The organism is Thermococcus chitonophagus (genome assembly GCF_002214605.1).
GTDB lineage: Archaea > Methanobacteriota_B > Thermococci > Thermococcales > Thermococcaceae > Pyrococcus > Pyrococcus chitonophagus.
Window position 1 is genome coordinate 504762 of sequence record NZ_CP015193.1, and the last position, 110465, is coordinate 615226.

Sequence of the window (110465 nt, forward strand, 5' to 3'; positions counted from 1 at the left end):
GCAATAGTTGAGACTGCGGGGTTAAACCCGAAGACATCCGGCTACGGTCTTCTGATTCTGTATCCTGCAGGGAGGGAGGGGGGCTACCTGAGGTTCTATGGTGATGGTGTAAATGTTCTCGTCGGAAAGGACTTCATCATGACAGTCCATGGCCAGCCGGTTCTTCCCAGGGAAGTTTTCATAGAGGATAAGTCGGGGATTAAAAGCTTTAGAGTGGATCAAAAATCTGATCTGTATGTTTACGTGAACCTAAACTACAACTACGCCATAGTCACGAACGCAAAAACATTCAACACTCCAATGATAAGACTACTCTTCACCAACGGCACTCCTGGATACAAGCTCGTTTACTCGGACGGCGGAATAATCAAGGTGTACAAGTTTGAACATCCAAACGTTGCAGTTAAAAGAGAAGGGAGCAAAATCGTCATGGCATTTTCGGATCCCGTGGGAAGTAAATTAGTGGTAGAGGGCTTCCTAGATAATGGTACCATGGTCTACAGGAAAGTTTTCAACGTGAAGGGCATGGAAGAACTCTCCCTCCCCCAGGATTTAAACGGTAGCGTCGTGGTTAGGTATGCATACATAGGAAAGTACGTTCTTGACAGGGGTGTCTTCAGGATAGATGACCTCAAAGGATAATTTAACCTGCCTAGTTTTGTGACAACTTCTCTCAAATTTTTTTGTACAATTGATAAGACTCCTAAGGGCAAGGTATAATAGCTGAGCCTCTAACTTTCTGGGTGCTGATAATATTACAGCGATTGCCCCTTTTTAAAAACAAAATGACAGGGGTGTGCTTATGGCAGTTGAAAAAGTGATGAAACGTGATGGCAGGATAGTTCCCTTCGATGAGTCACGTATAAGGTGGGCTGTACAAAGGGCAATGTGGGAAGTGGGAGTTAGGGATGAGAAGAAGCTCGATGAGGTCGTGAAGAATATAGTCAAGAGGATCAACGAGCTCTACGACGGAAAAATACCCCACATCGAAAACATTCAGGATATAGTTGAGCTAGAGCTAATGCGTGCAGGACTCTTTGAAGTAGCTAAGGCTTACATCCTCTACAGGAAGAAGAAGGCTGAAATAAGAGAGGAGAAGAAGAGAATCCTCAACAAGAAAGAGCTGGATGAGATAGACAAGAGGTTCTCAATAAATGCCCTCAGGGTTCTAGCATCGAGGTACCTAAAGAGGGACGAGAACGGCAATATAGTGGAAAGCCCCAGGGAATTATTTGAGAGGGTTGCAATCCTCGCGGTAATTCCAGATCTCCTGTACGATGAGAAGGTCTTCGACAAGGATGGGAACTACGAGCAGGACTTAAAGAGGGTTGAATACTACCTTGAGAACTTCGAGAAGTTTGATGGGAAGTATTCTATTGGGAAGTACAGGCTAAACAAGTACCACTTCGAGAGGATGGTCAATCTTTACAGGGAGCTTGCAGAGAAGGGCAGGATGAAGGTTTCAATTGACGAGTTCTTATCAATGTTGGAGAGGGGAGAGTTTAACAAGTACGAGAGGGAGATAGAGGAGTACTTCAGGCTTATGACAAACCAAGTCTTCATGCCAAACACTCCCGCATTAATTAACTCGGGAAGACCCCTTGGGATGCTTTCAGCCTGCTTCGTGGTTCCAATTGAGGATGACATGGAGAGCATAATGAAAGCTGCTCACGACGTTGCAATGATTCAGAAGGCTGGTGGCGGTACTGGAATGAACTTCTCCAAGCTCAGGCCTGAGGGTGACATTGTTGGAACTACAACTGGGGCAGCATGCTTTACTGGAGATACTAGAATATTGACCGACAGGGGATTCATTCCTATTGAAGAACTCGTAAAAATGAATTCTTCGCCAAAGGTAGTCACTCACAAGGGAACTAAGAAGATAGTGGAGAAATATGACAACGGGGAGATGGAGGTATTCAGAGTTATTACTGAAGATGGATATGAAGTTAAAGTCACAAAGGAGCACAAGTTCTTAGTCTTTGATGAAGACGGTAATCCAGTCCTTAAACCTTTAATGGAACTTAAAGAAGGTGACTATATCTACATCTTAGCGCCTGATGAGTTTGATGCTCCATATGTGGAGCTCAACACGAACGTTGAGCTAAAAAGCAATGGTTATGACGTTAAGCTACCAAATATCCTCGATGAGAAGCTAGCGTATCTAATTGGAATAATCTATGCAGACGGTCATATAAGGCATTACTATGAGAACGGTAGAAGGAAGAACGCGAAGATTGAAATATACCTAAACACGAGCGAAGAGGAAATTAAAGAAAAAGTAAAAAGATATTTCGTGGAGATCTTTGGTATTAAACCAAAGGAGTTTGTTAGAGAGAATCAGCATAAGGTAACACTTGTAATACCTTCTACGAAGATTGTAAAGTTCCTTGAGGCAAATGGGCTTAGCAAAGACAAATCAGAGAACATAAGGGTTCCTGAATTAATCTTCCGGAGCAAGCCAAGCGTTATGGCAGCATTCTTGGCGGGGTTCTTTGATGGAGATGGAACCATAGACCACCATTATAGGATTGCTATTAAGTCTATTTCGGAGCGTTTCATTAAGGAGGTTCAGCTTCTCTTCATGGCACTTGGTATTGTCACGAGCATTCAGGAGTATAAGCCCAAGCAAAATGGTCACAGGAAAGTGTACACCCTAAGAATTCAGACCAAGGACATGAAGCTAAAGGCGTTTGAAAAACTTACTGAGTCAGTTAAGCTTTCGAAGATTAGAGGAGAGGCAGTTTCAGAGTTAAAAGAGAATGGAAAGAACAGGAAGTATTCCTTCCCCTTCAATGCAATCTACAAAATTAGGAAACCAGAAATTCGGGCTAGGATTCAAAATACTTATAAACTCCTTTCATATAGCTCTAAAGTTACACACAGAGCATTTATAAGGAGAGTACTTGAGCTAAAGGATGAGCTTGGCCTTGATGAGGAGGAAGTCGAGTACTTTACAATGCTATCAAAGCTCTATCCAGTAAGGATATCCAAAATAGAACCTCTTGGACTTCAAAAAGTCTATGATATCCAAGTCGAAGATGTCCACCTTCTAACAGGGAACGGCATTTATACGTCCAATAGTGGCCCTGTTTCGTTTATGCACCTCATAGACGCCGTTAGTGACGTCATAAAGCAGGGAGGATGTGTAAGCATAGATTCCTATGTCTATACGGACAAGGGATTAAAGCAACTCAGAGAACTCGTCGTTAACCCTAAGACGGAGTTCCCAATTATGGACGCAATTTACAGCGACGGAAAGTTCGTGGATGCGTACATGGGACAGATCGGAACACAGAAGATGTACAGAATATGGACCGATCTTGGGAACTACCTTGACGCAACGTACAACGAGCTAGTTCTTACCGCCGATGCCAATGGCTTCAAATGGAAGCGCGTTGAAGAGTTGCAGGAGGGGGACATTGTAGTCATCGTGGCTGGTGGCTGGAGAGGGGAAAGGAAGAGGCTTCCCTCAATAAAGGACTTGGGGATCAATGTCCACCACAATTGCAACACCGTTAAAACACCTTCAGAGCTCGATGAGAAACTTGCGGAGTTCTTGGGGTTCTACATAGGGGATGGCGCGTGGAACAATGGAAGGCTGATATTCTCCATTGGGGAGAATGAGAAAGAGCTAGTTGACTACTTCCTTAAACTTGGCGAGGAGCTCTTTGGATTGAAGGGATACGTTACAGAGATGGAAGGAAAGGGGAAGGGTAGATACTATCAGATAGTGTGGTACTCAAAACCCCTAGAGGTGTGGTTTGAAAAGCTCGACTTTAAGAAGAAGAGCCCCGCTAGGGCAGAGATTCCCAGGTTAATACTTCAGTCTGATGAGAAAGTAATAGCGGCGTTCCTCAGAGGGTTATTTGAGGCGGATGGTCTTGTGAGAGAGGATGGTAGGGTATCACTCTCGACGGCATCTCCAGAGCTTGCTAAGCAGGTTCAGCTTGCCCTTCTAGGCCTTGGGATTATAGCCAAGGTTAGGGAATCAAACTACCCTGGCAGGTATTCAAAGAACCCAATATATGTTGTCTCAATCGTCGATAGCTTGAGTACTGAGCTGTTCTATGACAAAATCGGCTTTATAAGGCCCAGAAAGAAACCAGAATTCAAGTACTCAATTAGCAATGTCAGGAAGATACCCTTCGGCGGGAAACTGCTGAAGGATCTGTACGAGGACATCAAGAGGAGGGATAGGACTAGGGCAAAAGAGTTCTACAAGAAGCACAGGATTTACTTTGCTAATGGTAAGTCGACAAAAGGCGTGAGCTTGTTCATGCTGCGGAGAAATAGCCAGGAATTCCCTGAGCTTGAGAGTCTGGTCAAGAATTACGAGAGGTACGCATTTGCTAGGGTCACCAGAAAAGAAATTATTAGTGGAGAAGTGTTCCACCTAGAGGTTCCAGAGACTGAGAGCTATGTCGTCAACGGAATATTGGTCCACAATGTCAGAAGAGGCGCAAATATGGGCATTCTGGAGATTTGGCACCCAGATATCGAAAAATTCATCCATGCTAAGGAAAAGAACATAGGAACGAACGTTTTGGCTAACTTCAACATAAGCGTTGGCATCTGGCAGGACTTCTGGGAGGCCCTTAAGGAGGGCAAGAAGTATCCTCTAATAAACCCCAGGACTGGTGAGGTCGTTAGGGAGGTAGATCCAAAGTCCCTGTTTGAGGAGCTAGCGTTCATGGCTTGGAGCAAGGCCGACCCAGGAGTCATATTCTTCGACGTGATAAACAGGAGAAACGTGCTTAAGGAGGCCAAAGGCGGGCCGATAAGGGCTACCAACCCGTGTGTTGTCGGAAGCACTAAGGTGCTCACGGAGAAAGGAGAGATTGCAATCGAGGAATTATTCACCTTGGCCAAGAATGAAAACATTGAAAGATTGGAGGTCATTGAGAAAGGAGTCTTAGGAAGGGACGGGGAGGAAGTAGCGTATCTGAGCCCCATTAAGGTTATAGCCTCAAACGGAAGGCCAGTTGAGGCTTATGTGTGGAAGGTTGGAGTTAAGCCGACAATAAAGATAGTGCTTGAGGACGGAAGGGAGCTCATAGGAGATGAAGAGCACGAGGTCAAAGTTAACGGTAATTATGTAAAGCTCAAGGAAGTAAAGGAAGGAGATTGTGTTGAAATTTACGGCGGTGAATGCAGAAAGGTCATTAGCGTTGAGAAAGCGGGAGAGCAGATGGTCTACACCCTTACCATGAAGGAAGTCCACGAATACGTAGCCAACGGAATAATAAGCAAGAACTGTGGAGAAGAGCCTCTCTACGAGTACGAATCCTGTAATCTCGCGAGCATAAACCTCGCGAAGTTCGTTAAGTACGATGAAAACGGAAAGCCGTACTTCGACTGGGATGAATACGCTTATGTCATCCAAAAAGTGGCAAAGTACCTCGACAACTCAATAGACGTCAACAAGTTCCCCCTCCCAGAGATCGATTACAACACCAAGCTCACGAGGAGAATCGGCGTTGGGATGATGGGATTGGCTGATGCATTGTTCAAGCTTGGCATCCCCTACAACAGCGAGGAAGGCTTCAAGTTCATGCGCAAGGTCACCGAGTACTTAACCTTCTACGCCTACAAGTACTCGATTGAGGCAGCAAAGAAGAGGGGGACCTTCCCGCTCTACGAGAAGTCAGGCTATCCAAAGGGCGAACTTCCAGTTGAGGGCTACTATCACCCAGAGATCTGGAACTTACCTTGGGATAAATTAGTTGAGGAAATAAAGAAGTACGGCGTTAGAAATGCTATGGTAACAACCTGTCCGCCGACAGGCTCTGTCTCAATGATAGCGGACACCTCAAGTGGAATTGAGCCGGTCTATGCTTTAGTCTACAAGAAATCCGTTACTGTGGGAGAGTTCTACTATGTCGATCCAGTGTTTGAGGCTGAGCTCAGGAGGAGGGGCCTCTACAGTGAAGAACTTTTGAAGAAGATCAGCGACAACTACGGCTCAGTGCAGGGAATAGAGGAGATCCCTGAGGACATGCAGAAAGTATTTGTGACGGCCTTGGACATCCACTGGCTCGACCACATCTTGGCCCAAGCAAGCATTCAGATGTGGCTTACAGATTCCGCAAGTAAAACGATCAACATGATAAATGAAGCTACAGTTGAAGATGTGAAGGCTGCGTACCTCTTCGCGTACTTCCTCGGCTGCAAGGGTGTAACGGTTTACAGGGACGGCTCCCTCTCCGTCCAAGTATATAGTGTTGAGGGTGAGAAGAAGAGGAGGTTCAAGCCAAAGCCTAGTGAATATGCAAAGAAGATCCTTCTTCAGATAGTAGAGAAGGAACCGTGGATAAAGAACTTCGTGAACATAGATAACATACTCAACGGCAGGAGCGAGCAGTTAACTTTTTCACTCCAGCTAAATAAGCCAGCCCCGGCTAAGGTGGAGCAGAGGCAGGCTAAGCCCCAGGAGATTCCAGAGGAGAAGATAAAGGAGCTTCTTGGGGTTGTTTACTGTCCGGTCTGCTACGAGAAGGAAGGAAAGCTGGTTGAGCTGAAGATGGAGAGCGGCTGTGCAACCTGTCCAGTTTGTGGATGGAGCAAGTGCGTTATCTCCTGACCCTTTTTCTTTCTCTATTTGAGAGTGGTTATATGGCTTACGTTCTGGAGTAAGCTTGGAAGAGGAGAAGGTTAGGGGGAGGCCTAGGCTACTAGGTTATCTTTAGAGGTTCCCTATAGGGGGTAAGCTAATTAGGAAGGATAGTTGCGGAGAAACTAAGGAACTTCAAGAATTCATCTTGTGAAAAGGTAATGAATGTATTTTTGCATTTGTTCATGATAAAGTGGAGTTCCCGGGTATTCTAAGGAAGAGCCAGAAATGCTGTAACTCGAAAGACTTAAATTTTGTAATACAGAATTTGCTTATGGTGAATTACATGACTTCGGTTGTTATAAGCATTCGAATCCCACCAGAGCTAAAAAGGGAAATGGACAAGCTTAGGGGAGAAATTAACTGGAGTGAAGAGATAAGAGAGTTCATAAAAAGGAGGATAGAAGAAGAGAGAAAGCGAAAGGCTCTTGAAAGGTTTATAGGCATAGTGAAGACGCTTCCCGAGGCGCCCAGAGGAGCGGCAAAAAATCTCGTGAGGGGGGATCGTGATAGTCATTGATACTTCGGCATTCTCAAAGGTTCTCATTAGGGAAGAGGGCTGGGAGGAAGTAGTTCCCTATCTACAGCCAGAACGAGAACCGTACACGGTAGAGATGCTGATCACTGAAGCGACGAATGTGCTGTGGAAGTACGTTACTAAGTACAAAGTTTTTGGTAGGGAAAAAGCGGAGGAACTTTATAATGCAATGGTTGAGCTAGTTAAGGAGGGGCTTCTAATTGTTGAGCCGAATTCAAAGTATCTAAAGGAAGCCCTAAGGATCGCCATTGAAAGAGAAATTGCCGTTTACGATGCCCTTTTTATAGCTCAAGCGTTAAGTCTCAATGCTCCTCTCGTTACTTGTGATGAAAAGCAGGGGGAAAAAGCCAGAGAGATTGGAGCTGAAGTTATACTTATTAAATGATGAGAAATGAGCAGGGATGAAAATGCTGGGGTTCATCCTCTTGGGCCTAGCAATAGAATTCTTAGTTGGGCTCAGCGGAGTTGGTGGGCGGGTTTAAATATTCCCTATCTAATATCTCGATATGGGGTTGGAATTGTAGAACAAATTTTTTTGACTCTTATTCCACAAATTAAAGACATGAACATTGTAGTGTAGTGAGGTTTATCCTCTCCAGATACGGCGGAAATGTTATTACAAAGGAAGAACTGGTTAAGGTATGTACTAAATTTAATGCTGATCCAGAGTATGTAGTGCACTATCTCCTGTCCTATGGCTATGCAGTTCGTATTCTCCGAGGGCTCTATTATGTGAAGACTGTTGAGGAATTTAAGCTGAAAAGAGCTTTAAAACCGTTGAAGATTATTGGACTTGGCCTGGACAGACTTGGGTTAAAGTGGTATTACGGTCTCTTCACGGCCTTTAGATTAAATCCCCTCACGCTTCTCACTAAGATATTTCGATAGGATCTATAACAACCGGCCGTTTTATTTCCGGATAAAGCTCGTGATAGGCATCGAGAACATCAATGAATCCCCTTGGCGTCATAGGATGGAAGATTATTGAGAATATACACCATTTGACTAGTGTTTTGTCAAGTATGAGGGAAATTAAGGGTTCCACTTTCTTGGGTTTTTGGTGCCCTAGCTTTCTCACCTAACCTAGGTTTTGGATTTGGGAAATTTGAAAGACTGTTGGTAACTCTTGGAGATAGCATTGTTTGGTGGATGTAACATGGATTTCAAGATCTGGGGATAAAAACTTTGGAAATCCTAAGGGGTGATGAGAAGTTTGAAAATCCGGAGGTTTTTATGGATACTCCAAAAATGACTCCAGATGAGGAAGCTGGGCTTGTAATAAAGAAAGCGAGAGAACTCGGATATCTGTCCTAATCTTATTCCTATTTTTCTTTTGAAAGTCTCGTCCTTTAGGGCGAGGATGCTTGTTCCGGGTTTTATTTTAGTGAACTGTTGGAACGGTGTCCCTTTTCAAGCCATGTATAAACCTTTAAAACACTAACTCGACGAACTGACATGAACATTCCAGAGATGCTTTCACTGATCCTCCTGGGCTACCTGCTCAGGCGAGCAATAAAGAGCGAGAGGTTCTTCTACATCCTGAGAAGGCTTGTAAATGAAATTCTCTTCGCCTTATTTGTCTTTGGAAACGTCGCTAGCAAAGACCTTTCTTACCTGCTAAAGATAAAGATAGTTTTCCTGTACGTGTTCTTGGTTATAGGAATAAGCCTCTTCGCTTCATTTTTGTACTCAAAGCTGTTTGTAAAAGATAGAAAATGGAGAGGCGCCTTGATGGTTCTCTCCTCCTACCCAAATACCGCAGCTTTAGGATTCCCAATAGCGAGCCTTTTCTTGGATGATATAACTCCCGTGATTCTGTACTCAACGACTAACTCCTTGATAATCCTTCCGATTGTAACCTTTATAGCCGCACACTACTCCACGGGAGGGGCCTCCGTAAAGGAGAGCTTCAAGAAAGCCTTGAGGTTTCCCCCAACGCTTGCCAACCTGCTAGCTTTAACCCTTGTTATAGCTGGGATCAGGTTGCCGGACTGGTTCCTCAATCCCATAAAGACCGTGGGATGGACTAACATCCCTCTGCTCCTCGTGTACTTCGGTTCCAGGATATCTCTGGGTAAGTTCTCCGTAAGGAAGTTAATAGAGGTTGCAACTTTTAGGAGCTTGATACCTTTTGCATTCGTCTATGCAACCCTGCACGGTTATCCCAGGGAGATATTCTATGCGATATTGGTTGAAGCCTCGATGCCACCTGCAATAGCCGCCAACGCAATCTTAGCCCAATACGAACTCAAGGCTGAAGAAGCGATAAGTGTAACCTTCGTGTGGACGCTAATAGTTATAGCCTTCTTCTCCATACTGGCTTGGAGGTGGTGAGATGGATAAGAGAAAGGTTTACAGACTGCTCCTCGTTTTGGTTTTGATCCTCACCATTGTATACACCTTAAGCATCCTGGGATACCTTCCCTACTTTCCCTACTTTCTAGCTTACTACATCGTAGTGTTCTTCATAGTCTTGTTTCTGGCTCTGAGGTGGCATGAGAGGCTTAGGGGCTGGAGATTATAAAGCTTTAGAAATAACTTTCCTTACAACTGGGTCAATTATCCTATATCTCCCCTCTTCTTTCCTTATCCATCCCATCTTCTCGAGGTTCTTGAGTAGATTGGCGAGCCGTGAGTTTGGAACTTCTCCAGCTCTCACCTCAATGTATTCCTTTATTAGTTCCCATCTGTCTAGGCCCAGGGATATTGCCTTAAGGATTAGGGAGTATCTTGGGCTCTTCTTTTCTAACTCTCTTACTTCTCCTATAATCATTGCCTCTGCCTTCCTGAGCACTTTCTCCATAGCCTCTTCGAAGCTTTTAGTGTGAATGTAGCTGTAGCCGAATTCAACGAGCCAGCCGGGGATTCCGTCAAGGAAGTTAACTGCCTTTTCTATTTCCTCTTCACTAATCTTCACTCCTGCTTCCTCAAATCCCCTCCTCAAGAACTCCTTAGATAAATCCCTCGAGAAAGGCTCAACTGTGACCTCCCCGTAAGCCCTTCCGTAAAGTGGGGAGTTGTAGTCATCAATTCCCAGGAAATCGTGTAGCAAACCAACTTCTGAACCTGAGAGTATGAAGGAGAGGCTCTCAAGATTGTCGTAGGCGTATGCCACTAACGCTAGAAACTCTTTACCACCTCTCGCTCCGTAGAATCTCAGGTATTGAGCTTCATCTATTGCAATTACTGCCCCTACTTCATTAAGGCTCAGAAAGAGACGATTCTCTGCTCAACTTTATCTCTACTCCCGTTACTTTAACCCCCTCTATTCTTCTAAGGATCTTTGCCAACTCCTTCCTCCATGTAGGCTTTGTTGCATTTAAGCTTCTTTCTATGGCTTTTTTCAGTGAATTGCTACTTATCCAGCCTCCTGACTCGAAGTAAAGCTCTCTCGCATCTATGTAAATGCCATTTAGTTCATTTAGGGCAACCTTAAGGATCGATGATTTTCCAATTCTTCTGATCCCTAAAAGCAGGGTTAGAGGGTATCTTTTAGTTGCCTCAATTAACTCTTCCAGCTCCTCCCCCCTGTCAAACAACTCCTCTCTTCTTGTTTTTGGCCTCGGATCAAACAGCATGTAATGCCCCCGTAACCTAGTAACGGTACCATTACTTAAATTAAATTTGGTGAAAGCTAGATTACATCAAACCTCAGCCAATAGTACCTCTCATCTTCTTCGATGCTTATCGGCTTTAGCTCGAAGCTCCTCGTGTATAGTGGGGACTTAGTAACCACCGTGTGGAACTCTCCATACTCTCCCAGCGGATCTATTCCTGGGTTCTTGGCTAGGAACTCTTCGAGATCTCTTTCACTTCTGAACGTGTATCCCAGGAACTCTCTTGAAAGCCTGTTCTTATCTACGGCTATTATCGAGTATTCAAACCCCTCACTCAAAATTTCCCTGGCCAGCTCATGGGTGTCCATTCCAAAAAGTGGCTCCACCAGCTTTAGCCCCGCCTCCCTCGCTATCCCTTCAAGCCACCTGTAGTGATCCTCTATCTTCACATCTCCAGCTATTATCGCCTCCACAGAGAGGGCCTTAAGGTTCTCGATGAGCTTTTCCGTTCCTTGGCTCATGTCAAATGTGAGCATTGCCTTTCCCATTGAATTAGCTAGCCTCCTAAGAGAGCGTAAGTTCTCATAATGGGGGGAGAGTCCGATGGTGGTCTTCAATGCTAGTAGGTAAGTGACGTCGTATCCAAGCTTTTGTGCCAGGTAAACGGCATAGAGACCGTCCTTTCCTCCCGAGAATAGGGCTATCGCCTTCATGCTTGCATGTTATACGTTTCTGCTTATAGCGGTTTTCCCTGGGATTTGCTATACTATTAAATGTTCTTCAATATTCAAATAATTTTAACCTTTTCGCAGAAAAATTTTTAATACTTTAATCTGCAGTATTAGTGGACACTCTTTCCTGTTATCTACATCCTCAAATTTATGGGGGATGGTTAATGTACGAGGTTACGTTTGAATTGGAGAATATTACTCCCCTTTTCATGCACGGTGCCGACCAGAGCACGGCAGAATTTCGGGCTGCCAGCGTGAAGGGAGTAATGAGATGGTGGTTCAGGGCCTTGGCTGGAAATTACTTTGGAGATAACATCTCTGGGCTGAAGAAAGCGGAGTGCAGAATTTTTGGGTGTGCTGAAAGTGAGGTAAGGAAAAGCCTCGTTACTGTAGTAGCTTCAGCATCTAGCCCCCCAAATGGTTATATTGATAAAACTTCTAATAGCTGGAAAAATGCCATTGCATGGTCTGAGTACGTAGACTACTTCTTCTTTTCGATGCTCGACAAAAAGAGGGAATCTAATAAGATAAAAATTAAAAGTAAATCAAGTTTCTTCCCGCCACAATCAAGATTCCGAGTTATTCTTAGATCGCCAGATAGACGAGCGTTGGAACTTGCAGAGGCCTCTCTGCTATTGGCAATACACCTTGGTGGTTTTGGCCTCAGGGCAAGAAGAGGGGCTGGTAGCCTAAAGATCTCGAAAGTTTCGGGAGATTGCAGTTTTGATGATTGCAACTCTTACGTTGTTGAGACTCCTGATGAGCTGAGAGATATTATTGAGACGATATTGGAATTCAGTGAGCAGGCACTCGCGGGGCCTGGAGATGAATTATCTCGTACGCCCATTGAAGGGTACCCTAAATATCCTATACTTCATCCTGAGTATGCTGCTGTCTTCGTGCTTGACCATGAGCGTCCAAAGGATTGGATAGGGGCCTTAGATAATTTTGGGAGATGGTATCTTGGCAGGAAGGCAGGTAGGAAATTTGTGGATGGTTTCAGATTCAAGTTTGCTGATTATAATCTATCTCATGATCTTAATAGGGGTATAGGAGGCTCCTCAAGCAAGGAAAAAAGATATTACTTAGGGTTGCCCCTTATCTATGCAAACTATAAAGTTACCGTTGAGGGCGTGAAAGGAGCCCCCCGTAATTGCCCCAAGGAGAGTGATCGGCTTATAAGAAGAAGAGCTTCTGGTTATTGGTTATCTCTGTCCCAATTTGGAGACACAGTATCTCCAGTTGTAACTGTCTTTGCTTATCAGCTGTATCCAGAATATGAAGGAAGGTTCTGCTTTAGGAAGAAAATTAAGGGGGAAAGGGATAGGATTGGACTAATAACTCTTGAGAATCCGATTTCTCATAGAGCCGAAGATAATGAGGCTGTTGTTAATTTCTATAGGGAGAAGTTCATTGGTGATAAAGGTTTAGCTGGATATAAGGTCTGGCCTGGGAGGGTTTAATATGGGAAGACCTTGGGAAGTTTATTCAGATGCATTCCTAGAAGTTGCTCCTTCAAGGATCCTTGGCTATCTATTGGGCCTCAATGACCTGCCAGAGGAGTGGAAGAAGCTTTCGAGCTATTCCCCTAAGGATTCTCGCACTTTAACCAAGTTCGTTCTCAAGCATCCAATAAGTACCAAAGAGAAGGAATTAGTGCACCTATCTAAGTTCTGGAGAAACTCCTCACAAAATGAAAAAGAGGAATTTTTGAATGCACTTAGGAAAGCTGAAGATGATGTTGTCAATAAGCTGAAAAACGCCGGTTCCATGGAGGAGTTCGCGAAGTTGTGGAATAATCTGCCCAAGATGCTTAAAGATGCCTACGAGAAAGAACTGAAGCAACTAAACCTAACTCCCGAAATTGCGGGGGAACTAGTTAATCTCCCGGCAGATCCCTTTGTTCCAGACCATGACTGGCTCAGTAGACTTGACATCTACGCCCAGCTAAAGGCCGGAAATGGAGAGGCAACTCTAGTAAGGTTTAAACTCTCCCCCGTTCAGGGATTCATAGGCAACGCGAGAACCGAGAGGGATCTGTGGGCGGGCAGTCACATACTAAGCTTCCTCACGTACCTAGCTATATCCAGGCTCTGGAGGAAGTTTGGCCCAAATGCCATTATAGTTCCCCACCTTAGAGGCCAGCCGTTCTTTGAGCATGAGCTTAAGATACTGAAAGAGAGGGACAAGCTGGACATAGCTAACATGCCCAACAAAGTTCTCGCGATAGTCCCGGGAACCGTTGATGTTAACGAACTTGAAGAAGAAGTTAGGAACGAGATCAGGGGATTCCTTGAGAAGTTGTTCCAGGCAGCTTGGAGCTTTTATAAGCTCGGCGACATTTTCGAAGAGGATCCAGTTTATAATGAAACCGTTCGCAACTACTTCTCAATAACTGTTGAGGCGTTTCCGCTTTCTAAGACTCCTGGCATTGAAAGTGCTCTGAGGAAGTACCTAAGCATTGTCGGTGATAGTAATGAAATCCACTACTACTCTGAGGTTTTTGCAATTCTCGATCAGCTGACTGACTTTAAGTCTGTGGAGCACTTCCCGCCTGAGCAACCCAAGGGCTTTAAGTGCACACTCTGTGGAGAGAACTTGGCAGTGGGGGGCAGAGATGAAGAAGACAGCGTCAAACACAGCTGGAATACCCTGCGAAACAAGCTCAGAAGCAGGAGAATATATGATATCAAAGAAAATGAGAGGCTATGTCCTCTATGCCTCGTTAAGAGGTTCTATCCGAGGTTCTATTCCCTCTGGAAGGCGGATTACTTGTGGGTGGAACAAACCGCAGAAGGCATCTCTGAGAGAGTGGATGAGCGGAGCGATCAGCAGGGGCCAAAAGGCTTCATGTCAGTGAGCGAAGTTGCAATGAGGAGGGTTACGGAGAAATCTCTAGACAGGTTCAATAAAGATGAGCTGTTCGTGACAAATGAGTCTGGATCAAAGGTCAGGCCTGTAACGTGGTATGATATTTTCCTCCACCAGCTCTTTTACACGGGCGCTAGAAGCGAGTGGAGGGGAGAAGTGAAGCCTCCGAAGTTCGGTGGGAGTACAAAACAAGAGTTCGAAGGCATACTTGCTCAGCTTGCAGGCTACTTAAGGCCCCTGTTCCAAGGGCTTGAGCCGGACTGTGAGGTTTTGTACAAGGATAACTTAAGAAGTGAGGATGCGGTTGCGAAGGTCTTTGGCGTTGATAGGGACTCGTTACCATCTGAAATTAACTTTGAGGACCTGAAAACTGGGGTATCTAAACTCGAAGATCTGGTAGGTGAGCCTCCCAAGTACTATGGCCTTCTTAAGATGGATGGAGACAACATGGGTAAACTCCTGAGCGGTACAAAGAGCGTTAAAGACGTTGGCGAATACACACTAGCTGGCGAGGGGCTGGGGGTTAAGAGGCCCTCAACGCCAACCGTTCACGTGGCAATAACCCGCTCCCTCAGCAACTTTGCGGTGAACCACGTTCCAAAGATATCAAAGGATTATGGTGCTGAGCTGCTGTATGCTGGTGGTGATGATGTCTTTGCCGTCGCTCCAACTGATACGGTGTTCTCACTAGCTTATGAAATCCAGAAGAAGTTCCGTGAGGACTGGAATGGATTTGAGTACCTCCAAGGAAGCAGTAGGAGCATGAGCGCCGGGATTTTGATAACCTACTACAAGGAGCCTCTCTATATAGCGGTGAGAAAGGTTGCGGAGCTTGAGCATCTTGCAAAGGAGAGCGGTAGAAACGCAGTTGCAATAGGGTACAGGAAGCACAGCGGCACTTACTACTGGGTTGTAGCAAACTGGAGCGTTTTCTCTGGGGAACACTTGGAGAGTTTCCTTAAAGAAATGAGAAATGGCAAGATAAGCAGGAAGTTGCTTTATGAGCTGGACACTAAGGTATGGCCAAACGATCCTCTGGCGGTTTTGAATTTAGTTAAATACGAAGTGTCGAGGCATTCAAGCTATAGAAAGGATGAAAAAGAAGCCCTGGTTGACAGGTTTGCTGAGTTTCTGTGGATCGTGAGGAACATAAGGGTAAGGATTGCAAGTGGGGAAGTTCCTGGGGTAGATGCGGGGGTAGTTAACGATCTCGTGGCTGAGGTTATAGTGGATGATCCTGAGAACCCCAACAACGATTCCTTTGAGAAAATAAAACAGGTAGCAGAATCCATATGGCAGAGACGCGATCCCGAAACTGCATGGTTCATTGAGTTGCAGAATAAATTGGCTCAGGAATTTAGTGAAAAGCAGGCCAAGATAATAGCCGGTCTAGTTTTGAAGAAGCAGGTTTGGGGAGCTTCGGTTCTCCTCAAGATCCTCCTAGAGGCGGGGTGGGCCTTATGGTGATGGAGATCTTCCCAAATGACGTTCTAATGTTTAGGGAAAGCAGGGAGTTTTCCGCCGGCGAGTACCATGTTGCCGTGACTAGAGAACCACTACCTCACACGATAGCGGGGGCAATTATGGCAAACCTCTACCTGAAAGGAGGAGTTGACTTAATAAACTACAACAGTGATTTAAAACGGTGGAAGCCTGGGTTCTCAATTCTCGGTGTTTTCTTCGCTAAAGGCGGTAAACCACTATTTCCTCTTCCCAAAGATCTTGTAGCTATTGATAACGGCGTAGTTTATCCCCTCAGGCCCAGGGAAGTTTTGGGCAGAGTTATAGTAGTTGCCAAAAGTGAAGGTAATGAAACCCTCAGATTTAAGCCCGCCGGAGGCTTTCTAACGTTAGATGCCCTTACCCGCTACCTAGCTGGGGGTAGTGGGCCATTTAATCCCGTACCTACTGGGGATGTATACGTATTGGAGGAGCGCGTAGGCATTGGCATCGATAGGGACAGGAGGGTTGTGGTGGAGGGCCTGCTGTACCGTACTGTAAACCTGAGGGTCAGGGAGGGAGTCTCGCTCAAAGTGTACTTTGAAAGGGGTGAAGACAAAGTTAAGGGGATCATCGAGGAGAAAGGCATGCTTAGGCTGGGAGGTGAGTCCAGGTTTGCCACGTACAGGTTCAACGGAGATGAGTTTCCGGTGAAAGTTAATGATAGGGAGAGTCGTCTTATCCGCCTGTACTTTGCGACACCTTTAATTCCCGGAGGTGGCATTAGGGAAGTTTTAAAGGAACTGAAAATCAAGGGAAGAATTCTGAAAATATTTACGGGAAGGAAAATTGCCGTAACCGGCTGGGACATGAAGGCTAAAATGCCCAAAGAGACTCTCTACGCGTATCCACCTGGAACCGTGGTCTGGGTTGAGGCTGATGAACCCGTTAAGATTGGAAAGCCACTGAAGGCAGGCCTCATGAAGGAGTTTGGTTACGGACTAGTTCTTCCAGGGGTGATGGGGTAATGGGCGTGTACCATATTTCTGGCCTGGGCCTTAGCCCGGGAGCCCTAACAATGCCCCTTACGTGTGTGTACATCCTCCAGGTGGCGGCAAGGTTTGGGCATGAGGAGGCAAGAAAGTTCTTTGAGCTCTCCGGAGAGGCCCCCAGAAAGGGGAGCTATGAGAAGCACAAGGGTGAGCCTGAGGCTATAATAGTTCTGGACTCTAAGGAGGCCATAGAAGGTGGGCTACCCCTTAGGTACGAATCTCGCTGGTTCAAGATGCAGTCTAATGGTAAGGAGCCGATTGAAAGGCCTATCGTGAAGTACATATGCAAGCTTCTCTCGCACCTAAACGGCATCCTGGAGAAGGAAGGACTTGACGCTATAAGTCTCCCTAAGTACCTATATTTAGTTACCGTTGACTATCAGGACTTTGAGAATGCTTTAGATACTGCCGGAGCTCTGCTCCTTGGATTTGAGAGGAAAGAGGTGTGGGTTAACCTGATCGGAGGCTCGAACCAGCTAAACTTAGCTTTGATGATAGCCGGTGATTACACGATGATTCCAGCCAGATACTATTATGTCTTTCAAAATTCGAGCAGGCTGGAACCAGAGTGGCTAGATAAGCTCCCCAGGAAAAGAGAAGACTTCATGAGGTCTGCAGATATAATACTGAATCGTTGGTACGATCTGCCTCCCCTAAACCTGGGCTACGGGGATATTCTGAGGAGGTTAATTGATGAATTTAGCTACAGGCAGGTAATCTCGAGAAGCGAGCTGGAGCAGATAATAGCGGACGCTGGTTATGGGAGGCCCAGCGAATTCATTCCAAAGCTCATCAGCACCAGATACATTGTTCCCCTTGGAAAAGACGTCTTCGGTGCAGGAGGAATGCTTGAACGTGTGAAAACGCTGTTTGAAAAAATCGAGGAACACAGGAAGAATCTGAGAAATATGGACATCAGGAGGTACCTCGGAGATAAAATGAAGGAGGTTGAGTTCTCATGCTGAAATTTAAAACAGTTGAGCTTGAAGAATTCACTGTAGTTCATTTTGAAATAGATGGGATTCTTGAGCCTAAGGAGCTGAAGTCTCTTAATCCACCAAAAGTTAAGGCAAATAAGGGAGTAGTTCTCAGCGGAAGGGGCCCAATATGGCTCTACGCCTTTCTCGTTCACCACTATCATCCGGTCGCTTGGGTCGGTACTTATGACCCCAGGATTGGAGTCGTAGTTGTTGAATCACATGTTCCTGGAGTTGAGCCTGGTGACGTTTATCAACTCAACATAGAGGAGGTGCTCTAGATGTATAAGGAGGCGTTGGTTCTCGGGTTGTATTCCATAACTCCTGTCCACGCAGGAAGTGGGGCCGAGCTGAGTGTTATTGATCTGCCAATTCAGAGGGAGCGCCACACCGGCTTCCCAACCATATGGGGCCAAAGCCTTAAGGGAGTGTTGAGGAATGCATTTGAGAAGGAGGACAAGGATAAAGGAGTGATATACTCTATTTTTGGACCAGACACGGAGAGAGCAAGTGAACACGCAGGTGCAATTTCAGTAGGAGATGCGAGGATACTGCTATTCCCGGTGAGGAGTGCTAGGGGTGTCTTTGCCTATGTTACATGTCCTATGGTTCTGGAGAGGTTTAAGAGGGACATGGAATTTGCTGGGAGGAGTGATATTGCAAGCTTTAACATTCCTGAGGTTGTTAAAGATGGGAAAGCGTTGGTACATAAAGACTCGATACTCACAATAAACAGGAACAATAAAGCTTTAGTCGTGTTAGAAGATCTCCTCTTGACTGCTGAAGAGAATGACTTCTCACAGATTATCGATGCAATAAAGAAAATTGTTCCAGACGGCGTAGATGATCTGGGGAAGAGGCTTGTCATAGTTAGCAACAACGTATTCAGTGCCTTTGTTAAGTTCTCCACGGAGATAGTCGCTAGAATAGCCATAGACCAAAGCAGAGGTACAGTTAAGGAGGGTGGCCTTTGGTACGAGGAGTTTTTACCTGCGGATACCCTTCTATACTCGATAATAGCAATATCCGAGCCTAAAGGAGGCTCATTAAAGGATGCTGGGATGGTTAAGAGGGAACTCCAGAGCTTCTTGGATAGCAAGAAGTACCTTCAGGTTGGTGGGGATGAGACCGTCGGAAAGGGCTTTGTAAAAGTAAAGGTTCTCTGAGGTGGTGTCCATGGACATCAGAACGCTTGAGCAGAAGAGGGCAGAGTTTGCTTACAATAAAGTCCTTGAGGTAAGGGGAACGAGCGAGGAGATTCAGAAGAAGTATAGGTCTTACGTTAGAAGCGCGCCTACCCTGATACTAACCAATGGCTTGGGCCAAACCTTAGCATTCTATCTTTCGAAAATTGGGAATTCTAATGGGGACTATGAAGAAATAAATCTTAACGACTTAAAAAAGGCTGACCAGAAGGCCTATGCCTACCTCTACAAGCACATAGCGGAGTGGCTTGATGAGAAAATAATTCACAGCAAGAACCCTATTGAATACTATACCAGAGCAAGCTCGACAGAAGTTTTAACGCTAACTGAGGAAGTCATTGCCCTCCTCAAGTGGATGAGGCGTTTCGCTGATGCCATGCTTAAAGGGGACGAGCGAGGTGAGGAATAGTGGCTCCACTGTACTTCCTCTCCAGGGATCTCCTTTCAGTCCTTAGGGACAGGGATGGCAAAATCACACTGCGAACTGTAGACAATCTCTCCCTCCTTCTCAACAAATTTGCCCCCTTTTTAGAGGAGAATGGACTAAAAACTGGAGGAAAAGCCTTGAAGAGGGTGCTTAAGAAGATAGTAATTCCGAAATACTTGGTCAGAACTTACAGAGATTTTTACAAAAGGTACAAAGATGAGTTTTTGGAGTCGATTGACGCTAAATGGGGAATTTTAGCAACTAAGTCAAGGCTGGTCGTTGGCCTAGGAGATGAGAGCATCTATGAAACGAGCATAAGGCTCCTGAGAAACTACGGCGTTCCATACATTCCTGGATCGGCAATAAAAGGCGTAACAAGGGCTTGGTCAATTGAAATGCTGGCAGAATTACTTGAAGGTGCTGATGGATTTAGTAAGGATTTCTTTGAGAGGGCAGGGGAAGTTCAGGAATTGCTCTCTAAGGGGGACGCAGATGGATTTCCTGGTAAAGTCAAAGTGCCCAGTCACGCAAGTGGAGAACTTAATGAATTTCTTTGTGCTTTTGGTGTCTGTAATGATTCTGAGAGCGATGTTAATCTCAGGGGAATAGTTAGGGATATCATTGATATATTTGGGACCCAGGACAAGGAAGGTAGTATCGTGTTCTTTGATGCCTTGCTAGTTCCAAGAGAAGACGAAGGGCCAATGGATGTATTTGAGTGGGACATAATGAATCCCCACTATGGGCCATATTATCAGCAGGATAACAAGCCTCCAGGAGATTGGTATAATCCTGTTCCCGTGATATTCCTTACAGTGAAGAGTGGAGTTCAGTTCTTGTTTGCCGTTGCACAGTCATCAACAGCCGAGAAGAATCTCACTGAAGTTGCGTGGGAGTTAATGGTTGGAGCACTAAAGCATCATGGTGTTGGTGCAAAAACTAGCCTTGGATACGGTCGTTTTGAGGAGAAAAGTAAACAAAACCAGTGATCTTTTAGTTCAGTTTGGTGCCTCATTAGTCGAGATTATTCATTTTTTCAATTTTCCTTGGGACCTTCAGAAAATTTCTATTTCTCTTGGAGTTCCCAAGCTCTTCTCTCAATTATTATCACTTCCCACAATGCCTAACTCCACGACTGTTCAGAGGAAAGTTCTTAGAGAAATAGGGAACTCTATCCTGAGCACATAGGAAAAGTTTTTGCGCAAGAACACGACAGAAGAAACGATACCATAATTTTTCGCTTAAATTTTATTCTATTCCGAAGGCGTGGGATAGGCCTTCTGAATAAAGTCAAAGTGTTTGTCGCGAGTCAAAGACGAAAAATTGTTCGAATTTGGAACTTAGGAAATGAGTCACGGGACATAAAAGTGGTCTCGTGACCCCTTATGAAGAAGTGCTAGAAAAGGAGTTCCTAGCCAACAGCTTGAGGTCTTCATGGAATTGTTTAGTGGAGCAATGGGAGTAGTATTTAGATGAATTGTGATGTTGGGTGGTAGCCCCGCCGGGATTCGAACCCGGGTCGCGGGATCCAAAGTCCCGCATGCTTGGCCGCTACACCACGGGGCTACTCCCAATCTAAACCTCCCACATTGCCTTTTAAACTTAATCTTTTCCAAATTGGAATAATTATTGCCAATAAATGATATAATAGTATTTAATTAATCACGATAAATTTAAATTCCCTCGGGGATACTTTAACTGGTGACTCCTCTATGATAGGGGCAGGAGGTATCGCATTAATAATCCTGGGCATCTTCCTCCTGGTAATGCTCCTGTTGAGCGTTAAGGTGATACGGCCCTACCAGAAAGGTCTCGTGGAAAGGCTAGGAAAGTTCAACAGGATCCTCGACCCAGGAATACACTTCATAATCCCCTTCATGGAGAGGGTAAAGATAGTTGACATGAGGGAGCATGTTATTGACGTCCCTCCCCAGGAAGTCATATGTAAGGACAATGTTGTGGTTACCGTAGATGCAGTAGTCTACTATCAAGTGCTTGATCCAGTTAAAGCCGTTTACAACGTCAGCGACTTCTTGATGGCTATAGTTAAGCTGGCCCAGACTAATTTAAGGGCCATTATAGGTGAGATGGAGCTCGATGAGACCCTAAGTGGCAGGGATATAATCAATGCGAGGCTTAGGGAAGAGCTTGACAAGATAACGGATCGCTGGGGAGTCAAGATTACTAGGGTTGAGATCCAGAGGATAGATCCACCAAAGGACATCCAGGAAGCAATGGCCAAGCAGATGACTGCTGAAAGAGAAAAGAGGGCTATGATTTTACTTGCGGAAGGTAAGAAGGAGGCAGCAATCAGGGAGGCTGAGGGACAGAAGCAGGCCGCAATACTGAGGGCTGAAGGTGAGAAGCAGAGGCAGATATTAATCGCGGAAGGTCAGGCCGAGGCAATAAGAAAAGTGCTGGAGGCGCTAAAGTTAGCCGACGAGAAGTATTTGGCCTTGCAGTACATAGAGAAGCTTCCAGAGCTCGCTAAGTACGGTAACTTGATAGTTCCCTACGAGACTGAAGCATTAATAGGCCTCCTCAGGATACTGCAAAAGCTGAAGGAAGAGCCTCCAAAGCTTCCAAAGCCCGAAGAACCTAAAAAGGAGAATGGAGATGAGGATATAGAGAAGCTTGAGAAGATGATGGGGTGATGCTATGCTTGTCTTCCCAATTCTACTTTTGATCCTGGGCCTGCTGATAATACTCTTGGATATGATGGTTGCGGCGTTTATAACACCAATAGGGATAGCATTTGCTGTCCTTGGTCTCTTACTGATGTTTGGAATCAACTTCTATGTGTCGTTCGTTGTATCCCTGATCTCTGCCGTTGTTTCGTACATGCTCTTTGCCAGGTTCATAAAGAAGGAAACCAGGGATCTAGGCAGGGAGAAGTACACTTTTGAGCTTAAGGGCAAAGTGGGTAAAGTTGTCAAGGTCGCTCAGGATCACTACCTCGTTGAACTTGAGGGAGATACATGGATAGCTTACAGCGATGAAAACCTGAGCGTGGGGGATGAAGTTGAGGTAATTGACGTTGATGGCTTGAAGCTTAAGGTCAGAAAGAAAACTCTTCAGCGGTGAGCTCTTCAACCACTCTCTCAAACTCGTTTACTGGGGTGAACTTGAAGCCGCATCTGTCGCACACAAGAACACCTTTTTCTTCTCTCAGCGGGGAGAAGCAAATCGGACACCTGTATTCTTCCCTGTAAAGCCTATCAAAAATTTCATCAACCATGACAAGTAGCTTTAAGTCCTCCTGCCACTCCTCGTATAGACTTCCCCAGTAGGGAACTGACAACGGAACCTTATCCTCGATTATGAGCGGATTTATTCCCAAGCTCCTGATTCCCCGTGGCAGTTTTTGCGCGGGCTCAATCGATACTACCTCTTGATCGTAGAGCTCTATCCTTTCAGCTCTTACAGTTATCCCTTTCCCTATTCTCCCTCTGAGGGGAAATATCTGAATGAAAAGCCTGTCCTCCTCAATATCCCAGCTCGCCGTAACTCCAGTATTGCCTTTGGTGTAGAACATTGTGAAGTACCTCTCATCATCTTCCTCGGAGGAGAATGAGAATCCCAATTTATTGAGGGCTCTCCTAATAAAGTTTGGCTTAGGAAATCTTTCATAGGCTAGAATATACTCCCCTATCCATCCGGCGAGGGCCATAGAGTAACCCACATAGGCCTGCCTCTGAACTTGTAGGTAGGCTATCCCTGGGATGAGCTTCATCAAGTTAAGTTCTCACGCGGGTATATACACTTTTCCCTGGGTTAGCAGGTACAGGAAGTATCCATAGATGAGGAGTAGTACAATTGCCGTCTTTCTTCCGACCTTGTGGTTTCTGAAGAGGGAGACCGTAAGGACGAGCATTACTCCTAAGGTTATCGGCATTACAACCTTCATTATTGACTCATCGACGGTTATTGGTCTTATAACTGAGGCTATCCCAATGACCATGAGGATATCAAGTATGTTCGCCCCAATTATGTTTCCAACGCTCACGTTGGGTATCTTCTTCAGGGTTGCAGTGAGTGAGTTTGCAAGTTCGGGAAGTGATGTCCCTATTGAAACCAAGGTCACGCCTATAACGACCTCTGGAATGCCCATTGCTCTGGCGATTTTTACGGCGCTGTCAACTACCAATTCCGCCCCGGCTATTACCATTCCTCCCGAGAGGAAGAGTATGAGTACTTCTTTGGCTACGCTACCGTTGCCTCCCTCAACTTCCTCCAAGGTAATGTGCTTCTTGTAGAGGTATCCCAGGAAGAGGAAGTACAGGAGTATTAGGGTGATTCCATCTACCCTTGATATTACGCCGTCAGACATTAGGAACCATGCGTAGATTGAAACCCCAAGCATTATTAGGGAGTTCTCACTCGCTATCTTATCCACCTTGAGGGGCATTATCATGGCTGAAACTGCCAGAATTAGGGCTATGTTGGCTAGGGCACTTCCCACAGCATTCCCCAGGGCAATCCCGCTGTTGCCCTTGTAAGAGGAGATTGCCGAAACAGTGACTTCTGGCAGTGTTGTAGCTATACTTGCCAAAACTAGGGCTATTAAAAACTCGCTAACACCAAAGGCTTTAGCTATTCTGGTTGCAGCTTCAACGAATATATCACTCCCCTTTATTAGTAAAGCTAGGCCAACGATGAACGCTATGATCTCTATCACTTCTCCTCCCGGTTTCGGATTATATCATGTCCTTTAAATATTTCCTTATAGCGTTCAGCTCTAGCCTTCCCTGTGGTCTTAACATCATCCTTCTCGGATCCAAGAAAAGGATGTTTTATCTAATCAACTACTCAATATCTTTGCTTATTTCAAACCTCCTTATTGATTCTTTATTTTCAAACTCCGATAGAACCTTTGATCGCCCTATTGCAGAGTTCCTCATCCCGGTTTTTTAGGGTCGCAAGGGAGAATGCCAGCCAGCTTGTCCTCTCTCCAAGTTACTCTTAGTAGGTAGATAGGTTTTCCCAATCTCTCTTTCCTTGGGATTAAATCCGTTGCCCCTTAGGAATCTCATATAGTTGTTTCCTCGTTGAAGTCATCCACGAGAATGTATTGGGCCCTTCCTTGTAACATTGCCTCTCCATATCTTTTGGACAAATAGACTGTCTGACGTTACAACAAAAACATGGGCGAGGTGGCTCTCTTTCGTTATGTGGATGAAGATGTTGAAGAGCTCGTATATCAAGGATCCATCCAACATTTAGGCCTCCCAATAACTTGAAGCTCGTCGAGAATAAAAATGGGGTTTTCAAGCCCCTCTAATCTCTTATAGGAGTGTTGCAATGTAAGAAAAGGCGTTTTTGGCTTTTCTCTCTTAGAATTTCTTTAAGGAGCTGGTATGGTATTGGCATCCCAGGACTTCTCCCGCGGAGAGTGCTATGGAGGCTACTTCTTTAAGTGTTTTTTCTTTCTTCTGAATCTATTGAAAACAGGAACATCCAAAAATTCATCGTAGCTTGTTACCGGTGTTCTCCTGAGGTTTACATAATATGTATTCTTTGGGAAGCCTCTTGAGGAACTCGAGAACTAGTGCAGTTTTCCGGAGCTTTATTGGCCCATACACCACGTAACCACTGTGGCTCATTGGTCACTATGGAGGACAGTTCTTTTAGCTTGCTTTCCTTGTTAAAGAACATTTTAGACACCCAAGTCCTTTAGTATCTTCTCTATATCCTTAAGTCTGTCTTCCTCTTTTTCTTCCTCGATTTCAACGTTCCCTAGCGTTGTTATGAGTTCCTGTACCTGCTTTTCGAGCCTCTTGAGTTCTTCAAACTGAAGCCTCAGCTTTTCGTAGAACTCCTTCTCGATTGGTGTTACTGGGATTGGGCTCTCTATCTTCTCTGCTATTTTGTCTAGTTGACCAGTGAGATCATAAATAGCCTTGTGAATTCTTATGAAGCTCTTTTCAGGGCTTAGCTCCTTACCATCTTCGCTCATCGGTAGCTTAAGCCTCTTTATTCCAACTATGACGGACGTTAAAGCTGAGTACACTTCATCTTCGGGCATTGAGATCACGGCGAGCTTCCTCAGCTCTTTAAGTAGCTCTATTAAAGTCTCTTTCAGTTTTTCAAACTCTTCAACGCCCTTGCCAGTCAAAACGTAGACCTTGGCCAGATCCCTAAGAGAGAGAAGGGCTCTCTTTGCTTGTAACAGTCCATCCTGTATCCTCTCCGGCGGAAGGTCGATAGTCAGCGTGAGAAGGTCAAGGAACTCTTTAAGCTCTTCCTCTTTCTTCTCTTCAAGCGTCTGCTCGAACTTCTCTATCTCCTCCTGTAGCTCTTTGAGTACCTCTTCTTTAACTGAATCCTTCACCTGCTCTTTCAAAACCTCCGGATCGAGTTCCCTAAGCTTTGCCATAATCTCATCAAGCTTCGAAGGTAAAGGCTCAAGGGCAAGGACTTTTGATCTTAACTCTTTATACTCCTTCTCGAGAGAAGAGATCCTATCTTGAACGCTCTTAATCTTCCAAGAAATAATTTCGTCAACAGATTTCTCTTCTTTCTTACTCTCCTCAATTATCTTATCCTTAAATTTCTTGAGTTCGTCCTGAACCCAGGATTTTATTTTTCCAAGCTCGCTTTCCTGCTCATTAATCAAATCCTTGAGCTCGAAGTATTTTGAAGTTACCTTATTCACCGTGCTGTTAACATAATAAATTAGGAATCCAGAGATACCAATGAAGAGCAGAGCTAGGGCTATGTATCCCAGCATCTTAGTCCTCCGTGTCTATAGTTGGTTAACTTAAATTAAAATTTATGCTAAATGCTCTCCCCTAATAGCTTGTCTAGGTCGAGCATTATGAGTAGCCTTTCGCCGTTGTTTATCTTAGCTATTCCTTTTATAAACCTCATGTCTACCTTCGAGGCAAGAGTCTTTGGTGGTTGCTCAATCTGATCTTCAGTGAGGGTTAGAACATCCGATACGGCATCCACTATAACTCCAACGATCTCGCCGTTTACTTCAGCGATTATTATCTTCTTGTTGCTTAGATCTTCATCATCATAGTATCCGAGGAGCTTTTTGAGGTTCACTACAGTGGTTATCTGACCTCTGAGGTTTATTACTCCCTCTACGAAGTCTGGGGCGTTTGGAACCCTTGTTATGGGCATCATCTCCTTTATCTCTCTGACCTTGGATATCTCCAGGCAGAACTCCTCATTTCCCAACCTGAATGCAACAACCTGAATCTCCGTCACTTTCTACCACCCCTTACATTTTCTATTTCTTGAAGAGCCTTGTCAAGTTCCTCCTTTAGCTTTTCTGCATTATCTCTTATTGTATCTAGGGTCTCGAGAGAAGATTTAATTGTCTCTACAAGCTGGGTCGCAAAATTCAAGTTATCAGAAACGTCTTTTGATATGGAGTCTATCTTTTCAACGAGCATCTGAACAGAGTTTGCTTGCTCGTCTATCCCTTCTGACAGCTCTTTTACCATGTTTGCTGTTTCATTGGCTCTCCTAGCAATATCATCGAACGCTGCTATTAGCTCCTGTATTGCATCTTTTACCTCCTGGGTTACTCTCGCATTTTCCTGAATTGATTCAATTACCCTGTTTATGTTCTCTTGCATCTCCCTTATCAAGTCCCTTATCTGCTCTGCAGATCTCTTAGACCTGTCTGCTAGCTCTCTTATATTCTCAGCTACAACTGCGAAGCCTTTTCCAGCTTCTCCTGCCCTTGCAGCCTCTATGGCTGCATTTAGCGCGAGTAAGTTTGTCTGTCCAGCTATGGAGGTTATAACGTAGACGATCTCGTCTATCTTTTTTGAATAGTCTGCAAGAATATTTACGGCCTGTCCCATTTCCTCACTAACCTCGCTTATTCTGGCAACCTTTAGTGCGGCGTTATCAGAAATTTCCTTACCCTTCTCTGCCATCGATGCAGATTCAAGCGCGAACTCTGAGAGTTGTTGAGCTTGAACGTTCATCTCCTCTATACCTGCGGATAAAGTTTGAATGTAATCATTTACCTCGGCTATCTTCATGCTTTCATTTTCCAACCTTGATACCAATTCATTAGTTGTTTCTAGGTCCCCTACCTGAACAGATTCGAATTCTCTTTCTAAGTTTTCGGCGGTTTTTCTAGCTTCTCGTATGTGTACCTCAACTTTTTCTAACACCTCTACGGTTCTTTTTGGTCCGTATATAGGTCTTCTTAATCTCCTTTTGACTTCCTCTAGAACCTTGGCATCTTCCTCTAGCAACCCGAGTGGGGGCTTTGGATCCTTGCCCTCTAGAACCTGCCTTAGGTAGTTCATTACTTCCCTAAATAAATAGTCGTTTTTCTCCCTTTTGCCTGAATTAACTAGGAAGATGCCAGTAAGGGGGAGGAAAAATAATCCCAACTTTCTCGCCTCCTTGGAAAGTTTTTAATTGATCATCATCGATATTGGAGCAAGTGTAATTTCAACGATTACGACTATAATTTGGCCAAAATCTGATAAAAAGTTTTCGTTATGCTACATTCATAAATTTGTGTAGTTTCATGCCTTTATTCACCAGTTAGAAAGACCTACAAGGGTACCTACACAACTACGTGCATAAAAATATTTTTATTAAAGGTTTGCGAGTATTGTATAAGGAACGAAAACCTCTTTAAACGCTTGGATATCCCTCAACAACTCGGAGAGGGACTGATGATGCAATCCCAGAAAGGATATGAATTGATTAAAGCCGAAATTTTCAAGCGGTTAGGCGTTAGTATGGATGCTTATAAGGATTCCTACCTTCAGAGGAGAATTAGAGCTAGGATGAGAAAGCTTGGGATTACGGACTACATGGAGTACTACCGTTTGCTAAAGACGAATAAGGATGAATTCGAGGAGTTATTGTTCACGATCGCAATAAATGTTACCGAATTCTTTAGAGACCCAATAGTCTGGAAGACATTTCAGAACAAAATACTGCCTGAGCTGATTGACTTCAAAAAGAAGCAGGGAGTAAGATCGATAAAAATCTGGAGTGCTGCTTGTTCGACAGGACAGGAGCCATATTCAATTGCGATGACACTTTACGAGGTTTTGGGTCAGAACCTTGGGGGGTTTAGGGTCTCAATACTTGCAACTGATATAGACAGAGAGGCACTTCAGGCTGCTATGAAAGGTGAGTATCCAGTTGATGCCGTCGAAAAACAGGTTCCTAGGCACATGATTCCCAAGTACTTCGAAAGAATAAGTGAGGAGAGATACAGGATAAAACCCTTCGTCAAGAGACTTGTAACCTTTAGGTGGCTTAACTTGCTGTCCTCACCTTATCCGAAGGGCTTTGATGTGATATTCATTAGGAACGTGCTTATTTACATGAACAGAGAAGCTCAAGAGGAGATATTCAAAAAGCTTTATGATTCTCTTGAGGATCACGGTTATCTTATCCTAGGTAAAACCGAGACAATCCTGGGAAATGCTGCGAAGTTGTTTAAGCTTTACGATCTCGTTGCTAGAGTATATAAGAAGAATTTGGAGGTGAAGAAGCATGGCTAGGATATTGATAGTTGACGATGCGGCCTTTATGAGAATGCTCCTGAAGAAAATCCTGACCCAAGCAGGACACGAGGTTGTTGGAGAAGCAAGCAATGGAAAGGAAGCAGTGGAGCTCTACAAGAAGCTAAAGCCAGATCTAGTGACTATGGACATAGTTATGCCAGAAATGGACGGAATAACCGCTGTTAAGGAAATAATGAAAATTGATCCAAACGCCAAGATAATCATGATCACTGCAGTTGGTCAGGAAGCTAAGGTCATGGAGGCCCTGAAGAGCGGGGCCAAGGGATACATTGTCAAGCCATTCCAGGCTCAGAAGGTCATAGAAGAGGTAAACAGAGTATTATCATCGTAACGGTGGTAACATGCCCCTGCTTAACAAGAAAATCAGAGTGTTAGTTGTAGATGACTCAGCGTTCATGAGGAAGATACTCAAGGATATCATAAACTCTGACCCAGAGCTCGAAGTTTGCTGTGAGGCAAGAGATGGCGTTGAAGCAATAGAGATGGTTCAGAAGCACAGGCCCGATGTTATAACCTTAGACATTGAGATGCCAAGAATGAACGGTCTTGATGCTCTTAGGATAATCATGAAGAAGTACCCCACCCCTGTGATCATGATAAGTGCATTGACCCAAGAAGGCGCCGAGGCGACAATAAAAGCCTTAGAATATGGTGCAATTGACTTCATCCCCAAGCCCTCCTCTTCAATCTCAATAAACATGCGAGAGATGAAGGATGAGATCATAGCGAAGATCAAGGAGGCGGCAAAGGTTCCAAGAAGGTTCCTTGAACTCAAGAGGATAAGGCTACTAAGGGCGCAGAAAGTTAGGAGAACTAGGCCCTCAGTGCCCGCGAGGATTGCCGTCGCAATTGCCGCCTCAACTGGTGGTCCTCAGTCCCTCCTCAAGATATTCCCGAAGTTTCCCGAGGATTTAAAGGCGGGAATACTGCTCGTGCAGCACATGCCCCCAGGGTTTACCAGGTCTTTCGCGAAGAGGCTTGACAGTGTATCTAAGATTGACGTTAAGGAGGCCGAAGAGGGTGACGTGGTTGAAGAGGGGAAGGCCTACGTTGCTCCCGGTGATTATCACATGGAGGTAACGTTACGAAATGGAAAGCCCGTAATTACCCTGAACAAGAAGCCTAAGATCCACGGTGTCAGGCCTGCAGCCGATCCTATGATGATCACTGCAGCTCAAGTTTTCGGCAGAAGAACTGTTGGAGTTGTCATGACTGGGATGGGAAGAGATGGAGCACAGGGAATTGTGGAAATAAAGAAGAAGGGTGGAATAACAATAGCTCAAGATAAAGAGACGTCGATAATCTTTGGAATGCCCAAAGCTGCCATCGAAACTGGAATGGTTGATTACGTAGTTCCTCTGGATAAAATACCTGAGACAGTGGTTATGGCCGTGAACAAGATACGAGGGGGTGGTGTCATTGGAAGACCTTTCACAGTATCTAGATGAATTTCTAGCGGATGCGAGAGACAGAATTGACAGCCTTAGCAATGCCATCCTTACCTTAGAGAAGATAGTGAAGGAGGGAGGTAGCGAAGAAGAGAAGATGGAGCTCATAAATCAGATATTCAGAGATGCTCACACGCTTAAAGGTACTGCTGCAACCATGGGCTTCATGAAGCTCAGTGAAACCGCTCACAAAATGGAAAACCTTTTTGATGCGATAAGGAATGGTCAGGTTGAGCTTACACCAGAGTTAGTTGACCTCGTTCTTGAGTTCCTCGATGCCATTGAGGCTATGGTAGATAATATTGAAGAGACTGGTAGTGAAGGCGATGTTGACGTTTCAGAATTGTTTGCGAGAGCAGATGAGTTTATGGGAAAGGCAGGTGAAGAGAAAGTAGAAGAGAAGAAGGAGGAAAAGCCGGTAGAAGAAGAGAAGAAGGAGGAGCAAGAGAAGCCCGAGGAAGAAAAGCCTGTAACGGGTAAGGTATATCATATAAAGGTTTACTTCCAGAAAGACGCCCCCCTCAAGGGAGTGAGAGCATTCCTAATTCTCTCGGATTTAGAGGAGAGAGGGGAGGTACTCTGGACAAATCCAGATAGGAGAGTTATTGAGGATGGTAACGCTAATCAAGATGTTATAGAATTCAAGGTCGCTACTGATGCTCCCAAGGATGAGCTTGAAAAAGTCATTAAGAGACATCCTGAAGTTGAGAGAGTTGAGATACTAGAGGAAGGCGAGGAGAAAAAAGAAGAAAGTGGTGAGAAGGAGTACATAATCAGGGTATTCTTCCAGCCTGATGCGCCACTTAAGGGACCTAGGGGATACCTTATTCTCCAAGACTTAGAAAAAATTGGTATGATAATAGAAACTAATCCCAGCAGGCAGGATATCGAGAATGGGAACTTTATCGAGAACAAATATTTTGAGGTTAGGCTTAGAACCCAAGAGAGTGAGGATAAGATCAAGGAGATACTCAAAAAGCATCCTGATGTTGTGAGCTTTGAGATTTCCACAGGAGAAGAGAAGAAAGAAGAGAAAACTGAGAAGGGAGAGAAAAAGCCTACAAAGTCTCAACAGCCACCAAAGCAGCCGAAAAAGCCTTCAAAAATAGAAACTCCTAGAGTTAAGGTTTCTAGGATAATTAAGATCGATGTTAGTCACCTTGACAAGCTGATGAACCTCGTTGGTGAGCTCGTAATCACGAAAGGTAGGTTAGAGCAGATAGCTGAAAGACTCGGTGACAGGGAGCTATTGGAGACTCTCTCAACTCTATCAAGGTTACTCACTGAGTTACAGGACGAAATAATGGAGATGAGGCTAACGCCAATAGCAGAGGTCTTCAACAAGTTCCCCAGGATGGTTCGTGAGCTGGCGAGGAAGATGGGCAAGGAAGTTGAGTTCATAATGGAGGGTGCCGATATAGAAGTTGACAGGACGATTCTCGAGAAACTTGGAGATGCTTTGGTTCACCTGCTCAGGAATGCTATTGACCACGGAATAGAGCCTCCTGAGGAGAGAGTTGCCAAAGGTAAGCCAAGAACTGGTAGGGTTGAACTCATAGCGAAGAGAGAGAGGAATCACGTTGTTATAATTGTTAGAGATGACGGTAGGGGAATAGACCCGGAGAAGGTTAAGAAGAAGGCCATAGAGAGAGGCTTAATTACCCCAGAAGAAGCGGCGAGTTTAAGCGATGAAGAGGCCATCAATTTAATATTCCTGCCAGGATTCAGTACCGCGGATAAAGTCACCGATGTCTCTGGAAGAGGCGTTGGCATGGATGTGGTCAAGGAAGTCGTGAAGTCAATGAATGGTACCATTACAGTTCAGACAGAAGTTGGGAAAGGTACAACGTTCATTCTTAAGCTACCAATCAGCATGGCGATTATACAGGCCCTCCTCATTAGAGTTCAGAATGAGGTCTATGCAATACCAATTAACAACATTCTCGAGACAATCGAAGTTGAACCATCGATCCTCAAGACAATCGGTGGTAGGCACGTTATAGTCCTGAGGGGAGAGATAATCCCAGTTGTGATGCTACACGAACTCTTCGGTCTCCCAACACCCGACGTTGAGAGGTTCCCTGCTATAATCGTCGACTATGGGGCCCAGAAGGTTGCAATAGGGGTCGATGAGCTGTTGCACAAGAGGGACATAGTCATCAAGAACCTTGGCAAGTTCCTATCTAACATCAGGGGCTTTGCAGGGGCTACAATCCTGGGAGATGGAAGTGTCGTTCTCATCATAGACATTGGCGGTTTACTCGGAGGTGGATATCATGGCTGAAACCGAGAATTTTGAAGAGTACATCAAAAATTTAGACGAATTTGCAAAAAGTGCCTTAGTTGAAACTTTCAACATAGGCGCCTCTCACGCTGCAACTGCTTTAAGCCAAATGACAGGTAAAGAAGTCAACATCTCCGTTCCAAATCTGAGGATAGTCGCAATAAAGCATGTTCCTGAGATCGTGGGAGAAGATGTTAAAGTTGCCGTCTACATAGAACTCGGAAAAGACTTCAGTAGCCATGCTTTCTTCATTGCAGATTACGATGACGCGCTTAAAATGTTTGACATAATAATGGGCAATCCCCCCGGAACGACGAAGGAAATGGATGAAATGGTTAAGTCTTCATTTATGGAGATGGGGAACATTTTAATTTCAGCTTTTGCAAATGCTCTCAGTGAGTTTCTCGGAATAACAATAGAGCAGAGCCCTCCGAGTTTGGCTATAGATTTCCTTCCTGCTATTCTTGACTTTGCATTGGCGGACATTGGGAAATACTGTGATTATACTATCATCCTTGAAACTAAGATAACAATTAGTGGGGTTGAGTTCGAAGAGCACTTCTTACTCTTCCCGAAACCTGAAGATATGAAGAAGATTCTTGAGAAGCTGATGGGGGGATTAGCATGAAGAAGAGCGAGTGGTATAAAGACATATTTAAAGAAGCATCAAACATAGCGATTTCCCATGCACTAACAGCCCTCTCCCAGATGATAGGCGGCCCTATAGAGATGGAGCCACCTGAAGTTGAGATAGTTTCTAGGGTGGAATTCCTCAAAAGACTAGCTGAGAGAGGAGTTTCCCAGGGATTCACTGTCATGTTTGATATAACTGAAGGTCTCTCTGGATTGACAATTCTTCAGTTCCCTAAGCAGAGTGCCCTAAACATCACCGCTGTATTAATGGGCATGGAACCTGGGAGTCTAACTGAACTTGATGAGATGGGTAAATCAGCAATAATGGAAGTTGGGAATATCTTAATCTCAGTTTATACTGATATCCTCTCGAACCTAATTGGGGAGCCTGTCTCTCTTAGTCCTCCTAAGCCCGCAGAATCTCTATACGATATTGAGAAGGAGCTTGGAAGACCAGACCTCAGGGATGTTGAGAGTATTATAATTTTCAAGTCTCGTTTCCACAAGCAAGACATAGGTGTTGAGAGTTTCTTCTACATTGTTCCGACTCCTGAATCCTTTACTAAGCTTGTGAAGAAACTAGAAAGCCAGGTCATTGAAGAGGTCGAGAAGCAATGATGGTTCAGGAGATCAAAGTTGGAATCGGTGATTATGCAGTTGGTAAAGGTAGGGGAATAATAAGCACGTATGGGTTAGGTAGCTGTGTCGGTATCACCCTTTACGATAGGGTTACCAAGGTCGGCGGATTGTTGCATGCCTTACTTCCTGAAGCTTCGAGGTATGGAGGCAGAGGAAATCCTGCCAAATATGTGGATACGGGGTTACAATTACTACTTAAGGATGTCCTAAAGCTTGGAGCTTCAAAATTTAGGCTTGAAGCTAAGCTCTTTGGAGGAGCTCACATGTTCGACAATGTAAAGAGTGCAGATCTCATGATAGGTCAGAAGAACGTTGAAGTAGCAAAGCGGGAGCTCAAAAGGCTTGGAATAAGGCTTGTCGCTGAAGATACTGGTGGAAAGGGGGGTAGAACAATTTACTTGGATTTATCCACTGGAAAGGTTCGAATGAGGAAAGTCTCAGGAGGAAAAGTTATTGAGAAAGTCTACTAGGGGGTGGTGAAGGATGGAGTTCAAGAAGAAAGTTGCAGGGACAGTCATTGTAGGGATGCTATTACTTGCACTAATTTCAGGAGCACTAATGCTTTACGGTTCAAAGAGGGCAGCTAAAAGTGCTACAGAAAGAGTATTACCGGTAATGCAGAATTTCGCAGAGAAGGAGGTTTTGGCAGAAGTCAACAGAATAGGTGGGCAGTTTGATGCATTCTTTGAAGAAATAATAGCCCTGGGAAAAGTAGCTCAGAATATGGTATTAAATTCCCTGCAAGATATGAAAACAATTTATGGAACAGACTTTGGAGAGCCAGGCTATGACAAAGTTCTAAGGATGCTGTTATTAAGCAGGTTTAAGTTGATTCAAGAAGCTGAGCCTAGGATATACTATGTCTACTTTGGAGACATAAATGGAAATATGTACATGTACCCTCCAGAGGAACTTCCTCAGGGTTACGACCCAAGAGAGAGGCCATGGTATAAAAAGGCAGTTGAGGCAGGTCACGCAGTCTTTACTGACCCCTACCCAGATGCCACAACAGGAAAGTGGGTAATCACATATGCGATTCCGGTATACTACAATGGCCAGCTGATAGGGGTTATTGGGCTTGACGTGTTTATAGACACGCTTGTCAAAGAAATAAAAGAATCTAAGGTTGGGAAAACAGGTTACGCCTTTATATTAAACAAAGATGGTCTTACAATAGTACATCCAAACGAGGAATACATAATGAAGCTCAACGTGAACGACTATCCTCAGCTTAAGCCTATAGCCGACTTCCTCAAGAGTGGCAAGGAGGAGGGAATAATAACCTATGAATGGCAAGGAGTAAAAGTAATAGCTGCGGGTAGGAAGATTAAGGGCGTTGATTGGTACGTGTTTGCGAGAGCCCCAGAAGAGGAAATCACTGGGCCTGCACTGAATGCTATTTCCCTAATGGAGAAGGACATGCAGAAGAGCGCGCTACTGACGGTTGCAATATTAATAATACTTGCAATAGCGTTCATCGTGATTATGTACAGGATCATTGCTTCATCTCTAAAGCCGCTCATAAGCCTGGCCGATGTTGCTCAAGCGCTTGCTGAGGGTAAATTGAGTGAAGTTAGGGAGAAGCTCTCGAGAATCAGGTACCTTGAGAATGACGAAATTGGTGCACTCATAAGAGCATTTGAGGCAGTAGGAAAAGACATGATAGGGGCCCTACAGGCAATAAGCCAGAGACTGGAGAGGTTAGCCGAGGGAGATTTGAGTAACGGCCTGAGCGTTGAAGCTAAAGGTGAACTTAGAGAAGTCATTGAAGACGTCAAAACAGTGACTCAGAAACTCAAAGAGACCATGGGAGCCCTAGTTGAAATGACGAATGAGCTTGAAAAGAAAGCGAATGTCCTTGCTCAAGTTGCTAATGATGTGACAGAATCAATAAACCAAGTTACAGAGGCGATCCAGCAAGTTAGTACCGAAGCACAGAGGCAACAAGAGACTATTAACGAGATAACAGAGGGAGTAAGGCTCGTCTCACAGGTCAGCGAGGAGAGCGTTAGGGCTATGGATGAGTTTGAAACGGCTGTCAATGAAGTCGTCAACATAGCCAATGAGGGTAGCAAGAAGGGAGACGAAGCTCTCCAGAGGATAAGTGATATCCAGGAGATGATGAATGCAATCGAGGAATCAGTAAGTAAGGTTGCTGAGATGAGTAGGAACATTGAGGAGATAACAAACGTAATCACCAACATAGCTGAACAGACTAACCTTCTGGCATTAAACGCGGCAATTGAAGCTGCTAGAGCAGGAGAAGCTGGTAGAGGGTTTGCAGTAGTCGCTCAGGAGATTAGAAAGCTTGCCGAGGAGAGTAAGCAGGCGGCTGATAACATTAAGAGCATAATTGACCAGATTACTGACGAAATAAGAGAAGCAGTTGAAACAACGAAGAAAGGAGTACAGGTCATTGGAGAATCCTCCGATACGCTCAGGGATTCAATAAGCTACCTTGGTAACATAGCAGAGTTACTTCAAGAAACAAGTGACAGAATGGGTAATGTTAAGTCCCAGATAGTTAAGACACAAGAAGAGATCGAAAATGCACTTAGAGCTCTTGAGAACCTCGCTGCAAGCGCTGAAGAAACCACCGCAAGTGCAGAAGAAGTCAGCTCTGCGATGGAAGAGCAAACTGCTGCTATTGAAGAACTTAGAAGGGCCTCCCAGGATCTCAAAGACATCGTGGACAGGCTGAGGGCAGTTATATCAAAGTTTAAGCTTTAGTTTTTCCCTATTTCATAATTTTTGGGAGGTGATGTGAATGGATATCCTAACAATAATTGTCTTGGTGGTCGCGGTAGTAATTGCAGTGCTACTATCTTCAATGCTAATATCCAGCATGCTTTCAAAGCAGATGAGAGCTATCCAAGCAATGATAGCGACCAGTACCCTTGAAACACCAACTAGAGAAGTTACTACTCCAACGAAGTCCATTGGAAGCAAAAAGGCTGAGGAAAGCTTTGAAAAAGAAAGAAAGAAGGTTTTCCAGGGAGGAGTTAATGAGGAAGAGATCCTTAAGAAGTTGAAGCAAGTTATAGACGAGAAAGTGCAAAATGTGCTGAATGAGGCTAAGCGGAAGAAAGAGAGACTACTAATGTTGCTTGATGTTGCAAGGGGATACGCTCTAGGTTTCATAAGCGAGGACGAATATAATGCATTCCTTATGAAAGTCTTGGCGGAACTTGATGAGTTCAAAAGACTATGGCTTGCAAGGTTTCCCTCTCAAAGTGATAGGGACAGACTAAACCAGATGATAAGCTACGTTGCTAGAACTAAACTGCCCATAGAAGTCAGGGAAAAGGGAAAAGAAAGAACAATAACTTTATCTCCCGATGAAGCGCTTATAAGGATAACCTCAAACATCAACAGCGCACTTTCAATACTAGATGATCTTATAAAGAAGAGGGGTGAAAATCCTGCCGTAACGCCACTTGAAATCCAACTTAGTCAAGAAGTTGAAAAGTTGAGAAAGAAAGTGGAGCAACTTGAGGCGAGGCTTCAAGAACTAGAGGCCCTCTAATGGGGGCACAAATATGGCGATAGCTGAAACTAGAGTTAAAGTGGCTATTCAGTCCTCTTGGAAAAGCCTGAGGGGGGTTAGTTGGAGAGATGCCATAGCCCAGTTAGACTCGGATAGGCTTATAATAAAATATCTAAAAATGGGCGAGGTAGTTGGCGAGGACAGTTTTCCATTTTCGGCGTTGAGTGATATTAATGTTAGGATACCTGATGAAGTTAAGCTAAATCCTGAGAAAGAACACTTTGGAATGAAATTCTATATCCCCACGAGAGGAGAACTCCTTCTTATTCTAACGATAGAGGAAAATCTCCTCATATATGACGAAAAGAAGTTTTTGGAGTTCATACACAAGATATTTGAAACGCTAATCAATGGAAAGCCTGCAATGATACAGCTCGCGAGGATAGTTGGTGGAGCAATAAATATGGAGTCTAAGTGGCAGAAAGGATGGCTTAGGGTAGTTAAGGTAAAATCAGCCAGGACACAAAAGACTGAAAGGAGTGTCGTTGTTATTACTGAGGAAAAGAAGCCAGTTTCAATATTCTCGGATATTGAGGATATAGAAATTGAGGAAGTCGATATGGATGGCAAGAAAGTTAGAGCGTGGAAGATAAGACACTATCACATTAACCAGAGTGTTACATCTTATCTCTATATCCCCGAAAGACAAACTCAATTGTTCGTGCTTAGATACCTTCTAAAATACAACCCTGGGTTAATGGAGTTTATAATGAAGATAGCGGATGACTTTCCAACGCTGAAAGCAGAGTTTCAGGAGTTCATGGAGAGAGAATTAAAGGAACTTGAGGCTTTAGATGAAATGGAAAAGCAGATATTGGTGGCCCTTTACTCTGGAATAGATCCTTTAGAGTTGCACCAATTCTTGGGCGTTAGTGAGAAGGAAATTGAGGAAATATATGATAGAATGATTGACAAGGGGCTTTTGAAGATTGTTATGATCCGAAAAGTTGTTGATTTAACAAACGAGGGAAGAAGGCTAGTAAACAAACTACTCAAGTACGGACTTGTTTCAATGTAAATAGCAGACTCATGATAGTTGGAGTTGTTATCTCTATTGTTCTTTTTATAATCCCAACTATTGGCATTTTTTCAACTCTGAATACTCCCGCCCCTTCTCTAGGCTCAGCTTTAACTACTGTAGTCGCTATTCTCTCAAGCTCTGGTAGGGGATCTAGTGGGAGCTTTTTTGTGACACTGGTGTCAATTACATAGATTGTTATGATCTTCTTATGCCCTAATAGTTTTTGTGTTTCAATTATTATCTGATAGAATTCGCTAAATCTTGAGAGCAAGGCCATTAGTCTTTCACACCCTAGGACTAGAACAATAACACTCTCCTTCTTGTCCTTTAAGTACTCTTCAAGAACGTCTCTGTATCTCTTTACATAGAGTAGATGCTCTCCGGCAACGCTAATTCTTTTTATGACCTTTCCAACATTAATTGTACCTCCAACCTTTATTACGGGAGTTTCTTGGAATATGTCTTGGAAGCCAAGTATCTTGAGGTGCTCTGAGAATACATGCAGTGTGTCGAGCATGTCAACTATAACGAGTTCTCTGCCCCTGAGCTCTGAATATTTCTCTAATAGGACTGCAAAGAATTCTGGGCCATAAGAACTTGATTCAGCTTTCATTAGTACTAGTTCCCCTGGGTTAAGAGTGTCAAGTAAGTTAAAAAGTTCATTCATGGACTCCATAAGAGTCCCCCACACCAAAACTTATGAATGCAGGGGATATTTAAGGTTTCCCAATTATTGCAATAACTATTGAGTTTACATTGGTGCCTGTTGGTCCCGTAAAAAGTAGGGCCCCAACTTTCTTTAGGGTTTCATAGGCATTATGAGTAAATAATTCCTTCTCGACGTCAATTCCTGCGTTTCTCAGCTTTTCATACGTTTCTCCATCAACTATTCCTCCAGCGGCGTCAGTTGGTCCGTCTGTTCCGTCTGTGTCGAATGCGACTATAGTAACGTTAAGGCCAGCTATCTTCCTTGAAGCACTAAGAGCTATTTCCTGATTTGGTCCCCCCTTTCCACTTTCTCCTCTAATTGTTACTGTTGTTTCTCCTCCGAACACTAAAACTACTGGGGGCTTAAAGGGCCTTTTTCTTTCAAGGATCTCCCTAGCTATAGATGATATAAAGATCCCTGCTTCTCTTGCTTCACCCTCTAAAACTGTGGTTAGAATATGAGCGTCGAATCCCCTCTCTTTGGCTTTCCTTACAATTGCCTCACAGGACTTGGAATTGCTTGCCACTAGGAAGTTGTATATGTTTGGAAGATCCTCTTTCAGAGTTTCTTCAATTTCTCCCTTTAATCCCTTCTCTATTACCATTCTAACACTTTCTGGTATTTCCTCCCATATTCCATACAGTTTAAGTATCCTTTCTGCATCTCTAAAAGTCGTTGGATCTTTAACCGTCGGGCCCGAGGCTATAGCTTCCAAGTTGTCTCCCACGACATCTGAGATTATAAGAGCTATTCCAATACCTTTAATTCTCTTTGCAAGTTTTCCTCCCTTGACCTTTGATATGTGCTTTCTTACGGTATTTATCTCATGGATCGTTGCTCCACTTTTTATTAGAAGTTCGTTTGTTTTCTTTAGATCTTCGAGGGTTATTCCCTCTTCTGGGAGCTCGAAAAGTGCTGATCCTCCACCTGAAATAAGGATAAATACTATGTCCTCTTCTCTTACCTTGCTAAGAAGCTTGAGTGCCTCCTCAGCACCTTTTATCGAATTTTCATCAGGAATTGGGTGCCCTGCTTCTATGACTTTCACAGTCCTTAAAGGCCTTCCATAGCCGTACTTGGTTACTGCAATGCCCTCTTTGACTTCGACAGTGTCCTCTACAGCTCTAGCCATCTCGCAGGCAGCTTTCCCAAAGGCTATAACGTAAATATCTCCGCTTTTTGTAAACTCCTTTCCATTTACGATCAACTTATTTCCCTGTACTGCTATTGCCCGTTTTACTGCCTTATATGGATCGGCGGCATTTATTGCTTCTTTAACGAGTTCTAATGCCAGTTCCTTCATCTTCTCACCCCTTAGTCAACGAAGGCCTTTCCTCCAATTAACTCTCTAATTTCACTTGTAGCATCTGAATAAACCCTCTTGAAGGTTACCCTCCACATGCCGTTACTTAGTTCTTCTATATCAACTATTTCTATGTTGAGGCCAAGCTTTTCGAAGTGTGTTACCATTTTGTATGCTGTCTCTATCTTCTTTACCCTTATTTTGAAGACTTCGGCAATATCCTCTCCCTGTTCAACATCGAGTATGCTTTCAACGAGGGGCTGGAGTAATGCCATCCCTAAGTCTTCGGCGAGCTTTCTTAGGCTCTCTCCCTTTAGCCTCTTTTCTGCAATATAAAATGCTAGCCTTGAGATTCTGCTTGTAAAGTATCCTGGGGGCAGTTCGTAGAAGACTCTTGCCCCTATCCTTATGTCGTTGATGTTAGCGAAGGGCGTAACGTATTTTACAATCCTCTTCATGTCAGGACTTTTCATGACTATGCCCTCTCTTCCCTCCCTGCTCAGTCTCTCTATTAGCTCGTATAACTCCCCCAAGTCATTTCGCGTGAACTTTCCGAACACTTCAACATGGGGAATTCCATACTCCTCCGCTATTTTGAGCCTTTCTTCAACTGGTAAACTCTTTCCAGTGCCCTTTTCCTGAACGTCAAAGAGAAAGAACATTATGTCTTCCTTAACGTATGGGGGTCCTTCAACAAGGTACGGACTTTCAGGACCTGCCATTTCCCCAACAAGGATTAGATTTGGATTATCTTTAAAGAACTCTTCAGGTACGAAGTCAGCTATCCTCTCTGTTGTAAAGGGGCAGATAAAACCTCCTCTAGTTATCGCCACTATTTTGTCATTGACTTTGGCAACCCTTACATTGTAACCATCGACCTTCTCTTCGACGTAGAATTCCCTGTTCTTGAAGGCTCTTCTTATACCTTCTTCTAGATTAACGACCCTCTTTATATGGGGAAACCCTAAGATTACTTCCCTCTCATTAAAAATCACAGTGCCCCTTCTAAGCTTACCTGCTGAATCTTTGAACCTTAAATACCTAATTCCATCGAATTCGTCTTCAACTATTCCTCCTTTCATTTCTAAAGTTTCTATCCTCTCTTGGGATACTCCAAGCTTTAGGAGTATTTCCTTAAACTTACTGCTGACCATACATTCCCACCGAAGAAACTTCTCTTTGGGGTATTTTAAGTCGTAGGGTTATAAACTGCAAAAATTTTATTAATTGTACATTGTTTATAAGTGAAGGAAATTTGTAGGAGGTGCGCTGAAATGTTCGAGGAGATAAATGATTTTGAGACTGCCTTTAAGAGATTACTCAATGAAGTCCTTGAATTCGATCTCCAGAATCCACTAAAAGACGTAAAGAAGGTTCTTTGTATTGAACCTCATCCTGATGACTGTGTTATAGGAATGGGAGGGACAATTAAGAGGCTAACGGACAGGGGGATTGAGGTGATATACATCTGCATGACTGATGGTTACATGGGGACTACTGATGAGAACATAACAGGACATGAATTAGCTCAAATCAGGAGAAAAGAAGAAGAGGAAAGTGCAAAAATGCTTGGGGTAAAGAAAATTTACTGGCTCAATTACAGGGACACGGAGTTACCTTATTCTCGAGAAGTTAGGAAAGATCTTGTTAAGATAATAAGAAAAGAGAAGCCAGATGGGGTGTTTCTCCCCGATCCATGGTTGCCGTATGAAGCTCATCCTGATCATAGAGCTACTGGATTCTTAGCTTTAGATGCGGTAGCATTCTCACCGCTCCCCAACTTCTCAAATATTGATCTTGATATAGGACTAAAACCACATTCAGTCTCATTTATAGGTCTTTATTATACAAGCAGGCCAAACTATTTTGTTGACATAACCGACGTCATGGATCTAAAACTCAAAGCCATTAGGGCCCATAAAAGCCAATTCCCTGATGACATCTGGGAAACTTGGGAACCTTTCCTTAGAACTGTGGCCTTATACTATGGGCAGAAGGCGGGAGTTAAGTATGCAGAGGGATTCAGAATAATGCCAGGGCTCTTTTATCACATCACGCCCTTTGCTGAACTTATATGAGCTCTTTTTCTACCATTAACTCTACTTCTTTTAGAAATTTATTGAGAGGCATTGTATCCAAGCCAAACCTTCTTATCGGGTCATATCTCTTTGCATCGTCTGCAATTAAGAGGCTTCCTGTTTGAATGGCTGTTGCTGCGGTCAATATATCCTCTATGTCTAAAATTATACCCTTTCTGAGCAGGTTTGCTTCAATTTGTGATGCCCTAATGATTATATCTTCGGTTAATGGGACTATCGTGTAAATATCTTTAAGGATATCAAATTCAAGCTCAACGTTTTTCTTAAGGTATGCCCTTGCTGTTAGGTACCTGTATATTGTGACTATTGATAAATTAACGTTAAACTTTGCCAGGGTTATCTCGAGTATCCTTTTTCTACTCTTCGAATGCATCTTTAGGAGGGCAGCACTATCAAATGTAATTTCTGGAGGAAGTGGCATGATTCAACTCTCCTTTTTCTTTTTGATTATACTGATAAGGGTTTCAGCTTCATCGTCATTCATTACTACTTTGTCGACTTTCTTATCAAGTTCAACTAAGTGCCATGTCTCTATAAGTTTTTGGAGTACTTCGTCATATGATCTGGCTTCTAGCTTGTCCTTTAGCATTTTAATTTTCTTCCAAGTGCTTTCATCAACGGCTATAGTCTTCATTCAATCCCCTCCTCAACAACCTTCTTATAAGTCTCAACGCTCTTTCTTCTTGGAATCCTCTCCTTTGTTATGAGATCAACTTCATAGAGTCCAAACCTTATCTTGAATCCCATAGCCCATTCATAATTGTCCGTTAAAGCCCAGTGGAAGTATCCACCCACTTTTATTCCGTTCTCTATGAGGTTTTTAACCTCCTTAACATGGTCAACGATATACCTTGGCCTTAGGATGTCTTTTGAATCCGCAATGCCATTCTCAGTTATGAAAACGTTCTTGTTATACTCATATGCCTCTGCCGTCGAGTCATAAAGACCCCTTGGGAATACTTCCCATCCAAAATCGCTTGTTGGATTATTGTCGGGAGATACACTGTTTGGATTTCCTGAGTATCCGTATCCCTCAACTCCGACAAATGAAACAAGAGGTAATTCTTCGTATCTTGGCTCTATATACTTCACAACTTCTCTCGTATAATAGTTATTCCCTATCCAGTCGTTTCTCTTTAAGTGAGGTATTTTTACATACTCTCCAGATATCTCTATATCGAGTCTTCCCTTGTTCACCGCCTCTAAGAATAGCCTGTTGTGGAATAAATCATAATTCTCTGCAGCTTTTTGGTCTTTTGGATTATTCGGGTTAAGGGGATATGCTGGTATTATATTTAGGATTATCCCTACTGGCTTATCTGAGAACTTCTTAATTGAATCATAAGCTCTAGCATGTGCTATCACTTGATTTAGAATTACCTTCTTAGCGGCAGTTGGATTTAGTATCCCTGGGGGCCATCCTACATAAGGGGCCAGATAACCCAGCTCTGCGGTTACCATTGGCTCATCAAAGGTTGCCCAGTAGTCTACGTACTCATCAAACTTCCATGCTACATATGCTACAAACTTTGCAAACTCTATTATTGCCTTTTCATCGACCCATCCTCTTGCTCTTGCCTTTTCTATGTTCGCTCTAACTTCAATAGGGTCATGAATCCATACTGGATTAGTTTGATGATTGAGAGTTACAAATGTTGTAAAGCCTAATTTTTTCAGGTTTTTTAGTACATCCATGTAATGTTGTACTTCTCTCTTATTTGCGAGCTCGTCGAGTTGTTCGAGATGCTCTTTCCTTATCTTGATTTTCTTTATGAAGCCATAACCATCTTGCTCTATACTTACATCAACGCTGAATGTTGGGCATGGAAAAATTCTGCTCCACTCTATTGTCAGCTGATATGCGTTTAAACCTAGATTCTTCGCTAGCCTATGATCAATCTCATAGAGATCATAGTTGTTTATTCCTTCCTCTGGGAGATCTCCACTAACAAGCTCATTTTTGATGTTATAAGGATCACGAACCCATATCCACCAGTCGCTTCTTGAGTCGATATTCCTTCTATAAGGATCTCCCATTTCGAATTGGAATGCCGATTGAACAACTCCCCAATAGAATTTCATCATCTTTCCCCAAGTTTACTTTATAGATCCATTCATTTTTATAATTTTTCCAGCCCTGGAACTTGGAGGATATAATTCTGTCTTTTGGTGATGACTGGCAATAACATCAGAACGAATGTAAAAATAAATCCATTGGTGCTTTAAATTTTTCACCAAAAACCTTATATACACTGGCACTCTTTTACAAATTTGACATGAATTATAATGAGGTGGTCTGCTATGAAAAAGTACCTAGCCACAATGTTGGTGGCCTTGTTCTTCCTCAGTACCGTTGGGGTAGTAGCTGCCCAAGAAGAACTTCCAAGAGAGCAAACCCTTTATACAGCAAACTCAGCCCCACCAACAAACGCAAACCCTATCCAGGGAGGTAACATAATCCCAATAGCTGGTCTGGTTTTCGAGCCACTCTTCATGCTTAACTTCATGAAGACGGAACTTGTCCCATGGCTTGCTGAATATGGAAAGTGGGTTAAGCCAAATGTCTTTGAGGTTAAACTCAGAGAAGGTACCAAGTGGCAGGATGGTAAGCCCCTTACAGCTGAAGATGTTAAATTCTCATTTGAGTACTACCAGAAGGTCGGTCTTAAGGACTGGTCAAAGTATGGCCTTCAGGAGATAAAAGTCGTTGACGATAGAACCGTCCAGTTCATATTCAAGGAGACCCCCAACGTTTGGGCATGGAGGAATGAGCTCTACAGCGTTCTAATTCTGCCAGAGCACATCTTCAAGAACATCGACCCGCAGAAAGTTAAGACCATGACCTTCCTCGGCGATGAGCAGAAGTACCTTGTCGGTTCAGGTGCCTACAAGGTCTACAAGGTTATACCTCAGCAGAAGGCAATCTTCATTAGGAACGATGACTGGTGGGGTGCAAAGTACTTCGGCCTACCAGCTCCAAAGTACATCGTCCAGCTCTACGTTGGTTCAAACGACCAGGCGGCTAACATGTTCCTTAAGGGAGACCTTGACGTAGGTACCTACTATGTCGACATCGTCGAGCTCAAGAAGAAGAACCCACACATCGTCAGCTGGCTTGACAGGCCACCATACTTCCCACCAGTTGTTCCAGTTATAATGTACTTCAACACCAAGCACAAGCCACTTGACAACCCACTCGTCAGGAAGGCCATAGCTGAGGCCATCTGTCCAGCACAGATCGTCAAGCAGGGACCAATAAGCGATCTCCCAGACCAGACCCCGCTCGGTAACGTCATGAAGCCATGGAAGGAGAAGATCGGCGTTGACCAGCTAATTAAGGAGTACGGATGGAAGTACTGTGACCCAGTTGATGCAGCAAAGCTCCTCGATGAGGCTGGAATCAAGGACACAGATGGAGATGGCTGGAGAGAGTACAACGGTAAGGATCTCGTCCTAACGTTCGCTGCATGTGGTCCATGTAGCGACTGGATGCAGGCCGTAGAGATTGTCGTCAACCAACTCAAGGCTATCGGAATCAAGGTTGACGTTAAGAAGTACGACTGGGGTACAATGGTCAGCAAGCAGCAGGCTGGAGACTTTGACCTTACCATGCACTGGGCTGGAACATTCAAGCCAGATCCATACAGCGTCTACTACGACTTAATGTACTACAAGAACGAGAGCGACAAGGGTGGAGCCAACTTTGGTAACTACTACAACCCAGAGGCTAACCAGCTTCTAGACGAGCTCGCTAAGACCTCAGACGAGGCCAAGCAGGTTGAGCTCCTCAGAGAGCTAACCAAGATCTGGCTTAAGGACGTTCCAGCAGTTCCACTCTACATGGGTACCTTGTTCTACGAGGCAAACACCCAGTACTGGGCTAACTGGCCAAACGCTGAGAACCCATACAGTGTCCCAATATTCTGGCCAGGCTTCGGTACCTGGGGTACAGCACTTGCATTCCTTGGTGTCAGGCCAGCTAAGGCAGTCGGCCCAGAGACAACTACCGTAGTCCAGACCCAGACCGTCGAGAAGACCCAGACGGTAGAGAAGACCCAGACCGTTGAAAAGACACAGACTGTTGAAAAGACTGTCACAGTGACCCAGACAGCATCGCCAACTCAGACTAAGGGAGGTATCTGTGGTCCAGCAGCAATTCTGGCCCTAGCGGCAGTACCACTCCTCCTGAGAAGGAGGAGGCTCTGAACCCTTCTACATTATTTTTTTATGGATAAAATCGAGGAGGGAGAGAAATGGGATTTAAAAACTATCTCAAAAGAAAAATCGTCGTTTATCTTTTGACGTTTTTCTTCGCTGTTACTCTGAACTGGCTCCTTCCAAGATTAATGCCTGGTAACCCTATAGAAATTATGATAAACTCTGCTTTGGGATTGTCTCCCCAAGAGAGACAGACATTGTTGCAATTTTATGAAGAGTTATATGGGTTAAATAAGCCCCTTTATGCTCAGTTTATAAGTTTCTGGAAATCACTGCTGACCGGGAATCTTGGGTATAGTATCCTTTATAGAGCCCCGGTCACAGATTTAATCAAGCATGCTCTCCCTTATGATATCGCAATACTGCTTCCAGCAATAGTTCTAAGCTGGATAATTGGTAACTGGCTGGGTGCATTAGCAGGAAAGAACAAGAAATACGACAAGTATGTAATGCCACTGTTCTACTTCCTAGCAAGCATCCCATACTTTTGGTTTGCAATGTTGCTTGTCTATGTAGTGGGTGTCAAGTTGGGATGGCTTCCATACCAGGGAGCATACAGCCCTGACCTAGTTCCTAGCTTGTCTCTAACATTCATAGCAGATTTCTTAAAACACTGGATACTTCCATTCTTGAGCCTCTTTATAGTCATGATCGGTAGCTGGGCCATAGGAATGAGGAACATGATAATCTATGAGCTTGAGGCTGACTACGTCAGGTACCTTGAGGCTCTAGGTGCAAGCGAGAAGTTAATGACCAAGCATGCTTACAGAAATGCAATTCTGCCCCAGGTTACTGGACTTGCCCTTCAATTAGGTCTAATGGTTGCCGGAGCTATTGCCACTGAAATAGTCTTCAACTACCCCGGGGTTGGCGTTCTATTAATGCGTGCAGCACTTAGCCAGGACTACTTCCTCCTCCAGGGCGGTTTTCTAATGATAGTTATAGCCGTTCTAGTGGCAAACTTCGTGATAGACATAGTGTATGCATTCATCGATCCACGTGTTAGGGTTAGCTACACGGAGGGATGAAAATGGAGCTAGTTAAGCTGGCATTTAAGAACAACAAGTTCAAATTTGGATTTGCTTTAATTGTCTTTTTCATAATATTTGGTCTAGTTGGCCCACTGTTCACGCCCTTCGCGAGTGACGGTCTGTATTATGAGCAAGTAGGTAAAATCAAGCTTGCTTCATATTCAACTAAGACTCTCCCACCAATGACTAGGGAGAATATAACCACATACACAGGAAAAACCGTCGAAGTCCTCCACATCCTGGGAACCGACAAGGAGGGAAGGGATGTCTACACGGAGCTCGTGTACGGTTTAAGAACCTCACTATGGATTGCATTCCTTGCGGCAATAATTGGAACTATCCTGGGAATAACGATAGGTTTCGTCTCAGGTTACAAAGGCGGTCTAGTTGACGAGCTACTCATGATGTTCGTTAACATAATGCTGGTCATCCCTTCAATAGTCCTCCTGATCCTAGTTGCCGCATACCTCGAAGCAAGAAGCCCAGCAGTACAGGCCCTGATTATAGGTCTAACAAACTGGCCATGGGTAGCTAGGTCTGTTAGAGCTCAGACACTTTCTCTCAAAAACAGAGAATTCGTGAACCTCTCAAGGCTAACGGGCCTCTCGGACCTCAGGATAATCTTCGAGGACATAATGCCGAACATGATATCGTACATAGTCATGGTTGGTATCCTCCAGATCAGTGGTGCAATTTTAGCATCAGCTACACTTGACTTCATAGGTCTAGGTCCAACGACAATGGTGTCCCTGGGAACTATACTCCAGAAGGCAATAATGCACAATGCCCTTCAGTTCGGCTGGTGGTGGTGGTTCATCCCGCCAGGGCTCATAATAACCCTGATAATCACGGCATTGTTCTTCATCAACCTCGGAATGGAGGAAGTGTTCAATCCTCGTTTGAGGAGGGAGTGAGGATGAGTATGCTTAGGGTTGAGGATCTTCGTGTTTATTACTCTACCCCAGTGGGTTATGTTAAGGCTGTGGATGGTGTTTCGTTTGAGGTTAAAGAGGGGGAAGTGTTCGGTGTTGCTGGTGAGTCCGGTTGTGGTAAATCAACCCTAGTCCACTCTCTAATCCTTAGAAAACCCCCAATGAAGCACATGGGCGGTAAGGCATTATTCAAGGGCAGGGATCTAATGCAACTCTCTAGAGAAGAAGCTAGAAAAATCCAGTATACTGAGCTCTCAATCATTCCACAGTATGCAATGAACGCGTTAAACCCTACAAAGAAGATCAAGGATATCGTCTGGGATCTTGCTAGAGAGCATGGTTATACGGATAGGGAGGAAGTCGAGAAGTTACTCAGAGAAAGGCTTGCTATGGTCAAGCTTTCTCCTAAGGTTGCTGACATGTATCCTGTGGAACTCTCGGGTGGAATGAGGCAAAGAGCAACAATGGTCGTCTCCACACTATTAAACCCTGACCTCTTGATTGCTGATGAAGTAACTTCAGCATTGGACGTTACAACACAAAGAGTTGTCATTGAATTACTCCATTACTTCATGGAAGAGGGTATTGTAAAATCCATAATCTTCGTTACTCACGATCTAGCACTTTTGAAGCAGATTGCTGATACTGTAATGGTCATGTATGCTGGGAAGGTTGTGGAGATTGGTCCAATGGAAGAAGTGATTAATGACCCAGCCCACCCGTACACGCAAATGCTCCTAAACTCACTACCAAGGATGGGTGTTCACTACAAGAGGCAGAAGCTTCATGGAATCAGTGGTTACCCGATAAGTCTACTCAACCCGCCAAAGGGATGCAGGTTCTATACAAGGTGTCCATACGCCATGGATGTTTGTCCAGAGAAGGAGCCTAAGTTCGTGAGGGTTGGTGAGGATCATTATGCTGCATGCCACATGCTTGGGGGTGAGTGATTATGAATAACGGCAAGGAACTCGTTAAAGTAGAACACTTGACTAAAATCTTCACCTCTGGCCTTATTGGTGGTTTTGAAATTAGGGCTGTGGATGACGTCTCTTTCACAATCAATGAGGGTGAAATCGTCTCTCTCGTGGGTGAAAGTGGTAGTGGTAAGACTACTATTGGAAAGTTAATCTTGAGGTTGATCCAGCCAACCTCTGGCAGGATCTTATTCAAGGGTGAGGATATTCTACAGTTTGACAAGAAGAAGCTTAAGACTTACTACTATAAGCAGGTGCAGGCAGTGTTTCAGGATCCCTTTGCAAGTTTTAACCCCTTGCATAAGGTTGACAGGGCTTTTGACCTAGTCTTCAGGAGTTTTCTCAGAGATGTTTCGGAGGATGAAAAGAAGGAGCTTGTTGAAAAAGCTTTGGAGAGTGTTGGCCTTAACCCCAGGGAAGTCTTGGGTAAGTATCCTCATCAATTCAGTGGTGGGCAATTACAAAGAATATTGATTGCTAGGGCTTTGCTCGTTAGGCCTTCCCTACTAATTGCTGATGAGGCTGTGTCAATGCTCGATGCCTCAACTAGGATTGATATTCTAAACCTCTTAGGAGAATTCAGGGATAAGTATGGTACTTCAGTCTTGTTTGTTACGCATGATTTGGCCTTGGGGTATTACATTAGTGATAAGACTATCATAATGTATAGGGGTACGATTGTGGAGTGGGGTGATACTGAGAAGGTGTTTCATAATCCGCTCCACCCGTACACGCAGATGCTTTTGGAGAGTGTTCCTGATTTGAATGTGAAGTGGGAGTTTAAGGGGATTGAGCCTGAGAGGGAGGAGGGGAAGGTTTACGAGATTAGGGGTTGTAGGTATGCTCCTAGGTGTGAGAAGGCAATGGACAAGTGCTTCAAGTTGAGACCCCCAATGGTTGAAGCCGAAAAAAACCATTGGGTAGCATGCTGGCTCTACTATAAGAGGTGACTTTTATGAAATTCTTAACTTTCCTTCTCATGTTCTCTGTTTTCCTCGCACTCCTTTCCCCGGTGTTGGCTTCTTCTGTCTATTATGAGGCAGTTGATGGCAACATATACAAAGTTAACATGACAACCGGAGAAAGGGAGAGAATCTACCTGTTTGGGGTTAGTTGGTTTGGCTTTGAGCTTAAGGATCACGTTGTTTATGGCTTAAACGTCAGAAACTGGAAAGATATCCTCAAAGACGTTAAAAGACTTGGCTTTAATGCTATTAGGCTCCCCTTCTGTAGTGAAACCATTCATGGTGCGATGCCCAATCCTAACATGATAAACTATGATTTAAATCCTGATTTGAGGAACTTAACAGGCTTGGAGATAATGGAAAAGATAATTCAAGAGGCCAATAGACTCGGTATTTACGTGCTCCTTGACTATCATAGAATCGGCTGTACCGAAATTGAGCCCTTGTGGTACACGGATAACTACAGCGAGGAACAGTACATCCAAGACTGGGTGTTTTTGGCGAAGAAGTTTGGGAGGTATCCAAACGTTATTGGGGCCGACATAAAGAATGAACCTCACGATGAGGCATCCTGGGGGACTGGAGATAATACAGATTTTAGGTTATTTGCTGAGAGAGTTGGCAAAGCTATACTCAAAGTTGCCCCTCATTGGCTGATTTTCGTTGAGGGGACGCAGTATACTCACGTTCCTGAGATTGATAAGGTGATCAAGGAGAAAGGTTGGTGGACATTTTGGGGAGAGAACTTAATGGGGGTCAAGTACTATCCCGTTAGGTTGCCCAGGGACAAGGTGGTCTATTCTCCTCACGTTTATGGGCCCAGCGTTTACAACATGCCCTACTTCGATTCCCCAGACTTTCCCAAGAACATGCCTCAAATATGGGAGACACACTTCGGTTACTTGACGGGCCTTAACTATACCCTCGTGATTGGAGAGTGGGGCGGGAAATATACTGGCAAGGACAAAGTCTGGCAGGATGCCTTCTCGGACTGGTTAATCAAAAAGAGAATTTACAACTTCTTTTACTGGTGTCTGAATCCCGAAAGTGGCGATACTGGTGGGATATTCCTTGATGACTGGAAAACCGTGAATTGGGAGAAAATGAGAGTTATCTACAAGATAATAAAAGCAGCCGAGCCAAACTTTAATGAGCCGCTATTCATAATCTTGAAGAAGAACACTCCGGAACAGGTGTTTGATAAGGGAGAGAAGGTAACGATATACTGGTATACGAATGGTGAGGTAATTGACTCTAACTTCGCTAAGTCTAACGAAGGCGAAATAGTTTTGACGTTAAACGAGAGCATTAACCTTTACATAGTCGCCAAGAAGGGAAATGAAACCATGAGGAAAGACTTGTATCTTTCTGTAATAGAGCCGAATACTCCAATAACAACAACTTCCCAACCGATGGTATCTGAGAGAAATCCTAGAATTTTCGCAATGCTTCTAGTGTCTTTGGGTATATTGAGTTTTGTAGTTTTTCTGGTTCTCAAAAAGAAGCTTGTTTGATATTTCGGCGTTCCAAATCTCTATTCCCATTATATCTCCCTTCTCATCGTATTCTACCCAAACATCTTCCGTTACTTCGTCAGTATCAGTAACGTCTCCCTCTCTAATCAGAATGTATAGGATTTTGCTCTTTGGATCGTACCTAACTTTCATGCATTTCACCATAGAACAGAATTATGGTGGGCCCGCGGGGATTCGAACCCCGGACCTCCGCCTCGTAAGGGCGGCGTCATGACCAACTAGACCACGGGCCCATGCCCATGGATTACCTTTAAATTCAAATTATAAACCTTTCTCTTAGATGATGATCTTCACGGTACCCTGAGAGGACTCTCGATGATGAGCCCCCTCTCGTCTGATTCTTGATCTACCGACTTTAATGGTAGGACGTGGGGGATTTCTCCATGAATTACCTTGGCCCTGACACCGTACACTCTCAGGATCATTTCTTCCGTTATTACCTTCCTGGGATTTCCCCTGCAGTAAACTTCTCCCTTGTTCAGAACCACAACTCTATCCCCATATCTAATGGCAAAGTCCAGCTCGTGAAGTACTAATATTGTTACGATGTTTTCCTCCCTTGTTATCTGCCTGACCATCTCCAGAACTTTAAGCTTGTTCTTGAGGTCGAGGTTGCTTATTGGTTCATCTAACAAGAGTATCCTTGGTTCCTTTGCAAGTGCTTGGGCTATGAATACTAATTGCCTCTGACCCCCGCTCAACTCCCCTATGTACCTCTTAGCAAGGTTCTCTATGCCAACCTTCTTCATGGCATTAAATGCCGCCACTAAATCCTCTCTCTTAACCCTCCAAGACATCTGGGTTATCCTTCCAAGGAGAACGGTTTCAAGCACGGTTAAAGGGGCTCTTATGGAGTATTCCTGGGGTACGTAGCCTATCATTTTTACCCTATCCTCGTGATCCATTGGTTTTCCATTGAACGTTACTTTTCCTTTACACTTTAACATGCCCGCTATGCACCTTAGAAGTGTTGACTTACCCGCTCCGTTAGGCCCCAAGATTACCGTTATTTCCCCAGGATGGGCTTCAAAGCTAATGTTCTTGAGTACCTCTTCATCATAGGAGAAGCTTAGTCCTATTACCTCTAAGCTCACCAGAACTCCCTCCTCTTTCTCATGACGAGGAACATGAAGAACGGAACCCCTATCATTGATGTGATTATTCCTATCGGTAACACGGCTCCTGGGACAACGGATTTACTGATTACCGATGCAAAGGATAGTATGAAGGCACCGCTTAGAGCTGAAGCTGGGATGAGGAACCTCTGATCCTCTCCGATTAGCATTCTAGCTATGTGCGGTCCAACGAGTCCAACGAATCCAATAGTGCCAACGAAACACACTGCAACGGCCGTTAAAATTGATATTAAAATTAGAACTTTGAGCCTTAACTCTTCAACATTTATTCCAAGGCTTTTCGCTCCATCATCTCCTAATCTCATCGCTGTTAGTTGCCATGCATTCTTAATGAGGATCAAGAACGTTGGTAAAAATCCCAGGAATATTATCCCTGCCTTAGTCCAGCTGGCCTTTAATAAGCTACCGAACAGCCAAAATACTATAGCCTGAAGTGTTTCTTCAGACGCCAAGTATTCTATAAACGCAAGGGCGGAATTGAAGAGAAATACTATCCCAATTCCAGCCAGAACCATGATCTCCGTGCTGGCACCTTTAATTTTCGCTATGGAGTATATCAGTAAGCTTGATAGCATTGCAAAGATGAAGGCGCTTATTGGAACAAAAACTATGTTTGCTCCAAGCAGGATTGCTAGAGCGGCCCCAAATCCAGCTCCCGCAGAAATTCCAAGGGTGTAGGGACTTGCTAGGGGATTATTTAGGATAGTTTGCATTTCAACTCCTGCGATTCCCAGGGAAGCTCCAACTAAAAGCGCTGTTATTGCTATCGGGAGTCTTATGTCCCATATTATAACTCTCGTTACGTTATCAACTGAGTTGGGCATTAAAACGCCTAACAACACATCCTTAGGTGATAAGAATGCGGGTCCTATTGAGAGATCTAGAAGGAAAGAGAGGAGGCATGCAAAAAGAAAAAGTGTAAGGAGTTGAATCCTCCTAATTATTATTCCTTTGTAAACTACCTCCATCTTAGCTCCCTCATGGATCTGCTAAGCTTACTGCCCATGTTCCGTTGTACTCTACAGGTAAGAACTTCTCGTGAAATTCTTTCCATGATTTCTCTGGATCTATGTCCTTAAATGCCTCTGGATAGAACCATTTTACGAAATACTGGAGGGCTACGAAGTCATAGATGTGTCCGTGAACGAAGTAGATGTGAATTGCATAAACCCTTTTGTTCTTTACAGCATTTAGATTTTCCCAACCTGGCTTCTTGATTATCTCTTTTAGCATCTCCTTTGCTCTCTCCCTGCTTACGGTGTAGCCTAAGTCAACGTTCCAGCCCTTCTTTCCGATGAATATTATGACGTCTGGATTTTCCTTGAGGACATATTCTGGATTTATCTCCCCTGAGCTCTCTAGAACGTTTGCTGCTATGTTTATTCCTCCTGCGAATTCTATCATCTTCCCCCTGTAGTGGTTCCTTCCATAGCTTGTCCATCCCTTACCCAGAAGTAGAACTTTTGGCTTTGGATACTCCTTCTCGACCTTTTGAAGTCTTTCGAGTATACTTTGAACCTGTTGCTTGTAATACTGGATTAACTCCTTTGCCCTGTCCTCCTTTCCAAGTAGAATGCCAAGGATCATGGTGCTCTTTTCGTGGGCCGTTATGTTGAATGGTTCATAGTAGTCGATAAACACAACTGGAATTCCTGCCTTCTCTATCCTTTCTATCTGCTCCTTTGCATACCTATACTGCTCTTTTGACATTATCACAACGTCTGGCTTTAGTTCAATGACTTTCTCCGCACTGAACGTTCCCTTCCATGGGTATCCAACGTCTGGGATGTCCTTTATCCATGGGAACTTCTTTACATAAACTTCCCATACGGTGGGTCTTCTTCCCTCCCAGTAATACCTGCTCCATCCCACTATCTTCTTTAATGCATCAACGCCACCAACGGCAAGGTATTCTTCGACGTTGAATGTTATGACAACCCTCTGCACTGGAACTTTGACTTTGACTTGCCTTCCCATCATGTCCGTAATAGTTACTACCTTTCCCGTTTGGGTTTGGGTGGCTTTGGTCCCTATGCATCCGGCTCCAAAGATTGCCATCGTTATTATCAAAACAAGAAGCAATCCGACTTTTCTCATTTTCAACCCTCCTTGACTACTTGGATTAAATAGTACTCATAATTTGACCAGACAAGCCTGTAAAGAAAAGGAAACTCCTTTCTCTGGATTTCTCTAAGCCAAGACAAGTCTTCGACTGTAATATTTTCGATACCAAGATTTCTTAGGGCTTTCACTACTGAATCAGGAACTTTCCCTCTTCTGAGGGGAAGCTTTTCATAGATCCAGGGTGGTAGATTGGTAGGTTTCCTTCTTTCGTATATAAGCGTTGCAACAGTTCTAATGGCTTTTTTAATACCTTTAGGTTGCTTCCAGTTTCCTTCTATTATAACAATTTTACCTCCAGATTTCGTTACCCTAAGGAATTCAAGAAGGGCTTTTTCTGGGTTTGGGAGTGTCCATAGGACATGCCTGCAGATTACGCCGTCGAACTTTTCGTCCCTAAAGGGCAAACTTTCAGCGTCACCAACTATAAACTTAATTTGTAAGTTTGCTTTCTGTGCTTTTTTCTTTGCTATTTCTATCATATTTTCTGAGATATCAATACCAGTGACCTCATGACCCAGCTCAGCTAGTCTCATCGCTAAGAATCCCGTACCTGTTCCCACGTCTAATATCTTCATTTTCTCAGGAAAAATTCTTGAGAGTAGCTTTCTCCACTCGTTAGGAGATGAGACGTGTCCGGGTAATCTATCGAATGTTTCCGCTCTTTTATTCCAGTACTCCTTAATTACGTATTTGATATCCATTTGTATCACCATCTTAAAATATCTTCAAATGATGTATTACCAACATCCAAAAGAGTAACACAAAGTGCCAAAATTTAAGAATTTTTTAATATGCAGGTTTAAAACGAAAAGTTCAAATCTTTCGGGCAAATGTTATGTAGCCCGTGTGAGCGAGAATTGTCGTTGTGGGCCGCATGCATTCTCTCTTTACTTCCTGCTCAAAAATTACCACATCAATAGTCCTTGGCTTCATGAAAACGTCCTTGAACTCCCTTAGTTTTTCTCTAAGCCTTATCACTTGGTTGGCACAGGGGGTGTAGGCGACGAAAAATCCTCCGGGCTTGAGTGCTTTCATAGCGTGCTCCACGACCTTTTCGGGTTGGGGGAGATCTAGGATCACATGATCCACGTTTTCCTCATCTATACCCTCATATATGTCTTTCAGCTTTATTGTTACTCGATCATCAAAGCCCGCCCACTTTATGTTCTCCCAGGCGAGCTTTGCGAAGTCTTCCCTAATCTCATAGCTGACTATCTTTCCCTGGGGGCCGACTATATTAGCTAGGAAGAGGGTTAAGGCCCCACTCCCTACTCCTGCCTCCACTATGAAATCCCCTGGGGAAATTCCTGCGTATGCAACTATAAGTGCTGCATCCTTAGGATGGACTATCTGAGGGCCTCTTTTCATTTTGTCTAGATAATCAACTATCCTGGGCTTTAGAATTTTGAATTCATGACCTTTGTGGCTCTTTAGAGAGTCGCCGAACTCTTTTCCCACTATCTCTCCAAGCTTTAGTATCCCTAAGTCGGTGTGGAAATCCCTCTCTTGAACTGTAACGAGGTACCTCTTTCCCCTTGGGTCAACGAGAACTACCTTCTCGCCCTCTCTAATCATCCTTTCTTCACCAGAACTCCCTTGTTTGATGTGTAAATGACTAGCGGACTTATTTCCTCCAAAGCAGCAACGCTCTTTTCTGGAGCTAAGTCTAGGTTTATGAGGTAAATCGACGTCCAGTCCTCTATAGGCAGAACGCTCCTGCTTAAGAGAATAGTCTCTAATGCTTTCTCTCCTCCAAAGTGCAGGTACTCTGCAAGTCCAACAGTTATAAAGATGACTCTCTTTGATGATTTTGCAAGTATTTCCCTTATCCCAGGATAATATAGCTTTATGAACTCGGATAAGTCGTATGTTAGGGGGATCTCCTCAACTATCTCGCTATAGCTTATCTTCCCGGGCCCTATTTTAACGGCCTTTACTTTTCCCACAACTTTTTCCATGACTTCTCTGTACCTATCGTGAGATATCCTCCTGATATATGTTCTGAAAAGCACATCGCCTATCCCAAAGAAATCGTCAATTACAACTTCGAACTCTCTAATAAAGTTCATGACCAAGCTGTCCCAGAGAAGATCGTGAACTGGAAATGTGCTAGGGTACTCTATTATCGCAACGTCGCCGTTCTTAATTTCATCCATGATCATTTTAGCTATGATATTGCGTTCCATAATCACTCCCCAAAGATTTTAAACCCAGGAAATTTTTAAATTTTGGGGGATTTTGAATGGGAAAATTCGTTGTGTGGCCTTCCGAGCTTGACGGTAGGCTCACTCGAAAATATGGGAGAATCGTTCCGAAAGGCCTGGCCATTGATAATCCATCTTTAGATGAAATAATTGATGCTTTGGAGATAGTTGGTGCCAAGATAATTAGTGTTGAGCGAGATAAGTTAAATCCAAGGCTTTCTGGAGTTGAGGAAGATCTGAGAACATATGGAATGATAATTGTTGAGAGCCCGTACGGGAAGGCGAAAACTTTGAAGCTGGTTGCCCAGAAAATCAGAGAGCTTAGAAAGAGGAGGAGATAGTCACTCTTCTTCAATCTCAACGACTATTGCAGTTGTCGTGTCAATAACTCCATCTATGTTGTGAATATCGTGAAGTATCTTCCTCGTTAGCTCTCCTAAGTCTGAGGCTTCTATGTGAACTATTGCGTCATATGGGCCAGTAACGGCGTCGGCCTTTGTAACACCAGGTATCTTTTTGATTTCCTCAATAACCTTCTCAACCTTTCCAATCTCGATAGTCAATAAAACGTACGCCCTAACCATTTTCCACCACCCTTGGAAGTTTTCCCAATGAAAAGTTAGTTTACTCAGCTTATATCGTTTTCCATTGGACACCGAAAGGTTAAATTCTCCAGAGGAGTTGAGTAATAATTGTATGATAAAGGTCAACTCTCAAATCTGCGCTATATGTAAAGGCAGAAAGTTGCTGTGTGGTAGGCCAGTTTGTCCGATACTTGAGAGATTTAGAGCAGTTCGGGAGGTTACACCACTAATAAATAGGGAAGACATCTTTGGATCTTCTCCACCGAGCATTTTCGTTGGTGAATATGGCTATCCGAAGGTTAGACTTGGCCCTCTAGTTCCTCCAATTGAGGGGGAAACTTCTTACTTAGACAATCCGTCATCTTGGGAAAACGTGACAATAAGGGATGTGCTGAGGTACAGATCGCTTCTCGTGATGGGCCAGGTGAGAGTTGACGTTGATGTGAGGAAATCTGGAAGGATGATAGAGAGCATTCAAGAGCTTGCACTCTCTTCTAGGCCCGTTGATAGTGAAATTCTGTTAAAGGGAAAACCAATTGTTAAAGTCCTGCCAAGCGAATTTGCTCCTCCTATAGGACCCAGAGGATTGTTAAAGAAGTTTGAGGTAGTCGAAAATCCAAAAGTTCCCAGGAAGGTTGATTCAGTTGTTAGTGATGAACTGAAGGCAAGAGATGCGGTGGTAACTCTATATGAGGCTGGATTTGATGAGTACTACATCATAAGATTACTCTCTGCAGGTCTCCTTGGTATAAAGAAGAAGATCGTTCCGACGAGGTGGAGCATCACAGCCGTCCAGGACACAATAGGGAACTACTTAAGAAAGATCATCCTGAACTATGGCACTGTAGATAAGTACGAGCTGTATCTCCATGAATTCCTGGGGAACAGGTATGTAGTGTTGTTGCTTCCCAGAAGATACTCTTTTGAGCTCCTAGAAGTTTGGCTCAAGGGTTCCCTCTTCGGTAGTGATGAGCCTACGGTAATTCACGACTACGAGGACTTTAGGGGTATAAAGGGGTATGCAGAAGAGACAAGTGGGGCTTACTATGCGGCTAGACTAAGCGTTCTAGAGCACTTGAGAAAGAGACGGAGGCAGGCAAGTGCCATTGTGTTTAGGGAAGTCACTCCTGCGTATTATGCTCCGGTTGGCGTGTGGCAAATTAGGATTGGGGTTAAAAAGGCTTTGGAAAATGAGCCGAGAATTTTTGAAACTCTTACGGAAGCTTTAAATGAAGTTGGGAAAATATTGCAACATCCCCTTGATAAGTATCTGGAGAAGAGCTGGCTACTTAAGCAGCTGAGGCAGAGGAGTATTGAGGCCTTCCTGGGGGTTTCGGGATGGAAAGGAAAATAGCTAGGATAATGGGGAAGAGGAAATTGGTTCTCCTTGCTCGAAAAGAAGAGCTCAGCCATAATATAAAGTACATCTCAAAGGTTCCCGTGAGAATAGTTATGGACAAGGAGTTCCTGAAAGTGCATCCTGAGACCCCCATCTTCGAGCTTATAAACATGTTTACGAGTGAAGAAACTTCGGCTGTTGTTGTTGATGAAAACGATCGGCTTATAGGATTTATAACGATGAAGGATATCCTTAGCTATTTTATTCCTCCCAGGAAGTATTCAGTTGTCGGCTTTGGAATGCTGAAAAGGTATTCCTTAACTAGAGCTTCACGAGTTGCCGATGTGATGGTCAAAAGACCTATAACGATAAGCGTCAATGATGATCTTGGACATGCAATAAAGCTCATGATTGAGACTGGGAAGCATCACCTTCCAGTCATCGATGAGAACAGGAGGGTGCACGGTATACTTGAAGTTAAGGATATAATAAGACTGATCAGGATCGTCTCAACATAGGCCAGGATGTTAGGGGATTCGGCAAGATGTGCAACCAAACGTTTATAAGCCTCCTTTCCAAAAATTTGAAGAGGGCTGAAAAAAAAAAAAAAAAAAAACAGTTCTAAAAACTCCGGAGAGAAAATGAGAGAGGAAGTAATCCTAGACATCCAAAAGCTCCTTTCCCTAAGTGATGAGGAAGTGTTGAATGCAGTGCGAAAATTAAGAGGTGAGGTTATCTGTCCCTATTGTGGATCTCGTGAAATCGTTAAGATTGGTTTCATAAATAGGAAAAGCGGTTTTGAGGTTCAGCGATTTAAGTGCAAGAATTGTGGCAAGACATTCAATGAGCTTGATGGGACACCTCTGAGCGGTGTTCATTCATTGAGGAGGATAGTACTTATAGCATACTTTGCACTGTACTTGAAGTTCACACCATCAACTATTATGGCTATAGTTGACTTAAAGTATCCAACCGTTGTTAGATTATACAAAAGAGTCATTGAGAATAAGGAATTTTTCAATGAACTGTTGGAATTGTTACTAAATGAACAGTAAATTTATTCAGTATTATAAATTTGTTTATTCTAAAGATATGTTCGGAAATCGAACTTGTTAATTTGTTTATACAAAATAATCCTGATTACTTTTCTGGTATAGAGTATTAAATATTTGGACCCTTTTCTATTCTCAACAATTTTTGTTAATTTTGGACATTTGTTATAAAAATATATCTATCTGTAACATCATGTAATAAAAATTTTGAACAAAAGTGCACACAAAACTTAAAATTCTCAAATAATTGTTATATTATGTGACAGGTGGTGGGGTAGCTATGGAGATCTCGGATGTCCTCGAGAAAGAAAAGATAAGCGTCCTTGTTGAATACACGTCCGAAGATGTGCTAGGCCCTACAGTATTTACAATACTACAAAGGATCATAGACAAATATGGGGACAGAGCCCTGATAATAATTACGGACTTCCTCGATACCCTACCAATATACAAGTATCAGGCAGAATTGCTCGGCATGAAAACTGACCTTATAGAGAATGTGCCGGTAATAAAGGTAGGAGGGAAGATTAGCGTCGGGAACGTTCTTCACAAAATTCCAATTTCAGCGTATCCAGTGTACAAGACCTTATACGAAGAGGCTCTAGGAAAGCTACTAGACAACGTTAGACATCATAATGGATTCTTCATTAACATGCAGCTCGGCATAGAAAACATAATGAACATCTTTGACAAGAAAGAGTTAATCGAGCAGGTTCATGACATAGGGGAATACGTTGTCACGAAAAACAAGGACGTCAGAGACATAGTCTTCTTGAATACTGATTCTATGAGGAATGTTTCTCTACAAGTCGTTTCAATGCTGAAAATGATATTTCCAATAGTTCTGAAGCTCACAAACGATGGTAAATCCTTCGTTGTTAGCAAAAGCGTTTTTCCTAACCTAAAGGGAAGCAGCGGGACAATATGGGAGGTGATGGAGTAAATGAAATTCAAGAAGAAGCTGACCTTATCGATATTCCTTCCTCTCGTCTTGGCTGTTGTAACGGCAATAGTGATAGAGAACATGGCAATATCTGACCTCTACGATAACCTTGAAAAGACTATGCAGATAGTCAGATCTGGGGGTTCTGCTGAAGCGATACAGTCTAGCATGGCCTCCGCCCTCTCTCAGCTCAAGAAAACCCTATGGATCAGCATAGGGGCTATGGCCGCAGTCGCTGTAGGGTCTGGAGTCGTTGCCTATGGTCTAATGAAGTCTGCACTTGATCCTGTAAGTAAAATGGCAAGAGTTGCAGAGAACATAGCCCAAGGAAGGTTGAATTATGCTAGGAGAATGATAACGGAGATACAATACAGGGAAAGGGACGAAATAGGAAAACTTCTGGAGGCCTTTAGGTCAATATCCCAGGATGTTCTCAGAACCCTTGAAGTCATCACCGAGAGAATGGAGAAAATTGCCGAGGGGGACGTGAGAGACGATATAACCTTACATGCGAAAGGTGATTTCGAAAGTATCCTCAATGCTATGAGAAGAACGGTAACTCAGCTGAGAACCTTAATGAAAACTGTGAAGGATTTGGCCTTGACCCTAGAGAAGAGGGCTGATGAGCTGACCAGGATAGCTTCAGAAATCACTGAAGCTGTGAATCAAGTTGCAGAGGCTATCCAGCAGGTAAGTACTGAAGCCCAGAGGCAACAGGAAAACATAAGCATGATAATGGATGGCATGAACATAACTGCAGATGTTACCCAGAAGACTGTCGATGCAATGGAAGAGTTCAGTGGGATTGTTAATGAGGTAATATCGATAGCTAGAGAGGGCAAGGAGAAAGGTGAGAAAGCGATAACTCAAGTGGGAGACATTCAGGAGGCCATGAAAGTCATTAGGGATGCAGTTCAAGAAGTTGCCGAGATGAGCAAGAACGTTGGCGAGATAATAAACACGATAGCAGATATAGCTGAGCAGACTAACCTTCTAGCATTGAATGCAGCAATAGAAGCAGCTAGGGCAGGTGAGCTCGGAAGAGGCTTTGCTGTTGTTGCCCAGGAAGTTAGGAACTTGGCTGAAGAAAGCAAAGATGCTGCTGATAGGATAAGATCCATCCTTAGGGACATCCAAGAGAAAGTCGAGCGGGCAGTCGAAGAGACCGAGAGAGGCGTTAAGATAGTAGATAACTCCGTTGATTTCCTGAAGGAGACTGTTGGCTATCTAATGAACATAGGGGAGTTGCTAGATGATGTGGAGGAGAGGCTCAATGCCGTTAAATCTGAAATCACCAATACCCAGGAGCACGTTGAGAATGCTAAGAGGGCTCTCGAAAATCTGGCGGCGAGTGCAGAAGAGATGACTGCTAGCGCACAAGAAGTTAGCGCGAGTGCTGAGGAGCAGGCGTCATCTCTAGAAGAGGTTAAGAGGAACATAATAGAGCTCAGGAACATAGTCAAGGATCTTAGAAAGGCTATTGAGTTCATAAAGGTTGAGGGGTGATTTTCCTTATGGATTCCTCTTTTGAATTCTTTTCTCCCATACCTATTGATATCGAGGAAATAGACAGGGCAATCGGAGGAGGGTTGATAAGGGGTACGACAATTACAATAATGTACGATGCGTTTTCTCTAGGCTGGGCCCTCGGCTTTGAAATCTTCAAGAACATGCTCTTTAGGAATTCATTTGGCGTGATCCACAATTACAGCCTCCCTGTAATAAAGCTGATATCTCGGGCTTCCTTTGTGGGATTGAATCTTCAAAGGTTGGCTCGAGAAGAGAGGAGAGTGAAGATTCTTGATATATTTGGATCAAAGTACGATATTCCTCCTTATGATGATTATGTTATCACAATACCAAATCCCACGGAGGAAACATTAACTCCAAAAATAGAGAGAGTTTATGAGGAAAGAATTTACCCAATAGCCGGTGAGAAGAGAATAGTCAAGCTAATTTACACCTTGGATGGTGTCGTAACGCTATTCGATGAGAATGTCACTATAAAGTTGCTGAATGCGGAGGTTGCCCATCTCGCAAAGGTGTATAAAAGGAGGGATATAATCTCAATATTCCTCCTTAACATGGATGTCGTGTCGAGAAAGTTTGTCGCTTGGGTTTCCGGTTTGAGTGACGTTGTCATAGTATTCAACTCGAGAATCGGGGATGGTGAGCTCGTTGAGACCATGAGCATACTCAAGTCTCCTAACCCGGACTTTGAGCCAAGTACGTATGAATTTAAAATTGCAGCTAATGATGGAGCACACTCCTTATCCTTCAGGAAGTCAGAAAGGAACGCATAACCTTTTTATTTCTCTTGCTTGATTCTCTTAACGTTATGAAAGCAATCGAAGTGAAGAACCTCAGGAAGCTCTACCCTAAGAAGATCCCTCTCCCCTTCAGAAAAGTTGAGTGGTTTGAGGCGTTAAAGGGGATAAGTTTCACCGTTAAAAGGGGAGAGTTATTTGGCTTATTGGGTCCTAATGGTGCAGGTAAAACCACGACGATAAAAATACTAACCACGCTCCTTGAGCCGACATCCGGTGAGGCCAGGGTTTTGGGTTACGACGTGGTTAAAGAGGCGAGGGAAGTAAGGAAGAGGATAAATCTTGTCGCTGAAGGTGAAAGAACCCTCTACTGGAGGCTTACAGCTTACGAAAACTTGAGGTACTTCGCCAGCATCTACTATGTTCCAAAGCGTGAAGCCGAGGAGAGGATTGAGGAACTCCTAAAGATGGTGGGCCTGTGGGAGAGGAGGAATGACCTAGTCATGAACTACTCGAGGGGAATGAAGCAGCGCTTGGCTATAGCTAAAGCCCTAATCAACGATCCGGAAGTTCTCTTTCTAGATGAACCGACTTTAGGTCTGGATGTTCAGAGCGCGATATTCGTTAGGGAGCTTGTTAAAAGGCTCGTTGAGGAGGAGGGCAAGACAGTTCTATTGACGACTCACTACATGCATGAGGCCGAAGAACTTTGCGACAGGATAGCGATAATAGATCACGGGAGGATAATAGCATTAGATACTCCCGAGGGTCTGAAGAAGCTCGTCAAAGATGAGACGATAGTTGAAGTCAGAGTGAGGAACTACCCTGGGGACAATCCGTTTGGGTTAGCTAAGGTGTCTGAGGAGAATGGGGTCACGGTTCTGAGGGGTAGCCTCGATGAGGAGGACATCCCTAAGCTCGTCGAGTTCCTGGTTAGGAGAAATGCCAAGGTTCTTTCGGTCGAAGTTAAGGAGCCAACCCTTGAGGACGTTTTCATAAAGCTCACGGGGAGGGGGCTGAGGGATTGAGCATACTCGCGATAATTGACAAGGAGTTCAGGATGTTCTTCCGCTATCCTCTAAGGGTTATTAGCTCCCTGCTGGTTGGTATAGTCTTCCTAGTTCAGTTCATATATTTCGGTCAAGCCATTCTTGGTGGTAGATTTTCCCCCCTCCTTCAGGCCTCGACGGGTGTGGGTGATTATCCGACGTACGTTCTCATAGGGTATACACTATGGTGGGTCTCCGTTTCGCCGATGGAAGCTTCAGTTTGGGGAATAAGGAGAGAGCTTCAGAGGGGAACGTTCGAGAGCAACGTTGCATCCCCAACGGGGATATTAAAGATGATTTTGGGCCTTGCCATAGCTTGGATGCTCATGGATTCTGCCCTAATGCTTGCCGTATTCGTGTTTGGTGTTTTAGCCTTTCACATACCGATAAGCCTAACCGCAGTGATTAAGGTAACCCCAGTTCTATTCCTCTCGTTCTTGGCCTTCCTGGGCTTTGGCTTCATGTTCTCCGGGCTAGTGATGATGCTCAAGAACATAGGGCCCCTAGCCAATATCCTCGAGTTCGCTATCCTCTTCCTTTCGGGAGTTTTCTTCCCTCTCTCTACCCTCCCCCAGGATGTAAGGGCTATTTCCTCCCTAATCCCACTAACCCATGCAGCAAACGCTATCAGAAAGCTTTTCCTTGGCTACACGTACTCCGCGGTCTCTCATGAGATAAAGTGGATGATCATCTTAATCCCATTGTACTGGGCGGTAAGCTTGGCCATATTTAAGTGGGCGGAGAGGATAACGAGGATGATGGGCTATGGAGGCTACTGAGCTTAGAGCATTAATGGGCGTTGCAAGGAAGAGCTGGAAGGTGTTCCTGAGCTATAAAGCGTGGTTCGTCAGCGAGATAGCTATGGGGCTCTTTTTTGTAGCAAACGCCCTGCTGATAGGCTTGGGCCTCACGGGGAAGAGGACATCAGAGGCACTTGCAAGGCTTACGGGTTACTCCGACTACCTGACGTTTGCCGTCTTGGGCTTCATGGTTCTGGCATTCGGCCTTACGTTCATGAGTGGCTTCGTGTGGAGCATAGTCGATGAGCTATATGCTGGAACCCTTGAGTACTCATTTGCCGCCCCGATGAGAAGGATAACTTTCTTCCTGGGGAACGTCCTAGTTAGGCTGGTCTTAAACTTCCTATACCTTGCAGTTTATGTTCCGCTGTTCTATTTTGTCTTTGGCCTAACTCTAAGCTTTTCCGGACTGCTGAAGGGCCTTTTGATTCTCCTTCTAGGATCGATTGGCATGATAGGTCTTGGCATGACCGTAGCTGGAATAGTGCTTTACCTAAAAGATCCTGGACCCTTCATAAACGTCATGGAGATGCTGGTCTTTGCGCTCAGTGGTGCCATGTATCCTGTGGAGATTCTTCCTAACACTCTCCGACTTTTGGCACTTATCCTTCCATATGCTCCAACCACTGAGGCAGTTAGAAGTGTAGTTGCTCATGGGTTAGCTGAAAGTTTGGCTAAAATAGCTTATTTAACAGCAATATCCTTGGCATATCTGATCCTTGGATACTTGGGTTATAAATGGAGCGAGAAGAGGGCAAGGGAGGTAGGTCTAAAGAGCTATTAAAGGGGGATTTCGAGCTTGAGCCCTCTGGCAATTTTTCTTATTTCATCAAGGGGTCTAATGGCTGTTCTTGCCCCTACCTCTTGAACCGTTAAATAAGCTAAGAGCATCCCGAGCTTAGCCGAGCTTACAACGTCCCATCCGTTGAGAAAGCCGTATATGAAGCCCGCATTGAATGAATCTCCACCTCCGGTTGTATCAACGACCTTAGCCGATAATCCCCTTATTTCATGTACCTCTCCACTCTCATCCCTAACGAGAGCTCCACCACCATTCAAGGTTGCTATAGCTATCCTAGCCTTCACATCCTTTATCTTTTCTAAGTTGCCATACTTTCTCTTGAATTCGTCCTCGTTCATCATCAAGATGTCAAGCTTCTCCTCGATATCCTGGGGAACTTCCATTTCTCCGGGATCAAATGAAACTGTTAATCCCAACCTTTTAGCCTTCTCAATTGCCTCCCTTATGAGCTCTATAGGGTTAGAGGAGAGGTGAAGGTGTCTTGCTCTCGCCAAGTATTCCTCCTTCACTTCTTTGAATCTGTTTGCCCCAGGATACTTGACTATTCTCTTATCCTCTCCCTTTACCATCATTACCGCAACTCCAGTTGCGTCATCAACGATCTTAATTCCCCCAGTATCTACACCTACTTTCTTGAAGTACTCTATGTGTAACCTCCCAAAGTCATCATTGCCAACAGCCCCGATGAATCCCACTCTAAGTCTTAAGCTTGCCAGCCAGCTTGCCGTATTCCCTGCGGAACCTCCAAGCCCTGTATACACTGATTTTGCATTAACCTTCTCATGGAACTCTGGGAACTTCTCCATTAGAAACGTTATGTCGTAATTGAGGTTGCCCATACAGATTACATCGAGCTTCATCTCATCACCTGACTGAGTTATGTAACCAGGGCTATTTAACATACCTGCCGAAAGGTTTAAAAGCCATGATATTTTAATAACTATTGGTAACAAAAAAGTGAGAGGGGGGTGAGGAAAATGGTGGTAAGGAGAAGAAGGTGGGACGTATGGGATCCATTTGATTTGATAAGAGAAATTCAGGAGGAAATTGATGCAATGTTCGATGAGTTCTTCAGCAGGCCAAGATTCTGGACTTATAGGAGATGGAGCGAGCCAGAGTACTACGAGGAGAGAGTCGGTGAGGTCTGGAGAGAGCCATTCGTTGATATATTCGACAGAGGCGATGAGTTCGTAATCACGGTAGAGCTCCCCGGAGTCAAGAAGGAGGACATAAAGGTCAGGGTAACCGACGATGCTGTGTACATTGAGGCCACAGTGAAGAGAGAAAAAGAGCTTGAAAAGGAGGGTGCAGTAAGGATCGAGAGGTACTACACAGGATACAGGAGGGTCATTAGGCTACCTGAGGAGGTAATCCCAGAGAAGGCCAAGGCAAGGTACAACAACGGTGTCCTTGAGATCAGGATTCCAAAGAAGCACCCAACAAAGAAGGAAGGTGAGGGCTTCGAAGTTAAGATCGAGTGATTATCTTCCCTTAAAAGTTTCTTTTTTGGTCAGGATATTCAATCGAAAAGTTTATAAAGAGATATGATTTTAGTAACCGCTGGTAAAGAAAATAGTGAGGTGATGCAAGATGCCTGAGAGGAAGGAGATTAAGCTCAAGGTCGCCTCTGCCTATCAGAGGGACGTGGGTAGGGGTATTGTTAGGATTGATAGGAAGGCTATGAGAGAGCTGGGAATTTCACCGGGTGACATTGTGGAGATCATTGGTACCAAGAATACTGCAGCTGTTGCATGGCCTGCTTATCCAGAGGATGAGGGTCTTGGGATAATCAGGATGGATGGTACGATCAGGAAGAACGCTGGCGTTGGCTTGGGTGACGAGGTTATAGTCAGGAAGGCTGAGGTCAGGGAGGCTAAGAAGGTAACACTGGCCCCAACCGAGCCGATAAGGTTTGGCAGGGACTTCGTTGAGTGGCTACACGAGAGGCTTATTGGTAGGCCGGTAGTTAGGGGAGACTACATCAGGATCGGAGTTCTCGGTCAGGAGCTAACGTTTGTAGTTACCGCAACCCAGCCAAGCGGGGTAGTTCAGATTACGGAGTTCACGGAGTTCAACGTTAGTGAGAAGCCAGTGAAGGAAGTAGAGAAGAGAATGACCACTGGAGTCACCTACGAGGACATTGGTGGTCTCAAGGACGTCATAGAGAAAATCAGGGAGATGATAGAGCTACCACTCAAGCACCCAGAGCTCTTCGAGAAGCTCGGCATTGAACCACCGAAGGGTGTTCTCTTGTATGGGCCCCCAGGAACTGGTAAGACTTTACTAGCTAAGGCCGTGGCCAACGAGGCTAATGCATACTTCATCGCAATCAACGGGCCCGAGATAATGAGCAAATACTACGGAGAAAGCGAAGAGAGGCTTAGGGAAGTGTTCAAGGAGGCTGAGGAGAACGCTCCAGCAATAATATTCATCGACGAAATTGACGCAATAGCACCAAAGAGGAGCGAAGTCACCGGAGAGGTCGAGAAAAGAGTAGTTGCTCAGCTGTTGGCCTTAATGGACGGTCTCAAGAGCAGGGGCAAGGTCATAGTCATAGGTGCGACGAACAGGCCTGATGCTATTGATCCGGCTTTGAGGAGGCCTGGAAGGTTTGATAGGGAGATTGAGGTTGGTGTTCCAGACAAGCAGGGTAGGAAGGAAATCCTACAAATCCACACAAGAGGAATGCCAATAGAACCAGACTTCAGAAGGAGCGACGTGCTCAGGGCTCTCGAGGAAATTAAGAAGGATGAGAAGTTCAAGGATGTCATTGACAAGGCTATTGAGAAGGTCAAGGCAAGCAGGGAAGAAGAGATTCCAAAGGTACTCAAGGAGATTAATGAGGACTTGTACAATGAGGTTAAGGCCAAGCTGATAGACTACCTGCTCGAGGAGCTTGCCGAGGTTACCCATGGATTCGTTGGTGCTGATCTGGCAGCATTGGCTAGGGAGGCTGCAATGGCCGCACTTAGGAGGCTGATCAGGGAGGGCAAGATCGACTTCGAGGCTGAGACGATACCAAGAGAGGTCTTAGATGAGCTCAAGGTAACAAGGAAGGACTTCTACGAGGCGCTCAAGATGGTTGAGCCTTCAGCATTGAGGGAAGTGCTCATTGAGGTACCAAACGTCCACTGGGATGACATTGGAGGACTCGAAGACGTAAAGCAAGAACTCAGAGAAGCAGTAGAATGGCCACTTAAGTACCCAGAGGCGTTCAGGGCTTATGGAATCACACCACCTAAGGGAATCCTACTATATGGACCACCAGGAACAGGTAAGACCCTGTTAGCCAAGGCAGTTGCAACTGAGAGCGAGGCCAACTTCATAGCCGTCAGAGGTCCAGAGATCCTCAGCAAGTGGGTCGGTGAGAGCGAGAAGAACATTAGAGAGATCTTCAGGAAGGCAAGGCAAGCAGCTCCAACGGTGATATTCATAGATGAGATAGATGCCATTGCCCCGAGAAGAGGAACTGACGTCAACAGGGTAACTGACAGGATAATCAATCAGTTACTCACCGAGATGGACGGTCTCGTTGAGAACAGTGGTGTTGTAGTTATCGCAGCAACCAACAGGCCCGACATAATCGACCCAGCCCTGCTTAGGCCGGGTAGGTTTGACAGGCTGATCCTAGTTCCAGCGCCCGACGAGAAGGCAAGGCTAGAAATATTCAAAGTACACACCAGAAACATGCCACTAGCCGATGACGTCAACCTCGAAGAGCTCGCCAAGAGAACCGAGGGATACACTGGAGCTGACATAGCGGCCGTGTGCAGAGAGGCTGCAATGATAGCCATGAGAAGGGCACTGGAGCAAGGAATACTCAAGGAGGGCATGAAGGCGGATGAGATCAGGAGGATAGCAAAGGTCACGATGAAGGACTTCGAAGAGGCCCTCAAGAAGATTGGACCTTCGGTCAGCAAGGAGACGATGGAGTACTACAGGAGAATCCAGGAGCAGTTCAAGCAGGCTAGGGGATGATCTCTCTTATCCTTTCTACCATTTTAAGAGGGGTGGTTGCATGATCTATGGAGTCCTCCTGAGTATTCCGGAAAAGCACGTAGCAAAGTACGAGGATGAAGTTAGGAAGGTAATAGGTTACGGTATTGCTAGGGGGGACATAATAAGCTTTACCGAGGCCAGGTACAAAGGTGATGTTGCATTCGTGATGTTGGCCAGATCTCAGAAGGCTGCAGAGAGAACCGTTAATGAGCTCAAGGAGCTTCCAATAAATGTGAAGGTCATAGAGATTGAGGGAGAGAGCTGATAACCGAAAAGTATTTAACTTAACGTAAGCATTTGGGTGATGACAAAAAGCCAGGAGGTGTCAAGAGATGGCTGAGGAGCACGTCGTTTACATTGGAAAGAAGCCTGTTATGAACTACGTCCTAGCCGTCATAACCCAGTTCAACGAAGGTGCAAAGGAGGTCGTTATAAAGGCCCGTGGTAGGGCTATTAGCAGGGCCGTTGACGTTGCAGAGATCGTCAGGAACAGGTTCCTCAAGGACACCGTAGATGTTAAGGAGATTAAGATAGGCACCGAGGAGCTTCCAACTGCTGATGGCAGGACAACAAACACCTCAACCATCGAGATCGTTCTCGAGAGGAAGATCTGAACTCACTTCCTTTCCTTTTCACTTTCACTTCTGAACTTCTCGACAAGTTCTTCTAGCACTTCTTTGAATTTAAATGCGTCAACCCATTTTATGCCCATCTTTTCAGCCCATGTTAGTATCCCTACGTCTGCAGAAACTATTATTCCATCAAGCTCTTTTGCAAGGAGAATCAATTCAAAGTCCTCCTTACTATCAAGAATCCCCTCTCTAAGGGCCTTTCTATAATTCCTCCTCAATTTCTGGATTATTTTATCAACGTTTTCTGTGTCGAGAACACTCTCCCTTACAGCTTTTTCTGCAACTCTCAGCCCTTTGTCTACCCTCCTCCGTATGTCCTCTATTAGCTCGTACACTACAAATGCTGGAATCTTTATGTCGTGAACGTTTGGGGGTTTCTTTATTATATAAAGCTCCAGTTCTGGTGAAACTTCCTCTTCTTCGACGAAGTGCATGACCTCTCTGTAAATTCCTGGGGGCATGTAGAATTCCACCTTTCCGAAGAGCTTCTCCGCGTAGCTTAGGAACGTTTTCATAGCCTCCGTGGGAGTTTCACCAAACTTCTTCCTTACATCGGGGTTGACGAAGATGCTAGTGTCGAGAATGAAGCGTATCATGGCCATCACCTTTGCTATTGTATGTGGCCCGCCCGTAACACCCGCCCTCATCGAAGGCTTAGCCACTCTCAGGCGGGCTAACCCAGGCGGGCCTGTGCCCGGCCAGGGTTACCCCCGGTCACGGCACTCCGTGACGCGGAAGGCACCTCCCGAGGGGACCTCGCTGAGGCCGGGCTGTCGCCCCCGCATCGCACCTGGCCTCATTAAGAATCGGCCAAGCCCTCGCTTGCGGGGGCATTAATAAATAAAGAGAAGAGGTATTTATTCCTTATTCTCCTTCTCTTCCCCTGGGAAGTGAGAAGTTTCCTCATTGGCCTTTATAATTCTCTGTCTATACTCCTCGTATTTCTTCCTTGCCTCTTCAGCTTTTTCTTTCTCTCCTAAGTATTCATAAGCTTCAGCAACGTGCTTCCACCACATTGGATCTTCTTCTGCCTCCTTTAAGCAATACTCTAAGAACTTCTGGTATGCCTCTCTGGCGAGGTCTTCCATTCCGAGCTTTCTGGCTATATTTCCTACGTCTTCCCAGAATACTCCCTCTTCCTCTGCTTCCTTCTTGTAGTACTCTAACGCTTTCTGCCATGCTTCTCTCGCCTTTTCTTCATTACCCAACTCCTCATAGAGCTTTGCAACATCTTCCCAGAACCATGGTTCTTCCTCTGCATACTTCTCTAGGGCCTTTGCAGCTCTCTCCATGTCTCCCGCTTTCTTCCAGTACTCGTGGGCCTCCTTTAGGTAGTAGGTGTCCTTCTCTTTCTCATATAGCTGTTCGTATAGCTCGGCAGCCTTTGCGTATTCTCCAGCCTTTTCATAAGCCCACGCTGCACTCTCAAGCCAACCCAGCTTAAGATACATCTCTGCAGCCTTCTTGTAGTTTCCGGCCTTCTCATACTTCCTTGCCGCCTGCTTATACCTTCCCATCCTCTCTAGTTTCTCCGCACTCCTAAATCTGTCTGCCAAGCTTAAGTCTGGCTCGCTGATGTACCAGATTCCGAATGCTACTGCAACTATGAAGAACGCTATTATTCCGCCGACTATCTTGAGCTTCTGCCAGGTAATCGAGAGGTAGGTTCCATACGCTGATATCGCTGTGAAGGGTAGTAGCATTAATGCGTACTTCCAGCTTTCAGCATAGATTGTCAATGCCAAGAAGAATCCCAGCATTAGTGTCAATCCCAGGAATCCGAGGCTTAATATTATCCTTATTAGCATCCAAAATCCCCATTTCCAAACAATAAATCCAGCAACACCGAGGACTATTGCTATAAACAGGCCAATATACAGCTTTAACTTGTCCATCCTTCCACCTCCAACAGGAACTTCTTGTATTCGGGCTTTGGAGTGTATAACCAGGGATTTTCCCTGCTGATGACTCTGTGACAGGGAACTATTATCGGATATGGATTTCTCCTCATTGCTCCTCCTATTGCCCGTGGAGAGGTCTTCAATGCTCTAGCGAGCTCGCCATACGTTATAACCTCTCCCCTTTTAACGTTTTTCACAAGCCATTCGTAGACTTTTTTCTCGAAGCTCGTTAAACCTTTTAGGGATAGATACTCAAAACCCTCGGGGTTCCCTATATTTCCTACTAAGACTTCATACACGATCTTTGGATACTCCGACTTTTTGACTTCTGTACTTGTTAGAATTCCCCTTCTACCGAGGAACCTCACTACCTCAAGTATCCTTTCTCCTGCAAATTTTCTATCATTCAATGAATACGCTATCCCATGGATTTTCTCATCCCAAAGCACGGCTATCGTTATTTCAACACCTTTAACTTTGAAGCTCTCAATGCTCAGCATTTCCAAACCCCACGAAGTGCTCCCATCCAAGCATGGGCATCTTTCCATTCCCTTCTAAGTACACGCCATTTCCTCTCTCAACCCTGCCTATTACCGTGAATTCAAAGGGGATTTCATTTACTTTGTTTGGGGGTATCGTAAAAATCAATTCAAACTCTTCCCCACTTGCTAGGGCAATATCAACTGGGTCTTCGGTTAGCTCTTTAACCGTCGGGTGGATTGGTAGTGAGTTTTCGTCTATAATTATCCTCACGTTGCTAGCTCTTGCAATTTCCCAGAGCTCCTTTGAGAGCCCATCGCTTATATCTATTGCTGCATTTGCTATTTTAGAGAGTGCTTTTCCTTCCTCGATTCTAGCAATTGGATCTCTAGCTTTTTCAAGGACATCCTTTGGAATATCTTCTCCCTTGAGCCATAGGAGAAGAGCAAGAAGAGGCCTTCCTAGATCTCCCGTAACGCAGACAAGATCTCCAGGTTTTGCATTTTTCCTGAGCAGTAGTCTTTCTGAAATTCCTAGGGCTCCTCCATCTACTACTATTTCTTTAACATCGTTTGTATCTCCGCTAACTACCCTGACACCATACCTTTTGCTACCCTCTTTAATTCCGCGGGCAATGCCTCTAAGAACATCTTCGCTGGTATCCTTTGGTATCCCTATAGAGAAGAAAAAAGTTTTTGCTTCTCCACCCATAGCTGCTATGTCGCTAACGTTCATGGTAACGACTTTCCTTCCAGCATCTTCTGGGTTCATAAAGTCTGGAACATCAGTTCTCCACACGAGCATATCTGTCGTTAGAAGTATCCATCTGTCGTCGACCCTTATATAACCTGCATCATCTCCAAGGATTTCATCCCTGATTTCTGACATGAACAGTTTAATTATCTCGCTTTCTCTCATGTTATCACCCTGTTAAACTTAACCTTTATATTCAAATCAAGTTTTAGCTTAACATTGGGTGGTATCATGAATGAGGAGACACTCCAAGCTTACGTTCCATACTTTAAGGCTATCGTGGCAATAGTTACAATAGTGTACTTCGGCTACATCTTCCTAAACAGAAAAAAGTTCAAGGCAGCCAACGTAGCGGCGCTCTCTGCTGTGATGGCTGGGCTAGTTACGGCGATGACAATGGTAGTTAGAATACCAATTCCAGCATCCCAGGGCTACCTTAACTTTGGAGATATTATGATTATGCTAACCGCGGTTCTTTTTGGGCCTCTCATCGGAGGATTCGCGGGAGGCGTTGGTTCTGCTCTGGCGGATCTATTGGGGTACCCATCCTGGGCATTGTTCACCCTCGTGATTAAGGGGAGCGAGGGTATTGTCGTTGGATACTTGTCCAAGGGTGATGCTAGCTATGCAAGGATACTCGTAGCAACAACTCTTGGTGGAGCGGTGATGGTGATAGGCTATGTTAGCGTTGCCTACTTACTCTACGGCCCAGCTGGTGCAATAGGGGAGTTCTACAATGACATAGTCCAAGCAGTTTCGGGAATAATAATAGGCGGAGGGCTTGGATACGTTCTGAAGAAAAGGCTTGGGAATATAATCTAATCATTCCTCACTTATCTCTGGCAACTGTTTTATTATTTCTTCCCATTCCTCTTCCTCTAGGAAGGGCTCTATGGATATTCTCTTTGATGCTTTCTTTAGCTGTCCAAGGTATTTAGAGTCTGCGATCACGGCATCGGCCCCTAGCTCATCTATTATGTATATCTTCAAGTTGACAAGTCTTGACAGCTCTTCAGTTAGATAGCCTTTAAATTCAGGGCCAACAAGCATTATATCGGGTTCTAAGCCTTCTTCCCTGAGTTCACTAATTGCCGTTGTTATCAGATCAATTAACTGGGAGATTATATCCGAACTTCCTTTTCCCATCATGACCACTCGCATTACACACTATTAACAAAATCCTTAAAATAATTTTTTGGGAGAGCAAAGTTATTTTATTATCCCTAAACTCTTGTTAGTCTTTCTTATGCTCTCCCACTTATCAGCTAACTCAAACATGGCTCTTATGGCATCAATGTTCTCTGGAATCACGTCACTCTCTTGATGGACTGCTTGAATGTAGAACAATCTGTTACCTTTGATGCTTATGCTCTCCTTCCATACAGCTATCTCGTATAAGTTGTTCCACTCCCTGTGTAGATCCCTCGCGAACTCTATTATTTGAGCTGTACTTTCAAAGCCTTTCTCCTTCTCGAATAGTAGAACTCTTGTGGTGCTCTCGAATATGTTAATGACGTCCTCTGGCTTGAGGGGCTTCTTGAGTTCAACCATTATTGAGTGAACGTGCATTATCGTCGTTGGAACGACAAATGCAGAGGTCTCTATGTTTATCGGAATTACAGTCTGGACGTCAGGTCCGTGGTGGGATGGAACTGTCACAGTGGGCTTTATAGCGTTTATTGGTCCCCTCTTTATGTCATTGGGATCTGCTGCTCTTCTGATCATTACAGCATAGACGTAGTCTATGTACTCCTGAATCGCGCTTAACGTTCTAACGAGGCCAGTTGTGTTGCACGAGACTACCCTAACGTAGTCCTTTCCGAGGGCCTTCTCGTAATTTGCTTGGGCTACGAATGAAACCTCTGCAACGTCTGCCTTTTCTCCCCCCTGGAATACTGCCTTAACTCCCGCTTTCTCGTACAAGGGCTTGTTTTTTGCTCCCATTCCCCCTGGGGTTGCGTCTACAATTACATCAACCTTCTCTAGAAGGTCATTAAGTGTTCCTGCAACTTCAAACCCGGCCTTCTCGAATCTTGGGAGAAACTCTTCGCTTGCTGCGTAAACGGGAATTCCCAACTCCTTGGCCCTATAGGCCTCAAAATCTGGTTTTGTCTTTGTAACTCCGATGAGCTCCATATCATCCTGCTTCATAACAGCATAAGCAACCCTTTTTCCAATGGTTCCATAACCATTAATTCCCACTTTAACTTTCATCCTCTCACCCATTTTCCAATTTCTTTGGTGCATCTATAAGCGTTGTTTACTCACTCCCGGTGAAGTTTTATGTTGTAAGGGTAACTACCTTCAGGGTGCGGTAGAGTGGAAGAAGTTGAAATGTTGAAGAGAAGGATAAAGGAAATGGAGAAGCTTGTTGCATTGATGGAGAGGAAATATGAGGAGATGAAAAAGGACAATGAGCTCCTTAAAAAAGAGCTAACACGGCTTATGGAGGAAAATAAAGCCCTTTGGGGGAGGGGATATGGAGGAGGAAGAGGAAATTGAAGAATTGAGAAGAAAACTCATTGAACTCTCCAAGAGGCAGGCGGCACTTAACTTCAAGATATATCAACTCTTCATGGAGAATAGAACGCTTGCAATAAGGCTTTCTGGGTACATAGCTGAAAATAAATCCCTCGGAGAGAACTATCACAACCCTGAGATTGAGAAAATAATTGATAAATACCTCTTTTCGGCTAGGAATAAGCTTTAAAAATCCCTCGGGCTATGTATGCCCGGTGGTGAGGATGAGAATCAAGGGCGTTGTTCTAAGTTACAGGAGAAGCAAGGAAAACCAGCACACTAATGTTATGATCATCAAGCCCCTGAACGTTAACAGCAGGGAAGAAGCTTCAAAGCTCATTGGAAGACTCGTGGTTTGGAAGAGCCCAAGCGGTAAGGTTCTCAAGGGCAAGATAGTTAGGGTTCACGGAACTAGGGGGGCAGTAAGGGCGAGGTTTGAGAAGGGACTACCCGGCCAGGCCCTTGGCGATTACGTTGAGATTCTCTGACTAACTTTGTTTTTTGGTGGGAAAATGGAACTTTTTGAAGTTACTGAAGGGAAGGCCAAGATTTTAGTGCCAAAAGCTGAGAGTATCTATGATTCTCCAGTCTTTTACAACCCTAGAATGGCCTTAAATAGGGATGTAGTGGTTCTCCTACTGAAGGTTCTAAAACCTAAGATAGTCCTCGACGCACTCTCGGCTACGGGTATAAGAGGAATAAGGTTCGCTTTAGAAACTCCAGCTGAGGAAGTTTGGCTTAACGATATAAGTTTGGAAGCTTATGAGCTGATGAAGAGGAATGTGCTCCTGAATTTCCCTGGGGAACTTAAAGAAGAAAGCAATAGGGCAATTCTTGAGGGAGAGAAAAGGATAGTCGTTAATCATGATGATGCAAATAGGCTGATGGCCGAGAAGCATAGGTACTTCCACTTCATAGACCTTGACCCATTTGGCTCCCCAATGGAGTTCCTAGATACGGCATTGAGAAGTGTAAAGAGGAAGGGCATTCTTGGGGTTACGGCAACCGACGGTGCTCCCTTGTGTGGGGCCCATCCAAAGGCCTGTCTAAGGAAGTACCTTGCTGTCCCCTTGAGGGGTGAACTATGCCATGAGGTTGGCACTAGGATATTAGTGGGGATAATAGCTCGCTACGCTGCAAAGTACGACTTGGGGATAGAGGTTCTTTTAGCGTACTATAAGGATCACTACTTTAGGGCCTTCGTTAGGCTGAGGGACGGGGCTAGGAAGGGAGATGAAAGCCTAGAGAACCTTGGATATGTGTACTTCGATGAAAGAACTGGGAAGTTTGAAATAGAGAGAGGTTTCCTACCAACTAGGCCAAATGCTTATGGCCCTGTCTGGTTGGGACCCTTAAAGAACGAAGACATTGTTAATGAAATGTTTGAGTTGGTTAAGAAGGGGGTTGAACTCGCAAGGCCCAGGGAGGCCTTAAAGCTTATGCACATGCTCCATGAGGAACTGGATATTCCTCTCTTCTATGATACCCATGCAATTGGAAAGAGGATTAAAGTTGAGACCAAAAAGCTTGGGGAGATAATAAAGGCCCTATGGAAAAGGGGATACAGGGCAACAAGAACCCACTTCTCCCCAACCGGGATTAAGACCGATGCCCCTTACGAGGTTTTTGTTGAGGTGATGAAAAGACTTTAAGCCTGTACCACTCAAAGACCACAGTTCCAACGGCTCCGATTGTAAAAGCAATTGGTGCTGGGATGTTCTCTAATAATAGGGAGAGTGCAAGTCCTCCAGCAATACCAGAGGCTATTAATCCCTCTGTCTTCTTTCCGGTGTAATTAAAGTACGTGGCCGTTGCTATCGCTATGAGGGTAGCAATTAAAAGACCGCTATTCATCCCCAATCCACCTTCCTACTATTGGCTTTCCCCAGTAGATGTCTAGTATGTCAAACCTTAAGTTCAAGTCAAGTAATAGCTCTTTAACTTTATCAACTTCCCCCTCCTTTATGAGGGCAAACAGTCCCTTGCCGAGCATTATCATTGAAGACTGTAGGGAAATCACCTTGTCTATTTCTCTGCTTATCTCCTTCAGTTCCTCATCCATAAGGTTAGTTGCCTCTGCGAACCTCCTTGCTTCATTCATCAAAGTTTCTGGCGTTGGATTCTTTAGGAGAGTGTCTAGGGATTTTTTGCCCTCTCTGCTAATCACGTGAACAATGTCACTACTTAGGACGTCCCTGGTCTTTAGTCTTCCCAATGGGACAACTAGAACTTTGTACTCGTCCCGAAGTATGTTATCGACAACAGCCACCCCAGGCCCACCCTCCCTAATCCTTATATCTATTCCACCAGTTAGTTGGGCAACAACGTCTCCTAGTCCTCCTCCATGGATAACCTCTGCCTCATGAGCAATCTTGGCTGCTTCAAGGAGCGTCTTTCCGAACTTGTAGGCAAGGGTGAGTGCCGTTCCTAGAGCTCCACCAGCGCTGTTGCCGAAGCCATAGCCATTTGGGAAATCGAAGTACTGCCATATCTCCACTTCTCCTACGAAATCTTCCGGGAGCATCTTTTCAGTGACGTAATACGTTATCTTTGCCTGTTCCCTTTTCACAGGCTCTCCATTGAAGGCTACATGAATGTGCCTTTCAAGACTGGCCTCTTCAGTGTTCAAAAAAACGTTGGTTCCCTTATTGAGGTTTATCCCGGCCCCAAGAGAACCAGAAAGCTGAGGGTTTTCCTTAATTACTGGAACAAAAAAAGCCGTTATATGGGCGGGAACAAAAGCCCTGATAAGCATTACTTACACCTCCCTTAAATGTTCTAGGAGCCTTGCTTTTTCAACGGCCTCCTTTAAATGCTTGGCCGTAACCTTCGTGTATATCTGGGTTGTTGAGAGGTTTGCGTGTCCGAGTAACTCTTGAATAATCCTAATATCAACGCCACTTTCGAGCATGTGAGTTGCAAAGCTGTGTCTTAGCTGGTGGGGGGTTAGGTTTATTCCAGCTTTCTCCCCATATACTTTAATTATCCGCCAAACGGTCTTTGGAGACAGCTTATCTTTCTTTTTCCTTCTCTTCTCCACGAAGAGGTAGGGACTGCTGTCCTTTCTGGCATCAAGGTACCTCTTTATCTCGTCTAGGAGTTCCTCGGGGAGAGGAATAATCCTATCTTTTCCTCCTTTTCCTCCTTTAACTCTCAAGAGATGATTTTCGAAATCGATATCTTCCTTCTTTAGGTTGCAGACTTCGGAGATCCTCAGCCCTGCCCCGTACATTAAGAGGATTATTAATCTGTCCCTGGGGCTGTCTATAACCTCAATTAGTCTCTTTACCTCTTCCCGTGTTAGGCTTTTTGGAAGTGTTTTTGGTACTTTTGGGTTCTTCAATCTCTCTGCTTCATAATCAAGCCCTTCAAATCGGAAATATGCCTTCAAGGCCTGAACGACTAAATTTAAACTTCTCATTGAGTATCCCTTTTTCCTTAACTTTGCCAGAAACCTGAGGGCATCCCTTGCCGTTGGGGAGTACCCTTCTTCAAAAAATTTTGAAATGAAGTAGGTGTACATCCTTATCGTGTTCTGGCTTTTGCCTTCCAGCTCTAGGTACGTAGCAAATTCCTCGAGATCACTCAACGCTCTCTCCCTCGTTTGTAACTTCTTCTACCTCTGTCTTTTCTTCTTTTGCCTCCTCCTCGACTATAGTCTCTTCCTTCTCTTCCTCTTCTTTTTCTGTCAGCTTGAGGGCCAAATACACTGTCCTGAGTAGTTCCTCCAATAGTTTTTCATCCTCGGCGTATACGAATCCCTGCCCGACTATAACCTTCCCTGAGAAGCCAAGAGTTTTCACTGCTTTGTCAAACAGTTCTTCTCCAGGAATCTCGATCCCCGGGAATAACTCCTTCCACTTCTCTTCCAGCTTGTAGACCTTCGCTCTCTTCTTGACTATCTCCATAAGCCTTGAATTCTCTCCTTCCGCTCTCTTTAATTCTTCTTGGGCTTCCTGATATTTTCTCTCCAACTCCTCGATTTTCTTCTTTAACTCCTCATTTTCCTTTTCAAGCTCTTCAAACTTTCCCTTCAAGTCGAGGTAATCCCGCCTAAGCTCCATGTACTCTGGGAGCCTCTGGAGGGTTTTCAGTCCGGCTCTCACTAGGGCGTTCTTTAGCTCCTTCCTAACCAGCTCTACATCTATGTGCTCTAGATCGTGGCCCAGGGGTAACTTCATCCTCTCTATGTGCCCTACCATCTCGCTTAGCTCATTGAAAAGCCTCTCTGCAAGCTCCCTTCCTACCCTATCGGCATCTGTTGCTATTATCAGTAAATCTGCCCCAGCAGCTGCGCTTTTCGCTATCTCTATGTTAGTCGTGGGTATAATGGATGATATCGTTATGTTGTACTCACTTCCCAGTGCGAGGCCTTGGAGTGCCTTACTAACAACTTCAACATCACTTGCTCCTTCAACGAGGATTCTAACATCGACGATTGTCATTCCTTCCACCTCCGGCTTTCCCGGTCGCTCTAATCTCGGCGGTCCGTTAATTAAACCTTGTCCTTTAATAACCAATAGGAATAATCCGAAGCTATTTTATATGCCGAAAATTATATAAGTTTAGTTGGGCGTTGGGTTGGTGAGGTGACGATCATGGCGAGGAACATCGTTGTTGAGGAAATTGTAAGGACACCAGTTGAAATGCAGAAGGTTGAGCTAGTAGAGAGAAAGGGAATTGGTCATCCAGATAGCATAGCTGATGGAATCGCTGAAGCCGTGAGCAGAGCGCTTTGTAGAGAGTACATGAAGAGGTATGGAGTAATACTTCACCACAACACCGATCAGGTGGAGGTAGTTGGAGGAAGGGCCTATCCAAAGTTCGGGGGCGGTGAGGTAATTAAACCAATTTACATTCTACTATCCGGAAGGGCTGTTGAGCTGGTCGATCAGGAGCTCTTCCCTGTTCATGAGGTTGCCATAAGGGCGGCAAAGGAGTACCTGAAGAAGAATATAAGGCACCTCGACGTTGAGAACCACGTTGTAATAGATTCAAGGATCGGTCAGGGAAGCGTTGATCTTGTGAGCGTATTTAACAAAGCCAAGGAGAACCCGATACCGCTTGCAAACGACACATCATTTGGAGTTGGTTTTGCTCCATTAACCGAAACCGAAAAGCTGGTTCTTGAGACCGAGAGGCTCCTCAACGGGGAGAAGTTCAAGAAGGAGAACCCGGCGGTTGGAGAGGACATAAAGGTCATGGGGCTCAGGAAGGGGGATGAGATTGACCTGACGATTGCCGCCGCAATAGTAGACAGTGAAGTTGCAGATCCCAAGGAGTACATGGAGGTAAAGGACAAGATCAAAGAGGCCGTTGAAGAGCTGGCTAAAGATATAACCTCAAGAAAAGTTAACATATACGTTAACACGGCTGACGATCCTGATAAGGATATTTATTACATCACCGTTACTGGAACGTCTGCCGAGGCAGGTGACGATGGATCCGTGGGTAGGGGCAACAGAGTTAACGGTTTAATAACTCCAAACAGGCACATGAGCATGGAGGCTGCTGCCGGTAAGAACCCAGTTAGCCATGTGGGTAAGATATACAACCTCCTTGCAATGTTCATAGCTAATGATATAGCAGAGGCCCTTCCAGTTGAGGAGGTTTACGTGAGGATACTCAGCCAGATAGGCAAGCCAATTGACCAACCTCTAGTTGCCAGCATTCAGGTTATTCCGAAGCAGGGTCACAGTGTCAAGGAGTTCGAGAAGGATGCCTATGAGATAGCCGATGAATGGTTGGCAAACATAACAAAGATACAGAAGATGATACTGGAAGACAAAGTCAACGTATTCTAAATAATCTCGAGCTCTTTTAACTCCCTTTTTAATACTGCAAGCTGGTGCTCATCCAACGTTTTCTCTCCTACAAGTGCTATCAAAACTGATCCTTTCATCAACATATAATCCCTTGCGCTTGAGAGGAACTTCATTACGCTCTCAAAGCCATTCTCTAAGATGAGATATTCAAGGCCGTCTAGTATGAACGCAGTATTGCCGTCTGCGTGAGTTACCATAGTGTGGAGGAGTCTGGGTAAGTTGGTGGGATAAAGGGTATTTTCTCCTTCGGTCTTGGTGAGCCATATGTAAGGGATTCCTAACTTTTCATAATCCTGGGGCCTTCTCGTTATCGCTAGAATGTTCTTTCCATCAAGAAGCCTCATTACCTCCTGGAGAGGAGTTTTCGAAGATAGTAGGTACGCCCCAGGAGGCAACTTTGCCCCCTTCATGTCTATAGAAATTTGCATTGGTTCAACGTTTGGTATTTTCTTTTCAAACACCTGATAGAGATAGTATGTCACTAAACTTGCTCCCAAAATAACAAAGACGTCATCCATAGTTTTGGAGAGCTTTATCACGGTTACAGAGGTAGTTAGCTTTGGCACGAATTCGTTAGCAAAGTTGACGAGGAACCCGATCCAGATGAGAATTAATCCCCAAATTAGTATTCTTCCAAGCTTTCCGATTGAATATGGAAGTGCCCTTCTGTGTTTTATCATAAGATAAAGCCAAAGGCTTGAAATTATGACAGCTCCAAGTTCGGTCAATACCTTGAGTAGGCCCAAAGCATCGGGCATTATATCACGCTCATTAAATATTACTTGGGGCTTCCCTTTATAATACCTTCCGCCTTCAGAAATTCTTCAATATCCTTAACGTCTTGGGGAGTTAGCTGGTAAACTCTTTTGTTTGAGTGTGGAAGGCTAATGTTCTTTATCCTTTCTCTTTCTACTCCCAGAACATGTGCAGATTCTTTTAGAGCTTTGCTTACAATCTTTCTTCGATGTTGAAAGAGAGCGTTTACAAGCCTTTCGTCTAGGTATATTCTATATTCTCTGGGCTTGGGAACTAGGAGAACTAGGGCTGAATCAACTTTAGGTCGAGGATAAAAGGCACCTCTTCCTATTTTCATTATTATCTTCACATCAGCCAAGGCTTGAACCATTAATGAGAGTCTGGAATAGTTTCTACTTCCAGGTTTTGCTACCATCCTCTGGGCGAACTCGAGCTGATACATCAAAACTGCCCTATCAAAATCTCTCTTGAGGAGTTTGAACGTGAATGGGGAGGAGATTTGATAAGGTAGATTTGATATCACTTTGTTGAATTCAGGCCACTCAACTTTCACGGCATCTCCATGAATTATCTCGACGTTCTTCCAGTTGTATTCCTTTTTTAGTATCTCAATTATCTTCCTGTCCACTTCAATAGCGTAGACTTTCTTAGCTCTCTTGGCCAGTTCTTCCGTCAAAAACCCAAGTCCAGGGCCAACCTCTAAAACAATGTCGCTTTTACTCACTTCTCCAACTTCGATTGCTTTCTCTATAACATCAGGAACAATCAAGAAGTTCTGTCCCAGGGAATCCCTTGCTTTCAAATTATATTTTGAAAGAAGGGAAAAGAGCCTATCCTTGAGCATTTTAATCCCTAAATATCCTGTGCTGACCAACGAATATTCTGTACTTATCCTTTCCTTGCAATTCTTCGAGTATCCTCTTCGCTATCATCTTTACAGGATCAGGCAGACCTTTGACTCTCTTCTTTAGATCCTCGAAGCTCTCAAAGGGCTTCTTTTCCCTCTCCTCAATGATGTCCCACATGTGCTTTTTCCCAATTCCTGGGAGTAACTCGAGGCTATGGAGCCTGTTAGTAATTGGAGGGGCTACGTTAAAGAATTTGATAAACCTCTCCTCGTTATTCTTAACAATCTCCTCAACTACGTACGGCAACTCGGCTTTTGCTGTATCCGTCAGCTCTTCATAACTTAACTTCTTATTTATCATTGCTATCTTATCCCTATTTCCCTTCCCAATAAAGACCCTCTCGTACAGCATTAGATCCTCTTTTGGAGTTACCTCGAGTAATGTGAAGGCCTTCTCTCCTATCACCTGAGCAACGGGCTTCCCGAGGTAGTGGCCCGTTCTTAGATCTGGATAACCGTTCGGAAGGTAATCTAACACGTACGCATATTCCTCATACTCAACGTTTTTCTTTTTGCGAATGCTCTGATGATAAGGATGCCTACGATAGTAATCCATAGTCAACCCCCCAGAAATCTATGAATGCAGAGTTTTAATACTTTTGTTCGCTATCCCGAATTGTTTAAATATCCTTGAGTACACTTAGATACAGATTTTAAGGGGGTGGAAAAGATGGTTGATTGGGAACTCATGCAACGGATAATTGAAACCCCAGGAGTTTCTGGATACGAGCACCTCGGAATAAGAGATCTTGTCGTCGATCTCCTCAGGGAAGTTGCAGATGAAGTCAAAGTTGATAGACTTGGGAATGTTATAGCCCACTTCAAGGGTTCTGCCCCAAAAGTTATGGTAGCAGCACACATGGATAAGATAGGCCTAATGGTTAATCACATTGATAAAGACGGTTATCTACACCTTGTTCCAATAGGTGGTGTCCTCCCAGAGACTCTTATTGCTCAAAGAATCAGGTTCTTCACTGACAAGGGAGAGAGATATGGAGTCGTTGGGGTTCTGCCCCCTCATCTGAGGAGGGGCCAGCAGGACAAAGGCGGCAAGATCGACTGGGATCAGATAGTTGTTGATGTTGGAGCATCGAGTAAGGAAGAAGCTGAAGAAATGGGCTTTAAGATTGGGACGGTTGGAGAGTTCGCTCCAAACTTCACGAGACTCAGCGAGCACAGGTTTGCAACTCCCTATCTTGACGATAGAATATGTCTCTATGCGATGATCGAGGCTGCTAGGCAACTTAGTGATCATGAGGCGGATATATACATAGTTGCCTCGGTTCAGGAAGAGGTAGGCCTTAGGGGAGCAAGAGTCGCAAGCTTTGCTATTGACCCTGATGTAGGAATAGCGATGGATGTTACCTTCGCAAAGCAACCCCATGATAAAGGCAAGATAGTCCCAGAGCTCGGCAAAGGGCCAGTTATGGATGTTGGGCCCAACATAAATCCGAAGCTTAGGGCATTTGCCGATGAAGTGGCTAAGAAGTATAACATTCCGCTTCAAGTTGAGCCATCCCCCAGGCCCACTGGAACGGATGCAAACGTGATGCAGATAAACAGGGAGGGTGTGGCTACAGCAGTCTTGAGCGTTCCGATAAGATACATGCACTCTCAAGTTGAGCTCGCCGATGCGAGGGATGTGGACAACACGATTAAGCTCGCAAAGGCTCTGCTTGAGGAGCTTAAGCCCATGGACTTTACGCCGTGATGGGAATGATAGCAATAGTCCCCATTGGGGAAGTTCCTGGGGACGTTCTTTCCTTTCTTCAAACAAATCTTTCAGGATTTTACGCAAGGTATAGGATAGAGGTTAGAGTTATTGGTAGCCTCTCTCTAAACGCGTTCTCTCATGCCTTTGACATGTACAGGGGGCAGTTCTTAGGAAGAGCTTTTCTTCCAGCCCTCTCTCTCGTAAAGAGAGATTTTAAGGCCCTTGCAGTTTTGGGAGTAGTTGATGTTGATCTGTACGAGCCTGGTTTGAATTTCATATTTGGTATAGCTCATCCTGGGTTTGGGGCTGCTCTTATCTCGTTGTATAGACTGTACCCAGAGTTCTATGGTGATCCACCAGATAGGAAGCTTCTCAAGGAGAGAGCTCTAAAAGAGGCCATGCACGAGCTTGGCCATGTCTTTGGCTTGGAACACTGCCCAAATCCGAAGTGTGTGATGCACTTCTCGAACTCGATCATAGATACCGATATGAAGTCGTGGATGTACTGCGAAAGCTGTTTAAGGAAGTTGGAGGAGAGAATATCGAGGAGCCATGTACGAAGTGGAACTTAAGGGATATGCGACCGATGAGATATTTGAGAGGGTAAGGGAGAAGTTTGGGTTCATGCGCAGGGAGATTCATGAGGACATCTATTACCAACATCCCTGTAGGGACTTTTCAAAGACTGATGAGGCTCTAAGGATCAGGATAAAACGGTTTAATGGACACTTTGAGGCCTTTCTCACGTATAAAGGCCCGAAAATAGATCCAAGGTCCAAGACAAGGCTGGAGATTGAAGTTGAGATTGATGATGTCGATAAGTACTCTCAGCTCCTTGAGGCTCTCGGTTTTAAGGAAGTCCTTACAATAGTAAAGACTAGGGAGAAGTATTATGTTGACAAGGGAATCACAATAACCTTGGACGATGTTGAAGGTCTTGGCAAGTTCATTGAAATTGAAACATTGGTAAAAGAAAAAGACGAGATTCCAGGAGCTGTTGAAAGGCTGGAGAGAATACTCAAGGAGCTTGGGGTTGAGAGATTTGAGAGGAAGTCATATCTCGAGCTCCTGCTAGAAGCCTCTCAAATATCTCAACGTACTTGAATCCGTCATCGGGGAATATTAAGACCGTTGTTCCTTCGGGCTTTATCTTTTCATAAGCTGCAACTACTGCTCCCGAACTCATTCCTATTAGTAGGCCATCATTTCGTGCTACCTTAACAATGCCTTCGAATGCTTCTTCTTCTGTGATATCAACCACCTGGTCAATCTTAACTTTGAAAAACCATTTTGGTTTTGTCTCAAGTCTTTTTATTCCAGGAATCGTGCTCCCTTTGGCTGGAACAACGCCAATGACCCTGGTTCCATATTTTTCCTTCAGGTACTTTGCTATCCCTGCTATATGCCCTGATGTTCCCACTCCAGCTATAACAACTTCTGGGACTTTTCCTATACTCTTTAGTTGCTCTTCTATCTCCTTTGCAGTTATGGTGTAATGAGCGAAGAAGTTGGCGTCGTTTTCAAATTGGTTTAGATTTATTGCTTTGTCGCGCTCTGCTTCTTTCTTCACGTATTCTATGAATTCCTGATCTATTACATCAAAATCCGTTCTAACAACGTCTGCCCCAAATATTTTTATTATAGTCTCCGTAGCCTTTGGGGTATTACTTGGTATGTATGCCCTGAATTCAAGGTTAAACACTGAGGATAGAGCTGCCATTGCAATGCCAACATTTCCAGAAGTGGCTTCATAATGTTTCCTTGTACCGTTGAACTTTTTCTTCCTAAAAGCTTCCATTATCATACTGTACACAGCTCTGTCCTTTATGCTCCTACTAAATGGGTTAAAGAACTCTAGCTTGGCAAAAGACATCCCCCCTCAAGCTTAACTTGACGAGGGGGGTTGGCTTATACTTTTCATATAGCTCTCTCGTGCTTGAGAACACGTTCATATAATCACCAGTAATGGGTAATTGTTCCTAAAGTTAAGGTTTATGTTTGTGGCAATTTGAGTGCTTTCTTTAATTCTTTAGCGCTTACCGTAGCCCTCTTTAGAAGCCCTTTCTTCTTCAATTCGTAGCCTATCCTAATCCTCGCCGGAATCCTGACTCCAATCTTCATCAGCGTTTCAACGTCCTCAAAGACGTTTTCGGGCTTACCTTCTAGAATAATCTTGCCATCGCTGAAGACAAATACTCTATCGGCATTTTCAAGGAGAAATTCTGTGTTGTGTTCGACTACTAGTATCGTGATTTTCTCCTCCTTATTGAGTAGTTTGATTAAATTTAGAACGCTTTCCTTTCCCATTGGATCCAGTTGAGACGTTGGCTCGTCTAGAACCAAAATTTCCGGTTTCATGACAAGAACGCTGGCTATAGCCAACCTCTGCTTCTCCCCTCCGCTTAGATTTGGCGGAAATTCCTCCCTCTTATCCCACAGTCCAACTAACTTTAGAGCCCATTTAATTCTCCTCCACATCTCGTCTCTCTCTACTCCGAGATTCTCCAGAGCGAAAGCCACTTCTTCGAGAACCGTCATGTTAAATATTTGGGAGTCGGGATTTTGGAATACTAGTCCGACTTTAGTGGAAAGCTCTGCAACTGAGTGTTCTCTCGTGTTTAATCCAGCAACTATAACATTGCCTTCAAAAGTTCCCTGAATAGAGTGGGGAATTATTCCGTTTAGGGTGAGGCAGAACGTTGACTTTCCGCTCCCACTTCCACCAATTATCCCAATGAACTCCCCTTTTTTCACGGATAGAGTGATATCTCGAAGAGAATACCTCCCTGCTCCCTTGTACTTAAAGCTTAGGTTTTCAACTTCAATGATATTCACTTCTCAGCCCTCCGGGGGAGCATCATTGCAACACCCACGAGGAACACTAAGGTTGGGAATATTTCCAACCTTCCTATCCACATTAAAAGTATCAGCACGGTCTTCACGTCCGGGGGGAGCATTGGGGAAGTTATTCCGACGCTCAGCCCTACGTTGCCTATCGCTGATGCGCTCTCAAATAGTGCATCAACGAACTTAACTCCAAGCCTCAGCATCATGTACATAGCTCCAACCAAGAGGAATGCAAAGTAAGTCATAGTGAAACCGAGAACTTCCTGAATCTCCTCCTCCGAAAATTCATAATTTGCAACCTTCTTTCTTATTACGGCCCCTTTTGGTAAGATTGCCTGCTCTATTGTCCACTTGAGGCTTTCAAATGTTAGGGCGACTCTTATCAGTTTTATTCCACCGGCAGTACTTCCGGCGCTTCCTCCTATGACCATTAAAAGTGATAGCAGAACTTTGTCGGCTTCTGGATACTTGGATAGGTCTGAAATCCCAAATCCTGTACATGTAATTGCAGATACTGCATGAAATATTGACTCCCTGAAGGCCCTTATGGGTCCTACGTGGCCGAACCTGACCAATGAGAATGCCATTAGGGGGATTATTAGAACTAGGAATATCAGCATTGCCTTAACTTGGATGTCCCTGAAGAACTCCTTCAGGGATCTGTTAACGAAAACCCTATAATGAACGGTAAAGTTCGTGGCACCTAGAATCATTAAGAAGACGGTGATAGTCTCTATGGCTAAGGAGTGGAAGTAGCCTATACTTAAGTCGTGGCTACTCATACCACCCGTTCCAAGGCCCGTCATTGAGTGTATGACTGCGTCGAAGAGGCTCATTCCATTTACATAATATAGGTAGACTCCCAGGATCGTTAGTAATGTGTAGATCTGCACGATTATCTTGGCGGTGTTGACGAAGTTTGGGAGAATCCTCTCACTTCTTGCCTCCGCCCTGTAAAGTCTCGCGGCAGCAACTCCTGGTCTTATTAGAACCGTCAGAGCAACTAAGACTATTCCTATCCCCCCAAGCCATTGCATCCACGCCCTCCAGAAGAGTAAAATCTTTGGATAACTCTCGAGGTGGCTCATCATGGTTAGTCCAGTACCCGTCCAAGCGCTCATGGTTTCGAAGTAGGAATCTATGAAGCTCATCTTCGCTATAGCCATGAACGGAACGACGCTCACGAAAGATGCAAACAGCCAAACGAAGGCCGAGGCCATCATTGCCTGCCTCAGGTTTACATCCTCAACCTGCTCTATATGCCGTGAGAGGTAGTAGCCCAGGAGTATACACGCAACCCCAGGGATTGCAAAGTACACTGAGAGCTTTATTTCATCTGGATAAAACCACACCAGGAGAACGGGAACTAAATATGCTAATCCAACACCTTGGAGGATTGCCCCTATTAGATTCCTTATTACGAATATGTCCTCTGAGATGTTGATGAATCTCCTTAATTTAGCCATCGGCCAGAAGTGGGGAGAATTCGATAAAAGGTTTTTGATCAGAGAACAGTTAAAATGCTATCCTCACCACCGGGCAACACAAGAGGCCTCGAGAGATGCTTCCTGGCATCTGGAGGAACTTCATATATTTTTCTCTTTAAATCTCTCTGCTTTTCCACGGGAATTAATATCTTGGGCATCTTGAAGCCACAGCGTTTGCACTTAAGGTAGTCACCTTTGCTCTTCATGGTCCCTCCACATTTGGGGCATTTGGGCTTCTTCAGCTCTATTCTCGGAACAAGCCTTATTGGATAGAACTTCTCGAGATTTACAGTTAAAACTCCCTCATGCTCCTTAACGCCCCCAGCAACTATTATCTCATCCCCGGGAAGGAGCTTCCTCACGTAATTCCTGAATTTCTTCGTTGGCTCGAATGCGGCAACCCTAATCTTCCCGGTTTCATCTTCAAGCTCGAAGAACACGTGCCTTCCCCTCTCCCAGTACCTGCTTGCAACTTTCCCACGGATTATCACGCTGTCATAGAGCTTCACGTCTTTAATCTTCTTTGGGACTAGATGGTCGTCGGTGCTTTGGTTTGTTTTATACAGTTGGAACATTATGACTTCCTCGTATATTTTCACCTCTTCGAAGGCCTGCAGAACCTTCCCCTTATCGATGCCCCTTATTCCAACGAGAACTGGATCCTTCCCGTGAGGGGTTATCAGCACGGTTCCCTTGTAGGGATCGACGTTATCGTATGTAAACGGGTAGAACCTTTTGTCCATCTCGAATACCGAGTCCTTATCGACTCTTCTTTCCTTCTCCCTGTTTCTGGGGTCTCTGTATGCAAGGAGCTCATATGTGTATCTCCTGAGAGGATATCCGATAGCTGCGAGGGCTCCGATTATTCCCCTGCCGAGCTTGAACTTTGCTATCTCAGCTCCTATATTCTTTGCCACTTTTTCTGCTTCCTCTATTGTAACGTGCTCCCTCAATGCCCTTAGTGAGAATTCCGTTAGATCCTGGGGTACTTCGCCCTCAAGGAAGGCCACTCCAGGGTTAGTGTTTTCATGGGAAAAATCGGCGAGCTCTTTAACCTTCGCTATTACGAGGCTTTTTGCTTCTTCAATATACTCCTCTTCAATATCAAATATCAAAGCTACGGCACCATTTCCTCTCGTCTTGTAGGGGATGTTGGGGTTTAGCCTGATAAGTCTGGGGAGGTCTAAAGGCTCACCTAACCTCGAGAGCTCCCTGTAGAGGAGCGCTCCGAGATATGTTGTGCACATTCCGTTCGGTGAATCTGTGTCATCAATCCCTATATGCAGGAGCACGTGATGTGTGGGGAGGGGAGGTTTAAAAATCTTCGAGGAGCTTTAGTGTTTTAGCTAACCTATCGAATACCTTAAGCTTATTTATCCCCTTTTCCATCCTCAGCACATGAAGGGGCTAACACACGTCGATGAAAAGGGTGTAAAGATGGTCGAGATAGGCCACAAGGACGTCGTCTACAGGAGGGCAGTAGCAAGGGGCAGGATAAGGCTGAAGCCTGAAACCGTAAAGCTAATCAGGGAGGGAAAAATAGAAAAGGGAAATGTCCTCGCTGCAGCTCAGATAGCCGGAATTTTGGCTGTAAAGAGAACTCCAGAGCTAATTCCCCTCTGCCATCCGATTCCCCTTACCGGTGTTGACATAACTTTTGAGTTCGGCGAAGATTACATTGAGGTAACATGCGAGGTTAGGGCTTACTACAAGACGGGCGTTGAAATGGAGGCCTTGACCGGTGCTACAGTGGCCTTACTAACGATATGGGACATGGTGAAGGCTGTGGAGAAGGATGAAAGGGGCCAATACCCCTACACTAGGATTGAAGAGGTCAGGGTTGTTGAGAAGGTCAAGTCTTACAATAGCCAATGAGGTAGTATTCGAAGATCTTCGTTATTGCCGAGCCAAGGACTCCACCTAGCATAACCCCGATAAAGGAGAATTCGGGCTTCCAAATACTAACTAGCCCTCCAACCGCCATGGCAAACCCTACTGTTATTCCGAACAGTGCAGCCCGCGTGCTCTTCTTAATTTCTTTGAGGATGAGCCTCATTAGGCCTTTCTCATCTTTAACAAGGTACTCCATCTCTCCTATCTTCCTGTCCCCTCTAGCTAGAAACTTCCTGCCTTCGTGCTCCACTATATACACGTACCTCCCGAACGTGGAGTATATGAAGTACTCAACAAGGCTTTCGAGCTCATAACCCTCTCCGACAACTTCAATAACGTGAAATCCTAGTGATTTGAACTTGTTTGGATCTTCCTTAACTTTCTTAGCTAGGAACTTTGGTCTCAGAATTTTCTCCCACATTAGAGGTTCACCGCCCTCGTCATTGCTCCGTCAAAAACTATCGTTGAACCGAGCATGTACTCGGCATTTTCGCTTAGGAGGAAGTCAATTAGTGCGCCTAGCTCCTCCCATCGTCCGGTTCTCTTTAGCGGTGTTCTCCCGATAACCTCCCTCTTCCAGAATTCCTCAGGATCAATGCCTCTCTCTTCAGCGAGCTTTGTCAAGTTTTCCCTTGCCCCTGGAGTATCAAAACTTCCGAGCAGTACGGTGTACGCCCTTATCCCTTTTCCTCCATATGACCTTGATATTCCCTTAGCCAGCTGTATCAACCCAGCTCTCGCAGAATCTGCCAATAAAAGGGGTGGCATTGGCTCTAAGACTGAGACCGAGCTTAGATATATTATTATCCCCTTCATCTTCTTCTCAAGCCATGCCTGAATCAAAAGCGTTGTTAGGTATCCGGGGGAGGCTAGGTGAAGGAGAGATGCCTCGGCCCAGTCCATGTACCTAGCTTCATGAACCATGCAGGGCTCGCACCTAATGTTTGGAGCATTCCATATTAAGGCATCAATTCCTCCAAGGGCTTCCCAGGCGTTCTTTACTAGCCTTTTTAGGTCATCTTTAACGAGAAGATCTGCCTTGAAATATTCAACTTTTCCGAGGTCTTTTAGCTCCTCATAGGCTTTTTTCAAGTTGTCTATGTTGCTCGATGATATTACCACAGAGTGTCCCCTTTTGAGTAGCTCCCTTGCAACGTTAAAGCCAATCCCCCTCGATGATGCCGTGATCAGGACGTTCATACGTATTCATCAATGCTCTACTCCTATTAAAGTGTTCCGTTTTGGCTGGGCAAAAGTGTTCCTTTGTCTAAAATATTTCAAAAGCTTAATACATTCTCTGAATGTTTTCAATATTGATGATATGTCAATGTAGAGGTTTTGGTGATATGACAAGTGGTATTGGAGAAGGATGATAAGGTAGGGAAACTTAGCCACTAAAGGTGGTGAACATGAGGTTTTGCACCTGTGGTGAGAGAGATAAAACCAAGCCCTTCAAGGTCGCGGTCATCGGTGCAGGGCCTGCTGGACTTTCAGCAGCTTGCAATCTAGCGTGTAGGGGCTTTGAAGTCCATGTATACGACAAGATGCCAGAGCCGGGAGGAATGGTTGCCTTTGGAATTCCGGAGTGGAGGATTCCAATAAAGAGTGTGAGAGAGGGCGTTAAGGAAATTGAAAAGCTCGGAGTAGTGTTCCACATGAGAACGAAGGTTGTCTATGACTCGCCGAAGGAGCTGGGTGACGAGTGGGCGGAGAGGTTTATCTCCCTAGAGAAGCTGATGAACGAGTTCGATGCAATCCTAATAGCCACAGGGGCATGGAGGCCGAGGATCCTTAGGATTCCTGGGCACGACCTTCCGGGAGTCATGGATGCCCTAAGCACCCTTGTCAAGATAAAGATGGTGAGGATAGGATACCTCCCGGAGAGTGAACTCCCAGACTTTGAGGGAAAGAAAGTTATAGTGGTTGGTGCAGGATACACGGCAGTTGACATGGCTAAGGAGGCCCAGCTCCTTGGAGCAAGGGAAGTAACGATAGCCTACAGGAGATCGCTGGGACACAGCTACGCAAAGGCTGAGATTAGAAAGCTAATAAATGAAGGAGTTAAATTCGTTGAGTACGTTACCCCTGAGCGGGTAATCGGGGATGAAAAAGTTAGGGAAGTCGAGTTCGCAAAGACAAAGATTGTTGGGGGAAGTGTAATTAAGACCGATGACCGGATTACAATTCCAGCAGACTACCTAATATTCGCTATAGGTCAAATTCCAACAAATCCAATTAGGGAGATAACATGTGCGAATGAAGAGATACTCAAGGACTCTGGGATATTCTTCGCTGGGGACGTAATAAGTCCCAGGAACATAGGAACGGCAATACTAGAAGGTAGAAGGGTTGCTGGGGAGATAGAAGAGTGGCTGATAACCCACGCACCTAGGAGATTACTCCCACCGACCTTAGCGGGCAGGCTGATAGCGGAGGTCATCGAGGGCAAATGCTAACTTTATAAACTTTTTTGTCAAACATTCGATTGATGGAGCTAGCAAACGTTGTCGAGAAGATACTGAAGAGCATTGGATTTGAAACGGCGAGGTTCACTTTTAGGGGAGGATGCTTTGACCTAGTTGCCACTAGGCGTCTCCTCTTGCTATTCATAAAAACCCTCACAAATATTGATAAATTCACTGAGGAGCAGGCTGAGGACTTAAAAAAGCTGGCAAAGCTTTTTAGGGCTTCTCCTCTTTTGGTTGGCCTAAAAACAAAGAACCTTGAGCTTGAAGATGGTGTCGTGTATGAGAGGTTTGGGATCTATGCGATAACCCCAGGAACACTCTACTCCATGTTCGCGGAAGGGGAACCTCCCCTTATAATGGCCGAGAGGGGAGGCTTTTACGTTAAGATCGATGGGGAGAAGCTGAGGAAGCTCAGAGAAGAACACGGCTACACCTTAGCCGAGCTCGCTACTTACGTTGGCGTCTCGAGAAAGAGCCTCCAGAGGTATGAAAAAGGTGAGGCCGTTGTGAGTCTTGAAGTAGCCCTCAGGTTGGAGGAGATCTTTGATGAGCCCTTAGTTAAGCCTGTAGACGTTTTGCGGGCGAAACTTGAAGATGTATCCCTAGGCTCAAAGCCCGAGAGCAAGCTTGAAAGGGAAGTGTTTGAGGAGCTACACAAGCTTGGAATGGATGTCGTTAAGATTAGAAGGGCCCCCTTTAATGCCGTGGGGAAGGAGGAGGACGAGGAGACAAAGTTGCTTACCGGCATAGATGAGAAGAAGACAAGTGCGACGCTTAAGAGGGCTAGACTAGTGAGTCAGATAACGGAGTTCATAGGGAGCGAGGGTATGTTCGTCCTTGAGAATGCGAGGGCGGAGGTTATAAGCAAGATCCCAGTTATACCAAAGAGAGTGCTGGAAGACGTCAGGGATGTTGATGAGCTTTTCGAAATAATAAAAGAGTTGAAGTCTAAATCTTGATGTGCTTCCACTTCCCCCTTCTGAACACCAGCCAGAACAGTCCGGCGGTTATGAATGTCTCGAGACTCATCCCTATCCAAGCGGCAACCACACCTAGGCCGCTAAAGTGGAATCCCGGGAATGTATATCCAAATATGGTAAACCTTGGAATCGTGAATCCAAAACCAAGTATGTACGAGGGAATTATTCTGAAGAATAACTTGCTGATTGCGGTTATGTAGAGGGGGCTTTTTGTATCACCAGCGCCTCTAAGCGCACCGCTTAGCACGAACATTATGCCTAGCGGAATTTCGCTTATACCAACTATGATTAGGTATATAGAGGCAAGGTTTTTGACGACCTCATAGTTTGGATCTGACCTTGAAAGGAAGGGCTCTACGAGGATACCAGGGAAAGCGACAAGTACGAAGGCCATTATCGTCATAAAAGCTGTTGTCATTTTCATTGCCTCTTTAACAACTCTTTCTGCCTGCTCTGGTTTTTTAGCTCCTAGGCTCTGACCAACAAGGGCAGAAGTGGCTATGCTAAAGCCAAAAGCTGGCATGTACGCTATGCTCTCTACTCTAAGTCCTATTTGGTGGGCTGAAAGAGCTATCTTTCCGAACCTAGTGACTATGCTCATATATAGAAAGTTGTAGAAGCTGAATAATCCTCTTTCCAGCATCGTCGGTGTTCCTATTCTAAGGATCTTCTCCACTATCTCCCATCTTATCCTTAGCTCTAGCACTGGCTTCAAAACGAGTCTGTGGGCTATAAATAGGTATAGACCAACGAGAAACGCAACCGTAATTCCTATTCCTGAAGCCCAAGCGGCACCTACTGGACCCATCCTGGGGAATCCTAACTTTCCAAACACCAAGAGATAGTCGAGGACTGCGTTTACAACATTCATTAATATATTTAGAAGCATTGGCGTTTTCGTGTCTCCCGCTCCCCTCAGGGAAGAAAAGAACGCAAAGCCAACAAACCTTATCGGATAGAAAAAGAAGAGTACTCTAAGGTAGGCGTACGCTATCTCAAAGACTTCTCCCCTAGCACCCATTATCCTGAGTATATCATCCCCAAAGAATATCCCAAAAAGCATCACGGGGATCCCTAGGATGAATGCTATGTACATACTCTGCTCCGCTACCCTTGATGCCTCCTCATAGTTTCCCTCTCCAACTCTCCTCGCAACTACAGCTAGTGTTCCCGTGGATACGGCCATCATTATTGGAAACATGAACCAGCTTACCATTCCCCCTAAGCCGACTGCGCCAAGGGCGATTGCACTTACGTGGCCAACTATCATTGTATCAACTAAGTTGAGAAGTGTCTGACTTATGTTTCCAGCTATTGCGGGCCATGCTAGCTTCCATAGCTTTTTCCTTATCTCGCTCATCTTTAATCACATTATCATTTTTATCTAAACGGTTAAAGTTGCATAGAATTTAAAAACCTTATTATACCAATTTGGATATTCCTTAATCAATGAAAAGCTTTGAAGCTTTGAGTTGAAGGAAATCCAACCCCTTAGCAAAAACCTTATATCTTCTTCGTTTGAAGACTAATTTGTCTTTTGTTAAAGCTTCAGGGGCGGACAAATATGGCAGTGATCGTTGTTACAGGAAGGGGTGGAGCTGGAAAAACCACAACGACTGCAAACCTAAGCACGTACTTTGCCCAAGCTGAGTATAGAGTTTTGGCTATAGACGGTGATCTCTACCTTCCAAATCTTGGCCTTCACTTTGCCTTGGATAATGTGAAGTACACGCTCCACTCCGTTGTTAAAGACCCCAATATGGATCCTGAATGGGCAATTTATAAGCATAAAGAAACTGGGGTTTACGTTATGCCAGGAAGTTCAAGGCTAGAAGATGTTCTAGGAATTTCAGGCCAAAGATTGAGGGAGATAATAGAGAATCTCAAGTACAAATATCCCCTAATATTTGTAGACTCACCAACTGGAGTACCCTTTGATACTCTCCCCGCATTTGAAGTATTTGATTATCAGATAATAGTTGTGGAGATTGAAAGATCTCCAATATATTCATTTGAGACTATGGTTGAGAACGAAGTCTTGAAGCTTAAAGCATTGGGAGACAGATTTGGATTAGATGTTGGAGTAGTCATAAACAAAGTTAGGGAAGCAGCAGATGTCATTGATAAGATAGTGGAGGTTATAGAAAGCGATATAGGTGTTCCCGTTCTGGGAGTTATTCCATTCGATGATGCAGTTCCTGAATCTGTGAATGCTGGAATACCTGTTCTAGTATATAAGCCTCATAGTGATGCTGCGATAGCTTTTAAAGAGGCTGGACAACTAACTGAAGAGTGGATATTTGGCTCTTCTACACAGAGGTGAGACCATGAACGTTGAAGAAATTGTAGAGAAAGTTGCTAGGGGAGAGATTAAGCTCCATCAAGTAGAAAACTATGTTAACGGTGATAAGAAGCTTGCAACCGAGATAAGAAGGAAAGCCTTAGAGAGAAAGCTTGGAATAAAGCTCGAGCATATAGGTCACTATAGCATAGATCCCAACCAGCTCGTCGGAAGGAATATAGAAAACATGATCGGTGTAGTTCAGATCCCAATGGGCGTTGCCGGACCTCTCAAGATAAACGGAGAGTACGCCAAGGGAGAGTTCTACATCCCTTTAGCAACCACGGAGGGAGCCCTAGTTGCCTCCGTGAACAGGGGCTGCTCAGCCTTGACCGAGGCGGGTGGAGTCGTTACTACTTTGTTGGATGACAAGATGACGAGGGCCCCGCTGATAAAGTGCCCCGACGCTAGGAGGGCGAGGGAAGTTGCACAGTGGGTTCAGGAGAACCTTGAGTACCTGCAGGAGAAGGCGGTAAGTAAGGTCACAAGGCACGGAAAGCTTAGGGGTGTTAAGCCCTTCATAGTAGGCAGGAACCTCTACCTTCGCTTTGAATTCGAGACTGGGGATGCAATGGGAATGAACATGGTCACAATAGCGAGCGAGGAGATAATGAAGGTTATCGAGGAGCACTTTCCCGATGTAAGATACCTAGCACTATCTGGAAACCTCTGCGTGGACAAAAAGCCCAACGCCGTGAACTTTATCCTCGGCAGGGGAAAAACAGTCGTTGCTGAAGCTGTAGTCCCCAGGGGGATAGTTGAGAGGAAACTCAAAACTACTCCAGAACTAATCGCGGAAGTGAACTACCTGAAGAACCTCGTTGGTTCCGCTCAAGCGGGTAGCTATGGCTTCAACGCCCACTTCGGCAACATAGTTGGTGCTATCTTTTTGGCAACCGGCCAGGATGAGGCTCAGATCACCGAGGGCTCTCACGGGATAACCATAGCGGAAGTGACTCCCGAAGGCGATTTGTACATAAGCATAACGATGCCGAGCCTCGAAATAGGAACCGTTGGAGGGGGTACTAGGGTTCCAACCCAGAGGGAGGCCTTAGAGATAATGGGTGTTGCCGGTGGAGGGGATCCTCCTGGGATAAACGCTAAGAAGTTCGCTGAGATAGTCGCTGGTGCCGTTCTCGCTGGAGAATTATCCCTACTCGCGGCTATAGCGGCTAAACATTTAGCAAGAGCCCACAAGATGTTGGGAAGATGATAGAGATTAGATATAAGCCCATCGGGATAATTAGAACGCCCTTCAAAGAGCCTAAGGGCGTTCCCATACAGTCTTCCGTAGCTAAGGGAGTTAGAGGTGAGGTTATAGTATTCCCTGAGTACGCTGAAGGTTTGAAGGATCTCGACGGCTTTTCCCACATAATTTTGATTTACCACTTTCACCTGGCTAAGCCCGGCTCCCTGCTTGTAAAGCCTTACATGCACGATGAGTACCATGGGGTTTTTGCCACGAGGGCTCCAAGCAGGCCTAATCCCATAGGAATTTCCGTTGTGAGGCTTCTGAGAATAGAGGGGAACATTCTGTACGTTGAAGATGTTGACATAGTTGACGAAACTCCCCTTCTCGACATAAAACCGTATGTTCCTGAATTCGATATTAGGAGAGTTGATAGAATAGGATGGTTAGAAAGGAACGTCCACAAGCTTCCATACACTAGAGATGATGGTCGCTTCTCCAGGGGCTAAGTTTTTAAAACACTATTTTAATTACCTATTGGAAGAAAAACTGCTGGGGGTGATGAAATGCCTGTTATAGAGGAGCTCCCAGCGGTTAAGTTTGAGAGAGTTGGAATGCACTCCCATATAAAGGGATTGGGATTAGATGAGAACGGCAAGGCAAAGTTCATCGGGGATGGAATGGTCGGCCAAATCAAGGCTAGGGAAGCCGCTGGAATTGCCGTTAAGCTGATAAAGCAGGGTAAACTGGCTGGCAAGGGCATCTTGCTGGTTGGACCAACGGGAAGCGGTAAGACGGCAATAGCTATGGGTATAGCCAAGGAGCTTGGTGAAGATGTTCCCTTCGTTCAAATAAGCGGTAGTGAAATTTATTCTGCAGAGGTTAAGAAGACTGAATTCTTGAAGCAGGCTTTGAGGAGGGCTATAGGTGTTAGAATCAGCGAGGAGAGGAAGGTCTACGAGGGAATGGTAGAGAAGATAGAGATCAAGAGAACGAGGCACCCCTTCAACCCCTACATAGAGATACCTGAGAGCGTTAAGATAACGCTAAAGACAAAGGACGATGAGAAGGTATTAAGGGCTGGCAGGGAAATAGCGTATCAGTTGCTCGAGCTTGGAATTGAGGAGGGGGATGTAATACAGATCGATGCCGAGACTGGAAGGGTTTCAAGGGTCGGAACGACGAAGGAGGAGGAAGGTTTATTCTTCAGGAGGAAAGTCGAATTGCCAAGCGGTCCTGTTCTTAAGGTTAAGGAGTTCACTTATACTGTGACCCTCCACGACCTTGACGTTGTAAACGCGAGGGCCGGAGGAATATTTAGCCTCTTGTTTGGCGGTGGAATGGAGATAAACGATGAGATCAGGGAGAGGGTTGATCAGACAGTTAAGCAGTGGATAGAGGAGGGTAAGGCTACACTTGTTCCTGGGGTGCTCTTCATAGATGAGTGCCACATGCTCGACATTGAGGCATTCTCATTCTTGGCCAGAGCAATGGAGAACGAGCTGGCTCCAATACTAATCTTGGCAACCAATAGGGGAATGACGAAGATTAGAGGAACGGATATTGAGGCCCCACACGGAATTCCGCTGGACATGCTTGACAGGCTGTTAATAATAAACACTGAGCCCTACAAGAAGGAGGAGATCAGGGAGATCGTAAAGATAAGGGCCAAAGAGGAGGGAATAGAGCTCAGCGAGGAGGCTTTGGAGTACCTTGCGGAGCTCGGCGAGAAAACCAGCTTAAGATACGCAGTCCAGCTGCTGGCTCCTGCGAGCATAATAGCTGGAGGCAAGAGGGTCGAGAAGGAGCACGTTGAGAAGGCCAAGGAGTACTTTGCCGATGTCAAGAGGAGCATAGCCTTCGTTGAGAAGCTTGAGGGGATGCTACGTTAAAGCACAGAGGATATCAAAGAATGCTGAGCCAAGCCAGTGAACTATGAAGCTCGGGAAGAAGCTTTCCTCTTTTAAATCTACTATTGCAAATATTATGCCAGCAAGAAAGGAGTAGGGGATCTCTATTACGGGCTTTCCAATGTGCAGAATTGCGTAGGGGATTGCTTGCCCTAGTATTCCTATCCACTTATTTTTCTTTGCGATGGGGAAAAGGAGAAAGCCCCTGAAGAACGCCTCATGGGTAAACATGACCACGCCCATTTTGAGCTCTCCTAGGATGAAGCTATAAACACCTAAGTAAGAGAACCTGGGGTAGTAACTCCTCATGCTCTCATCAAGGAGCCCCAGGAAGCTCATTATGACTGCAATTCCAAGGAGTATTAGTGTACTCCCCCAGCTTTTTGGAAGTTTGAAGCCAACGTCCTTAAGCTCTTTCCTGAACAGGACCACTGGAATTAGGAGGTAGAAGAACACTAAATATGCTATCCACATGTTAAACGTCCCTGGGATCCTTGACGGGATAAACGCTATTATAAAAAGTGCCAGTGTCCTAGGATCCATGTTGACTACTTCTTCACTACCCTTTTAAACTACCACCCCAGTAGTATACTACTGGGGTGGTAGTTTGTACTTCGATCCAAAACCCAAGGAGAGAAGGGATGTTCTTAGTAAACACGTGGGTACTAATAATTAGGACGGGATTATTCTGGGTGAGGAGGGTAAATTCTGGTGTTTGTTGCGTATCTTAAGGTGTGCAGAGTGATAGTCCTTTGTGATACTTGTTACATTGAGAGATTTAGAGGTCATTGTCCACTTAATTCCGTATTAATACTCACCGCTTCAATTTTTAGTGGAATTTTTGAAGTCGTCTTTTGATCGATTATCTGTTTTAAATTGCGAATATATTCAGGAGTTGCACCAACAATACCAAGTAGTATTACAGAGTTTCTCTTGTATATCCTTTCGTATAATTTTCTAGCAGCCTCTAGATGTTTTATTGTTTTGAGGATAAACTCGGGTGGAAGAGGTTTAATTTTTATCTCAACTATGGCATCTGTTTTATCGTCTAGGGGCATTATAGCATCGACAACGTATTTACCAATCTTAACTTCTCGTTTGGCTATCGAATTATATTTGCGCTCAAGTTCTCTGATTGCGAGCTCTTCAATAACATATGGTGGTATTTTTTCAACGTGTTTAATTTGAATGGAACCTCTGTCTATCTTTGATTCATCTTGAAGCTCTTCACGTTTTCTGATTTCTTTTTCCTGTATTTCTTGCGAAGAGGCGTAAGGGATTTTTTGGAGAGTATCGAAATATTTTGATGCTCCTTCCCCTCCTCTTAATATAGCTACGAGATTTAAGAGAAACTCTAGTTTTGTGATACTTGTTGCAATAATGATTATTGAAATGAAATATATTAGTTCAGTGTGCGCAATTAAAGCTAATGATACGACTAGAACAATGCTAGAAATTCGAAGGGGTTCGCCAATGTCAAGATATTCCTTTTTGATTATCTTTGATATGAATAAAATCAGCATCATAACAAGTGAAAGTGTAACTCCAACAATCCCAGCTCCAATGACATCTGAAGTTCCTAGATTAAACATCTAACTCCCCCCTAAACACCCTGCTAAGTACTGCTGGAAAGGGCTTTTCAAGCTCTTTTTACTCTCTTCAGCTCTTCCGGTGATCGCATAATCTTTAGTCTGCATATAGAATTTTTGGATGTATAAATATGTCTTCTTGCCTGTCTCACTGTACTTCATCTTCATTTTCGTTACCTGACATATTAGTGAGCTTTACAATGTTAAATCCTTAACCCTTGTTGTCTTTTCTTGGCAGTTTTATTTGGACTTCCTTTGACAATAAATCCGTTTTATAGCTAGCTTTAATAATGATGGAAATCAGCCTTTGCTTTCACCAGTAGCTAAATTAGCATATTTTGAAAATTTTCGCTTTTCTTTGGGTATTTATTTCTCGGTTCACTGCTGGGCTTTAAGGTTCTTGGAACTGACTTTATCTACCCCTGGGGTTTAATATCAAAATTTGATATCTCAGTTAAGGCTGCATTCCTCGAGAAAATTATTGATGGAAGGAACATCGAATACAGGATCAGCGATCCGGTTCTTGAGCACGCACTTAAACGAGGAAGTTTATGATTGCCGGAAGGATAAATGCCGTGTAAACACCATTTAGGGCCATTCCCAGCCCGCTAACGGCTCCAGCGAGCTCGTCCTCAGTTATAATCCTTGCGGTTCCCAGGCCGTGGGAGGAAACTCCCGTCGCTAGTCCCCTCGCTACCCTATCCCTAACCCTGAAGATATTTAGGAGTTCCGGAGCTAGGGCGTTCCCCAGGATACCAGTCAGTATTACTAGTACTGCAGTCAGGGGAGGAATCCCTCCTATCTTTTCGCTTACGCCCATAGCTATTGCAGTTGTAACGCTCTTCGGAGCAAAGCTCCTCTGAAGGATTTCAGGGGCATGAAAGGCCTTCAGCATGTAAACCGCCGATAGTATCGCCGTACTTCCTCCCACCACAACCCCAACCGCGATTTCCTTCTTGTATTCTCTGATTATGGACAACTGCTTGTAGAGTGGAATAGCTAAGCTTACAACGGCCGGCCCCAGGAGGAAACTCAGAAATTTCGCTGATTCCATGTATTCCTCATATTTAATGCCCGTAGCCTTTAGAATAACTGCTATCGTGACTATTGAGAGGAGGACTGGATTTAAAGCCGGGGTTCTCTTCTTTGCGTACACCCAGGAAAAGGCCGTGTACAGGAAGAACGTTAAGAATACTCCAAAAATATTCATCTTCTGAGCACCTCCACGGTCTTTGCAGTCACGAATAGAGTGATTAGGAAGCTCAGAACTAGGGCAACTCCAATCGCAACTAAGTTTTCCTTAAGGAGATCCAAGTAGAGTATTATTCCAACTCCTGGAGGGATGAACATAATGCTCATGTTCCTAACGAGAAATTCTCCTTCTCTCTCAACGTCTTCAAGCCTGACAATTCCCGTGATTAGTGCAAGGGTTAGTAAGAGCATCCCAAGAACGCTTCCCGGTATTGGTACCCCGGCACTTTCTATCAGCCCCCCCAGGAATAGAAAGCCGAATATTATCGTCAGCCCCTTGTACATTTTACCACCTCCAGAGAATGGAGGAAGCTATATATACCAATTTCTCGGCTTAGTTTGATAGGTGTTAAATAATGCCCTACATAGAGAAGCTCGAGCTTAAGGGGTTCAAATCTTACGGTAATAAGAAGGTTGTTATCCCCTTCTCGAAGGGTTTTACCGCGATAGTTGGAGCTAACGGTTCCGGAAAGAGCAACATTGGGGATGCAATACTCTTCGTCCTCGGTGGACTCTCGGCGAAAGCCATGAGGGCAACGAGGATTAGTGACCTAATATTCGCGGGAACAAAAAGCGAGCCCCCAGCTAAATATGCTGAGGTAGCTATATACTTCAACAATGAGGACAGGGGATTTCCAATAGATGAGGATGAAGTTGTAATTAAGAGAAGAGTCTACCCAGATGGAAGGAGCACTTACTGGCTAAACGGAAAGAGAGCTACAAGAAGCGAAATCCTTGATCTTTTAAGTGCCGCAATGATCTCTCCCGAGGGCTACAACATAGTCCTTCAGGGTGACATAACGAAGTTCATCAAAATGAGCCCCACGGAAAGAAGGCTTATAATTGATGACATTTCAGGAATAGCGGAGTACGATGCTAAGAAGGAGAAGGCCCTTCAGGAGCTGAAGCAGGCTGAGGAGAACCTCGCAAGGGTTGATCTTCTCATAAGGGAAGTAAAGAAACAGCTTGACAAACTCGAGAAGGAGAGGAACGATGCCCTACGGTACCTTGATCTGAAGGAGAGGGTGGAGAAGGCTAGGGTTGCCCTGCTTCTCGGTGAGATAAAGAGGCTTGAAGAGGAGTTGTCTTCAAACGAGGCGAAGAGGAGTAGTATAGAGGAAGAAATTGAATCACTTGAGAGGAGAATAGAGGAAGTAGCTAGACTTATCGTCGAGAAGGAAAATGAGCTGAAGAAAATAGAAGAGGAGCTTGAAAGGGAGAGTAGCGAGGAGGCCCTTAGGGTAACGAGGAAGATCGGTGAGATAAACTCCAAGATAGAGCTGGCCAAGAGGAACATTGAGGTTGGAAAGAAGGAGCTTGACGAAGCTCAAGTGAGGCTGATAAGGGCTAAAGATGAACTGAAAAAGGTTCTCAGCGAGATAGAGAAAACCAAGGGCGCGATAAACAGGTGGTCTAAGAGGAGAGATTCCCTAATAGAGGAAATAAAGGCGAAAGAGGAGGAGAGGAACCTTTTAGTGGTAAGGTTGGGCGAGATAGACAGGACTTTCGCCGTTGCAAGGGAGGAGTTTGATTCAGTGGTTAGGGAACTGGAGAATGCTAAAAAGGAGCTCTACGAAGGAGAAGCTGAGATAAAAAGGCTTGAGAGTGAAAAGGAAAAGCTGCAGTCTCAAATTCTCGTTCTGAAGGCGAGGTTGCCCGGTATAGATGAGAAGGTTAGGGAGCTTAACTCTCTACTTGATGAGAAGAAGGCTCAGCTCAGCGAGCTGGAGGGCAAATTAACCTCCATCTCCTCCCGCAGGAGGAAGGTTGAGGGTGAAATTGAGAAAAAAGGAAGGGAATTGGAAAATGTAAAATCTAAGCTCAACTCCCTCGAAAGAGAACTAATAAAAGCTGAGGCTCAGAGCGAGATAAGGGGGAATAGAGCAATAGATGCCCTAAAGAGCTCGGGCATCCCTGGGATTTACGGAACCTTGGCTGAATTAATAAGGGTTAAGGATGGCCAATATTCGATTGCGGTTGAGGTTGCCCTCGGCAATAGGGCGGACAACGTAGTCGTTGAAGACGAGATTGTCGCCGAGAAGGCTATTAAGTTCCTGAAGGAGAACAGGCTTGGAAGACTAACCTTCCTCCCCTTGAACAAGATAAAGCCAAGGAAGCCAAATGATTCCGTTGGCATTCCAGTCACGGATGTAATCGAGTACGATCCCAGGATAGACAGTGCCGTTAGGTTCGCCCTAGGCGATACGGTCATAGTGTCCTCAATGGAGGAGGCAAGACCCCACATCGGTAAAGTCAGAATGGTGACCTTGGAGGGAGAGCTCTATGAGAAAAGCGGGGCCATTACTGGAGGTCACTACAAGCCGAGAGGGTTGGCCGTAGATACGAGGAAGCTTAGGGAGGAAGTGGAGTCTCTAAAAGCCAAGAAGGAGGCTCTTGAGTCTGAGCTTAATTCCCTTAAAGTTGAGCTTAGGGCTTTGGAAAATCAAGGTTTTGAGCTTAGGATAAAGATCAGCGACATTGAAAAGGAAATAGAGATAACGAGGAAAGATCTCGATAGGCTTTTGGCCGAGAAAAAAGCAATAGAGGAGGAAATTAAGAATTCAGATGATAAAATAAAGAAAATAGAAGAGGCCATTCATGCCAAGAGGGGAGAGCTGGCAAAGCTCAGAGGGAGGATAGAGAGGCTTGAAAAGAAGAGAGATAAGCTGAAGAAAGCCCTCGAGAACCCCGAGGCTAGAGAACTCAGCGAGAAAATAAGACTTATAGAGGGGGAGATAGCGAAGCTAAGGGAAGAGCTCAGTAGGGTAGAGAGCAAGCTTGAGGCCTTTGAATCGAGACTTAACGAGGAGTTACTCCCCAGGAAGGCTTCGTTAGAGGAGGAAATTGAGGGGTTGGTCAACAAGATAAATGCTCTCAAGGCCAACATAAAGGAGAATGAAGAAGCCCTTAAAGAGCTGACCAAAGAACTTGAATCGCTTAGGGAGGAGGAAAAAGAAGTTTATTCCAAGATAGAGAGGGCCAAAGAGAGCAGGAAGAACTTAGAGAAAGAAATCTCTTCACTAAGGAAGGAGAAAGAAGAGCTCTCTAAGAGGATTCAAGAGCTCAGAATAGAGGCAAACACTCTAAGGGTCAGGGATGTCCAGCTCAGGTCGGTGCTTGAGGAGAAGAAGTCACAGCTAAAGCATTTCGACAAGGAGATCATCAAGTCAATAAAGGAGATTCCCCTTGATCTCGAGGCCTTGAAGAGGGAAATAGAGGAGATGGAGGAAGAGATAAGGTCTCTAGAGCCCGTGAACATGAAGGCCATAGAGGACTTTGAGGTAGTGGAGAGGAGGTACCTCGAGCTGAAGAGTAAGAGGGAGAAGCTTGAGGCCGAGAAGGAGAGCATAATAGAGTTCATTAACGAGATAGAGAAGGAAAAGAAGAACGTCTTCATGAAGACGTTTGAGGCCATAGCCAAGAACTTCTCAGAGCTATTCGCTAAGCTGTCTCCTGGGGGAAGCGCTAGGCTAATCTTGGAGAATCCAGAGGATCCATTCTCAGGAGGGCTCGAGATAGAGGCCAAGCCGGCTGGCAAGGATGTGAAGAGGATAGAGGCTATGAGCGGTGGAGAGAAGGCTTTAACAGCCTTAGCGTTTGTATTCGCGATTCAGAAGTTCAAGCCTGCTCCGTTCTACCTCTTCGATGAGATAGATGCCCACTTGGATGATGCCAATGTGAAGAGGGTTGCAGACTTAATCAAGGAGTCCTCAAAGGAGAGCCAGTTCATAGTGATAACCCTTAGGGACGTTATGATGGCCAACGCGGACAAGATAATAGGGGTTTCAATGAGGGACGGCGTTAGCAAGGTGGTTTCGCTAAGCCTCGAGAAGGCCATGAGAATACTTGAGGAGATAAGGAGGAGGCAGAATGTTTGACAGGGAGGAATTTGAAAGATGGATCAGGCAGGCCGAATATACACTTAGGAGTGCTCGAGCTGATGCTGAGAGCGGATTCTATTCATGGGCATGCTTTAAGGCTCAGCAAGCAGCAGAATTCGCTGTTAAAGGGCTGTTGCTTGGTCTAGGGATTCCTGCCTATGGCCACTCCACTGCTAAACTCCTTTCCATTCTCATATCTCAGGGTATTGAAGTTCCTCAGGAGATCCTTAGAATCGCTAGGGTTCTTGATAGGCTCTACATTCCAGCGAGATATCCAGATGCTCATGTTGAGGGCGCCCCATATGAATTCTACGATAAAAGAGATGCTGAAGAAGCAATAAATCTTGCTGAGACAATATTAAAATTCGTCATGGAGGTCGCTAAATGGAAGACAGAATAATGAATGACATAAGGGAGTACATTGAAACACTTAAAAAACACGGGATTAATGTCTTACTTGCTGTAGTTTTTGGTTCATTTGCCAAGGGAACTTATGGGTTAGGTAGTGATGTTGACCTTTTTATAGTAGCGAGAAATCTTCCTGAGGACTTCGATGAGAGATTAAAACTACTGTACCTCCTAAATGAGACCGAGACGGTAATAGATCCAAAAGCTTATACGCTGGAGGAAGTCGAGAAAATGTTTGCAAAGGGTCATTTACTCCTCCTCGAACTTTCTGAGCATGGGAAGGTAATATATGTGGGAGATAATGAATATCTGGAGAAATTTTTTAGGAAGCTTAGAGCTCTAAAAGGGAGATACAGGCGGATAAATAATGCTTGGATCAAGGTGGTTTGAATGGAGTCCAGATTTGAGCCCGAAGTAACTCCCGTCGACATTCTCTTACAGCTCGTGAGAATGGGTAAAGTGGATCCATGGAATATTGACATAGTTGATCTAACTGAGAAGTACATAAAGATGCTTAGGCAGATGCAGGAGCTTGACCTCAGAATTTCTGCTAGGGCAATTTTGGCTGCGGCAATTCTCGTCAGAATGAAGAGCGAGGCTTTACTTCGAGAAGACGAGAAAAAAGAGGGGGAAAAGGAGGAAGAAAAAATAAGGGTTGAAGTTGACCCGCTGGTTCCCCCATTGAGGAGGGTTGAACGCTACTACACCCTTGACGATCTGATCGAGGCTTTAATGGATGCCCTTGAGGAGGCAGAGAGGAGGAAGCCCAGGAAAAAGAAGAAGGTAGAGATAGAGGAAGAAATATTCGTTGTTGATGACTTTAGAGTTGACATAGAGAAGCACGTGAACAGGCTTTACCAGATTGTGAAGGAATTATACAGGGAAACAGGGAAGCCGATAAGGTTCTGGGATCTAGTGTTTGATGTTGATCCTAAAATTATAGCTAGAACTTTCCTCTATCTCTTGTTCCTCGAGAACATGGGCAAGGTGGAGATGGTGCAGGAAGAGCCCTTTGGTGAGATACTTGTTGTTCCTCTTGAGTCTTAGAAAATTTTATATATTATGGGTAGTAAATTGTCTTTTTGAGGGCAAGCTTAATGGATGCGTGGGTAGGTACTGCTATATTACTAGGTATTTCCCTCGTGGTATACCTCCTGCTAAGGGCTAGGGGATACTCGAAGGCGAAGGCGGGACTGTCCGCTATTATAACCTATATGATAGTCGGAATAGTGCAAGTAGAACTCTTAGACTGGAGTGTTAGTCCTTGGGTAGTCGTGATTCCGGGGATTTTTGTAGCATTTCTCGATATTATCCAGCTTCGCATGGCTGAGCACCACCAAAAGGCCTGAGGTGATGGCTATGGTTGTGGGAAAAAGGTTTGTTTCCGCTCTCTTTGTAGTGTTTTCAGCGGGAACAGCAACAGGACTGGCTAAATATTACTCCCCCGTAGTTGCGGTGGCCCTAGCAACTGCAACGGTGGCACTGGCACTTTTGTTGCCTTGGCTCATAGTCTCAGCGATCTCAAAGAAAAAGCACAGATACTCAGTTCCACTGGCGTTTTTATCGGCCTCCCTATGGGAATTCGCATGCTCTTACCTCGCTAAACTCCTAGACTATCCACTCTGGAACATGTTCCTCTTTGCGGGACTTGGAGGGCTTATCACGGTGGTTTTCACGATGGTTGATGCCTTAACAAAACCCAGGAGGCACTCAGCTGAAGTAAAATAGCACTCTCTCCCATCTCTTTGCCGGCCTGAAGGTTAAAGCAAGTAGCGGTTCCTGGGTGCCTATGTACATAGATTTCTTTTCCCTGTTTATGTAAAAGTAGTACTTTCCTGGGGGTATTTCGCAGAGAAATTTCCTGGGTTTCGTTATCTTTACAAGCTTTTTATCCCAGAACACGCACTCATAGGTATCTTCAATGTCCCTAACCCTCTCGACAATTTCCTTTAAATCAAGAAGCTCGCCGTTAAGCTTTACGGCGACTAGAGTTTTCTTGCCGTTCGTGAAAATTACCGTGTCCTCGATCTCAACCCTTACGGCATCTCTTAGAAAAGAAAAGAGGGCGGAATAAATCCTATCCAGCTTTCTCTTCTTTACTAGTCTTTTGGCTATTCTCTCCTTTGCGTGGTTTGTAAGTATCATTTCTCCTGCTTGTACT

The 110465-nt window shown here is 44.6% G+C and carries 122 protein-coding genes and 2 tRNA genes (2 of these 124 cut by a window edge); 71 read left to right on the plus strand and 53 right to left on the minus strand.

What is annotated here, in order from left to right:
* The 8 genes from A3L04_RS02735 to A3L04_RS02775 all read left to right on the plus strand — a co-directional run.
* Positions 1–642, plus strand: partial view of an STT3 domain-containing protein gene (locus A3L04_RS02735; RefSeq protein ID WP_068576502.1) — the 3' portion only. The gene continues 1542 nt to the left of window position 1, outside the view; only the last 642 of its 2184 coding nucleotides appear in the window; its start codon lies off the left edge, out of view; it ends in the stop codon at positions 640–642.
* A 160-nt stretch (positions 643–802) separates the two neighbouring features.
* The gene (locus A3L04_RS02740; protein WP_084448851.1) at positions 803–6583 is read left to right on the plus strand and encodes an adenosylcobalamin-dependent ribonucleoside-diphosphate reductase; all 5781 of its coding nucleotides are present in this window, start codon (positions 803–805) and stop codon (positions 6581–6583) included.
* A gap of 367 nt (positions 6584–6950) precedes the next feature.
* Complete coding sequence (vapB, locus tag A3L04_RS02745; protein ID WP_331711198.1) at positions 6951–7133, plus strand: type II toxin-antitoxin system VapB family antitoxin; 183 nt, start codon at positions 6951–6953, stop codon at positions 7131–7133.
* On the plus strand, positions 7120–7536 hold the full coding sequence (locus tag A3L04_RS02750) for a type II toxin-antitoxin system VapC family toxin (RefSeq protein WP_068576505.1): 417 nt from the start codon (positions 7120–7122) through the stop codon (positions 7534–7536). The genes vapB and A3L04_RS02750 overlap by 14 nt, the downstream gene beginning before the upstream one ends.
* 194 nt (positions 7537–7730) lie before the next feature.
* Entirely contained in the window at positions 7731–8039 is a 309-nt protein-coding gene (locus tag A3L04_RS02760) for a hypothetical protein (RefSeq protein WP_068576509.1), read from the plus strand.
* 297 nt (positions 8040–8336) lie between these two features.
* Positions 8337–8465: a hypothetical protein gene (locus A3L04_RS02765; RefSeq protein WP_331711199.1), complete on the plus strand. Its 129-nt coding sequence runs from the start codon at positions 8337–8339 to the stop codon at positions 8463–8465.
* 141 nt (positions 8466–8606) lie between these two features.
* Positions 8607–9485: an AEC family transporter gene (locus tag A3L04_RS02770; protein ID WP_068576511.1), complete on the plus strand. Its 879-nt coding sequence runs from the start codon at positions 8607–8609 to the stop codon at positions 9483–9485.
* A 1-nt stretch (position 9486) separates the two neighbouring features.
* Positions 9487–9675, plus strand: a complete 189-nt coding sequence (locus A3L04_RS02775) for a hypothetical protein (RefSeq protein ID WP_068576513.1) — start codon at positions 9487–9489, stop codon at positions 9673–9675.
* On the opposite strand, the gene A3L04_RS02780 is transcribed toward A3L04_RS02775, so the two are convergent.
* The 3 genes from A3L04_RS02780 to A3L04_RS02785 are packed head-to-tail and all read right to left on the minus strand — an operon-like array spanning position 9670 to position 11421.
* Positions 9670–10362 carry an AAA family ATPase gene (locus tag A3L04_RS02780; protein WP_394326730.1) on the minus strand — a complete coding sequence of 231 codons (693 nt, stop codon included), beginning with the start codon at positions 10360–10362 and terminating at the stop codon, positions 9670–9672. The genes A3L04_RS02775 and A3L04_RS02780 overlap by 6 nt on opposite strands.
* The gene (locus A3L04_RS11445) at positions 10352–10729 is read right to left on the minus strand and encodes an ATP-binding protein (protein WP_394326727.1); all 378 of its coding nucleotides are present in this window, start codon (positions 10727–10729) and stop codon (positions 10352–10354) included. Before A3L04_RS11445 ends, A3L04_RS02780 begins: the two co-directional genes overlap by 11 nt.
* A 56-nt stretch (positions 10730–10785) precedes the next feature.
* Complete coding sequence (locus A3L04_RS02785; protein WP_068576515.1) at positions 10786–11421, minus strand: PAB0415 family putative ATP pyrophosphatase; 636 nt, start codon at positions 11419–11421, stop codon at positions 10786–10788.
* A 182-nt stretch (positions 11422–11603) separates the two neighbouring features.
* Here A3L04_RS02785 and cmr1 point away from each other — a divergent pair, with 182 nt between their 5' ends.
* The 8 genes from cmr1 to cmr6 are packed head-to-tail and all read left to right on the plus strand — an operon-like array spanning position 11604 to position 20400.
* Positions 11604–12902: a type III-B CRISPR module RAMP protein Cmr1 gene (cmr1, locus tag A3L04_RS02790; protein WP_068576518.1), complete on the plus strand. Its 1299-nt coding sequence runs from the start codon at positions 11604–11606 to the stop codon at positions 12900–12902.
* Position 12903: 1 nt separating this feature from the next.
* Positions 12904–15777: a type III-B CRISPR-associated protein Cas10/Cmr2 gene (gene cas10, locus A3L04_RS02795; protein WP_068576520.1), complete on the plus strand. Its 2874-nt coding sequence runs from the start codon at positions 12904–12906 to the stop codon at positions 15775–15777.
* Positions 15771–16778, plus strand: coding sequence for a type III-B CRISPR module-associated protein Cmr3 (gene cmr3 / locus A3L04_RS02800; RefSeq protein WP_088859102.1), 1008 nt, complete (start codon positions 15771–15773; stop codon positions 16776–16778). The genes cas10 and cmr3 overlap by 7 nt, the downstream gene beginning before the upstream one ends.
* A complete protein-coding gene (locus A3L04_RS02805; protein WP_068576524.1) occupies positions 16778–17767 on the plus strand; it encodes a hypothetical protein in 990 nt (329 codons plus the stop codon). The genes cmr3 and A3L04_RS02805 overlap by 1 nt, the downstream gene beginning before the upstream one ends.
* Entirely contained in the window at positions 17761–18060 is a 300-nt protein-coding gene (gene crn3 / locus A3L04_RS02810) for a CRISPR-associated ring nuclease Crn3/Csx3 (protein WP_068576527.1), read from the plus strand. Before A3L04_RS02805 ends, crn3 begins: the two co-directional genes overlap by 7 nt.
* Positions 18061–18945 (plus strand): type III-B CRISPR module RAMP protein Cmr4, encoded by an 885-nt coding sequence (gene cmr4, locus A3L04_RS02815; protein ID WP_068576529.1) that lies wholly within the window; start codon positions 18061–18063, stop codon positions 18943–18945.
* 10 nt (positions 18946–18955) lie between these two features.
* The gene (gene cmr5, locus A3L04_RS02820) at positions 18956–19393 is read left to right on the plus strand and encodes a type III-B CRISPR module-associated protein Cmr5 (protein WP_068576531.1); all 438 of its coding nucleotides are present in this window, start codon (positions 18956–18958) and stop codon (positions 19391–19393) included.
* A complete protein-coding gene (gene cmr6, locus A3L04_RS02825; RefSeq protein WP_068576532.1) occupies positions 19393–20400 on the plus strand; it encodes a type III-B CRISPR module RAMP protein Cmr6 in 1008 nt (335 codons plus the stop codon). Before cmr5 ends, cmr6 begins: the two co-directional genes overlap by 1 nt.
* A gap of 501 nt (positions 20401–20901) precedes the next feature.
* Here the strand turns inward: cmr6 and A3L04_RS02830 are convergent.
* Positions 20902–20977: transfer RNA gene (locus tag A3L04_RS02830), tRNA-Gln, on the minus strand.
* A 146-nt stretch (positions 20978–21123) separates the two neighbouring features.
* Between A3L04_RS02830 and A3L04_RS02835 the strand changes: the two genes are divergently transcribed.
* Positions 21124–22065: an SPFH domain-containing protein gene (locus A3L04_RS02835; RefSeq protein WP_068576534.1), complete on the plus strand. Its 942-nt coding sequence runs from the start codon at positions 21124–21126 to the stop codon at positions 22063–22065.
* Positions 22066–22069: 4 nt separating this feature from the next.
* Complete coding sequence (locus tag A3L04_RS02840; protein WP_068576536.1) at positions 22070–22495, plus strand: NfeD family protein; 426 nt, start codon at positions 22070–22072, stop codon at positions 22493–22495.
* Here A3L04_RS02840 and A3L04_RS02845 read toward each other — a convergent pair.
* From A3L04_RS02845 to A3L04_RS02870, 7 genes are all read right to left on the minus strand, one after another.
* Positions 22470–23144: an RING finger protein gene (locus A3L04_RS02845; RefSeq protein WP_068576538.1), complete on the minus strand. Its 675-nt coding sequence runs from the start codon at positions 23142–23144 to the stop codon at positions 22470–22472. The two genes, A3L04_RS02840 and A3L04_RS02845, sit on opposite strands and share 26 nt — an antisense overlap.
* A 12-nt stretch (positions 23145–23156) precedes the next feature.
* On the minus strand, positions 23157–24089 hold the full coding sequence (locus A3L04_RS02850) for a sodium:calcium antiporter (protein WP_068576541.1): 933 nt from the start codon (positions 24087–24089) through the stop codon (positions 23157–23159).
* Between the two features lie 19 nt (positions 24090–24108).
* On the minus strand, positions 24109–24177 hold the full coding sequence (locus A3L04_RS11420; RefSeq protein WP_331711204.1) for a hypothetical protein: 69 nt from the start codon (positions 24175–24177) through the stop codon (positions 24109–24111).
* A gap of 288 nt (positions 24178–24465) precedes the next feature.
* On the minus strand, positions 24466–24630 hold the full coding sequence (locus A3L04_RS11215; protein ID WP_231963845.1) for an ATP-binding protein: 165 nt from the start codon (positions 24628–24630) through the stop codon (positions 24466–24468).
* A gap of 437 nt (positions 24631–25067) precedes the next feature.
* A complete protein-coding gene (locus A3L04_RS02860) occupies positions 25068–26141 on the minus strand; it encodes a hypothetical protein (RefSeq protein ID WP_068576543.1) in 1074 nt (357 codons plus the stop codon).
* Positions 26142–26188: 47 nt separating this feature from the next.
* Positions 26189–26626 carry a chemotaxis protein CheW gene (locus tag A3L04_RS02865; protein ID WP_068576545.1) on the minus strand — a complete coding sequence of 146 codons (438 nt, stop codon included), beginning with the start codon at positions 26624–26626 and terminating at the stop codon, positions 26189–26191.
* The gene (locus A3L04_RS02870; RefSeq protein ID WP_084448912.1) at positions 26623–27687 is read right to left on the minus strand and encodes a methyl-accepting chemotaxis protein; all 1065 of its coding nucleotides are present in this window, start codon (positions 27685–27687) and stop codon (positions 26623–26625) included. Before A3L04_RS02870 ends, A3L04_RS02865 begins: the two co-directional genes overlap by 4 nt.
* A 381-nt stretch (positions 27688–28068) precedes the next feature.
* Here A3L04_RS02870 and A3L04_RS02875 point away from each other — a divergent pair, with 381 nt between their 5' ends.
* Genes A3L04_RS02875 through A3L04_RS02920 form a run of 10 tightly spaced genes read left to right on the plus strand, consistent with a single transcriptional unit; the run spans position 28069 to position 38501 of the window.
* A complete protein-coding gene (locus tag A3L04_RS02875) occupies positions 28069–28908 on the plus strand; it encodes a CheR family methyltransferase (RefSeq protein WP_068579458.1) in 840 nt (279 codons plus the stop codon).
* Positions 28901–29263, plus strand: a complete 363-nt coding sequence (locus tag A3L04_RS02880) for a response regulator (protein ID WP_068576550.1) — start codon at positions 28901–28903, stop codon at positions 29261–29263. Before A3L04_RS02875 ends, A3L04_RS02880 begins: the two co-directional genes overlap by 8 nt.
* Before the next feature lie 10 nt (positions 29264–29273).
* Positions 29274–30380 (plus strand): protein-glutamate methylesterase/protein-glutamine glutaminase, encoded by a 1107-nt coding sequence (locus tag A3L04_RS02885; protein ID WP_068576554.1) that lies wholly within the window; start codon positions 29274–29276, stop codon positions 30378–30380.
* Entirely contained in the window at positions 30352–32664 is a 2313-nt protein-coding gene (locus tag A3L04_RS02890; RefSeq protein ID WP_068576555.1) for a chemotaxis protein CheA, read from the plus strand. Before A3L04_RS02885 ends, A3L04_RS02890 begins: the two co-directional genes overlap by 29 nt.
* Positions 32657–33292, plus strand: a complete 636-nt coding sequence (locus tag A3L04_RS02895) for a chemotaxis protein CheC (protein WP_068576558.1) — start codon at positions 32657–32659, stop codon at positions 33290–33292. The genes A3L04_RS02890 and A3L04_RS02895 overlap by 8 nt, the downstream gene beginning before the upstream one ends.
* Positions 33289–33915 carry a chemotaxis protein CheC gene (locus A3L04_RS02900; RefSeq protein ID WP_068576559.1) on the plus strand — a complete coding sequence of 209 codons (627 nt, stop codon included), beginning with the start codon at positions 33289–33291 and terminating at the stop codon, positions 33913–33915. Before A3L04_RS02895 ends, A3L04_RS02900 begins: the two co-directional genes overlap by 4 nt.
* Entirely contained in the window at positions 33915–34406 is a 492-nt protein-coding gene (locus A3L04_RS02905; RefSeq protein WP_068579462.1) for a chemotaxis protein CheD, read from the plus strand. Before A3L04_RS02900 ends, A3L04_RS02905 begins: the two co-directional genes overlap by 1 nt.
* A gap of 13 nt (positions 34407–34419) precedes the next feature.
* A complete protein-coding gene (locus tag A3L04_RS02910) occupies positions 34420–36666 on the plus strand; it encodes a methyl-accepting chemotaxis protein (protein WP_068576561.1) in 2247 nt (748 codons plus the stop codon).
* Between the two features lie 37 nt (positions 36667–36703).
* Positions 36704–37462 (plus strand): hypothetical protein, encoded by a 759-nt coding sequence (locus A3L04_RS02915; protein ID WP_068576563.1) that lies wholly within the window; start codon positions 36704–36706, stop codon positions 37460–37462.
* A gap of 13 nt (positions 37463–37475) precedes the next feature.
* Complete coding sequence (locus A3L04_RS02920; protein WP_068576565.1) at positions 37476–38501, plus strand: CheF family chemotaxis protein; 1026 nt, start codon at positions 37476–37478, stop codon at positions 38499–38501.
* On the opposite strand, the gene A3L04_RS02925 is transcribed toward A3L04_RS02920, so the two are convergent.
* The 3 genes from A3L04_RS02925 to A3L04_RS02935 are packed head-to-tail and all read right to left on the minus strand — an operon-like array spanning position 38476 to position 41670.
* Positions 38476–39180, minus strand: a complete 705-nt coding sequence (locus tag A3L04_RS02925; protein WP_068576567.1) for a DUF257 family protein — start codon at positions 39178–39180, stop codon at positions 38476–38478. The two genes, A3L04_RS02920 and A3L04_RS02925, sit on opposite strands and share 26 nt — an antisense overlap.
* A gap of 40 nt (positions 39181–39220) precedes the next feature.
* A complete protein-coding gene (locus A3L04_RS02930; protein ID WP_068576570.1) occupies positions 39221–40516 on the minus strand; it encodes a glycerate kinase type-2 family protein in 1296 nt (431 codons plus the stop codon).
* Positions 40517–40527: 11 nt separating this feature from the next.
* A complete protein-coding gene (locus tag A3L04_RS02935) occupies positions 40528–41670 on the minus strand; it encodes an RNA ligase (protein WP_068576572.1) in 1143 nt (380 codons plus the stop codon).
* 120 nt (positions 41671–41790) lie between these two features.
* On the opposite strand from A3L04_RS02935, the gene A3L04_RS02940 reads away from it, so the two are divergent.
* Positions 41791–42594 carry a PIG-L deacetylase family protein gene (locus A3L04_RS02940; protein ID WP_068576574.1) on the plus strand — a complete coding sequence of 268 codons (804 nt, stop codon included), beginning with the start codon at positions 41791–41793 and terminating at the stop codon, positions 42592–42594.
* On the opposite strand, the gene A3L04_RS02945 is transcribed toward A3L04_RS02940, so the two are convergent.
* The 3 genes from A3L04_RS02945 to bgaS are packed head-to-tail and all read right to left on the minus strand — an operon-like array spanning position 42587 to position 44697.
* Positions 42587–43036: a type II toxin-antitoxin system VapC family toxin gene (locus tag A3L04_RS02945; protein ID WP_068576576.1), complete on the minus strand. Its 450-nt coding sequence runs from the start codon at positions 43034–43036 to the stop codon at positions 42587–42589. The genes A3L04_RS02940 and A3L04_RS02945 overlap by 8 nt on opposite strands.
* 3 nt (positions 43037–43039) lie before the next feature.
* Positions 43040–43249, minus strand: coding sequence for a hypothetical protein (locus tag A3L04_RS02950; RefSeq protein ID WP_068576578.1), 210 nt, complete (start codon positions 43247–43249; stop codon positions 43040–43042).
* Positions 43246–44697, minus strand: coding sequence for a beta-galactosidase BgaS (gene bgaS, locus A3L04_RS02955; RefSeq protein ID WP_068576581.1), 1452 nt, complete (start codon positions 44695–44697; stop codon positions 43246–43248). The genes A3L04_RS02950 and bgaS overlap by 4 nt, the downstream gene beginning before the upstream one ends.
* 219 nt (positions 44698–44916) lie before the next feature.
* Between bgaS and A3L04_RS02960 the strand changes: the two genes are divergently transcribed.
* The 6 genes from A3L04_RS02960 to A3L04_RS02985 are packed head-to-tail and all read left to right on the plus strand — an operon-like array spanning position 44917 to position 52252.
* Positions 44917–46821 (plus strand): ABC transporter substrate-binding protein, encoded by a 1905-nt coding sequence (locus A3L04_RS02960; RefSeq protein ID WP_088859103.1) that lies wholly within the window; start codon positions 44917–44919, stop codon positions 46819–46821.
* A gap of 47 nt (positions 46822–46868) precedes the next feature.
* Positions 46869–47861, plus strand: a complete 993-nt coding sequence (locus A3L04_RS02965) for an ABC transporter permease (RefSeq protein ID WP_068576585.1) — start codon at positions 46869–46871, stop codon at positions 47859–47861.
* A gap of 2 nt (positions 47862–47863) precedes the next feature.
* Positions 47864–48778, plus strand: a complete 915-nt coding sequence (locus A3L04_RS02970; RefSeq protein WP_084448854.1) for an ABC transporter permease — start codon at positions 47864–47866, stop codon at positions 48776–48778.
* 2 nt (positions 48779–48780) lie between these two features.
* The gene (locus tag A3L04_RS02975) at positions 48781–49746 is read left to right on the plus strand and encodes an ABC transporter ATP-binding protein (RefSeq protein ID WP_068576589.1); all 966 of its coding nucleotides are present in this window, start codon (positions 48781–48783) and stop codon (positions 49744–49746) included.
* A gap of 2 nt (positions 49747–49748) precedes the next feature.
* A complete protein-coding gene (locus A3L04_RS02980) occupies positions 49749–50723 on the plus strand; it encodes an ABC transporter ATP-binding protein (RefSeq protein WP_068579372.1) in 975 nt (324 codons plus the stop codon).
* Between the two features lie 5 nt (positions 50724–50728).
* On the plus strand, positions 50729–52252 hold the full coding sequence (locus A3L04_RS02985) for a glycoside hydrolase family 5 protein (protein ID WP_084448903.1): 1524 nt from the start codon (positions 50729–50731) through the stop codon (positions 52250–52252).
* Here A3L04_RS02985 and A3L04_RS02990 read toward each other — a convergent pair.
* The 8 genes from A3L04_RS02990 to A3L04_RS03025 all read right to left on the minus strand — a co-directional run bounded on the left by A3L04_RS02990 (position 52190) and on the right by A3L04_RS03025 (position 57719).
* On the minus strand, positions 52190–52405 hold the full coding sequence (locus A3L04_RS02990) for a DUF2283 domain-containing protein (RefSeq protein WP_068579369.1): 216 nt from the start codon (positions 52403–52405) through the stop codon (positions 52190–52192). The two genes, A3L04_RS02985 and A3L04_RS02990, sit on opposite strands and share 63 nt — an antisense overlap.
* A 24-nt stretch (positions 52406–52429) precedes the next feature.
* Positions 52430–52506 (minus strand) — tRNA-Val (locus A3L04_RS02995).
* A gap of 57 nt (positions 52507–52563) precedes the next feature.
* Positions 52564–53367 carry an ABC transporter ATP-binding protein gene (locus tag A3L04_RS03000; RefSeq protein WP_197658815.1) on the minus strand — a complete coding sequence of 268 codons (804 nt, stop codon included), beginning with the start codon at positions 53365–53367 and terminating at the stop codon, positions 52564–52566.
* Positions 53364–54377, minus strand: a complete 1014-nt coding sequence (locus A3L04_RS03005; RefSeq protein WP_068579363.1) for a FecCD family ABC transporter permease — start codon at positions 54375–54377, stop codon at positions 53364–53366. Before A3L04_RS03005 ends, A3L04_RS03000 begins: the two co-directional genes overlap by 4 nt.
* 10 nt (positions 54378–54387) lie before the next feature.
* A complete protein-coding gene (locus A3L04_RS03010) occupies positions 54388–55506 on the minus strand; it encodes an ABC transporter substrate-binding protein (protein WP_068579360.1) in 1119 nt (372 codons plus the stop codon).
* Positions 55507–55508: 2 nt separating this feature from the next.
* Entirely contained in the window at positions 55509–56234 is a 726-nt protein-coding gene (locus tag A3L04_RS03015; protein ID WP_068579357.1) for a class I SAM-dependent methyltransferase, read from the minus strand.
* 112 nt (positions 56235–56346) lie between these two features.
* Entirely contained in the window at positions 56347–57108 is a 762-nt protein-coding gene (locus A3L04_RS03020) for a tRNA (adenine-N1)-methyltransferase (protein ID WP_068579355.1), read from the minus strand.
* Positions 57105–57719 (minus strand): DUF257 family protein, encoded by a 615-nt coding sequence (locus A3L04_RS03025; RefSeq protein WP_068579352.1) that lies wholly within the window; start codon positions 57717–57719, stop codon positions 57105–57107. Before A3L04_RS03025 ends, A3L04_RS03020 begins: the two co-directional genes overlap by 4 nt.
* A gap of 56 nt (positions 57720–57775) precedes the next feature.
* On the opposite strand from A3L04_RS03025, the gene A3L04_RS03030 reads away from it, so the two are divergent.
* Positions 57776–58078, plus strand: a complete 303-nt coding sequence (locus tag A3L04_RS03030) for a signal recognition particle protein Srp19 (protein WP_068579347.1) — start codon at positions 57776–57778, stop codon at positions 58076–58078.
* Here A3L04_RS03030 and A3L04_RS03035 read toward each other — a convergent pair whose 3' ends face one another.
* Positions 58079–58321, minus strand: a complete 243-nt coding sequence (locus tag A3L04_RS03035) for an Lrp/AsnC family transcriptional regulator (protein WP_068323030.1) — start codon at positions 58319–58321, stop codon at positions 58079–58081.
* Positions 58322–58433: 112 nt separating this feature from the next.
* On the opposite strand from A3L04_RS03035, the gene A3L04_RS03040 reads away from it, so the two are divergent.
* From A3L04_RS03040 to A3L04_RS03080, 9 genes are all read left to right on the plus strand, one after another.
* Entirely contained in the window at positions 58434–59675 is a 1242-nt protein-coding gene (locus tag A3L04_RS03040; RefSeq protein WP_068579344.1) for an Nre family DNA repair protein, read from the plus strand.
* Positions 59660–60178: a CBS domain-containing protein gene (locus A3L04_RS03045; RefSeq protein ID WP_068579341.1), complete on the plus strand. Its 519-nt coding sequence runs from the start codon at positions 59660–59662 to the stop codon at positions 60176–60178. Before A3L04_RS03040 ends, A3L04_RS03045 begins: the two co-directional genes overlap by 16 nt.
* Positions 60179–60301: 123 nt before the next feature.
* A complete protein-coding gene (locus A3L04_RS03050; protein WP_239233797.1) occupies positions 60302–60715 on the plus strand; it encodes an IS1/IS1595 family N-terminal zinc-binding domain-containing protein in 414 nt (137 codons plus the stop codon).
* Positions 60716–60992: 277 nt separating this feature from the next.
* Complete coding sequence (locus A3L04_RS03055) at positions 60993–61655, plus strand: DUF257 family protein (RefSeq protein ID WP_068579339.1); 663 nt, start codon at positions 60993–60995, stop codon at positions 61653–61655.
* A complete protein-coding gene (locus tag A3L04_RS03060) occupies positions 61656–63161 on the plus strand; it encodes a methyl-accepting chemotaxis protein (protein ID WP_068579336.1) in 1506 nt (501 codons plus the stop codon).
* Between the two features lie 8 nt (positions 63162–63169).
* Positions 63170–63958 (plus strand): RAD55 family ATPase, encoded by a 789-nt coding sequence (locus A3L04_RS03065; RefSeq protein ID WP_068579333.1) that lies wholly within the window; start codon positions 63170–63172, stop codon positions 63956–63958.
* A 35-nt stretch (positions 63959–63993) separates the two neighbouring features.
* Positions 63994–64950 carry an ATP-binding cassette domain-containing protein gene (locus tag A3L04_RS03070; RefSeq protein ID WP_068579679.1) on the plus strand — a complete coding sequence of 319 codons (957 nt, stop codon included), beginning with the start codon at positions 63994–63996 and terminating at the stop codon, positions 64948–64950.
* Complete coding sequence (locus tag A3L04_RS03075; protein ID WP_084448902.1) at positions 64947–65750, plus strand: ABC transporter permease; 804 nt, start codon at positions 64947–64949, stop codon at positions 65748–65750. Before A3L04_RS03070 ends, A3L04_RS03075 begins: the two co-directional genes overlap by 4 nt.
* On the plus strand, positions 65737–66555 hold the full coding sequence (locus A3L04_RS03080) for an ABC transporter permease (RefSeq protein ID WP_068579332.1): 819 nt from the start codon (positions 65737–65739) through the stop codon (positions 66553–66555). The genes A3L04_RS03075 and A3L04_RS03080 overlap by 14 nt, the downstream gene beginning before the upstream one ends.
* Here the strand turns inward: A3L04_RS03080 and A3L04_RS03085 are convergent.
* Positions 66552–67433: an ADP-dependent ribose-1-phosphate kinase gene (locus A3L04_RS03085; protein ID WP_068579327.1), complete on the minus strand. Its 882-nt coding sequence runs from the start codon at positions 67431–67433 to the stop codon at positions 66552–66554. The genes A3L04_RS03080 and A3L04_RS03085 overlap by 4 nt on opposite strands.
* A gap of 117 nt (positions 67434–67550) precedes the next feature.
* On the opposite strand from A3L04_RS03085, the gene A3L04_RS03090 reads away from it, so the two are divergent.
* From A3L04_RS03090 to albA, 4 genes are all read left to right on the plus strand, one after another.
* Positions 67551–68054: an Hsp20/alpha crystallin family protein gene (locus A3L04_RS03090; RefSeq protein WP_068579324.1), complete on the plus strand. Its 504-nt coding sequence runs from the start codon at positions 67551–67553 to the stop codon at positions 68052–68054.
* Positions 68055–68163: 109 nt separating this feature from the next.
* Complete coding sequence (locus tag A3L04_RS03095) at positions 68164–70551, plus strand: CDC48 family AAA ATPase (RefSeq protein WP_068579322.1); 2388 nt, start codon at positions 68164–68166, stop codon at positions 70549–70551.
* A gap of 40 nt (positions 70552–70591) precedes the next feature.
* Complete coding sequence (locus tag A3L04_RS03100) at positions 70592–70837, plus strand: hypothetical protein (protein ID WP_068579320.1); 246 nt, start codon at positions 70592–70594, stop codon at positions 70835–70837.
* A 67-nt stretch (positions 70838–70904) separates the two neighbouring features.
* On the plus strand, positions 70905–71186 hold the full coding sequence (gene albA, locus A3L04_RS03105; protein WP_068579317.1) for a DNA-binding protein Alba: 282 nt from the start codon (positions 70905–70907) through the stop codon (positions 71184–71186).
* A gap of 2 nt (positions 71187–71188) precedes the next feature.
* Here the strand turns inward: albA and A3L04_RS03110 are convergent, their stop codons facing one another.
* From A3L04_RS03110 to A3L04_RS03125, 4 genes are all read right to left on the minus strand, one after another.
* Positions 71189–71800 (minus strand): RNA ligase partner protein, encoded by a 612-nt coding sequence (locus tag A3L04_RS03110; protein WP_068579314.1) that lies wholly within the window; start codon positions 71798–71800, stop codon positions 71189–71191.
* Between the two features lie 261 nt (positions 71801–72061).
* A complete protein-coding gene (locus A3L04_RS03115) occupies positions 72062–73099 on the minus strand; it encodes a tetratricopeptide repeat protein (RefSeq protein WP_068579311.1) in 1038 nt (345 codons plus the stop codon).
* Positions 73087–73605, minus strand: a complete 519-nt coding sequence (gene otg / locus A3L04_RS03120) for a methylated-DNA--protein-cysteine methyltransferase (protein ID WP_068579308.1) — start codon at positions 73603–73605, stop codon at positions 73087–73089. The genes A3L04_RS03115 and otg overlap by 13 nt, the downstream gene beginning before the upstream one ends.
* Entirely contained in the window at positions 73592–74503 is a 912-nt protein-coding gene (locus A3L04_RS03125) for a thiamine-phosphate kinase (RefSeq protein ID WP_068579306.1), read from the minus strand. The genes otg and A3L04_RS03125 overlap by 14 nt, the downstream gene beginning before the upstream one ends.
* Before the next feature lie 66 nt (positions 74504–74569).
* Here A3L04_RS03125 and A3L04_RS03130 point away from each other — a divergent pair, with 66 nt between their 5' ends.
* Positions 74570–75160 (plus strand): ECF transporter S component, encoded by a 591-nt coding sequence (locus A3L04_RS03130; protein WP_068579303.1) that lies wholly within the window; start codon positions 74570–74572, stop codon positions 75158–75160.
* Here A3L04_RS03130 and A3L04_RS03135 read toward each other — a convergent pair whose 3' ends face one another.
* Positions 75161–75499: a family 4B encapsulin nanocompartment shell protein gene (locus A3L04_RS03135; RefSeq protein WP_231963798.1), complete on the minus strand. Its 339-nt coding sequence runs from the start codon at positions 75497–75499 to the stop codon at positions 75161–75163.
* 48 nt (positions 75500–75547) lie between these two features.
* On the minus strand, positions 75548–76552 hold the full coding sequence (locus A3L04_RS03140) for a phosphorylating glyceraldehyde-3-phosphate dehydrogenase (protein WP_068579298.1): 1005 nt from the start codon (positions 76550–76552) through the stop codon (positions 75548–75550).
* A gap of 105 nt (positions 76553–76657) precedes the next feature.
* Here A3L04_RS03140 and A3L04_RS03145 point away from each other — a divergent pair, with 105 nt between their 5' ends.
* The 4 genes from A3L04_RS03145 to A3L04_RS03160 are packed head-to-tail and all read left to right on the plus strand — an operon-like array spanning position 76658 to position 78510.
* Positions 76658–76840 carry a hypothetical protein gene (locus A3L04_RS03145; RefSeq protein ID WP_068579295.1) on the plus strand — a complete coding sequence of 61 codons (183 nt, stop codon included), beginning with the start codon at positions 76658–76660 and terminating at the stop codon, positions 76838–76840.
* Positions 76818–77048 (plus strand): hypothetical protein, encoded by a 231-nt coding sequence (locus A3L04_RS03150; RefSeq protein WP_068579292.1) that lies wholly within the window; start codon positions 76818–76820, stop codon positions 77046–77048. The genes A3L04_RS03145 and A3L04_RS03150 overlap by 23 nt, the downstream gene beginning before the upstream one ends.
* A gap of 34 nt (positions 77049–77082) precedes the next feature.
* Positions 77083–77346 carry a 50S ribosomal protein L35ae gene (locus A3L04_RS03155; protein WP_068579289.1) on the plus strand — a complete coding sequence of 88 codons (264 nt, stop codon included), beginning with the start codon at positions 77083–77085 and terminating at the stop codon, positions 77344–77346.
* Positions 77347–77370: 24 nt separating this feature from the next.
* Positions 77371–78510 (plus strand): tRNA (guanine(10)-N(2))-dimethyltransferase, encoded by a 1140-nt coding sequence (locus tag A3L04_RS03160; protein ID WP_068579287.1) that lies wholly within the window; start codon positions 77371–77373, stop codon positions 78508–78510.
* A 194-nt stretch (positions 78511–78704) separates the two neighbouring features.
* Here A3L04_RS03160 and A3L04_RS03170 read toward each other — a convergent pair whose 3' ends face one another.
* The 3 genes from A3L04_RS03170 to A3L04_RS03180 are packed head-to-tail and all read right to left on the minus strand — an operon-like array spanning position 78705 to position 81303.
* Positions 78705–79613, minus strand: a complete 909-nt coding sequence (locus A3L04_RS03170) for a pantoate kinase (RefSeq protein WP_068579279.1) — start codon at positions 79611–79613, stop codon at positions 78705–78707.
* Positions 79614–79616: 3 nt separating this feature from the next.
* Positions 79617–80447, minus strand: a complete 831-nt coding sequence (gene xerA / locus A3L04_RS03175; protein WP_068579276.1) for a site-specific tyrosine recombinase/integron integrase — start codon at positions 80445–80447, stop codon at positions 79617–79619.
* Positions 80440–81303, minus strand: a complete 864-nt coding sequence (locus A3L04_RS03180) for a toprim domain-containing protein (RefSeq protein ID WP_068579274.1) — start codon at positions 81301–81303, stop codon at positions 80440–80442. Before A3L04_RS03180 ends, xerA begins: the two co-directional genes overlap by 8 nt.
* 153 nt (positions 81304–81456) lie before the next feature.
* Between A3L04_RS03180 and A3L04_RS03185 the strand changes: the two genes are divergently transcribed.
* Positions 81457–82662, plus strand: coding sequence for a methionine adenosyltransferase (locus tag A3L04_RS03185; RefSeq protein WP_068579271.1), 1206 nt, complete (start codon positions 81457–81459; stop codon positions 82660–82662).
* Here A3L04_RS03185 and A3L04_RS03190 read toward each other — a convergent pair.
* Genes A3L04_RS03190 through A3L04_RS03200 form a run of 3 tightly spaced genes read right to left on the minus strand, consistent with a single transcriptional unit; the run spans position 82659 to position 84902 of the window.
* The gene (locus A3L04_RS03190) at positions 82659–83441 is read right to left on the minus strand and encodes a DUF835 domain-containing protein (RefSeq protein WP_068579268.1); all 783 of its coding nucleotides are present in this window, start codon (positions 83439–83441) and stop codon (positions 82659–82661) included. The two genes, A3L04_RS03185 and A3L04_RS03190, sit on opposite strands and share 4 nt — an antisense overlap.
* A gap of 20 nt (positions 83442–83461) precedes the next feature.
* Positions 83462–84283, minus strand: coding sequence for a 16S rRNA (adenine(1518)-N(6)/adenine(1519)-N(6))-dimethyltransferase RsmA (gene rsmA, locus A3L04_RS03195; protein WP_068579265.1), 822 nt, complete (start codon positions 84281–84283; stop codon positions 83462–83464).
* A gap of 1 nt (position 84284) precedes the next feature.
* The gene (locus A3L04_RS03200) at positions 84285–84902 is read right to left on the minus strand and encodes a DUF655 domain-containing protein (protein WP_068579261.1); all 618 of its coding nucleotides are present in this window, start codon (positions 84900–84902) and stop codon (positions 84285–84287) included.
* A 114-nt stretch (positions 84903–85016) separates the two neighbouring features.
* On the opposite strand from A3L04_RS03200, the gene A3L04_RS03205 reads away from it, so the two are divergent.
* From A3L04_RS03205 to cyaB, 3 genes are read left to right on the plus strand one after another with little or no spacing between them, the layout of a single operon-like run.
* Positions 85017–86057 (plus strand): lysyl aminopeptidase, encoded by a 1041-nt coding sequence (locus A3L04_RS03205; protein ID WP_068579259.1) that lies wholly within the window; start codon positions 85017–85019, stop codon positions 86055–86057.
* 5 nt (positions 86058–86062) lie between these two features.
* On the plus strand, positions 86063–86632 hold the full coding sequence (locus tag A3L04_RS03210; RefSeq protein ID WP_068579256.1) for an archaemetzincin family Zn-dependent metalloprotease: 570 nt from the start codon (positions 86063–86065) through the stop codon (positions 86630–86632).
* The gene (gene cyaB, locus A3L04_RS03215) at positions 86613–87164 is read left to right on the plus strand and encodes a class IV adenylate cyclase (protein WP_068579253.1); all 552 of its coding nucleotides are present in this window, start codon (positions 86613–86615) and stop codon (positions 87162–87164) included. Before A3L04_RS03210 ends, cyaB begins: the two co-directional genes overlap by 20 nt.
* Here cyaB and A3L04_RS03220 read toward each other — a convergent pair.
* The 4 genes from A3L04_RS03220 to tiaS all read right to left on the minus strand — a co-directional run bounded on the left by A3L04_RS03220 (position 87079) and on the right by tiaS (position 91686).
* Complete coding sequence (locus A3L04_RS03220) at positions 87079–87933, minus strand: cysteine synthase family protein (RefSeq protein ID WP_068579248.1); 855 nt, start codon at positions 87931–87933, stop codon at positions 87079–87081. The genes cyaB and A3L04_RS03220 overlap by 86 nt on opposite strands.
* 119 nt (positions 87934–88052) lie before the next feature.
* Positions 88053–88895: an energy-coupling factor ABC transporter ATP-binding protein gene (locus A3L04_RS03225; protein ID WP_068579246.1), complete on the minus strand. Its 843-nt coding sequence runs from the start codon at positions 88893–88895 to the stop codon at positions 88053–88055.
* Positions 88892–90373 carry a TrkH family potassium uptake protein gene (locus tag A3L04_RS03230; protein ID WP_068579242.1) on the minus strand — a complete coding sequence of 494 codons (1482 nt, stop codon included), beginning with the start codon at positions 90371–90373 and terminating at the stop codon, positions 88892–88894. The genes A3L04_RS03225 and A3L04_RS03230 overlap by 4 nt, the downstream gene beginning before the upstream one ends.
* A 38-nt stretch (positions 90374–90411) precedes the next feature.
* Complete coding sequence (gene tiaS / locus A3L04_RS03235; protein ID WP_068579238.1) at positions 90412–91686, minus strand: tRNA(Ile2) 2-agmatinylcytidine synthetase TiaS; 1275 nt, start codon at positions 91684–91686, stop codon at positions 90412–90414.
* Positions 91687–91792: 106 nt separating this feature from the next.
* Between tiaS and moaC the strand changes: the two genes are divergently transcribed.
* Positions 91793–92269, plus strand: a complete 477-nt coding sequence (gene moaC / locus A3L04_RS03240; protein WP_068579235.1) for a cyclic pyranopterin monophosphate synthase MoaC — start codon at positions 91793–91795, stop codon at positions 92267–92269.
* On the opposite strand, the gene A3L04_RS03245 is transcribed toward moaC, so the two are convergent.
* Both A3L04_RS03245 and A3L04_RS03250 read right to left on the minus strand, forming a co-directional pair.
* Positions 92247–92708, minus strand: coding sequence for a hypothetical protein (locus A3L04_RS03245; protein ID WP_068579233.1), 462 nt, complete (start codon positions 92706–92708; stop codon positions 92247–92249). The genes moaC and A3L04_RS03245 overlap by 23 nt on opposite strands.
* Entirely contained in the window at positions 92708–93487 is a 780-nt protein-coding gene (locus tag A3L04_RS03250; protein WP_068579230.1) for an SDR family oxidoreductase, read from the minus strand. Before A3L04_RS03250 ends, A3L04_RS03245 begins: the two co-directional genes overlap by 1 nt.
* 209 nt (positions 93488–93696) lie before the next feature.
* Between A3L04_RS03250 and A3L04_RS03255 the strand changes: the two genes are divergently transcribed.
* Complete coding sequence (locus A3L04_RS03255; protein ID WP_068579226.1) at positions 93697–94743, plus strand: FAD-dependent oxidoreductase; 1047 nt, start codon at positions 93697–93699, stop codon at positions 94741–94743.
* A gap of 32 nt (positions 94744–94775) precedes the next feature.
* On the plus strand, positions 94776–95714 hold the full coding sequence (locus A3L04_RS03260; protein ID WP_068579676.1) for a transcriptional regulator: 939 nt from the start codon (positions 94776–94778) through the stop codon (positions 95712–95714).
* On the opposite strand, the gene A3L04_RS03265 is transcribed toward A3L04_RS03260, so the two are convergent.
* On the minus strand, positions 95704–97095 hold the full coding sequence (locus A3L04_RS03265; protein WP_068579224.1) for an MATE family efflux transporter: 1392 nt from the start codon (positions 97093–97095) through the stop codon (positions 95704–95706). The genes A3L04_RS03260 and A3L04_RS03265 overlap by 11 nt on opposite strands.
* Positions 97096–97299: 204 nt before the next feature.
* On the opposite strand from A3L04_RS03265, the gene A3L04_RS03270 reads away from it, so the two are divergent.
* Genes A3L04_RS03270 through A3L04_RS03285 form a run of 4 tightly spaced genes read left to right on the plus strand, consistent with a single transcriptional unit; the run spans position 97300 to position 101157 of the window.
* Positions 97300–98058 carry a MinD/ParA family ATP-binding protein gene (locus A3L04_RS03270; RefSeq protein WP_068579222.1) on the plus strand — a complete coding sequence of 253 codons (759 nt, stop codon included), beginning with the start codon at positions 97300–97302 and terminating at the stop codon, positions 98056–98058.
* Positions 98059–98062: 4 nt separating this feature from the next.
* A complete protein-coding gene (gene hmgA, locus A3L04_RS03275) occupies positions 98063–99289 on the plus strand; it encodes a hydroxymethylglutaryl-CoA reductase (NADPH) (protein ID WP_068579220.1) in 1227 nt (408 codons plus the stop codon).
* Complete coding sequence (gene tsaA, locus A3L04_RS03280; protein ID WP_068579218.1) at positions 99286–99774, plus strand: tRNA (N6-threonylcarbamoyladenosine(37)-N6)-methyltransferase TrmO; 489 nt, start codon at positions 99286–99288, stop codon at positions 99772–99774. Before hmgA ends, tsaA begins: the two co-directional genes overlap by 4 nt.
* Positions 99775–99831: 57 nt before the next feature.
* Complete coding sequence (locus A3L04_RS03285; protein ID WP_068579216.1) at positions 99832–101157, plus strand: RuvB-like helicase; 1326 nt, start codon at positions 99832–99834, stop codon at positions 101155–101157.
* Here the strand turns inward: A3L04_RS03285 and mrtA are convergent.
* The 5 genes from mrtA to A3L04_RS03305 all read right to left on the minus strand — a co-directional run bounded on the left by mrtA (position 101149) and on the right by A3L04_RS03305 (position 104300).
* Positions 101149–101718, minus strand: a complete 570-nt coding sequence (mrtA, locus tag A3L04_RS03290) for a CPBP family archaeomyxosortase MrtA (protein WP_068579214.1) — start codon at positions 101716–101718, stop codon at positions 101149–101151. The two genes, A3L04_RS03285 and mrtA, sit on opposite strands and share 9 nt — an antisense overlap.
* Positions 101719–101960: 242 nt before the next feature.
* The gene (locus A3L04_RS03295; protein ID WP_068579212.1) at positions 101961–102767 is read right to left on the minus strand and encodes a hypothetical protein; all 807 of its coding nucleotides are present in this window, start codon (positions 102765–102767) and stop codon (positions 101961–101963) included.
* Entirely contained in the window at positions 102768–102932 is a 165-nt protein-coding gene (locus A3L04_RS10950; protein ID WP_157092453.1) for a hypothetical protein, read from the minus strand.
* A gap of 367 nt (positions 102933–103299) precedes the next feature.
* Positions 103300–103974: a CidB/LrgB family autolysis modulator gene (locus A3L04_RS03300; protein WP_068579210.1), complete on the minus strand. Its 675-nt coding sequence runs from the start codon at positions 103972–103974 to the stop codon at positions 103300–103302.
* Positions 103971–104300, minus strand: a complete 330-nt coding sequence (locus A3L04_RS03305) for a CidA/LrgA family protein (protein WP_068579208.1) — start codon at positions 104298–104300, stop codon at positions 103971–103973. Before A3L04_RS03305 ends, A3L04_RS03300 begins: the two co-directional genes overlap by 4 nt.
* Positions 104301–104371: 71 nt before the next feature.
* On the opposite strand from A3L04_RS03305, the gene smc reads away from it, so the two are divergent.
* The 6 genes from smc to A3L04_RS03335 are packed head-to-tail and all read left to right on the plus strand — an operon-like array spanning position 104372 to position 110032.
* A complete protein-coding gene (smc, locus tag A3L04_RS03310; RefSeq protein WP_068579205.1) occupies positions 104372–107893 on the plus strand; it encodes a chromosome segregation protein SMC in 3522 nt (1173 codons plus the stop codon).
* Positions 107886–108296 (plus strand): HEPN domain-containing protein, encoded by a 411-nt coding sequence (locus tag A3L04_RS03315; RefSeq protein WP_068579204.1) that lies wholly within the window; start codon positions 107886–107888, stop codon positions 108294–108296. The genes smc and A3L04_RS03315 overlap by 8 nt, the downstream gene beginning before the upstream one ends.
* Complete coding sequence (locus A3L04_RS03320) at positions 108281–108694, plus strand: nucleotidyltransferase domain-containing protein (protein WP_068579202.1); 414 nt, start codon at positions 108281–108283, stop codon at positions 108692–108694. The genes A3L04_RS03315 and A3L04_RS03320 overlap by 16 nt, the downstream gene beginning before the upstream one ends.
* Positions 108695–109351: a segregation and condensation protein A gene (locus A3L04_RS03325; protein ID WP_068579199.1), complete on the plus strand. Its 657-nt coding sequence runs from the start codon at positions 108695–108697 to the stop codon at positions 109349–109351. It abuts the gene before it with no gap.
* A gap of 35 nt (positions 109352–109386) precedes the next feature.
* The gene (locus tag A3L04_RS03330; RefSeq protein WP_157092452.1) at positions 109387–109653 is read left to right on the plus strand and encodes a hypothetical protein; all 267 of its coding nucleotides are present in this window, start codon (positions 109387–109389) and stop codon (positions 109651–109653) included.
* A 4-nt stretch (positions 109654–109657) separates the two neighbouring features.
* Positions 109658–110032, plus strand: coding sequence for a hypothetical protein (locus A3L04_RS03335; RefSeq protein WP_157092451.1), 375 nt, complete (start codon positions 109658–109660; stop codon positions 110030–110032).
* Here the strand turns inward: A3L04_RS03335 and A3L04_RS03340 are convergent.
* A complete protein-coding gene (locus A3L04_RS03340; protein WP_068579194.1) occupies positions 110015–110449 on the minus strand; it encodes a hypothetical protein in 435 nt (144 codons plus the stop codon). The genes A3L04_RS03335 and A3L04_RS03340 overlap by 18 nt on opposite strands.
* Positions 110446–110465, minus strand: the end of a protein-coding gene (pyrG, locus tag A3L04_RS03345; protein ID WP_068579672.1) for a glutamine hydrolyzing CTP synthase. 1582 nt of this gene lie beyond the right edge of the window; only the last 20 of its 1602 coding nucleotides appear in the window; the start codon falls outside the window, past its right edge; its stop codon occupies positions 110446–110448. Before pyrG ends, A3L04_RS03340 begins: the two co-directional genes overlap by 4 nt.

Excerpts from the sequence above, each read along its gene's own strand:
- A3L04_RS02740 (WP_084448851.1), top strand. The coding sequence starts at position 803 with ATGGCAGTTGAAAAAGTGATGAAACGTGATGGCAGGATAGTTCCCTTC.
- vapB (WP_331711198.1), top strand. The coding sequence starts at position 6,951 with ATGGACAAGCTTAGGGGAGAAATTAACTGGAGTGAAGAGATAAGAGAG.
- A3L04_RS02770 (WP_068576511.1), top strand. The coding sequence starts at position 8,607 with ATGAACATTCCAGAGATGCTTTCACTGATCCTCCTGGGCTACCTGCTC.
- A3L04_RS02775 (WP_068576513.1), top strand. The coding sequence starts at position 9,487 with ATGGATAAGAGAAAGGTTTACAGACTGCTCCTCGTTTTGGTTTTGATC.
- A3L04_RS11445 (WP_394326727.1), bottom strand. The coding sequence starts at position 10,729 with ATGCTGTTTGATCCGAGGCCAAAAACAAGAAGAGAGGAGTTGTTTGAC.
- A3L04_RS02785 (WP_068576515.1), bottom strand. The coding sequence starts at position 11,421 with ATGAAGGCGATAGCCCTATTCTCGGGAGGAAAGGACGGTCTCTATGCC.
- cmr1 (WP_068576518.1), top strand. The coding sequence starts at position 11,604 with ATGTACGAGGTTACGTTTGAATTGGAGAATATTACTCCCCTTTTCATG.
- cas10 (WP_068576520.1), top strand. The coding sequence starts at position 12,904 with ATGGGAAGACCTTGGGAAGTTTATTCAGATGCATTCCTAGAAGTTGCT.
- cmr3 (WP_088859102.1), top strand. The coding sequence starts at position 15,771 with ATGGTGATGGAGATCTTCCCAAATGACGTTCTAATGTTTAGGGAAAGC.
- A3L04_RS02805 (WP_068576524.1), top strand. The coding sequence starts at position 16,778 with ATGGGCGTGTACCATATTTCTGGCCTGGGCCTTAGCCCGGGAGCCCTA.
- crn3 (WP_068576527.1), top strand. The coding sequence starts at position 17,761 with ATGCTGAAATTTAAAACAGTTGAGCTTGAAGAATTCACTGTAGTTCAT.
- cmr4 (WP_068576529.1), top strand. The coding sequence starts at position 18,061 with ATGTATAAGGAGGCGTTGGTTCTCGGGTTGTATTCCATAACTCCTGTC.
- cmr5 (WP_068576531.1), top strand. The coding sequence starts at position 18,956 with ATGGACATCAGAACGCTTGAGCAGAAGAGGGCAGAGTTTGCTTACAAT.
- A3L04_RS02835 (WP_068576534.1), top strand. The coding sequence starts at position 21,124 with ATGATAGGGGCAGGAGGTATCGCATTAATAATCCTGGGCATCTTCCTC.
- A3L04_RS02840 (WP_068576536.1), top strand. The coding sequence starts at position 22,070 with ATGCTTGTCTTCCCAATTCTACTTTTGATCCTGGGCCTGCTGATAATA.
- A3L04_RS02845 (WP_068576538.1), bottom strand. The coding sequence starts at position 23,144 with ATGAAGCTCATCCCAGGGATAGCCTACCTACAAGTTCAGAGGCAGGCC.
- A3L04_RS11215 (WP_231963845.1), bottom strand. The coding sequence starts at position 24,630 with ATGTTGGATGGATCCTTGATATACGAGCTCTTCAACATCTTCATCCAC.
- A3L04_RS02860 (WP_068576543.1), bottom strand. The coding sequence starts at position 26,141 with ATGCTGGGATACATAGCCCTAGCTCTGCTCTTCATTGGTATCTCTGGA.
- A3L04_RS02870 (WP_084448912.1), bottom strand. The coding sequence starts at position 27,687 with ATGAACTACCTAAGGCAGGTTCTAGAGGGCAAGGATCCAAAGCCCCCA.
- A3L04_RS02875 (WP_068579458.1), top strand. The coding sequence starts at position 28,069 with ATGCAATCCCAGAAAGGATATGAATTGATTAAAGCCGAAATTTTCAAG.
- A3L04_RS02880 (WP_068576550.1), top strand. The coding sequence starts at position 28,901 with ATGGCTAGGATATTGATAGTTGACGATGCGGCCTTTATGAGAATGCTC.
- A3L04_RS02885 (WP_068576554.1), top strand. The coding sequence starts at position 29,274 with ATGCCCCTGCTTAACAAGAAAATCAGAGTGTTAGTTGTAGATGACTCA.
- A3L04_RS02895 (WP_068576558.1), top strand. The coding sequence starts at position 32,657 with ATGGCTGAAACCGAGAATTTTGAAGAGTACATCAAAAATTTAGACGAA.
- A3L04_RS02900 (WP_068576559.1), top strand. The coding sequence starts at position 33,289 with ATGAAGAAGAGCGAGTGGTATAAAGACATATTTAAAGAAGCATCAAAC.
- A3L04_RS02905 (WP_068579462.1), top strand. The coding sequence starts at position 33,915 with ATGGTTCAGGAGATCAAAGTTGGAATCGGTGATTATGCAGTTGGTAAA.
- A3L04_RS02910 (WP_068576561.1), top strand. The coding sequence starts at position 34,420 with ATGGAGTTCAAGAAGAAAGTTGCAGGGACAGTCATTGTAGGGATGCTA.
- A3L04_RS02915 (WP_068576563.1), top strand. The coding sequence starts at position 36,704 with ATGGATATCCTAACAATAATTGTCTTGGTGGTCGCGGTAGTAATTGCA.
- A3L04_RS02920 (WP_068576565.1), top strand. The coding sequence starts at position 37,476 with ATGGCGATAGCTGAAACTAGAGTTAAAGTGGCTATTCAGTCCTCTTGG.
- A3L04_RS02925 (WP_068576567.1), bottom strand. The coding sequence starts at position 39,180 with ATGGAGTCCATGAATGAACTTTTTAACTTACTTGACACTCTTAACCCA.
- A3L04_RS02930 (WP_068576570.1), bottom strand. The coding sequence starts at position 40,516 with ATGAAGGAACTGGCATTAGAACTCGTTAAAGAAGCAATAAATGCCGCC.
- A3L04_RS02935 (WP_068576572.1), bottom strand. The coding sequence starts at position 41,670 with ATGGTCAGCAGTAAGTTTAAGGAAATACTCCTAAAGCTTGGAGTATCC.
- A3L04_RS02940 (WP_068576574.1), top strand. The coding sequence starts at position 41,791 with ATGTTCGAGGAGATAAATGATTTTGAGACTGCCTTTAAGAGATTACTC.
- A3L04_RS02945 (WP_068576576.1), bottom strand. The coding sequence starts at position 43,036 with ATGCCACTTCCTCCAGAAATTACATTTGATAGTGCTGCCCTCCTAAAG.
- A3L04_RS02950 (WP_068576578.1), bottom strand. The coding sequence starts at position 43,249 with ATGAAGACTATAGCCGTTGATGAAAGCACTTGGAAGAAAATTAAAATG.
- bgaS (WP_068576581.1), bottom strand. The coding sequence starts at position 44,697 with ATGAAATTCTATTGGGGAGTTGTTCAATCGGCATTCCAATTCGAAATG.
- A3L04_RS02960 (WP_088859103.1), top strand. The coding sequence starts at position 44,917 with ATGAAAAAGTACCTAGCCACAATGTTGGTGGCCTTGTTCTTCCTCAGT.
- A3L04_RS02965 (WP_068576585.1), top strand. The coding sequence starts at position 46,869 with ATGGGATTTAAAAACTATCTCAAAAGAAAAATCGTCGTTTATCTTTTG.
- A3L04_RS02970 (WP_084448854.1), top strand. The coding sequence starts at position 47,864 with ATGGAGCTAGTTAAGCTGGCATTTAAGAACAACAAGTTCAAATTTGGA.
- A3L04_RS02975 (WP_068576589.1), top strand. The coding sequence starts at position 48,781 with ATGAGTATGCTTAGGGTTGAGGATCTTCGTGTTTATTACTCTACCCCA.
- A3L04_RS02980 (WP_068579372.1), top strand. The coding sequence starts at position 49,749 with ATGAATAACGGCAAGGAACTCGTTAAAGTAGAACACTTGACTAAAATC.
- A3L04_RS02985 (WP_084448903.1), top strand. The coding sequence starts at position 50,729 with ATGAAATTCTTAACTTTCCTTCTCATGTTCTCTGTTTTCCTCGCACTC.
- A3L04_RS02990 (WP_068579369.1), bottom strand. The coding sequence starts at position 52,405 with ATGAAAGTTAGGTACGATCCAAAGAGCAAAATCCTATACATTCTGATT.
- A3L04_RS03005 (WP_068579363.1), bottom strand. The coding sequence starts at position 54,377 with ATGGAGGTAGTTTACAAAGGAATAATAATTAGGAGGATTCAACTCCTT.
- A3L04_RS03010 (WP_068579360.1), bottom strand. The coding sequence starts at position 55,506 with ATGAGAAAAGTCGGATTGCTTCTTGTTTTGATAATAACGATGGCAATC.
- A3L04_RS03015 (WP_068579357.1), bottom strand. The coding sequence starts at position 56,234 with ATGGATATCAAATACGTAATTAAGGAGTACTGGAATAAAAGAGCGGAA.
- A3L04_RS03020 (WP_068579355.1), bottom strand. The coding sequence starts at position 57,108 with ATGATTAGAGAGGGCGAGAAGGTAGTTCTCGTTGACCCAAGGGGAAAG.
- A3L04_RS03025 (WP_068579352.1), bottom strand. The coding sequence starts at position 57,719 with ATGGAACGCAATATCATAGCTAAAATGATCATGGATGAAATTAAGAAC.
- A3L04_RS03030 (WP_068579347.1), top strand. The coding sequence starts at position 57,776 with ATGGGAAAATTCGTTGTGTGGCCTTCCGAGCTTGACGGTAGGCTCACT.
- A3L04_RS03035 (WP_068323030.1), bottom strand. The coding sequence starts at position 58,321 with ATGGTTAGGGCGTACGTTTTATTGACTATCGAGATTGGAAAGGTTGAG.
- A3L04_RS03040 (WP_068579344.1), top strand. The coding sequence starts at position 58,434 with ATGATAAAGGTCAACTCTCAAATCTGCGCTATATGTAAAGGCAGAAAG.
- A3L04_RS03045 (WP_068579341.1), top strand. The coding sequence starts at position 59,660 with ATGGAAAGGAAAATAGCTAGGATAATGGGGAAGAGGAAATTGGTTCTC.
- A3L04_RS03050 (WP_239233797.1), top strand. The coding sequence starts at position 60,302 with ATGAGAGAGGAAGTAATCCTAGACATCCAAAAGCTCCTTTCCCTAAGT.
- A3L04_RS03055 (WP_068579339.1), top strand. The coding sequence starts at position 60,993 with ATGGAGATCTCGGATGTCCTCGAGAAAGAAAAGATAAGCGTCCTTGTT.
- A3L04_RS03060 (WP_068579336.1), top strand. The coding sequence starts at position 61,656 with ATGAAATTCAAGAAGAAGCTGACCTTATCGATATTCCTTCCTCTCGTC.
- A3L04_RS03065 (WP_068579333.1), top strand. The coding sequence starts at position 63,170 with ATGGATTCCTCTTTTGAATTCTTTTCTCCCATACCTATTGATATCGAG.
- A3L04_RS03070 (WP_068579679.1), top strand. The coding sequence starts at position 63,994 with ATGAAAGCAATCGAAGTGAAGAACCTCAGGAAGCTCTACCCTAAGAAG.
- A3L04_RS03080 (WP_068579332.1), top strand. The coding sequence starts at position 65,737 with ATGGAGGCTACTGAGCTTAGAGCATTAATGGGCGTTGCAAGGAAGAGC.
- A3L04_RS03085 (WP_068579327.1), bottom strand. The coding sequence starts at position 67,433 with ATGAAGCTCGATGTAATCTGTATGGGCAACCTCAATTACGACATAACG.
- A3L04_RS03090 (WP_068579324.1), top strand. The coding sequence starts at position 67,551 with ATGGTGGTAAGGAGAAGAAGGTGGGACGTATGGGATCCATTTGATTTG.
- A3L04_RS03095 (WP_068579322.1), top strand. The coding sequence starts at position 68,164 with ATGCCTGAGAGGAAGGAGATTAAGCTCAAGGTCGCCTCTGCCTATCAG.
- A3L04_RS03100 (WP_068579320.1), top strand. The coding sequence starts at position 70,592 with ATGATCTATGGAGTCCTCCTGAGTATTCCGGAAAAGCACGTAGCAAAG.
- albA (WP_068579317.1), top strand. The coding sequence starts at position 70,905 with ATGGCTGAGGAGCACGTCGTTTACATTGGAAAGAAGCCTGTTATGAAC.
- A3L04_RS03110 (WP_068579314.1), bottom strand. The coding sequence starts at position 71,800 with ATGATACGCTTCATTCTCGACACTAGCATCTTCGTCAACCCCGATGTA.
- A3L04_RS03115 (WP_068579311.1), bottom strand. The coding sequence starts at position 73,099 with ATGGACAAGTTAAAGCTGTATATTGGCCTGTTTATAGCAATAGTCCTC.
- otg (WP_068579308.1), bottom strand. The coding sequence starts at position 73,605 with ATGCTGAGCATTGAGAGCTTCAAAGTTAAAGGTGTTGAAATAACGATA.
- A3L04_RS03125 (WP_068579306.1), bottom strand. The coding sequence starts at position 74,503 with ATGAGAGAAAGCGAGATAATTAAACTGTTCATGTCAGAAATCAGGGAT.
- A3L04_RS03130 (WP_068579303.1), top strand. The coding sequence starts at position 74,570 with ATGAATGAGGAGACACTCCAAGCTTACGTTCCATACTTTAAGGCTATC.
- A3L04_RS03135 (WP_231963798.1), bottom strand. The coding sequence starts at position 75,499 with ATGCGAGTGGTCATGATGGGAAAAGGAAGTTCGGATATAATCTCCCAG.
- A3L04_RS03140 (WP_068579298.1), bottom strand. The coding sequence starts at position 76,552 with ATGAAAGTTAAAGTGGGAATTAATGGTTATGGAACCATTGGAAAAAGG.
- A3L04_RS03150 (WP_068579292.1), top strand. The coding sequence starts at position 76,818 with ATGGAGGAGGAAGAGGAAATTGAAGAATTGAGAAGAAAACTCATTGAA.
- A3L04_RS03155 (WP_068579289.1), top strand. The coding sequence starts at position 77,083 with ATGAGAATCAAGGGCGTTGTTCTAAGTTACAGGAGAAGCAAGGAAAAC.
- A3L04_RS03160 (WP_068579287.1), top strand. The coding sequence starts at position 77,371 with ATGGAACTTTTTGAAGTTACTGAAGGGAAGGCCAAGATTTTAGTGCCA.
- A3L04_RS03170 (WP_068579279.1), bottom strand. The coding sequence starts at position 79,613 with ATGCTTATCAGGGCTTTTGTTCCCGCCCATATAACGGCTTTTTTTGTT.
- A3L04_RS03180 (WP_068579274.1), bottom strand. The coding sequence starts at position 81,303 with ATGACAATCGTCGATGTTAGAATCCTCGTTGAAGGAGCAAGTGATGTT.
- A3L04_RS03185 (WP_068579271.1), top strand. The coding sequence starts at position 81,457 with ATGGCGAGGAACATCGTTGTTGAGGAAATTGTAAGGACACCAGTTGAA.
- A3L04_RS03190 (WP_068579268.1), bottom strand. The coding sequence starts at position 83,441 with ATGCCCGATGCTTTGGGCCTACTCAAGGTATTGACCGAACTTGGAGCT.
- rsmA (WP_068579265.1), bottom strand. The coding sequence starts at position 84,283 with ATGCTCAAGGATAGGCTCTTTTCCCTTCTTTCAAAATATAATTTGAAA.
- A3L04_RS03200 (WP_068579261.1), bottom strand. The coding sequence starts at position 84,902 with ATGGATTACTATCGTAGGCATCCTTATCATCAGAGCATTCGCAAAAAG.
- A3L04_RS03205 (WP_068579259.1), top strand. The coding sequence starts at position 85,017 with ATGGTTGATTGGGAACTCATGCAACGGATAATTGAAACCCCAGGAGTT.
- A3L04_RS03210 (WP_068579256.1), top strand. The coding sequence starts at position 86,063 with ATGATAGCAATAGTCCCCATTGGGGAAGTTCCTGGGGACGTTCTTTCC.
- cyaB (WP_068579253.1), top strand. The coding sequence starts at position 86,613 with ATGTACGAAGTGGAACTTAAGGGATATGCGACCGATGAGATATTTGAG.
- A3L04_RS03220 (WP_068579248.1), bottom strand. The coding sequence starts at position 87,933 with ATGTCTTTTGCCAAGCTAGAGTTCTTTAACCCATTTAGTAGGAGCATA.
- A3L04_RS03230 (WP_068579242.1), bottom strand. The coding sequence starts at position 90,373 with ATGGCTAAATTAAGGAGATTCATCAACATCTCAGAGGACATATTCGTA.
- moaC (WP_068579235.1), top strand. The coding sequence starts at position 91,793 with ATGAAGGGGCTAACACACGTCGATGAAAAGGGTGTAAAGATGGTCGAG.
- A3L04_RS03245 (WP_068579233.1), bottom strand. The coding sequence starts at position 92,708 with ATGTGGGAGAAAATTCTGAGACCAAAGTTCCTAGCTAAGAAAGTTAAG.
- A3L04_RS03250 (WP_068579230.1), bottom strand. The coding sequence starts at position 93,487 with ATGAACGTCCTGATCACGGCATCATCGAGGGGGATTGGCTTTAACGTT.
- A3L04_RS03255 (WP_068579226.1), top strand. The coding sequence starts at position 93,697 with ATGAGGTTTTGCACCTGTGGTGAGAGAGATAAAACCAAGCCCTTCAAG.
- A3L04_RS03260 (WP_068579676.1), top strand. The coding sequence starts at position 94,776 with ATGGAGCTAGCAAACGTTGTCGAGAAGATACTGAAGAGCATTGGATTT.
- A3L04_RS03265 (WP_068579224.1), bottom strand. The coding sequence starts at position 97,095 with ATGAGCGAGATAAGGAAAAAGCTATGGAAGCTAGCATGGCCCGCAATA.
- A3L04_RS03270 (WP_068579222.1), top strand. The coding sequence starts at position 97,300 with ATGGCAGTGATCGTTGTTACAGGAAGGGGTGGAGCTGGAAAAACCACA.
- hmgA (WP_068579220.1), top strand. The coding sequence starts at position 98,063 with ATGAACGTTGAAGAAATTGTAGAGAAAGTTGCTAGGGGAGAGATTAAG.
- tsaA (WP_068579218.1), top strand. The coding sequence starts at position 99,286 with ATGATAGAGATTAGATATAAGCCCATCGGGATAATTAGAACGCCCTTC.
- A3L04_RS03285 (WP_068579216.1), top strand. The coding sequence starts at position 99,832 with ATGCCTGTTATAGAGGAGCTCCCAGCGGTTAAGTTTGAGAGAGTTGGA.
- mrtA (WP_068579214.1), bottom strand. The coding sequence starts at position 101,718 with ATGGATCCTAGGACACTGGCACTTTTTATAATAGCGTTTATCCCGTCA.
- A3L04_RS03295 (WP_068579212.1), bottom strand. The coding sequence starts at position 102,767 with ATGTTTAATCTAGGAACTTCAGATGTCATTGGAGCTGGGATTGTTGGA.
- A3L04_RS10950 (WP_157092453.1), bottom strand. The coding sequence starts at position 102,932 with ATGAAGATGAAGTACAGTGAGACAGGCAAGAAGACATATTTATACATC.
- A3L04_RS03300 (WP_068579210.1), bottom strand. The coding sequence starts at position 103,974 with ATGAATATTTTTGGAGTATTCTTAACGTTCTTCCTGTACACGGCCTTT.
- A3L04_RS03305 (WP_068579208.1), bottom strand. The coding sequence starts at position 104,300 with ATGTACAAGGGGCTGACGATAATATTCGGCTTTCTATTCCTGGGGGGG.
- smc (WP_068579205.1), top strand. The coding sequence starts at position 104,372 with ATGCCCTACATAGAGAAGCTCGAGCTTAAGGGGTTCAAATCTTACGGT.
- A3L04_RS03315 (WP_068579204.1), top strand. The coding sequence starts at position 107,886 with ATGTTTGACAGGGAGGAATTTGAAAGATGGATCAGGCAGGCCGAATAT.
- A3L04_RS03320 (WP_068579202.1), top strand. The coding sequence starts at position 108,281 with ATGGAAGACAGAATAATGAATGACATAAGGGAGTACATTGAAACACTT.
- A3L04_RS03325 (WP_068579199.1), top strand. The coding sequence starts at position 108,695 with ATGGAGTCCAGATTTGAGCCCGAAGTAACTCCCGTCGACATTCTCTTA.
- A3L04_RS03335 (WP_157092451.1), top strand. The coding sequence starts at position 109,658 with ATGGCTATGGTTGTGGGAAAAAGGTTTGTTTCCGCTCTCTTTGTAGTG.
- A3L04_RS03340 (WP_068579194.1), bottom strand. The coding sequence starts at position 110,449 with ATGATACTTACAAACCACGCAAAGGAGAGAATAGCCAAAAGACTAGTA.